At 72.5% G+C, this 115100-nt stretch carries 92 protein-coding genes and 2 pseudogenes (2 of these 94 cut by a window edge); 51 read left to right on the forward strand and 43 right to left on the reverse strand.

Annotated elements, in window-relative coordinates; genetic code table 11:
- The 3 genes from ACZ6KF_RS16245 to ACZ6KF_RS16255 all read right to left on the reverse strand — a co-directional run.
- On the reverse strand, positions 1-737 hold the 5' portion of the coding sequence (locus tag ACZ6KF_RS16245; RefSeq protein ID WP_469159271.1) for a hypothetical protein. It extends 214 nt beyond the left edge of the window; the window shows 737 of its 951 coding nt (coding positions 1-737); its start codon is at positions 735-737; the stop codon falls past the left edge of the window.
- Positions 738-767: 30 nt separating this feature from the next.
- Positions 768-2417, reverse strand: coding sequence for a DUF6801 domain-containing protein (locus ACZ6KF_RS16250; RefSeq protein ID WP_469238820.1), 1650 nt, complete (start codon positions 2415-2417; stop codon positions 768-770).
- Between the two features lie 99 nt (positions 2418-2516).
- Entirely contained in the window at positions 2517-3149 is a 633-nt protein-coding gene (locus tag ACZ6KF_RS16255) for a hypothetical protein (RefSeq protein WP_356628536.1), read from the reverse strand.
- Positions 3150-3623: 474 nt separating this feature from the next.
- Between ACZ6KF_RS16255 and ACZ6KF_RS16260 the strand changes: the two genes are divergently transcribed.
- From ACZ6KF_RS16260 to ACZ6KF_RS16325, 14 genes and pseudogenes are all read left to right on the forward strand, one after another.
- Entirely contained in the window at positions 3624-4634 is a 1011-nt protein-coding gene (locus ACZ6KF_RS16260; RefSeq protein ID WP_469238822.1) for an ABC transporter ATP-binding protein, read from the forward strand.
- Positions 4631-5395: an MlaE family ABC transporter permease gene (locus ACZ6KF_RS16265; protein WP_356628540.1), complete on the forward strand. Its 765-nt coding sequence runs from the start codon at positions 4631-4633 to the stop codon at positions 5393-5395. The genes ACZ6KF_RS16260 and ACZ6KF_RS16265 overlap by 4 nt, the downstream gene beginning before the upstream one ends.
- Positions 5396-5400: 5 nt before the next feature.
- Positions 5401-6215, forward strand: a pseudogene (locus tag ACZ6KF_RS16270) (MlaE family ABC transporter permease).
- A 1-nt stretch (position 6216) separates the two neighbouring features.
- Complete coding sequence (locus ACZ6KF_RS16275; protein ID WP_356628544.1) at positions 6217-7470, forward strand: MCE family protein; 1254 nt, start codon at positions 6217-6219, stop codon at positions 7468-7470.
- On the forward strand, positions 7467-8546 hold the full coding sequence (locus ACZ6KF_RS16280; protein ID WP_469238825.1) for an MCE family protein: 1080 nt from the start codon (positions 7467-7469) through the stop codon (positions 8544-8546). Before ACZ6KF_RS16275 ends, ACZ6KF_RS16280 begins: the two co-directional genes overlap by 4 nt.
- Complete coding sequence (locus ACZ6KF_RS16285) at positions 8543-9577, forward strand: MCE family protein (RefSeq protein WP_469238827.1); 1035 nt, start codon at positions 8543-8545, stop codon at positions 9575-9577. The genes ACZ6KF_RS16280 and ACZ6KF_RS16285 overlap by 4 nt, the downstream gene beginning before the upstream one ends.
- Positions 9574-10608: an MCE family protein gene (locus tag ACZ6KF_RS16290; protein ID WP_356628550.1), complete on the forward strand. Its 1035-nt coding sequence runs from the start codon at positions 9574-9576 to the stop codon at positions 10606-10608. Before ACZ6KF_RS16285 ends, ACZ6KF_RS16290 begins: the two co-directional genes overlap by 4 nt.
- A complete protein-coding gene (locus ACZ6KF_RS16295; RefSeq protein WP_469176913.1) occupies positions 10605-11771 on the forward strand; it encodes an MCE family protein in 1167 nt (388 codons plus the stop codon). Before ACZ6KF_RS16290 ends, ACZ6KF_RS16295 begins: the two co-directional genes overlap by 4 nt.
- The gene (locus ACZ6KF_RS16300) at positions 11768-13051 is read left to right on the forward strand and encodes an MCE family protein (RefSeq protein WP_469159264.1); all 1284 of its coding nucleotides are present in this window, start codon (positions 11768-11770) and stop codon (positions 13049-13051) included. The genes ACZ6KF_RS16295 and ACZ6KF_RS16300 overlap by 4 nt, the downstream gene beginning before the upstream one ends.
- Positions 13048-13566 carry a hypothetical protein gene (locus ACZ6KF_RS16305; protein WP_469159263.1) on the forward strand — a complete coding sequence of 173 codons (519 nt, stop codon included), beginning with the start codon at positions 13048-13050 and terminating at the stop codon, positions 13564-13566. Before ACZ6KF_RS16300 ends, ACZ6KF_RS16305 begins: the two co-directional genes overlap by 4 nt.
- Positions 13563-14237 carry a hypothetical protein gene (locus ACZ6KF_RS16310; protein ID WP_469159262.1) on the forward strand — a complete coding sequence of 225 codons (675 nt, stop codon included), beginning with the start codon at positions 13563-13565 and terminating at the stop codon, positions 14235-14237. The genes ACZ6KF_RS16305 and ACZ6KF_RS16310 overlap by 4 nt, the downstream gene beginning before the upstream one ends.
- Positions 14238-14263: 26 nt before the next feature.
- Positions 14264-14809 carry a nuclear transport factor 2 family protein gene (locus tag ACZ6KF_RS16315; RefSeq protein WP_356628560.1) on the forward strand — a complete coding sequence of 182 codons (546 nt, stop codon included), beginning with the start codon at positions 14264-14266 and terminating at the stop codon, positions 14807-14809.
- Positions 14810-14840: 31 nt separating this feature from the next.
- A complete protein-coding gene (locus tag ACZ6KF_RS16320; RefSeq protein ID WP_469238829.1) occupies positions 14841-15557 on the forward strand; it encodes a hypothetical protein in 717 nt (238 codons plus the stop codon).
- 412 nt (positions 15558-15969) lie between these two features.
- The gene (locus tag ACZ6KF_RS16325) at positions 15970-17970 is read left to right on the forward strand and encodes an alpha-glucuronidase (protein ID WP_469238830.1); all 2001 of its coding nucleotides are present in this window, start codon (positions 15970-15972) and stop codon (positions 17968-17970) included.
- Between the two features lie 57 nt (positions 17971-18027).
- Here ACZ6KF_RS16325 and ACZ6KF_RS16330 read toward each other — a convergent pair whose 3' ends face one another.
- The 4 genes from ACZ6KF_RS16330 to ACZ6KF_RS16345 all read right to left on the reverse strand — a co-directional run bounded on the left by ACZ6KF_RS16330 (position 18028) and on the right by ACZ6KF_RS16345 (position 22442).
- Positions 18028-18708: a YesL family protein gene (locus tag ACZ6KF_RS16330; protein WP_469176919.1), complete on the reverse strand. Its 681-nt coding sequence runs from the start codon at positions 18706-18708 to the stop codon at positions 18028-18030.
- A gap of 151 nt (positions 18709-18859) precedes the next feature.
- Complete coding sequence (locus ACZ6KF_RS16335) at positions 18860-20530, reverse strand: ABC transporter substrate-binding protein (RefSeq protein WP_469176921.1); 1671 nt, start codon at positions 20528-20530, stop codon at positions 18860-18862.
- A 47-nt stretch (positions 20531-20577) separates the two neighbouring features.
- Positions 20578-21459, reverse strand: coding sequence for a carbohydrate ABC transporter permease (locus ACZ6KF_RS16340; protein ID WP_469159258.1), 882 nt, complete (start codon positions 21457-21459; stop codon positions 20578-20580).
- On the reverse strand, positions 21453-22442 hold the full coding sequence (locus ACZ6KF_RS16345) for an ABC transporter permease (RefSeq protein WP_356628571.1): 990 nt from the start codon (positions 22440-22442) through the stop codon (positions 21453-21455). Before ACZ6KF_RS16345 ends, ACZ6KF_RS16340 begins: the two co-directional genes overlap by 7 nt.
- 530 nt (positions 22443-22972) lie before the next feature.
- Between ACZ6KF_RS16345 and ACZ6KF_RS16350 the strand changes: the two genes are divergently transcribed.
- Both ACZ6KF_RS16350 and ACZ6KF_RS16355 read left to right on the forward strand, forming a co-directional pair.
- Positions 22973-23176 carry a cold-shock protein gene (locus ACZ6KF_RS16350; RefSeq protein ID WP_059190954.1) on the forward strand — a complete coding sequence of 68 codons (204 nt, stop codon included), beginning with the start codon at positions 22973-22975 and terminating at the stop codon, positions 23174-23176.
- Between the two features lie 114 nt (positions 23177-23290).
- The gene (locus ACZ6KF_RS16355; RefSeq protein ID WP_469238833.1) at positions 23291-24229 is read left to right on the forward strand and encodes a hypothetical protein; all 939 of its coding nucleotides are present in this window, start codon (positions 23291-23293) and stop codon (positions 24227-24229) included.
- A 24-nt stretch (positions 24230-24253) separates the two neighbouring features.
- On the opposite strand, the gene ACZ6KF_RS16360 is transcribed toward ACZ6KF_RS16355, so the two are convergent.
- Entirely contained in the window at positions 24254-25807 is a 1554-nt protein-coding gene (locus ACZ6KF_RS16360) for a pectate lyase family protein (RefSeq protein ID WP_356628575.1), read from the reverse strand.
- Positions 25808-26748: 941 nt separating this feature from the next.
- On the opposite strand from ACZ6KF_RS16360, the gene ACZ6KF_RS16365 reads away from it, so the two are divergent.
- The 6 genes and pseudogenes from ACZ6KF_RS16365 to ACZ6KF_RS16390 all read left to right on the forward strand — a co-directional run bounded on the left by ACZ6KF_RS16365 (position 26749) and on the right by ACZ6KF_RS16390 (position 33165).
- The gene (locus ACZ6KF_RS16365) at positions 26749-27708 is read left to right on the forward strand and encodes an STM4015 family protein (protein ID WP_356628577.1); all 960 of its coding nucleotides are present in this window, start codon (positions 26749-26751) and stop codon (positions 27706-27708) included.
- Positions 27705-28811, forward strand: a pseudogene (locus ACZ6KF_RS16370) (STM4014 family protein); the annotation flags it as partial. The gene ACZ6KF_RS16365 and the pseudogene ACZ6KF_RS16370, both read left to right, overlap by 4 nt.
- A gap of 304 nt (positions 28812-29115) precedes the next feature.
- Entirely contained in the window at positions 29116-29937 is an 822-nt protein-coding gene (locus ACZ6KF_RS16375; RefSeq protein WP_356628581.1) for an STM4013/SEN3800 family hydrolase, read from the forward strand.
- Positions 29934-31277 (forward strand): STM4012 family radical SAM protein, encoded by a 1344-nt coding sequence (locus ACZ6KF_RS16380; protein ID WP_469238960.1) that lies wholly within the window; start codon positions 29934-29936, stop codon positions 31275-31277. Before ACZ6KF_RS16375 ends, ACZ6KF_RS16380 begins: the two co-directional genes overlap by 4 nt.
- Before the next feature lie 10 nt (positions 31278-31287).
- Entirely contained in the window at positions 31288-32178 is an 891-nt protein-coding gene (locus ACZ6KF_RS16385) for an STM4011 family radical SAM protein (RefSeq protein ID WP_356628585.1), read from the forward strand.
- A 297-nt stretch (positions 32179-32475) separates the two neighbouring features.
- On the forward strand, positions 32476-33165 hold the full coding sequence (locus tag ACZ6KF_RS16390) for a S1 family peptidase (RefSeq protein ID WP_469176929.1): 690 nt from the start codon (positions 32476-32478) through the stop codon (positions 33163-33165).
- Here ACZ6KF_RS16390 and ACZ6KF_RS16395 read toward each other — a convergent pair.
- Positions 33159-35261 carry an MMPL family transporter gene (locus tag ACZ6KF_RS16395; protein WP_469238967.1) on the reverse strand — a complete coding sequence of 701 codons (2103 nt, stop codon included), beginning with the start codon at positions 35259-35261 and terminating at the stop codon, positions 33159-33161. The genes ACZ6KF_RS16390 and ACZ6KF_RS16395 overlap by 7 nt on opposite strands.
- Before the next feature lie 90 nt (positions 35262-35351).
- On the opposite strand from ACZ6KF_RS16395, the gene ACZ6KF_RS16400 reads away from it, so the two are divergent.
- Both ACZ6KF_RS16400 and ACZ6KF_RS16405 read left to right on the forward strand, forming a co-directional pair.
- The gene (locus tag ACZ6KF_RS16400; protein WP_356628591.1) at positions 35352-35852 is read left to right on the forward strand and encodes a MarR family winged helix-turn-helix transcriptional regulator; all 501 of its coding nucleotides are present in this window, start codon (positions 35352-35354) and stop codon (positions 35850-35852) included.
- A gap of 233 nt (positions 35853-36085) precedes the next feature.
- Positions 36086-39550, forward strand: a complete 3465-nt coding sequence (locus tag ACZ6KF_RS16405; RefSeq protein ID WP_469176933.1) for a phosphodiester glycosidase family protein — start codon at positions 36086-36088, stop codon at positions 39548-39550.
- Here ACZ6KF_RS16405 and ACZ6KF_RS16410 read toward each other — a convergent pair.
- A complete protein-coding gene (locus ACZ6KF_RS16410; RefSeq protein ID WP_469176935.1) occupies positions 39491-40141 on the reverse strand; it encodes a DoxX family protein in 651 nt (216 codons plus the stop codon). The two genes, ACZ6KF_RS16405 and ACZ6KF_RS16410, sit on opposite strands and share 60 nt — an antisense overlap.
- Positions 40142-40443: 302 nt before the next feature.
- Here ACZ6KF_RS16410 and ACZ6KF_RS16415 point away from each other — a divergent pair, with 302 nt between their 5' ends.
- A complete protein-coding gene (locus ACZ6KF_RS16415) occupies positions 40444-40614 on the forward strand; it encodes a hypothetical protein (RefSeq protein WP_356628597.1) in 171 nt (56 codons plus the stop codon).
- Positions 40615-40645: 31 nt separating this feature from the next.
- On the opposite strand, the gene ACZ6KF_RS16420 is transcribed toward ACZ6KF_RS16415, so the two are convergent.
- Positions 40646-41425, reverse strand: coding sequence for an SDR family NAD(P)-dependent oxidoreductase (locus tag ACZ6KF_RS16420; protein ID WP_356628599.1), 780 nt, complete (start codon positions 41423-41425; stop codon positions 40646-40648).
- 172 nt (positions 41426-41597) lie between these two features.
- The gene (locus ACZ6KF_RS16425; RefSeq protein ID WP_356628601.1) at positions 41598-42542 is read right to left on the reverse strand and encodes a ribose-phosphate diphosphokinase; all 945 of its coding nucleotides are present in this window, start codon (positions 42540-42542) and stop codon (positions 41598-41600) included.
- Between the two features lie 190 nt (positions 42543-42732).
- Between ACZ6KF_RS16425 and ACZ6KF_RS16430 the strand changes: the two genes are divergently transcribed.
- Together ACZ6KF_RS16430 and ACZ6KF_RS16435 are read left to right on the forward strand one after the other, a co-directional pair.
- Entirely contained in the window at positions 42733-43338 is a 606-nt protein-coding gene (locus tag ACZ6KF_RS16430) for a LysE family translocator (protein ID WP_356628603.1), read from the forward strand.
- Between the two features lie 2 nt (positions 43339-43340).
- Positions 43341-44060: a B3/B4 domain-containing protein gene (locus ACZ6KF_RS16435; protein WP_356628605.1), complete on the forward strand. Its 720-nt coding sequence runs from the start codon at positions 43341-43343 to the stop codon at positions 44058-44060.
- A 150-nt stretch (positions 44061-44210) separates the two neighbouring features.
- Here ACZ6KF_RS16435 and ACZ6KF_RS16440 read toward each other — a convergent pair whose 3' ends face one another.
- Positions 44211-44771, reverse strand: a complete 561-nt coding sequence (locus tag ACZ6KF_RS16440) for a DinB family protein (RefSeq protein ID WP_469176938.1) — start codon at positions 44769-44771, stop codon at positions 44211-44213.
- Between the two features lie 153 nt (positions 44772-44924).
- Here ACZ6KF_RS16440 and ACZ6KF_RS16445 point away from each other — a divergent pair, with 153 nt between their 5' ends.
- The 3 genes from ACZ6KF_RS16445 to ACZ6KF_RS16455 all read left to right on the forward strand — a co-directional run bounded on the left by ACZ6KF_RS16445 (position 44925) and on the right by ACZ6KF_RS16455 (position 48248).
- Positions 44925-45974: an aldo/keto reductase gene (locus tag ACZ6KF_RS16445; RefSeq protein ID WP_469238969.1), complete on the forward strand. Its 1050-nt coding sequence runs from the start codon at positions 44925-44927 to the stop codon at positions 45972-45974.
- 76 nt (positions 45975-46050) lie between these two features.
- Positions 46051-47565: a MocR-like pyridoxine biosynthesis transcription factor PdxR gene (pdxR, locus tag ACZ6KF_RS16450; protein WP_469176942.1), complete on the forward strand. Its 1515-nt coding sequence runs from the start codon at positions 46051-46053 to the stop codon at positions 47563-47565.
- Positions 47566-47684: 119 nt separating this feature from the next.
- Positions 47685-48248, forward strand: coding sequence for a snapalysin family zinc-dependent metalloprotease (locus ACZ6KF_RS16455; protein ID WP_356628613.1), 564 nt, complete (start codon positions 47685-47687; stop codon positions 48246-48248).
- Positions 48249-48309: 61 nt separating this feature from the next.
- On the opposite strand, the gene ACZ6KF_RS16460 is transcribed toward ACZ6KF_RS16455, so the two are convergent.
- Positions 48310-49269 (reverse strand): SMI1/KNR4 family protein, encoded by a 960-nt coding sequence (locus ACZ6KF_RS16460; RefSeq protein WP_469238971.1) that lies wholly within the window; start codon positions 49267-49269, stop codon positions 48310-48312.
- A 315-nt stretch (positions 49270-49584) separates the two neighbouring features.
- On the opposite strand from ACZ6KF_RS16460, the gene ACZ6KF_RS16465 reads away from it, so the two are divergent.
- Complete coding sequence (locus ACZ6KF_RS16465) at positions 49585-50247, forward strand: lysophospholipid acyltransferase family protein (RefSeq protein WP_356628616.1); 663 nt, start codon at positions 49585-49587, stop codon at positions 50245-50247.
- 170 nt (positions 50248-50417) lie between these two features.
- Here the strand turns inward: ACZ6KF_RS16465 and ACZ6KF_RS16470 are convergent, their stop codons facing one another.
- Both ACZ6KF_RS16470 and ACZ6KF_RS16475 read right to left on the reverse strand, forming a co-directional pair.
- Positions 50418-50819 carry a pyridoxamine 5'-phosphate oxidase family protein gene (locus ACZ6KF_RS16470; RefSeq protein ID WP_469176946.1) on the reverse strand — a complete coding sequence of 134 codons (402 nt, stop codon included), beginning with the start codon at positions 50817-50819 and terminating at the stop codon, positions 50418-50420.
- A 156-nt stretch (positions 50820-50975) separates the two neighbouring features.
- Positions 50976-51380: a VOC family protein gene (locus tag ACZ6KF_RS16475; protein ID WP_469159243.1), complete on the reverse strand. Its 405-nt coding sequence runs from the start codon at positions 51378-51380 to the stop codon at positions 50976-50978.
- Positions 51381-51702: 322 nt separating this feature from the next.
- Between ACZ6KF_RS16475 and ACZ6KF_RS16480 the strand changes: the two genes are divergently transcribed.
- The gene (locus ACZ6KF_RS16480) at positions 51703-51945 is read left to right on the forward strand and encodes a DUF6411 family protein (RefSeq protein ID WP_469238973.1); all 243 of its coding nucleotides are present in this window, start codon (positions 51703-51705) and stop codon (positions 51943-51945) included.
- Positions 51946-51983: 38 nt separating this feature from the next.
- Here ACZ6KF_RS16480 and ACZ6KF_RS16485 read toward each other — a convergent pair whose 3' ends face one another.
- Entirely contained in the window at positions 51984-52976 is a 993-nt protein-coding gene (locus tag ACZ6KF_RS16485; protein WP_469238975.1) for an NAD(P)-dependent alcohol dehydrogenase, read from the reverse strand.
- 313 nt (positions 52977-53289) lie between these two features.
- On the opposite strand from ACZ6KF_RS16485, the gene ACZ6KF_RS16490 reads away from it, so the two are divergent.
- Positions 53290-54711 (forward strand): family 43 glycosylhydrolase, encoded by a 1422-nt coding sequence (locus tag ACZ6KF_RS16490; RefSeq protein WP_469239074.1) that lies wholly within the window; start codon positions 53290-53292, stop codon positions 54709-54711.
- Between the two features lie 84 nt (positions 54712-54795).
- Here the strand turns inward: ACZ6KF_RS16490 and ACZ6KF_RS16495 are convergent, their stop codons facing one another.
- A complete protein-coding gene (locus tag ACZ6KF_RS16495) occupies positions 54796-55056 on the reverse strand; it encodes a hypothetical protein (protein WP_469159242.1) in 261 nt (86 codons plus the stop codon).
- 224 nt (positions 55057-55280) lie between these two features.
- Positions 55281-56825, reverse strand: a complete 1545-nt coding sequence (locus tag ACZ6KF_RS16500; RefSeq protein WP_356628628.1) for a peptidoglycan-binding protein — start codon at positions 56823-56825, stop codon at positions 55281-55283.
- Positions 56826-57132: 307 nt separating this feature from the next.
- On the opposite strand from ACZ6KF_RS16500, the gene ACZ6KF_RS16505 reads away from it, so the two are divergent.
- Positions 57133-57618 carry a mycothiol transferase gene (locus ACZ6KF_RS16505; protein ID WP_356628630.1) on the forward strand — a complete coding sequence of 162 codons (486 nt, stop codon included), beginning with the start codon at positions 57133-57135 and terminating at the stop codon, positions 57616-57618.
- A gap of 105 nt (positions 57619-57723) precedes the next feature.
- The gene (locus tag ACZ6KF_RS16510; protein ID WP_356628632.1) at positions 57724-57873 is read left to right on the forward strand and encodes a hypothetical protein; all 150 of its coding nucleotides are present in this window, start codon (positions 57724-57726) and stop codon (positions 57871-57873) included.
- Positions 57874-58102: 229 nt separating this feature from the next.
- Here ACZ6KF_RS16510 and ACZ6KF_RS16515 read toward each other — a convergent pair whose 3' ends face one another.
- Genes ACZ6KF_RS16515 through ACZ6KF_RS16535 form a run of 5 tightly spaced genes read right to left on the reverse strand, consistent with a single transcriptional unit; the run spans position 58103 to position 63803 of the window.
- Positions 58103-58798, reverse strand: a complete 696-nt coding sequence (locus ACZ6KF_RS16515) for a TetR/AcrR family transcriptional regulator (RefSeq protein ID WP_356628634.1) — start codon at positions 58796-58798, stop codon at positions 58103-58105.
- Between the two features lie 10 nt (positions 58799-58808).
- Positions 58809-59984, reverse strand: a complete 1176-nt coding sequence (locus ACZ6KF_RS16520) for an XdhC family protein (protein ID WP_469238977.1) — start codon at positions 59982-59984, stop codon at positions 58809-58811.
- Positions 59981-62185, reverse strand: coding sequence for a xanthine dehydrogenase family protein molybdopterin-binding subunit (locus ACZ6KF_RS16525; protein WP_469238979.1), 2205 nt, complete (start codon positions 62183-62185; stop codon positions 59981-59983). Before ACZ6KF_RS16525 ends, ACZ6KF_RS16520 begins: the two co-directional genes overlap by 4 nt.
- Positions 62182-63165 carry an FAD binding domain-containing protein gene (locus tag ACZ6KF_RS16530; RefSeq protein ID WP_356628640.1) on the reverse strand — a complete coding sequence of 328 codons (984 nt, stop codon included), beginning with the start codon at positions 63163-63165 and terminating at the stop codon, positions 62182-62184. Before ACZ6KF_RS16530 ends, ACZ6KF_RS16525 begins: the two co-directional genes overlap by 4 nt.
- Positions 63162-63803 (reverse strand): (2Fe-2S)-binding protein, encoded by a 642-nt coding sequence (locus ACZ6KF_RS16535; RefSeq protein ID WP_469238980.1) that lies wholly within the window; start codon positions 63801-63803, stop codon positions 63162-63164. The genes ACZ6KF_RS16530 and ACZ6KF_RS16535 overlap by 4 nt, the downstream gene beginning before the upstream one ends.
- A 314-nt stretch (positions 63804-64117) precedes the next feature.
- On the opposite strand from ACZ6KF_RS16535, the gene ACZ6KF_RS16540 reads away from it, so the two are divergent.
- Both ACZ6KF_RS16540 and ACZ6KF_RS16545 read left to right on the forward strand, forming a co-directional pair.
- A complete protein-coding gene (locus ACZ6KF_RS16540) occupies positions 64118-65998 on the forward strand; it encodes a serine/threonine-protein kinase (RefSeq protein WP_469238982.1) in 1881 nt (626 codons plus the stop codon).
- Between the two features lie 141 nt (positions 65999-66139).
- Positions 66140-66940, forward strand: a complete 801-nt coding sequence (locus ACZ6KF_RS16545) for an FHA domain-containing protein (RefSeq protein ID WP_356628644.1) — start codon at positions 66140-66142, stop codon at positions 66938-66940.
- A 121-nt stretch (positions 66941-67061) separates the two neighbouring features.
- Here ACZ6KF_RS16545 and ACZ6KF_RS16550 read toward each other — a convergent pair whose 3' ends face one another.
- The 5 genes from ACZ6KF_RS16550 to ACZ6KF_RS16570 form a co-directional block, all read right to left on the reverse strand.
- Positions 67062-70787, reverse strand: a complete 3726-nt coding sequence (locus ACZ6KF_RS16550) for a chondroitinase-B domain-containing protein (protein ID WP_469238984.1) — start codon at positions 70785-70787, stop codon at positions 67062-67064.
- Positions 70788-71298: 511 nt separating this feature from the next.
- On the reverse strand, positions 71299-72654 hold the full coding sequence (locus tag ACZ6KF_RS16555; protein WP_356628648.1) for a GH1 family beta-glucosidase: 1356 nt from the start codon (positions 72652-72654) through the stop codon (positions 71299-71301).
- Between the two features lie 66 nt (positions 72655-72720).
- Positions 72721-73560, reverse strand: a complete 840-nt coding sequence (locus ACZ6KF_RS16560) for a carbohydrate ABC transporter permease (RefSeq protein WP_356628828.1) — start codon at positions 73558-73560, stop codon at positions 72721-72723.
- Positions 73561-73588: 28 nt separating this feature from the next.
- A complete protein-coding gene (locus ACZ6KF_RS16565) occupies positions 73589-74581 on the reverse strand; it encodes a carbohydrate ABC transporter permease (protein ID WP_356628650.1) in 993 nt (330 codons plus the stop codon).
- Between the two features lie 16 nt (positions 74582-74597).
- Complete coding sequence (locus ACZ6KF_RS16570; protein WP_356628652.1) at positions 74598-75914, reverse strand: ABC transporter substrate-binding protein; 1317 nt, start codon at positions 75912-75914, stop codon at positions 74598-74600.
- 195 nt (positions 75915-76109) lie between these two features.
- Here ACZ6KF_RS16570 and ACZ6KF_RS16575 point away from each other — a divergent pair, with 195 nt between their 5' ends.
- Positions 76110-77432 carry an ROK family protein gene (locus tag ACZ6KF_RS16575; protein WP_356628654.1) on the forward strand — a complete coding sequence of 441 codons (1323 nt, stop codon included), beginning with the start codon at positions 76110-76112 and terminating at the stop codon, positions 77430-77432.
- Between the two features lie 6 nt (positions 77433-77438).
- Here ACZ6KF_RS16575 and ACZ6KF_RS16580 read toward each other — a convergent pair whose 3' ends face one another.
- The 4 genes from ACZ6KF_RS16580 to ACZ6KF_RS16595 all read right to left on the reverse strand — a co-directional run bounded on the left by ACZ6KF_RS16580 (position 77439) and on the right by ACZ6KF_RS16595 (position 85801).
- The gene (locus ACZ6KF_RS16580; RefSeq protein WP_469238986.1) at positions 77439-79883 is read right to left on the reverse strand and encodes a glycoside hydrolase family 3 C-terminal domain-containing protein; all 2445 of its coding nucleotides are present in this window, start codon (positions 79881-79883) and stop codon (positions 77439-77441) included.
- 127 nt (positions 79884-80010) lie between these two features.
- Positions 80011-81087: a DUF1996 domain-containing protein gene (locus ACZ6KF_RS16585; RefSeq protein WP_356628658.1), complete on the reverse strand. Its 1077-nt coding sequence runs from the start codon at positions 81085-81087 to the stop codon at positions 80011-80013.
- A gap of 89 nt (positions 81088-81176) precedes the next feature.
- Complete coding sequence (locus ACZ6KF_RS16590) at positions 81177-83270, reverse strand: discoidin domain-containing protein (RefSeq protein ID WP_356628830.1); 2094 nt, start codon at positions 83268-83270, stop codon at positions 81177-81179.
- A gap of 335 nt (positions 83271-83605) precedes the next feature.
- Positions 83606-85801, reverse strand: coding sequence for a discoidin domain-containing protein (locus ACZ6KF_RS16595; protein WP_469159233.1), 2196 nt, complete (start codon positions 85799-85801; stop codon positions 83606-83608).
- A gap of 430 nt (positions 85802-86231) precedes the next feature.
- Here ACZ6KF_RS16595 and ACZ6KF_RS16600 point away from each other — a divergent pair, with 430 nt between their 5' ends.
- Complete coding sequence (locus ACZ6KF_RS16600) at positions 86232-87950, forward strand: discoidin domain-containing protein (RefSeq protein WP_356628832.1); 1719 nt, start codon at positions 86232-86234, stop codon at positions 87948-87950.
- Between the two features lie 196 nt (positions 87951-88146).
- Here the strand turns inward: ACZ6KF_RS16600 and ACZ6KF_RS16605 are convergent, their stop codons facing one another.
- The 3 genes from ACZ6KF_RS16605 to ACZ6KF_RS16615 are packed head-to-tail and all read right to left on the reverse strand — an operon-like array spanning position 88147 to position 90727.
- A complete protein-coding gene (locus tag ACZ6KF_RS16605) occupies positions 88147-88875 on the reverse strand; it encodes an amino acid ABC transporter ATP-binding protein (RefSeq protein ID WP_356628834.1) in 729 nt (242 codons plus the stop codon).
- A gap of 47 nt (positions 88876-88922) precedes the next feature.
- Positions 88923-89840 carry an amino acid ABC transporter permease gene (locus ACZ6KF_RS16610; protein ID WP_469238988.1) on the reverse strand — a complete coding sequence of 306 codons (918 nt, stop codon included), beginning with the start codon at positions 89838-89840 and terminating at the stop codon, positions 88923-88925.
- Positions 89837-90727 carry an ABC transporter substrate-binding protein gene (locus tag ACZ6KF_RS16615; RefSeq protein ID WP_469176966.1) on the reverse strand — a complete coding sequence of 297 codons (891 nt, stop codon included), beginning with the start codon at positions 90725-90727 and terminating at the stop codon, positions 89837-89839. Before ACZ6KF_RS16615 ends, ACZ6KF_RS16610 begins: the two co-directional genes overlap by 4 nt.
- Before the next feature lie 332 nt (positions 90728-91059).
- Here ACZ6KF_RS16615 and ACZ6KF_RS16620 point away from each other — a divergent pair, with 332 nt between their 5' ends.
- The 5 genes from ACZ6KF_RS16620 to ACZ6KF_RS16640 all read left to right on the forward strand — a co-directional run bounded on the left by ACZ6KF_RS16620 (position 91060) and on the right by ACZ6KF_RS16640 (position 95972).
- Positions 91060-91653 (forward strand): toxin-antitoxin system, toxin component, encoded by a 594-nt coding sequence (locus ACZ6KF_RS16620; protein ID WP_356628664.1) that lies wholly within the window; start codon positions 91060-91062, stop codon positions 91651-91653.
- A 55-nt stretch (positions 91654-91708) separates the two neighbouring features.
- Positions 91709-92899, forward strand: a complete 1191-nt coding sequence (locus ACZ6KF_RS16625; RefSeq protein WP_469159230.1) for an MAB_1171c family putative transporter — start codon at positions 91709-91711, stop codon at positions 92897-92899.
- Positions 92892-94313: an NAD(P)/FAD-dependent oxidoreductase gene (locus ACZ6KF_RS16630; RefSeq protein WP_469238991.1), complete on the forward strand. Its 1422-nt coding sequence runs from the start codon at positions 92892-92894 to the stop codon at positions 94311-94313. The genes ACZ6KF_RS16625 and ACZ6KF_RS16630 overlap by 8 nt, the downstream gene beginning before the upstream one ends.
- Positions 94306-95328 (forward strand): polyprenyl synthetase family protein, encoded by a 1023-nt coding sequence (locus tag ACZ6KF_RS16635; protein ID WP_469238993.1) that lies wholly within the window; start codon positions 94306-94308, stop codon positions 95326-95328. The genes ACZ6KF_RS16630 and ACZ6KF_RS16635 overlap by 8 nt, the downstream gene beginning before the upstream one ends.
- Positions 95329-95564: 236 nt before the next feature.
- Positions 95565-95972 carry a YciI family protein gene (locus ACZ6KF_RS16640; RefSeq protein WP_469238995.1) on the forward strand — a complete coding sequence of 136 codons (408 nt, stop codon included), beginning with the start codon at positions 95565-95567 and terminating at the stop codon, positions 95970-95972.
- Between the two features lie 112 nt (positions 95973-96084).
- Here ACZ6KF_RS16640 and ACZ6KF_RS16645 read toward each other — a convergent pair whose 3' ends face one another.
- The 5 genes from ACZ6KF_RS16645 to ACZ6KF_RS16665 all read right to left on the reverse strand — a co-directional run bounded on the left by ACZ6KF_RS16645 (position 96085) and on the right by ACZ6KF_RS16665 (position 104294).
- Entirely contained in the window at positions 96085-97128 is a 1044-nt protein-coding gene (locus ACZ6KF_RS16645) for a M48 family metallopeptidase (RefSeq protein WP_469159227.1), read from the reverse strand.
- 265 nt (positions 97129-97393) lie between these two features.
- Positions 97394-98356 carry an SDR family NAD(P)-dependent oxidoreductase gene (locus ACZ6KF_RS16650; RefSeq protein ID WP_469238998.1) on the reverse strand — a complete coding sequence of 321 codons (963 nt, stop codon included), beginning with the start codon at positions 98354-98356 and terminating at the stop codon, positions 97394-97396.
- 180 nt (positions 98357-98536) lie between these two features.
- Positions 98537-98971 (reverse strand): VOC family protein, encoded by a 435-nt coding sequence (locus ACZ6KF_RS16655; protein WP_469159225.1) that lies wholly within the window; start codon positions 98969-98971, stop codon positions 98537-98539.
- A 210-nt stretch (positions 98972-99181) separates the two neighbouring features.
- A complete protein-coding gene (locus ACZ6KF_RS16660) occupies positions 99182-102217 on the reverse strand; it encodes a 3-keto-alpha-glucoside-1,2-lyase-like domain-containing protein (RefSeq protein WP_469239000.1) in 3036 nt (1011 codons plus the stop codon).
- Between the two features lie 514 nt (positions 102218-102731).
- The gene (locus ACZ6KF_RS16665) at positions 102732-104294 is read right to left on the reverse strand and encodes a hypothetical protein (RefSeq protein WP_469239002.1); all 1563 of its coding nucleotides are present in this window, start codon (positions 104292-104294) and stop codon (positions 102732-102734) included.
- 308 nt (positions 104295-104602) lie between these two features.
- On the opposite strand from ACZ6KF_RS16665, the gene ACZ6KF_RS16670 reads away from it, so the two are divergent.
- From ACZ6KF_RS16670 to ACZ6KF_RS16680, 3 genes are all read left to right on the forward strand, one after another.
- A complete protein-coding gene (locus tag ACZ6KF_RS16670) occupies positions 104603-105142 on the forward strand; it encodes a GNAT family N-acetyltransferase (protein WP_469239005.1) in 540 nt (179 codons plus the stop codon).
- Positions 105143-105291: 149 nt separating this feature from the next.
- Positions 105292-106005, forward strand: coding sequence for a GntR family transcriptional regulator (locus ACZ6KF_RS16675; protein ID WP_356628684.1), 714 nt, complete (start codon positions 105292-105294; stop codon positions 106003-106005).
- Positions 106006-106041: 36 nt separating this feature from the next.
- Positions 106042-107208: an NAD(P)/FAD-dependent oxidoreductase gene (locus tag ACZ6KF_RS16680; protein WP_469239007.1), complete on the forward strand. Its 1167-nt coding sequence runs from the start codon at positions 106042-106044 to the stop codon at positions 107206-107208.
- Positions 107209-107292: 84 nt separating this feature from the next.
- Here ACZ6KF_RS16680 and ACZ6KF_RS16685 read toward each other — a convergent pair whose 3' ends face one another.
- Positions 107293-108063 carry a sulfite exporter TauE/SafE family protein gene (locus ACZ6KF_RS16685; RefSeq protein ID WP_356628688.1) on the reverse strand — a complete coding sequence of 257 codons (771 nt, stop codon included), beginning with the start codon at positions 108061-108063 and terminating at the stop codon, positions 107293-107295.
- A gap of 85 nt (positions 108064-108148) precedes the next feature.
- Positions 108149-109888, reverse strand: coding sequence for a VanW family protein (locus tag ACZ6KF_RS16690; protein WP_469239009.1), 1740 nt, complete (start codon positions 109886-109888; stop codon positions 108149-108151).
- A 517-nt stretch (positions 109889-110405) separates the two neighbouring features.
- Here ACZ6KF_RS16690 and asnB point away from each other — a divergent pair.
- The 4 genes in view from asnB to ACZ6KF_RS16710 are tightly spaced (at most 1 nt apart) and all read left to right on the forward strand, a layout consistent with a single transcriptional unit that may run on beyond the window.
- Positions 110406-112307: an asparagine synthase (glutamine-hydrolyzing) gene (gene asnB, locus ACZ6KF_RS16695; RefSeq protein WP_469239011.1), complete on the forward strand. Its 1902-nt coding sequence runs from the start codon at positions 110406-110408 to the stop codon at positions 112305-112307.
- 1 nt (position 112308) lies between these two features.
- Complete coding sequence (locus ACZ6KF_RS16700) at positions 112309-113934, forward strand: asparagine synthetase B family protein (RefSeq protein ID WP_356628694.1); 1626 nt, start codon at positions 112309-112311, stop codon at positions 113932-113934.
- On the forward strand, positions 113931-114977 hold the full coding sequence (locus tag ACZ6KF_RS16705) for a hypothetical protein (protein WP_469159217.1): 1047 nt from the start codon (positions 113931-113933) through the stop codon (positions 114975-114977). Before ACZ6KF_RS16700 ends, ACZ6KF_RS16705 begins: the two co-directional genes overlap by 4 nt.
- On the forward strand, positions 114974-115100 hold the 5' portion of the coding sequence (locus ACZ6KF_RS16710; RefSeq protein WP_469239014.1) for a UDP binding domain-containing protein. 524 nt of this gene lie beyond the right edge of the window; only the first 127 of its 651 coding nucleotides appear in the window; it begins with the start codon at positions 114974-114976; the stop codon falls past the right edge of the window. The genes ACZ6KF_RS16705 and ACZ6KF_RS16710 overlap by 4 nt, the downstream gene beginning before the upstream one ends.

Consider the following 115100-nt stretch of genomic DNA (forward strand, 5'->3'; position numbering starts at 1 on the left):
AAGGTGCTGTCGTTCTGCGTGGCCCCGGTGAGGTTGATGCGGCTCATCTCCCCGTCCTCGGCCACCGTGCCGTCGCCCCGGAAGAACGAGAGGGAGAACTCGGGGTAGGTGAGGTTTCTGGGGCGCAGGACGATCGGGTTGGACTTGCTGCCGATGTAGCACCTGCTGCCGAGGAACGGGTTCTCGAGGTGGATGCGCACCGGTATGGCGACGATCGGCCGGTCCGTGAGGATGCCGGCGGTCTGGTCGAAGTCGTGGGGCGCGGCGACGGACTCGACGGTCGCGGTGATCTTGTTGAGGGTGCTGTCGCTCAGCTGTTCGCAGATCGCCGTCACCACGGGGACGCTGCTCGGGCACATCAGCCCCAGCAGTCCCCCTGGGACGGTCGCCGAGTCGGCGATGATCGCGCCCGCGGGCGGGGCGACGACGCTGCTGGTGCCGTCGGAGTTCTGGACGACGCCCATCTGGAGGTTGGTCCGGCCCGTCACCACGGTGGTCTTCCCCAGCTTGATGGAGCCGTTCGGCGAGGTGGACACCACGCACTGCGGGGTCTGCGCCAGACCGTCCGCGGCCAGCATCGCCGGTGCGTCCACGGGACAGCGGGTGAAGGGCGCCCACTCGCCGTTCGGCTGGGCGGTCGCGGCGGTCGCCGTGCCCATGGAGGCGAACGCGCCGAGGGCGGCGCCGAGCGCGGTGGCGGTGGTGGCGAGTCTCGTGCCGCGGGAGAACCGGTTCATGAAGGGGCCTTCCGTGAGGGGGGTGGGGGTTCAGCGTTCGGGGACGGGGATCTCGAGGGGCTCCAGGCCCGGGGTGCACTCGTCGGGGTTCGGCGTCTCGGTCGCGACGAAGCAGGTCTGGCCCTGCATCTGCTTGATGTAGTTGCCGGGTCCGGAGACCGAGGCGGTGAGCAGCCGGTCCAGGTCCTCGCCGCCGGCGCCGCAGCCGGTGAAGGCGGGGATGCCGACCTCGCCGGTCAGCGGGCCGCCGGACAGCAGCAGATAGCCGGTGGCGACCTCGCCGGTGACCTGTTCGCCCCTGCCGTGCAGGACCACGTGGTCGCCGGGGTGCTTCGCCGGGTCCGGCTCCGGAGAGGTGAGGGACTTCTCGGTACGGCAGTCGGGCCCGACGTCCAGCGGGGTCCCGTTCACCTCCAGCGAGGTGACCCGCAGCACCAGCGGCACCCGGACGTAGGTGTCGGTGCTGGTGAACAGGAAGTCGGTGGAGCCTGCCGAGTCGATGGTCAGGGGCCCGGTCTGCTCCAGGTGGAGGGTGGCCGTCGTCGGGGTGAAGCCGAACGTCAGGAACGTGGCCCTGAACGACGGCGTCCGCTTGCGGCCCTGGTGGTAGAGGTCCCCGGAGGAGTGCTGGGTGATGGTCGCGCCGCTGAAGTCCGGATAGAACTCGAACTGCGGCTCGCCCTGTTCGACGAGCGTGCACGACAGCGGGATCAGCGCGGCGCCCTTGAGCTTGTTCACGTTCGCGTAGCCGGTGATGTACGCGTTCAGCGACATCGGACGAGCCGGGTACTGGTCGTCGTACTTGCACGGCGGCGCGTCCCGGCGGGTTCCGAAACCGCCGGGCGGCACGGTCCCGGCGACCTCGGGGGAGCGGCCGGGCTGCCGGTCCGCGGGTTCACCGTCCGGGCGGTCAGGCGTCTCGGCCGGCGGCCGGGAGGGCGTCGCGCCGGGCGGCTGCGAGCCCGTGGCCGGGTCCGGGGTCCCGGCCGGTCCGACGAGTACGGCGGCCAGTCGGCCCCCGTTCGCGGCGTCCTCGGCGAGCGTGCACTCGACGGTGAGCGCGGCCGGCCCGGCGGCGGCGCCGTACTCGTCGGCGACCGCGCCGGGGTCGGCGGTGGCGCCGTCCGTGGGGCCGGGGGCCGCTGCGCCGTCGGCCGGGTGGAGCGCCAGGTCGACGGCCAGGTCGCCGGCGGTGAGGGTGAGTTCGCCCGCCCCGTGCCCGGTCACGGTCGGCACCTCGCCCGTCGCGGTGAGGGTCAGCGGCCCGGACGGCGGCAGCGGGACCGGCTCCCCGGTACCCCGCCAGGTGGCGCGCGCGGTGGCGCCGTGCTGCGTGAGGCCGACGTCGAGCCGGGTCTCGGCCCGGACGCCCGCCGCCCCGAGCGCGGCGAGGTCCGCGACCGCCTGCTGCGGGAACTCGACGCTGGCGGCGACGTCCGCCGGCCGGATCTCCTCGCCGACGTCCGCCCGGTCGGGAAGGGCGGCCAGGACCCGCACCGTCACCGAGCGCTCCCCGGACGGCAGGGCGCACACGTACGGCAGCGCGGTGTCGACGTCCTGCGTGCCGACGGCGACGGCCGTGGCCGGGAGGGTGGCGGCCAGCACGACGAACGCGGCGATCGCCGCGCTGCGGGCGCGGGACCGCGCCGGCGGCCGGACGGCGCTGCGGGAACCCCTCATCTCTTGCTCCGATGCTCGGCGGGCCGCGCCCGGTGACGTGCGGGCAGCCCGCGCGCCCGGCCGGGATCGCCGGCCGGACCGCCGCGAGCCGCCCGTGGCTTACGGGTTGGTGCCGACGATCTTCGGAATGGTGCTGGTGCCGGTGACCTTCACCGCGTAGTTGCCCCGGAAGGTGGGCTTGGTGGCGGTGGTGACCACCGTGCCGCAGCCGGAGGCGGAGGTGACGGTCAGTTCACCGGAGACGCTGTTGACCGCCAGGATCCCGGTGGAGTTGGTGTAGGTGGCGGAGGCCTTGCCCTGCACGTTGAACACGCAGGCGCCGGCGGTCACCTTCGCCTTGACGTTGCCCACGTAGCCCTTGGTGACGCCCGTCGAGGCGGTGTAGTCCTGCGCCACGACCGTCCACGGCGTGGTCGCCACGGTGGTGACGTTGCCGAGGACGCTGGTGCACGGCGAGGTGCTGGTGCCGAAGTTGATGGCGCTGATGGAGGCGACCGTCGCCGGGTTGCCGGTGGCGCTCTGCATGGTGCCCGACGCGGTCGACGTCGTGCACGTCATCGGGATGTTGGCGGTCAGCACGATGTTCCCGCTGTTGGTCGCCGTGTAGTTGGCGGGGGACGGGGTGACGGTCCACACCGTGGACGGCACCGCGGAGGCGGGAGCGACGGCCATGCCGAACGCGGCCGCACCCGCGCCCGCCACGACGGCGATTCTCTTCATGGGCTTTTTCATGACTCCGGGACTCTCCTTGTGGATTGGCCGGCAGAGGGGGGACCGCGTTCTGACTGAGTGAGGGAGAACGGACGGTCCGCGGCTCGGAAACCTCGGCCGCGAGCATCGACGTTACTTGCGGGAAACTTAGCCGAACAATGGAGCAGACCAAGATTCTTTGTGGAACGGAAAACATCTGCGGCGGAGTGAGCGGTCCGCGGAGCGTTTTAGTCATGCGCTGCCAAGGCGGGCCGTCCGGCAAGGGTGTTCGCCGACGCGGCGGTTTCTCACCCGATGACAAATCCGGTGCGCGGCTTTGTGTCCGCGGTGACAGGTCGGCGGCGGCCCCGCCGAACTCCGGGGGAAAACTGGGAATCGGCTCTTGCCCGCCCAGGTTACTCGACCGTAACCTGCGGAGGCCGGCGCTGATCACGCGTCGCACCGGCCTGACGTGCGCCGCGCCGGGTACGCCGGCCCGATCCCCCGGGAGGTGATGTGGGAATCGAAGTCGTGGTCGAGGGCCTGACCAAGTCGTTCGGCAGGCAGCGGATCTGGCAGGACGTCACACTCACCCTGCCCGCCGGAGAGGTCAGCGTGATGCTCGGTCCGTCCGGCACCGGAAAGACCGTATTCCTCAAGTCGCTCATAGGGTTGCTCAAACCGGAGCGCGGCCGTGTCCTCATCAATGGGGTGGACATGGTGAACAGTCCGGAGCGCGATATATACGAGACCCGGAAACTCTTCGGGCTCATGTTCCAGGACGGCGCCCTATTCGGTTCGATGTCCGTTTTCGACAACATCGCCTTTCCGCTGCGCGAGCACACCCGTAAGAAGGAGTCGGAGATCCGCCGCATCGTCATGGAGCGGATCGAGGTGGTCGGCCTCCTCGGCGCGGAGGGCAAGCTGCCCGGGGAGATCAGCGGCGGGATGCGCAAACGCGCCGGCCTCGCCCGCGCCCTGGTGCTCGACCCCCAGATCATCCTGTGCGACGAACCCGACTCGGGACTCGACCCGGTGCGCACCGCCTACCTCTCCCAGCTGCTGATCGACCTCAACGCCCGCACCGACGCGACGATGCTGATCGTCACCCACAACCTCGACATCGCCGCCACGGTCCCCGACAACATGGGCATGCTCTTCCGGCGCGAACTGGTCACCTTCGGCCCGCGCGAGGTCCTGCTCACCAGTGAGGAGCCGGTCGTCTCCCAGTTCCTCGACGGCCGGCGCGAAGGCCCGATCGGCATGTCGGAGGAGAAGGACGCCGCCACTCTCGCCGCCGAGGCCGCCGCCCCCCGCGCCGGGCAGACGACGCCGCGACGGATCGTCCCGCAACTGGAGCCCTCCCCGGGCCTCCCGCCCCGCCGGGCCGTCACCCGGCGCCGCGAACGCGTCCTGTCCCTGCTCGACCGGCTGCCACCCGCCGCCCGCGCCGCCATCGAGAGTTCCTACGCCACCACCCCGCTCCCCGTGACCACCCCGCTCCCCACGTCCGGGAGCGGCGCATGATCACCGGGGCCCTGCGGCAGACCGGGCAGCTCTTCGCCCTCGCCGCCGAGGTCGGCCGCGCGGTGTTCAGAAGACCGTTCCAGTTCCGGGAGTTCGTCGAGCAGTTCTGGTTCGTCGCCAGCGTCACCATCCTGCCCGCCGCGCTCGTGTCCATCCCGTTCGGCGCCGTCATCGCCCTCCAGGTCGGCTCTCTCACCGAGCAGTTGGGCGCCCAGTCGTTCACCGGCGGCGCGAGCGTCCTCGCCGTCGTCCAGCAGGCGAGTCCGCTCATCGTCGCCCTGCTCATCGCCGGCGCCGGGGGCTCCGCGATCTGCGCCGACCTCGGCTCCCGCACGATCCGCGAGGAACTGGACGCCATGGAGGTCATGGGCGTCTCACCCGTGCAACGCCTGGTCGTGCCCCGGGTGCTGGCCACCATGGGCGTGGCCGTCCTGCTCAACGGCCTGGTCTCGGTGGTCGGCATCGCCGGCGGCTACGTCTTCAACGTCTTCCTGCAGAACGGCACCCCCGGCGCCTACCTCTCCAGCTTCTCCGCCCTCGCCCAGCTGCCCGACCTCTACATCAGCGAACTCAAGGCCCTGGTCTTCGGCTTCATCGCGGGCATCGTCGCCGCCTACCGCGGACTGAACCCGCGCGGCGGCCCCAAGGGCGTCGGCGACGCGGTCAACCAGTCGGTCGTCATCACCTTCCTCCTGCTGTTCTTCGTCAACATGGTGATGACGGCCGTCTACCTCCAACTCGTCCCGCCGAAGGGAGGCTGACGCCCGTGGCCTCCCCGCTCCTGTGGCTGGACCGCTCCGGGGACCAGCTCCTCTTCTACGCCCGCTCGCTGCTGTGGGTCCCGCGCACCCTCGTCCGCTACTTCAGGGAGGTGCAGCGGCTGCTCGCCGAGGTCGCGTTCGGCACCGGCGGTCTCGGCGTCATCGGCGGCACCATCGGCGTGATGATCGCGATGACCCTGTTCACCGGGACGGTCGTCGGACTCCAGGGGTACGCGGCCCTGGACCAGATCGGCACCGCCGCGTTCACCGGGTTCGTCTCCGCGTACTTCAACACCCGTGAGATCGCCCCCCTCGTCGCCGGGCTCGCCCTGTCCGCGACCGTCGGCGCCGGCTTCACCGCGCAGCTCGGCGCCATGCGGATCAACGAGGAGGTCGACGCCCTGGAGGGCATGGGCATCCGCTCCCTGCCCTACCTGGTCACCACCCGCATCATCGCCGGCGTCGTCGCCATCGTCCCGCTCTACGCGATCGGACTGCTCTCCTCCTACCTGGCGTCCCGCTATGTCACGGTCCTCTTCAACGGCCAGTCCGCGGGCACCTACGACCACTACTTCAACCTGTTCCTGTCGCCCACGGACGTCCTGCTGTCCGTGCTCAAGGTGCTGATCTTCAGCGTGATGGTGGTCGTCGCCCACTGCTACTACGGCTACCGTGCCACCGGCGGCCCGGCGGCCCGGCGGGCGTCGGCGTCGCCGTCGGCCGGTCGGTGCGCAACGCCATCGTGCTGATCAGCGTCACCGACTTCTTCCTGTCGCTCGCCCTGTGGGGCGCCACCACGACCGTGAAGGTGGCGGGTTGAGATGAGCGAATCCCGAGGCGCGACGCTGCGCCGCCGGCTCGCCGGGGTGGTGTTCCTGCTGGCGCCCGCCCTGCTGGTGTGGCTGGCCGTCGCCGTCTACGACAAGAGGTTCACCGACTCCGCCCGGGTCGTCGTGGAGACCGGCAGCGTCGGCAACGAGATGCACCTGGGCGCCGAGGTCAAGCTGCGCGGCGTCGTCGTCGGCGAGGTCCGCGCCATCGACGCCACCGACGACGGAGCCCGGCTCACCCTCGCCCTGAGCCCCGGCGCCCTCGCCGACATACCGGCCGACGTGAGCGCGCAGATGCTGCCGACGACCCTGTTCGGCGAGCGGTTCGTCGCCCTCGTCCCGCCCGAGCGGCCCACCGTCGAGCGGCTCGCCGCAGGCGCGGTCATCCCGCAGGACCGCTCCGCGAACGCCGTCGAACTGCAGCAGGTCCTCGACAACGTGCTGCCGATGCTCACCGCCGTCCAGCCGCAGAAGCTGTCCGCGACCCTGTCCGCCGTGTCCCGGGCGCTGGAGGGCCGCGGCGAGCGGCTCGGCGCCACGCTCACCCGGCTCGACGCGCACCTGCGCGAGTTCAATCCCCATCTGCCGGCCCTCAACCGCGACCTGAAGGAACTCGTGAAGGTCGGCCACCTCTACGCCGACGCCGCACCCGAGGTCCTCACGGCGCTCACCGACTTCACCACCACCAGCGGCACCCTCGCCGAGAAGGAGAGCGAACTGGCCGGCGCCTTCGGCGCCACCACCCGGGCCGCCGAGGACCTGACGGCCTTCCTGCGGGCGAACGAGCGCACCATCATCCGGCTCTCCGCCGCTTCCCGGCCCACCCTGGAACTGCTCGCCGAGTACTCCCCGTCCTTCCCCTGCACCCTGCGCACCCTCGCCGACTTCGTCCCCGCCATGGACAAGGCGCTCGGCAAGGGCACGGACCGGCCCGGACTGCGGGTCGACGTCACCACCGTGCCCTCCCGCGGCGCCTACGTCCCCGGCCGGGACACCCCGTCGTACGACGCCGGCGGAGGCCCCCGCTGCCACCCCGTCCCCTACCTCGGCGTGCCCGCCGAACCGGCCGCGCAGCCCCCCGCGTCCGCCGCCCAGGACCTCGGGCCCGCCAACTCCCCGCAGGAGAACGACCTGGTCAACGAACTGCTCGCGCCCGGCGCCGGGAAACGCCCCGCCGACCTGCCGGACTGGAGCAGCCTGCTCGCCGGCCCCGTGCTGCGCGGCTCGGAGGTGACGCTGCGATGAGACCCCGGCACGGCAAGGACCGCACCGAGCGCTCCGCGCACACCCGCCGCCGCCCCCTGACCGGCCCCCTGCTGAAGTCCCTCGCCTTCCTGCTGGTGACCGCGACGGCCACGACCGTGCTCGGTCTGAGCGTCGCCGGCACCGGCGTCGGCGACGGCAGCCGCTCCTACAAGGCGCTGTTCACCGACGTCACCGGCCTCGTCGCCGGCGACAGCGTACGCATCTCCGGCGTCGAGGTCGGCGAGGTCACCGACGTCCGCGTGGTCGAACGGCGCACCGCACAGGTCACCTTCACCGTCGACGAGGACCGCACCCTGCCCCGCTCCACGACCGCCGCCGTGAAGTACCTCAACATGGTCGGCCAGCGCTACATCGCCCTGGACCGCGGCAGCGGAGACCTCGCCGGCTCCCTCGCCGGCGGCGACACCATCCCCCTCGACCGCACCGCGCCCGCCCTGGACCTGACCCTCCTCTTCAACGGCTTCAAGCCGCTGTTCGAAGGGCTCTCCCCGAAGGACGTCAACGAACTCGCCGGCTCCATCGTGCAGGTGCTGCAGGGCGAGGGCGCCACCGTCGACAGCCTCGTGCGGCACATCGGCTCGCTCAGCACGACCGTCGCCGCCAAGGACAAGGTGATCGGCGAGGTCGTGGCCCACCTGAACACGGTGCTGACCAGCCTCAACGACCGCGAGGCCGACTTCGACGACCTGGTCGACACGCTGCGCAGGCTGGTCTCCGGCTTCAACGAGGACCGCGAGCCGCTGGGCAGGGCCGTCACCGCCATGGGCGAGCTGACCACGGTGACCGCCGGCCTCCTGGACGAGGGACGCGAGCCGCTCAAGGAGGACATCCGCGAACTGGGCCGCCTCTCCCGCAACCTCGGCGACGCCACCGGGCGCATCGAGGACTTCCTCGCCCGGACGCCCGCCAAGATGACCGCGCTGGCCCGCCTGTCGTCGTACGGCTCCTGGTTCAACCTCTACCTCTGCGAGGCCCGGGTCGGCGGGGTCGGCACCTCGGACGGCTCCCGCCCGCCGACCGGGATCGCGGTCACCGAAGCGAGGTGCGGCGCATGAGACTCAAGCCCGTCAAGGAACGCGACCCCGTCGCCGTGGCGCTCGTCGGCCTGCTCCTGCCGGCGCTGCTGACCCTGCTCGCCTACAACGCCGACCGGCTCTCCCTGTCCGGCGGCACCGCCTACAGCGCCGACTTCTCCGAGGCGGCCGGCCTCGACGTGGGCGACGAGGTGCGGATCGCCGGCGTCAAGGTCGGCGAGGTCACCGGCGTCGCGCTGGACCGCGACCGGGTCAAGGTCGGCTTCGAGGTCGAGGATGCCTGGATCGGCGACCGCACCACCGCGGCCATCGCCGTCAAGACGCTGCTCGGCGACAAGTACCTCGCCCTCGACCCGCTCGGCACGGCCCGCCAGGACCCCGGCGCCCGCATCCCCCTGGCCCGCACCACCTCGCCGTACGACGTGACCCAGGCGCTGCAGGACCTCAGCGGGACCGTCGACGCCATCGACACCCGCCGGCTCGCGGAGAGCTTCGAGACCATCTCGAAGACCTTCGAGAACTCGCCGCCGCACGTCCGCAAGGCCGCCACCGGACTGTCCGAGCTGTCCGAGTCCGTGTCGAAGCGGGACCGGGAGCTGTCGCAACTCCTGGACGGCAGCGCCCGGTTCAGCCGGACCCTGGAGAACAAGAAGTCCAGCTTCGAGACCCTCGTCGAGGACGGCGGCTCCCTCCTCGGCGAACTCCAGGACCGCCGCGACGCCATCGACGCCCTGCTGGAGGGCAGCCGCGCCCTCGCCACCGAACTCGACGGCCTGGTCCAGGACAACAACCGCCAACTCGGGCCCACCCTCAAGGCGCTCGGCCGCGTCACCACGGTCCTGGAGCGCAACACCGACCAGCTCGACCGGACCCTGGCACTGGTCGGCCCCTACTACCGGCTGATCGGCAACACCCTCGGCAACGGCCGCTGGTTCGACAGCTATCTCTGCGGGGTCGTGCCCCGCGACTACCTGCCCGCACAGTCCCGGCCGGAGAGCGGATGCATGCCGCCGAAGCAGCCGGCGCAGGCCCCGGGAAGCGGTGAGCGATGAGCAGGCGCAGCAGACTCCTCGCGGCGGCAATCGCCCTCGCCGTCGTCGCCGCCGGACTGGCCGCCGTGCGGGCCCTCGACGACACCGGCCTGCGCCTGACCGCCTACTTCGACCGGGCCGTCGGCATCTACGCCGGGTCCGACCTGCGCATCCTCGGCGTCCGGGTCGGCGAGGTGGAGTCGGTGCGGCCGCAGGGCACCCGGGTGCGGGTGGAACTGGCGGTCGACGAGGGCGTACGGGTGCCCCGGGGAGCGCGGGCCGTGGTGGTCGCCCCCAGCGTCGTCGCCGACCGCTTCGTGCAGCTCACCCCCGCCTACCGGTCCGGGCCCGCCCTCGCCGACGGCGCGGTGCTGCCCGCCGACCGCAACCGCATCCCGGTCGAGATCGACCAGCTCTACGCCTCCATCACCGACCTGAGCAAGGCCCTCGGCCCCGACGGCGCCAACTCCGCCGGCGCCCTGTCCGAGCTGCTGACGACCGGCGCCGCCAACCTCGACGGCAACGGTGAGGCGATCGGCGACAGCATCGAGGAGTTCGGCAAGGCGGCCAAGACCCTCGACGGCTCCAGCGAGGAACTCTTCGCCACGCTCGCCAGGCTGCAGTCGTTCACCACCATGCTCAAGGAGAAGGACGGCGACGTGCGCACGGCACAGGAGCGGCTGGACACGGTCGTGACGTTCTTCGCCGACAACAAGGACGACCTGGCGGGCGCCCTGGAGGAACTCGGCACCGCCCTCGGCCGGGTCAAGACCTTCATCGAGGACAACCGGGGCGAGCTGAAGAAGAACACCGAACGGCTGGTGCCGATCACCGAGACCCTGGTCCGGCAGCGGGCCTCGCTCGCCGAGGCCCTGGACGTGGCGCCGCTCGCCGCGGGCAACGTCGTCGGCGCCTACAACCCCCGCACCGGCACGCTCGACGGGCGGGCCAACCTCAACGAGATCAGCATGGGCGGGCCGCTGCTGCCCCTGCCCGCGACCGGGGGGTCGCAGAGCGGCGATCCGGCGCCCGCGGGGGAGGAGCGGCGGTGAGGCGCGCAGCGTTCACGGCGCGCGGCGTGGCCGCGGGCGCCGGGCTCGGCATCGGCGGACTGCTGGCCCTCGGTCTCGGGTTCACCCTGGCCGTCGGCGCGCTGTCCGTCCCCCTCCCGCGCTTCGACGGCATCGAGGACCTGCCGCTGCCCGGCGGCGCCGACCTCGGCCCCCGCCCCTACACCGTCACCGCCGAACTGCAGGACGCCCTCAGCCTGGTCCCGCAGGCCGCCGTCAAGGTCAACGACGTCGCCGTCGGCCGCGTCACCGGCATCCGCCTGGGCGACGACTGGTCCGCCCGCGTCACCATGAAGATCAACGGCGACGTGCGGCTGCCCGCCGACGCCGGCGCCCGTCTCGAACAGTCCAGCCTCCTCGGCGAGAAGTACGTCCAGCTCGTCGCGCCCACCGAACCGGCCACCGCCGAACGGCTCCGCGACGGCAGCGTCATCCCCGTCTCCCGCACCGGCCGCAACACCGAGGTCGAGGAGGTCTTCGGCGCCCTGTCCCTGCTCCTCAACGGCGGCGGCGTCAACCAGCTCAGGACCATCACACGGGAGCTCAACGCCGCCCTCGGCGGGCGCGAACCCGAGGTGCGCTCCATGCTCGAACGGGTCGAGGAACTGGTCGCCGACCTCGACGCCCACCGCGGCGACATCACCGGCGCCCTCGACGCCGTCAACCGGCTCGCCGCGACGCTCGCCGACCGCGACGACGACGTCCGCACCGTCCTCACCGACCTCTCGCCCGGCCTGAAGACCCTGGAGGAGCAGCGCGGTTCGCTGCTGACGATGCTGCGCTCCCTGGACACCCTGTCCGGCGTCGCCGTCGCCACCGTCGACGCGAGCAAGGACGACATGATCGCCGACCTCAAGGCCCTCGCGCCCACCCTCGAGGCGCTCGCCGACGCGGGCGCCGACCTCCCCGACTCCCTCCAGGTGCTGCTGACGTACCCGTTCACCGACGAGGTGCTGCGCGGCGTCCGCGGCGACTACCTCAACGTGTACCTGACCATGGCAGCCGTCCCCGGCACGCAGGTGATTCCGCCCCTGGTGCCGCGGGGAACGGCGAAGAAGCCCTCCGGCGAGGGGAGGCCGGCGTCCCCGCCCGTGCCGCTGCCGTCGGTGTCCGCGCCGACGGGAACAGGAGGCGAACCGGGATGATCACCCTCGCCGTACGGCTGAAGAACCTCGCCTTCCTCGTCATCGCCGTCCTCGTCCTCGGCTTCCTCGGCATCCGCTACGCCGACCTCGGCCGGTACGTCGGCGTCGCCGACCACTACACCGTGGACGTGGAACTGCCGCGCACCGGAGGTCTGTTCACCCACTCGGACGTCACCTACCGGGGCGTGTCGGTCGGCCGGGTGGGGCCGATCGACCTCACGGCGGACGGGGTCGTCGCCGAACTGCGCATCAAGAAGTCCGCGCCCCGCATCCCCGCCGACACGCGGGCGGTGGTGGCAGGGCTGTCCGCGGTCGGCGAACAGTACATCGACCTGCGCCCCGACAGCGACGGCGGCCCTTACCTCGCCGACGGCGCGCGCATCGAGCGGTCCGACACCGAGGTGCCCGCGCCCGTCACCGACGTCCTCACCGGCGTCAACGACCTGACCACGTCGGTGCCGCTGGAGGATCTGCGCACGGTAGTGGACGAGTTCGGCAAGGCCTTCGAGGGCCACGGCGACGACCTGGAGGCGCTGCTGGACAACGGCAGCGCCTTCATCGAGGCCGCCGACCGCGCCCTGCCGACCACGACCCGGCTGATCACGGACGCCGAGACCGTCCTGCGCACCCAGGCGGAGGAGGCCGAGGCCATCCGCGGCTTCGCCACCGGCGCCGAGGAACTCGCCCGCGCCCTCAAGGGCTCCGACGCCGACCTGCGCCGACTGCTCACCGTGACCCCCGATGCCGCGACCCAGGTCAGCGGCCTCCTCCAGGACCTCGACCCCAGCCTGGGCGTCGTCCTCGCCAACCTGCTCACCACCTCCGAGATCGCGGTCACCCGCCAACGCGGCCTGGAGGAACTCCTCGTGAAGTACCCGGCGGCCGTCTCCGCCGGCGCCACCGCCGTCGAGGGAGGAAAGATGCGGCTCGGCCTGGCCGTCACCTTCTTCAAGCCCTTGCCCTGCACCGCCGGTTACGGCGGCACCCGCTACCGCAACGGCCTCGACCTGGGCACCGCCCCCGCCCTCAACACCGGCGCGTCCTGCACCGCGCCGGCCGCGAGCGGGGTCAACGTCCGCGGCTCTGCCAACGCCCCCAGGGGCGGACCGGTTCCCGCGCCGGCCAGGCCCGGCTCCCTGCCCTCGGGCAGCAGCCGGGCCGGGACCGGCGCACCCGCCGCGTCGCTGCCGGGCGCGCTCGCCCTGCCGGGGACGGGCGGGAGCATCCGCCCGGACGGCCTGGCCGGGCTGCTGGTCCCGGACCCGGGGGCGGGCCGATGACACGGGGCCGACTGCTCACGGGCACGATGCTGGCGCTGGCGCTGGGCTTCTGCGGGGCGGGCGCATGGAGCTACGCCCAGGCGCGGGGCGACGACTCCCTCGCTCACGGCCGGGCACGCGACGCGGCGCTGGCCGACGGGCGCGAGGCCCTGGCCGTGCTCCACACCCTCGACGCCTCGTCCCCGCAGCGCGCCCGGGCGGGCATCCGGGCCTGGCGCGCCGCCTCGACCGGCCCGCTCGGCGACGAACTGGCCCGCACCGAGGCCAGGTCGGGCGCATCCGCGCGGGGCACGGTCACCGAGGCCGCCGTCACCGCCCTGGACGCCCGGTCCGGCACGGCGAAGCTCATCGCGACCGTGCGCGTGGAGGTCACGCCGGCCGGCGCGAAGACGCCGACCACGGACCGCAAACGCCTGGAGGCCGTCCTGGCCCGCACGGGCGACGGGGAGTGGAAGGTCAGGGCACTGAGCGCCGTACCGCTCGCGCGGACGGCGGGGGAGGACGACGGCCGATGACACGGCTCCTGCACATCCGGCGGCCGTGGGACGAGGCCGGCGACGGCCCGGACGCCGAGACGGTCGCCCAGGGCGACGGGGCCGGGGGCGCTCCGGACGCCGACACCGTGGCCGGGGGCGACGGGACCGAGGGCGAGCAGGGGAAGGAAGCGAGCGCCCCGCGCCCGTCACGCACTCGCCTGCGGCTCGCCGCCCCGGCCACGGCCGCCGTCGCGCTGGTCCTCGCCGGCTGCGGATTCTTCCACCACGCCCACGAGCTGAGGACCGATCCGTCGGCGCGCAACCGCGCGCTGACCGACACCGAGGCCACCACCCGCGTCGCCGGGGACGTCGGCAGCGCCCTCGCCCGCGTCTTCTCGTACGCGCCGGACGGCCTCGCCGCCACCGAGCGGTCCGCGCGCTCCGTCCTCACCGGACGCGCGGCCCGCCAGTACGCCGAGCTGATGGAGCGGGTCCGCGCCGACCTCGCCGGGCAGCGCGTCACCCTGAGCACCCAGGCCGTCCGTACGGGAGTGGTCGAACTGGACGGCGACACGGCGACGTTGCTCGTCTTCCTCGACCAGATCTCCCACCGCGGCAAGGAGGAGCCCACCACCGCGGCGGCCCAGCTCACCGTCACCGTCCGCTGGCAGAACGACCGGTGGCGGATCGCCGACATCAAGGCCCGCTGAACGCACGGCGGAGAGGGGAGACCACCATGCAGCGCACAGCACGCGCCTCGGCAGCGTTCCGGTCACTGCCGGTCGTGGCAGCCCTCGCCCTCACCCTCGTCGCGGGCGGATTCGCGGCGTGGACGGGCTGGGGCTGGTACGACGCCGCGCACGACGACTCGGCCGCCTACGCCGCCCAGCGCGACCAGGCCCTCGCCGCCGGTGAGCAGGCCGTCCAGAACCTCAACACCCTGGACCACCGCAGCCTCGACCGGGGCCTGGACCTGTGGGAGTCGTCCACGACCGGCGAACTCCACGACCAATTGGTGGCCGGACGCGAGGAGTTCGCCGACCAGGTGCGGAGCGCGAAGACCGTCACCACGGCCCGCGTCCTGTCCGGCGCCGTCACCGAACTGGACGACCGGGCCGGCCGCGCCCGCATCCTGGTCGCCCTGCGGGTCACGGTGAAGGCGCCCGGAGACGCGAGCACCGACAAGGACAGCCGCATGCTCGGCGAACTCACCCGCACGGGCGGCCGGTGGAAGCTCAGCGCCCTGGGCCAGGCCCCCGTCGGCGGCACCCCGGCCGGCTGACCCCGGCCGCCGCACGAGAGGACGACACGCCATGCCGACGACCCGACACCACATCAACAGCCGGCGCCGCCGCCAGGCCCGCGAGGCGACCCGGACGCCCCTGCCCACCCCCGCGGGCGCCGCCCGTGTCGCCGCACTCCCGAAGCGTGCCGCCGCCCCACCCGCGCCCACGGACGGCGGGCGCGAGCGCACAAGACCCCGCTCCCGGCCGCAGGCCCCGCTCTCCCTGGTGCTGCTGTGCCTGCTGACCCTCGCCCTCGGCGGCTTCGCCGGCTGGGCGCACGCACGCGCCGAGAGCCTGCGGGACGACCCGGCGACACGCAACACGGCCCTGACCGACGCCGCCCGCACCAGCGAGATCAAGGGACAGACGGCCAAGGCCGTCGCCGCGCTCTTCTCCTACGACCACGCCGACCCCGCCGCCTTCGAGAAGGCCGCCCGGGAACTGCTCACGGGCCGGGCCGTCGCCCAGCACCGGACCCTGCTCGACGCCGTCCGGGCCGGCGCCCGGCAGCAGAAGGCGGTGATCACCACCACGGTCACGGACAGCGCGGTCGAACGCATCGACGGCGACCGCGCCCGCGTCCTGGTCTACGCCGACCAGAGCAGCGTCAGCACCGCCGGCACCAAGGACGCCGCAGGCGAGGGGGCCGACCGGGGCACGTACGCCGGGGCGATGCTCGCCGTGGACGTCGTACTGCGCGACGGCCGCTGGCTCGTCTCCGGCATCGACACCTTCGGCCGCTGAACACGGCAGGCCGCCCGGCCGGACGGCCGCCACCGGAGACGTCCGTGCCTCGGCCATCGAGGACGTCCGCGCCCTGCTCGACCGTTTCCGGGACGACATCGCCCGGCACCGCGCCGAACTGCCACTGGCGGACACCCTGACGGCCGTCGCGTCGGACGTCGACAGCCGCCTCGAAGACCCCCCGGGCTCCAACGAGGCGCCTTTGCGGGCCGCCGCCCAGACGCTGCCGGCCCCGGTCGCGGGCACGGTCGTGGCGGAGGGCGGCCAGGCGCTCGCGACGGCGCTGGGCGGCCTCCTCGGCTGACGAACTCCCCAGCCGGCACACGCGTTTCCCCGCCCGCCCCCGGGTACGTTCGTGACGTGCCCGCCCGAGCGGGAACCACCGGGCCCCGCACCCGACCTGGGAGGCCTCATGCCGCTGCCCGCGCGCGTGCCCGTGCTGCCCGAGGGCGTCGACCCCGCCTGGCTCCCGCCGGCCGTCTTCCGGCCGCTCGGCTCACGGCGGACGCTGATCCGCGGCTCGGGGCCGCCGGTGGACGCCGTGCGCGCTGAAGTGGCCGATGCCTGCGCCCGGTTCGGCGGGCAGATGACGAGCGACGACGCAGGCGCGGCGACGCCCGCACACGACCTCGTGCTGGAGGCCGGGGACGCGAAGGGCCCGGAGGGGGAGGAGTTCACCTGCTCCCGCCGCGACGGCACCACCACCGTGACCGCCGCCGGACCCGCCGGACTGCTGTACGGCCTCTTCCACGTCGTCCGGCTAGGCGAGGACGCCTTCCGCGGCGCGTGGCCGCCCGAGACGCACCGTCCGGCCGTCGGCCTGCGAATGCTGGACCACTGGGACAACGTGGCCGTGCATCCGGTCATGGGCCAGGTCGAGCGGGGTTACGCGGGCGGGTCGCTGTTCTGGGCTGACGGGCGGGCACGCGGCGAGTCGGAGCGGGTGCGGGCCTACGGCAGGCTGCTCGCCGCCTGCGGGATCAACGCGATCACCGTGAACAACGTCAACGTGCACGAGACCGAGGCACGTCTGCTGACCGACCGGATCGGTGAAGTCGCCGACATCGCGCGCGCGTTGCGTCCCTACGGCATCCGCACCCACCTGTCGGTGACGTTCGCCGCGCCGGTCGTGCTGGGCGGGGAGGGCACCGCCGATCCGCTGGACCCGGCGGTGCGGCGGTGGTGGGCCGACGCGACCCGCCGCGTCTACCAGGCGATACCCGACTTCGGCGGATACGTCGTCAAGGCCGACTCGGAGGGTCAGCCCGGCCCGTTCGCCTACGGCCGCAGCCACGCCGACGGCGCCAACATGCTGGCCGCCGCGCTCGCCCCGTACGGCGGCACCGTGCACTGGCGGGCGTTCGTCTACGACCACCGCCAGGACTGGCGGGACCGGACCACGGACCGGGCCCGTGCCGCCCACGACCACTTCGTGCCGCTGGACGGCGAGTTCGCCCCCAACGCCGTGCTCCAGGTCAAGCACGGGCCGATGGACTTCCAGGTGCGCGAGCCCGTCTCGCCGCTGATCGGAGCGATGCCCCGCACCCGGCTCGCGGTCGAGGCCCAGGTCACCCAGGAGTACACCGGGCAGCAGCGGCACGCGTGCTGGCTGGGGCCCATGTGGAGCGAGGTGCTGCGCTTCCGTCCGGACGGGCGGGGCGCCACCGTGGGGGAGCTGGCGCGCGGCGGGCTCGTCGCCGTGTCCAACGCCGGCGACGACCCCTTCTGGACCGGCCACCCGCTCGCCCAGGCCAACCTGTACACGTTCGGACGGCTCGCCTGGCAGCCCGGCGCCGACCCGCGCGCCCTGCTCGGCGAGTGGATCCGCCTCACCCACCCGGACGCCCCGCAGCGGCTGACCGACGGCCTGCACACGGTCCTCGACGGGTCCTGGCGGACGTACGAGAAGTACACCGCACCGCTCGGCGTGGGCTTCATGGTGCAGCCGGGGCACCACTACGGGCCGAGCGTGGACGGCTACGAGTACAGCCCTTGGGGCACCTACCACTTCGCCGACCGGGACGGCGTCGGCGTCGACCGGTCCCGCGCCACCGGCACCGGATACGCCGGGCAGTACGCCGAGCCGTGGGCGGACCTGTACGAGTCGCCCGGCACCTGCCCCGACGAACTGCTGCTGTTCTTCCACCACGTCCCCTACGGGCACGTGCTGCACAGCGGCCGGACCGTGATCCAGCACATCTACGACACCCACTTCGAGGGCGTCGAGGAGGTCGAGGCGGCCCGCGAGGTATGGGCCTCGCTCGCCCATCTGGTCGAACCCGCCCGCCACGCGCGGGTCGCCGAGCTCTACGAGGAGCAGCTGCACAGCGCCCGCGAGTGGCGCGACCAGATCAACACGTACTTCTTCCGCAAGTCCGGCGTGCCCGACGAGCGGGGCAGGCCCATCCACTGAGCGCGAGCCCGTCCGTGGAGCGCGCGTGCTTCCCGGACCGGCGGCTCCCGGTCCCGGTCACACGGTGAAGTCCTTCCGGGTCTCGGCGATGACCGGGCGGCTGCCGTGCAGCAGCGACAGCAGCAGCGGGGCGGCCAGCAGGGCGGGCAGGGCCTCGGTCAGCAGGGCGGTGCCGGCGGCGGTCAGGACGAGCAGCGAGGCCGCGGCCAGGGTGGCGCGGCCGTGCCGGAGCAGGAAGTACGCGGCGAGGCGGGCCGTGTCGCGGGCCCGGAAGGCGAACAGGGACGTCAGCACGAGGGCGTGTGCGCCCCACAGCAGGGAGCCGGCCCCGATCCCCGCGAGCAGTACGGCCCACCAGCCGGGCAGACCGGTGGCGGCGAAGTGGGTGAGCGTGAAGGCGATCACGGTCAGCCAGGCCAGCAGGGACGCCCACAGCTTCAGCGCCGGCAACGCGTTGAGCCGCCAGCCCCGCCAGTAGGTGCGCGCCGGGTGGAGGTCGGTGAGGTCGTGGCCGCGGTGGTGGAGGGCGTACAGGGCGGCGGACAGGGCCGGGCCCAGCGGCAGCAGACAGCACGCCGCCAGGGGGAGGCCGGCGGTGTCCGGGCGGAGCAGGAACAGACCTGCCAGGCCCGGGGAGGCGGCCAGGAGGAGCAGCGCCTCGACCGTGACGACGGTGTGGACCAGGGCGGCGGCCCGCGACAGGGGGCCGGCGCCGAACGACGCCTGCGAGGCGCTCACCGCGGGCCCCCGGCGGCCGGCCCCGGGAGGGAGGGGAAGGCCCGGTGGCGCCGGCCGCCGCGCGGCGTCGGGCCGGGCCGCCCGGCCCCGGCCCCGGCGCGGGCGTGCCCGGCGTCGGGGCTGGGGCCGGCCGGCGCCGCGGGGACGCGGATCACCCGTTCTCCTTCCGGAAGCGTTCGTACGCCTTGTTGTGCAGGTCGACCAGCTGCTGCATGTTCTTCGCCTTCAACTCCGAGACGTACGCGCCCCACTCGGACAGCGGGCGCTTGCCGAGGGCGAACTTCAGGGTGTTCTGGGTGACGTGGTCGCGCAGCGGGGTCTCCCAGAGCGAGGCCTGCTCCTGCTCGACGGACTGCAGGGGGTGGGCCGGGGCCACCGGGAGCTGCTCGCGCACCACCATGGCGTCCTGGAACCTCTTCTCGTCCGGGCCGAACGACGAGGACACCAGCTCCCAGCTGCCGCCGTAGGTGAACACGCCGTTGAAGAAGCCGTAGTCCTTCTGCAGGTCCTTGGGCGCGTCCGGGTCGGAGCCCATCAGACTGATGCCGGGCTTGAGCGCGTACCGGCTGCCGGAGCGGGTGTAGGTGACGTCCTCGACGCCCCACTTGGCGAACCGCTGGCCCTCGTCCGAGTAATACAGCCAGTCCACGAACTGCATCAGCGCGACGAAGCTGTCGCTCTCGAGCGCCCTGCTGGAGATCATCACGCCGTTCTCCAGCCGCGCGCCGCCCAGCACCACCGGACCGGCCGGGCCGAGCGGCACCGGGATCATCTCGATCTTCGCGCCCTCGACCTGCTTCTCCAGGTTGAAGCGGTAGTTCTGCACCAGCTCCTGCGGGTTGGCGCTGATCGCGAACGCCTTCTCACCGAGGAGCTTCTGCACCGCCTCGTCGTCGGTCTGCGTGAAGCTCTCGGGATCCATCAGCTTCTCGGCGACCAGCTTGTGCAAGAACTCCACGACGTGGTGGAAGCCGTCCGTCGCGCCGGTGAAGACGAACTTCTCCGCCTGGGAGTCGAAGCTGATGTTGTCGTACGTCCAGCCGGCCCGGACGCCGAACGACTGGCCGAGGTAGCTCATCAGCGCGCCCACCGGGAAGGGCGTGTTGGTGCTCCAGCGGTCGGTGAAGGGGTAGCGGTCGGGATACTCCTCCTTGATCGCCCGGAACACCTGGTGCACCTCGTCCCAGGTGGTCGGCAGGGCCAGCCCGAGCCGCTCCAGGACATCCGTGCGCAGCGCCAGCGAGTAGTTCGACCGGACCCTCTCGTGCAGGCCGGGCAGCAGGTAGAACTTGCCGTCGGACTGGCGGATGGAGTCCAGCTCCGGCTCCAGCTTCCACTGCCTCACCTTCGCGCGGAAGTTGGGCATCAGATGCACGTAGTCGCTGACCGGGAGGATCGCCCCGGACGCCACGAACGCGACCTCCGAGGGGTGGTACGTCTTCGGGATCAGGAAAGGCGCGTCGCCGGCGCCGATCATGACGCTGCGCTTCTTCTCGTAGTCGCTGAGCGGGACGCCGATCGGCTTCAGGGTGACGCCGGTGCGGCGGGTCAGCTCCTTCCAGAACAGCCAGTCGCGCTTGAGCGGGTAGACCGGGTTGTCGTTGTGCAGCAGGTCGAAGTCGAGGGGTTTCGACGCCTTGAACTGCTGCCCGGCCCGGTACTCCTTCATCGCGCCGTTCTGCTTCTTCGACAGGTCCTTGCCGTCCCCGCCGTCGTCGCCGCTGCCGCAGCCGGTGACCGACGCGAGCCCCGCGAAACCGGCCGCGGCCAGGACCTGACGCCGCGACAGCCCGCCGGTGTTGTTGCGTCTTGCGTTGCGCACGGGTACTCCCTTGTTCCTGTTGGCCAGTTGACGAGAGGGGCGCGCGGTCAGCCCTTGACCGCGCCGAGCATCACGCCGGAGACGAAGTAGCGCTGGACGAACGGGTACACGCACAGGATGGGCAGCGACGTGAGCACGATCGTGACCGCCTGGATGTTCGCCGCGGTCTGGCTGAGCTGCTCGGCCCCGGCGCCCGCGTTGGAGCCGCTGGTCGCGCCGGCGATGAGGTTGCGCAGATACACGGTGACCGGCATCAGCTCGGTTCTGTCCATGTAGAGGAACGCGCCGAACCACGAGTTCCAGAAGGACACCGAGTAGAACAGCACCATCGTCGCCACGACCGCCTTCGACAGCGGCAGCACGATCCGCAGCAGAACGCCGTAGGTGTTCAGCCCGTCGATCTGCGCGGCCTCCTCCAGCTCGGTCGGCAGACTCTCGAAGAAGGCCTTCATCACCAGCAGGTTGAACACGCTGATCGCGTTGGGCAGCGCCAGCGCCCAGATGGTGTTCTTCAGGCCGAGGCTGGTGATCAGCACGTAGTTGGGGATCAGGCCGCCGGTGAAGAACATGGTGAACACCGCGGCCCCCACGAGGAAGCCGCGTCCCCTGAGCTGCTTCTTGGACAGCACATAGGCGTAGCAGGTCGTCAGGACCATGGCGACGGCGGTGGAGACGACCGTGTACAGCACGGTGTTGCCGTAGTTCCGCCAGAACATGCCGTCCCGGAACACGATCTCGTACGTGGTGAGGTTGAACCCCCTGGGCCACAGCGTGACCTCGCCGGCGCGGATGTGGCGTTCCCCGCTGAACGAACGGGCGATGATGTTGACGAAGGGGTAGAGGGTCACGGCCACGACGAGGGTCAGGATCACCCCGTTGACCGCCTGGAAGACACGGTAACCGCGCGTCGGCCGGTCGACGCTCACCACAGGCTCGTCCCCACCGTGCGGCGCGACAGCTGGTTCGCGGAGATGATCAGGAACAGGCCGATGACCGCCTCGAACAGGCCGATCGCGGCGGCGTAACTGAAGCTGTTGGACTCCACGCCGGTGCGGTACAGGTAGGTGGAGATCACGTCGGCGGTGGGATAGGTCAGCGGGTTGTACAGGAGCAGCACCTTCTCGAAGCCGACCGCGAGGAACGTGCCGATGTTGAGGATCAGCAGCGTGATCATGGTCGGGCGGATGCCGGGCAGTGTGACGTGCCAGATCTGCTGCCAGCGGTTGGCGCCGTCGATGCGCGCCGCCTCGTACAGGTCCTCGTCGATGGTGGTGAGCGCGGCCAGGTAGAGGATGGTGCCCCAGCCGGCGGTCTGCCAGATCTCCGAGCCGACGTAGATCGTGCGGAACCACTCCGGCTCCTGGATGAACCGGATCGGCTCGTGCCCGAACCAGCCGAGCACATGGTTGACCGGGCCGTCGGTGGCGAGCATCTGCAGCGTGATGCCCGCGACGATCACGATCGACAGGAAGTGCGGCAGATACGAGACCGACTGCACGAACCGCTTCAGGGACCGTCTGCGCACCTCGTTGAGGAGCAGTGCGAGCACGATCGGGATCGGGAAGCAGAAGACGAGGGTCAGGCCGCCGAGCCACAGGGTGTTGCGGAACACCTGCCAGAAGGTGGGATCGCTGAGGAACATCTCCACATAGCGCAGCCCCACCCATTCCTCGCCGAAGATCGACCCGCCCGGCTCGAAGCGGCGGAAGGCGATCACGTTGCCGATCATCGGCAGATAGCGGAAGACCAGGAAGAACAGCAGCGGCAGCACGACCAGCGAATACAGCTGCCAGTCGCGGCGCAGCGTCCGTCGCAGGCCGGTCCTGGCCAAAGGCCGGTCGCGGCGGGCGGTGCGTGCCGGAGGGGGGTCCTGGGCGCCGGGCGGGGGAGCCGGCCGGACGGAGGTGCTCATGCTCGGGCCTCTCACATGCGGGGGGAACGCAGTTGACCGAAACTTTCGAGCTTCTTCCCGTAACTTCGCGGCAACTTAGGGGTGGCTGTAAGCGCTGTCAATGGGTGTGGCAGGCAGGGTTTCTGAGGCGACGACACCTGGCTCGCCCTCTTGGCCGTCGGCTCACGACGTGGTGGGATCGGCCGACAGGTCTGAAGTTTCCGAGTCGGGATCGAAACAATCGGAGCGGGTGTGAGGCGTCTCGTGCTCGCCGTTCGGTGCGCGCCGAGCAGGGTCGGAGAAGGTCACGGGCGACGGCCGGGGCGGCGCCCCGGCCCGGCCGACGGGCCTGGTTTCGGACTGACTTCAGCCGTCTGGCGATATCCACTGGTGACCGGGGCGATCGCCGTGTAGCGTCGCTGTCAGATGTCTGGTTCGCCGTACCCGCCCGCGCTCCGGTGCGGGCGTTTTGCTGTGCAGGGCCCGAGGACCAGGACCATCACCTTCGGGTCCGCGCGGTGCGGATCCGTCACCGACCGAGAGGTACTGGCATGGCCAGCGGAACCGTCAAGTGGTTCAACTCCGAAAAGGGCTTCGGCTTCATCGCGCAGGACGGGGGCGGCCCCGACGTCTTCGCGCACTACTCCAACATCAACGCCAGCGGCTTCCGCGAGCTCCAGGAAGGCCAGGCCGTGACCTTCGACATCACCCAGGGTCAGAAGGGCCCGCAGGCGGAGAACATCACCCCCGCCTGACGCAGCACCCATCAGGCCGTGGCCCGCACAGCGATCGCTGTGCGGGCCACGGTCCGTGGACGGTCCGTGGGCAGGCCCGCCGGGCGGCCGGCTCGATCGGCGAAGGGGGAGCGAGTGAAGCGGACACGACGGGGAGCGGCCGGATTCGAGCCGGTTCTCGACCTCCAGTACGAGACGTACGCGCCTCTGCTGGCCGAGATGCGCCTCCCGGTGGACGACATGCCGACGCGGGCCGACGTCGAGGCGCTCCTGACCCCGCCGGTGCGGGACTGGCTCATGGTGCGGGCGCGCACCGGCCACCACGACGACCTGGTCCTCGCGCCCAGCGTGCGGCGTCTCGGGGGCTGGCGGCGTTTCCGGGAGCTGATCGACGGCGTCCCCTGGGCCGTCTTCGACGACAGGGCGCCCACCGGACCCTTCCGCTACCCGCTGGAACCGCCGGAGCGCCGTCCGCCCACGCTGGGGCGGTTGTCGGACGGCGTACGCGGCGCCCTCGGCCGTCCGCGCCGCGCCGCCGCGATCGCGGCGGAGCGCGCCCGGTACGCGGCCCGGCACGACGACGGGCAGCGGGCCGACTGGCTCGTCGGCTTCGTCCTCGACACCCGCCCGCGGCCGGACCGGCCGCAGGAGGAGCGGGGACTGCACTGGACCACACTGCACTGGCGCGGGCAGGCGGAGGCCATCCGGAAGGCCGACGAGGAGGAACACCGGCCGCACGGACGGCGCGTCGGCTCCCTCACCGTCCCGCAGTACTTCGTGTGGCAGGCCATGCGCCACCGCACCGGCGTTCCCCCGGCCGACACGCCCACGGAGAAGCCCTTCCTCGACATGGGCACGTCGGTGACGGTCCGGTGGGGTACGCGCTTTCCGTACTACCCCACCGCCGACTACCGCGTGCCCACCGACGACCACGCGTATCCCTTCGGGCGCACGGACGTCTACGGTCTCGTGGGCTCGGCGTCGCCGGACGGCGTGATCTCCGTCCGCGCGCGGGAGGGCTCCGACCGGGCCGTGCAGCACGAGGGCGTCAGGCTCGTCCTGAGACTGGCCTGACGCCCCCGCTCCCCGCTGCCGGTGCTATCCGGCGTAGGTCTCGAACTCGGCCACCCTCGGGGTGCCGGACGAGCCGGTGATCTCGAAGGTGACCTTGGTCAGCGAGGTCCGCGGGAAGGTGATGACGCCCGCGCCGCTGCCGGAGGCCAGGACGGACCCGGTGCTGCCGTTCAGCAGCCGCCAGGAGCCGATGTTGCCCACGGCGCCCGCCGCCTCACGGATGTTCACCGAGGACACCGCGGTGGCGGAACCCCACTTGACCGAGACCGCGCCGGTGGAGCCGGCCGGCGACCAGTAGGTGCTCATGTTGCCGTCGCGCACGTTGCCGTAGCTGGTCCCGTCGGCCTTGCTGGTGCCGTCCGCTCCGGCGCCGATGCTGAGGTTGGTCCCGCTCGGCTGGGTCGGCGTCGGGGTGGGGGTGGTCGGCGTCGGCGTCGGGGTGGTCGGCGTGGGAGTGGGGCTCGGCGTCTGCGGGGTGCAGCTGCCGTCGGACACCCGCAGGCCCTTGTTGGCGCCGGCGGTCTGGCTCACCACGCTCGGCACGCAGTTGGCCGGGTCGAGGCTGAAGGCGTACGGAATGCCGACCGTGGTGTTCGACGTCGGGTTGGGCCCGGCGGGGTAGTTGTCGGTGCCGGGGCTGGACCAGGTCACGTTGTCGAAGATGTTGCCGCCGACCTGCCAGTAGCCCTTGGCGTCGGTGTAGAAGGTGCCGAGGACGTCCTTGGAGTCCTCGAAGTAGTTGTTGTCCACCTTGGCCCTGGCTCCGGCCCGGGAGTTGATGCCGGACTCGTTCAGGCTCTTGTAGTGGTTGTTGTACATGTGGCCGATCCCGCCGCGCAGCAGGGGCGCGCGCGAGTCGATGTTCTCGTACAGGTTGTGGTGGAAGGTGACGTACCCGTTCGACAGGTCGCTCTCGCTGGAGCCGACGAGTCCGCCGCGCCCGGAGTTGCGCAGGATGCTGTACGACAGGGTGACGTACTGGGTGTTGTTCTTCATGTCGAAGAGGCCGTCGTAGCCCTCCGACTCACCGCCCGACGCCTCCAGCGTGGTGTGGTCCACCCAGATGTTGCGGACGTTGTCCTCCATGCCGATGGCGTCGCCGCCGTTGGACAGGGGAGAGCCCGACTTCTTGACGTTCCGGACCGTCACGTTCTGGATGATGATGTTGCGGGCGTCGCGGATGTGGATGCCCAGCTGGTCGAAGACGGCGCCGCTGCCGACACCGACGATCGTGACGTTGCTGATGCCCTTGAGTTCGATGCGGTCGGCGGCCGTGCTGCAGCCGGGGCCCGAGACCTGGCTGGTGTTGCCGTGGTTGATGGTCCCCTCGACCTGGATGACGATCGGGGTGCTGGTGCTGGCGCGGTTGCACAGGGCCGTGTGGATCGCGGTGCCCGTGGTGGCCCGTACCGTCTGGCCGCCGGCGCCGCCGGTCGTCCCGCCGTTCTGGGTCGCGAAGCCGGTGGCGCCGGCGGTCGCCGCCGATGCGGTGGGCATCGACAGGGCCACACCGGTCGCGGCGGCAACGGCCCCCGTGGCCAGCGCCGCACAGAGTCGCAGTGCGACTGGTCGTCTCATTGTTGCCTCGTCCTTCGTCCTTGAATTGCCGAGTGTGGTGGTGCCGTGGGCTGCGCGGCCACGTCCCAGCTGTGTTGTGGGCATGACAGTGGCCCGCTCGACGGGAAGCGGATCGGCGATGCCGCGGCAGCGTGGAACCGCTCTGCTCGGGTGCGTCCCCGTCCCGTGGTGCGTCGACAGCCCGGGCGGCCTCGCGCCGGATCTGCAGCGGCTCCGCACGAGGGCGCGGCAGGCGCCGCGATGAGCGCGCCTCCACCGGAACGACCCCTGAACCGGGAAAGCGCTTTCCGTCGGTGAGAATAGGATGGCGTCGGCGGGCTGACAAGGCTCCGCGCAATTTCGGAGTATCAACTTCCGGATCGTCCGGCGCACTTGCGCGCGGACCGGGCCGCATGGGTCGGTACCTGTTGTGCGGAGATGCGACTCCGATGTGCTGCCGATGTGATGCCGGAGTCCCTGCTTCGCCGGCGAAGAGCAAGCGCACCGGCAGGGCATCCGGACCACGTCGTGTGCAATCCCACCCTGCAGTGCGGCGACCCGGTGGCCCGGCGTTGTCCGGTGGGTGGGGCCGGTCGCGCAGTGGGGTCGAGTGGACTGGTGCGCGACATGCTCGTCGCTCCCCGGTGGGCTGGAGCGAGCGATGTGCGTGGGCCCTGTCCCAGGAGGGCCGGCAGGCGCTCGCTCGGCGGAGGGACCGCCGAGCGGGCGATGGGCCCCTGTTGCCCGTGGGTCGCCCGGACCGATGCGTGCCGTTCCCCGTTCAAGGAGGGTCCGTCCGCCGGATGCCGGGGCAGGGTCGTCGTCGAGCGTGCGTGTCGGGCTGTCGGCGGCGGTCCCGGAACACCGCACCGCAGACCCCTCCGCCCCCGATTGTCAGTGGCTGTTGGTAGAACTGCGGTCATCACCACACGCACGCCCTCACTCTGCACAGGAGCAGCCGCATGACCATCACCGGCCACCTCGACGCGCTGTACCGGCTGCCCGCCTGCACGTTCCCGGGGCCCGATGAGCGCACGGACGACCTGCCCGAGGCCGACTCGTTCGCCTGGCGGGTCACCAGTGACGTGTACGACGCCGACGAGGAGTGGACGGCGGCGTTCGCCCGGTTCTGCGCTGCTGTCGACACCACGCGGGTGCGGGCGCTGATCGTCGGCGCCTGGCAGGAGGCCTACGACAGCGACCCGTCCCCGGTCATCGAGGCCCTGCTGGCCGCGCGCGAGCGCTTCCCCGCGCTGCGGGCGCTGTTCCTCGGCGACATGGAGATGGAGGAGTGCGAGATCTCCTGGATCCACCAGACCGATGTGACGCCCCTGCTCGAAGGGTTCCCCGCACTCGAGGAGTTCGGCGTCCGGGGCGGCACGGACCTCGCCTTCACGCCGCTGCGTCACACGGGCCTGCGCCGGCTGACCGTCGAGACCGGCGGGCTGCCCGCGCAGGTAGTGCGCGGGGTCGGCGCCAGCGACCTGCCGGCGCTGGAGCACCTCGACCTGTGGCTGGGCACCTCCGACTACGGCGGCGACAGCGAGATCGCCGACCTGGCGGAGATCCTGTCCGGCGCCCGGCTGCCGAGCCTGCGCCATCTGGCGCTGCGCAACAGCGAGATGCAGGACGCCGTCGCCGCGGCCGTCGCCGCCTCGCCGGTGGTCGACCGCCTGGAGGTGCTGGACCTGTCGATGGGCGTTCTGACCGACGAGGGCGCCGCCGCGCTGCTGGACGGCCGGCCGCTCACCCATCTGAAGAAGCTCGACCTGCACCACAACTACCTGAGCGAGCCGGTGAAGGAGCGGCTCCGGCAGGCGCTGGAACCCGCGGGCGTCGAACTCGACCTCGACCGCGCGGACGCCGACGAGGACGTCGAGGGCGACGGCAGCGTGTGGCGCTACGTCTCCGTGGGCGAATGACCCCTCGGCACGTCCCCGGCACGCGCTTCGCGGTCGTCGGCAACCCCGGCAGCCGCCGGGTGGCCCTGTTCGGCGACGCGGTGCGGGCGGCGGGCCTGCCCGCCCCGCGCCTCGTCGCCTGGCGGGACGTCCTGCGCGCCCAGGGTGCGGAGTTCGGGCCGGACGAGGTGGTCCGGCTCGACTCACCGGGAGAGGACGCGGAGGTCGACCGGCTGCTGCGCGGTGCCCCGGACCCGACCCGGGTGGAGGGCTCGGCGCGCTGGTACGCCGGCTTCCTCGCCGCCGTGCGCACACTGCGCGGCGGCGTCCGCCTGGACGATCCCGACGAGCTGGCGGTGCTGTTCGACAAACGGCGCTGCCATGCCGTCCTCGACGCGGCCGGGGTGCCCGTCCCGGCCTCGCCCACGTCGGGCGCGGGGTCGGCGCATGTCCGCGGCTGGGACGACGTGCGGGCGCTGATGCGGGAGCACCGGATGCCCCGGCTGTTCGTCAAGCCCGCGCACGGCTCGTCGGCCTCCGGCGTGCTCGCCGTGGAACGCGGCGGCGCCGGCCGGATCCGGGCGACGTCCTCGGTGGAACTCACCGGGGACGGCCGTCTGTTCAACTCGCTGAAGGTGCGCCGCTACGAGCGGGAGCAGGACGTCGCGGCCATCGTCGACGCGCTCGCCCCGGACGGACTGCATCTGGAGCGCTGGCTGCCGAAGGCCTCCCAGCAGGGGCGCGCCGCGGATCTGCGGGTCGTCGTCGTGGCCGGCCGGGTCACCCACGCGGTGGTGCGCACCAGCCGCTCTCCCATGACGAACCTGCACCTCGGGGGCGCCCGTGGCGACCTGGATGCCGCCCGGCACGCCGTCGAGGCCGCGGGCGCCCGCTGGACCGACCTGCTCGGCGTGTGCGAACGGGCCGCCGCCTGCTTCCCCGGCACCCTCTGCGTGGGCGTCGACCTCCTGCCCGCGACCGGCTGGCGCCGGGCGGCCGTCGGCGAGGTCAACGCCTTCGGGGACCTGCTGCCCCGCCTCACCGGCCTGCCCGGCAGCGACGCCGAGGGCATGGACACCTACGCCGCCCAGGTCGCCGCGGCGCTGCGCCTGCACGCCGGTCCGGCCGACACGGCGGACCGCCCGCACACCCCGGACCGCCTCTGGGACCCGCCGCCCGCCCCGCACCACCGCACGCCCGCCCCGCCCACCCCGGACGACCCCCCGCAGCCCTCACCCGCCCCGCACCCCGCACCCGCCCGGGGTCACCCGCAGCCGCATCCTCCACCCACCCCGCACGCCCCTGACCCTCCGCACCCGCACGCTCCGCACCCGCACCAGCCCCGAACCACAGGACCCGGCCATGCCCTCGCCCGCCCCAAGCCCTGAGCAACTCCCGCCCCCCGCCCCGGCAACGGCCGAGCCGGACATGAACGCGGTCGTCGGCAGTCACGACCTGCTCCTCGTCACGCTCGACACCCTGCGCTACGACGTCGCCGCCGAGCTGGCCGCCGCGGGCCGCCTCCCCAACCTGGCCCGGCACCTGCCCGGCGGCCGGTGGGAGAAGCGGCACGCCCCGGGCAACTTCACCTACGCCTCCCATCAGGCGATCTTCGCGGGCTTCCTGCCGACCCCGGCCGGCCCCGGACCGCACCCCCGCCTGTTCGCCGCGCGCTTCGCCGGCAGCGAGACCACCGCCGAGAAGACGTTCGTCCACGACAGCCCGGACCTGGTCGCCGGCCTGGCCGCGGCCGGCTACCGCACCGTGTGCATCGGGGGAGTGGGGTTCTTCAACAAGCAGGGCGCGCTCGGCTCGGTGCTGCCCGGACTCTTCCAGGAGTCCCACTGGACGCCCGAGTTCGGCGTCACCTCACCCCGGTCGTTCGAGAACCAGGTCGCCTGCGCCGAGCGCGTCGTCGCCGGACTCCCCGCACAGCAGCGGCTGTTCCTCTTCGTCAACGTCTCCGCCCTGCACCAGCCGAACTGGTTCCACCTTCCCGGCGCGACCCGCGAGGCCGGCGACACCCGGGAGACCCACGCCGCCGCCCTTGAATACGTCGACCGGCACATCGGGCGGCTGTTCGCCGCCGCGAGCTCCCGGCGCCGCTGCCTGGCCATCGTCTGCTCCGACCACGGCACCGCCTACGGCGACGACGGCTACACCGGCCACCGCCTGGGCCACGAGTCCGTGTGGACGGTGCCCTACGCCCACTTCTTCCTCGACCCCACGCCGACCGAGGCCGCCCGATGACCACCGCCGCCCTGCCCGCCACCCACCTCGGCCCCTACCAGAGCTACGTCTACGCCTACCCCCACAAGACCGCCTACCGCAGGCTGCCCGACCGTCCGGAGCTGGCATCCCTATGGGCGGCCGAACCCAAGCACGCCCTCTCCCTCTACCTGCACATACCCTTCTGCGAGGTGCGCTGCGGGTTCTGCAACCTGTTCACCCGTATCGGCGCCCCCGACGGCCTGACCGGCGCCTACCTCGACGCCCTGGAACGCCAGGCGGACGCCGTGCGCGCCGCCCTCGGCGACGGGGAGGCAGTCCGTTTCGCCACCGCCGCGTTCGGCGGCGGCACGCCGACCTTCCTGACCGCCGCCGAACTGGAGCGGCTCTGCGACATCGCCGAGCACCGCATGGGCGCCGACCTGCGCGCCGTCCCGTTGTCGGTGGAGGCCTCGCCCGCGACCGCCACCGCCGACCGGCTCGCCGTGCTCGCCGAGCGCGGCGCCACCCGGCTCAGCCTGGGCGTGCAGAGCTTCGTCGACTCCGAGGCCCGCGCCGCCGTACGCCCCCAGCGCCGCGCCGACGTCGAGGCGGCCCTCGGGCGCATCCGCGACGCCCGCGTGCCGGTCCTCAACATCGACCTCATCTACGGCATCGACGGCCAGACGGAGGAGTCCTGGCGGCACTCCCTGGACGCGGCCCTGCACTGGCGGCCCGAGGAGCTGTACCTCTACCCCCTCTACGTCCGCCCCCTCACCGGCCTCGACCGCCGCCGCCCCGGCCCCGACCCGCAGTGGGACGAGCAGCGGCTGCGCCTCTACCGCGCCGGACGCGACCATCTGCTCGCCCACGGCTACACCCAGCAGTCGATGCGTATGTTCCGCCGTGCCGACGCCCCCGCCCAGGGCGCCGACGACTACGCCTGCCAGACCGACGGCATGATCGGCCTCGGCTGCGGCGCCCGCTCCTACACCGCAGGACTGCACTACTCCTTCGACTACGCCGTCGGCATGCACCAGATCCGCGGCATCATCGACGACTACGTCGCGACGGCCGACTTCTCCCACGCCGAGGTCGGCTACCGCATGAACGCCGACGAGACACGCCGACGGCATCTGCTCCAGTCCCTGCTCCAGGCCGAGGGCCTGCGCGTGGACGACTACCGCGCCCGGTTCGGCGCCGCGCCCGCCGACGACTTCGCCACCGACCTCGCGCGCCTCGCCGACCGGGGCTGGCTCGCGGACACCGACCCCACGACCCTGCGGCTCACCCCCGAGGGCCTCGCCCACTCCGACGCCATCGGCCCCGAGCTGTTCTCCCCGGCGGTGCGGGCCGCCATGGCCGCCTACGAGCGGAAGTGACCGCCCGGCCATGGATCTGACCCTCCTCTACCGGGGCCCTCTCGCCTCCTGCGACTACGACTGCCCCTACTGCCCGTTCGCCAAGCGGCGCGACACCCCCGCCCAGCTGCGCGCCGACCGCGCGGCCCTGGAACGGTTCGCCGCCTGGGCCGAGGGCCAGACCGGCGACCGGCTGTCGATCCTGTTCACGCCCTGGGGCGAGGGCCTGGTCCGCTCCTGGTACCGGCGCACGCTGGCCCGCCTGTCGCACCTGCCGCACATCCGCCGGGTCGCCATCCAGACGAACCTCAGCTGCCGCACCGACTGGCTCGCCGACGCCGACCCCGGCACGCTCGCCCTGTGGTGCACGTACCACCCCGGCCAGACCCCCTACGACCGTTTCCTCGCCAAGTGCCGGGACCTCGCCGAGCGCGGCGTCCGCTTCAGCGTCGGCGTCGTCGGCCTGCCCGACCACCTGCCGCACGCCCGCCGCCTGCGCGCCGACCTGCCCCCGCACGTCTACCTGTGGGTCAACGCCGCCGAGGGCCACGTCTACACGGACGCCGACGCCGACCGGTGGACCGCCCTGGACCCGCTGTTCCCCTACAGCCGCCACCCCCACGCGAGCGCCGGACTGCCCTGCCGCACCGGCGAGTCCGTGATCTCGGTCGACGGAGAGGGGACCGTCCGCCGCTGCCACTTCGTGCCCGCCCCGCTCGGCAACCTCTACGACGGCAGCTACCGTGCCGCCCTGCGCCCCCGCGGCTGCCCGCTCGCCGCCTGCGACTGCCACATCGGCTACGTGCACCTGGAAACCCTGCCGCTGTACGACGTCTTCGCGGGCGGCGTCCTGGAACGCGTCCCGGCCGTCCTCGATGGGAAGACGCCGATCCCCAGGCCGGTGATCGAGGTCATGAACTGAGCAACGCGAGCTGAAACGCGCTGCGGTGCGAGATGACCCTGCTGTACCGCGGGGGCCGGGGGAGGAAGCTGCTTCACGAAGCATTCCGGACACTGTCCGGACGTCGCGCACGACAGCGTGCTCCACGGCGCGAGGGTGGTGCAGGCCCACTGCTCGGCGCCCGGATACCACCAGCTCCGGCAGCTGCAGAACCGGTAGTCCGGGCCGAACGACCGGCGCCGGTCTGTCCCACCGCCCCGGGATCCTCCACCATGAGGCGAGCGACCGTACGACTTTGCCGCCTCGCCTGGAGGATCCGTGAGACAACCGTCCCTCGCCCCGGCCGTGTCGACCGTCCTGGCGCTCCTGGCCGCCTGCTTCCTGGGCGCAGCCCCCGCCCACGCCGCCGGCTCCGTCGGCGCCCAGCAGGTCGTCGTCCGGGGCGGTGACCTGCTGTACGGCGACAACGGACGCGTGTGCACGGTCGGCTTCAACGCCCGCAGCTCCACCACGACCTACGCGCTCCTCGCCGGGCACTGCCTGTCGACCGGCACGACCTGGTACGCGGACCCGGGTCGCACGATCCCGGTCGGCGTCACCGACGCCGTGTCCTTCCCGTCCGACGACTACGGGGTCGTCCGCTACACCAACCCCTCCGTCGCCCGCCCCGGCGAAGTCTCCCTGGGCGGCGGCGCGGTCCGCGACATCACCGGCGTCACCGCTCCGCGCGTCGGCCAGAGCGTCTGCCACGTCGGCCGGGTCGGCGGGCTGCGCTGCGGCACGGTGACCGCCATCAACGTCACCGTCTCCTACGGCGGAGGCACGGTGTACGGCCTCTTCCGCTCGAACGCCTGCCTGGAGCCGGGCGACACGGGCGGCCCGGCCTTCTCCGGCACCACCGCCCTCGGCCTCCTCGTCGGCGGCAGCGGCAACTGCTCCTCCGGCGGCGTCGCCTACTACCAGCCGGTGGTCGAGGTCCTGTCGGCGTACGGGCTGACCGTCTACTGAGCGCCGTCCCGTTCCCCCCGCCCGTCGCGGGCCAGGGCGCTGGGCCACCATGCCCGGGGACCGATGTCGATCATCAGCGCGGGCACCAGCAGCGAGCGGACGACGAGGGTGTCGAGCAGAACGCCGAAGGCCACGATGAACGCGATCTGCACCAGGAAGGCCAGCGGGATCACCATGAGCGCCGCGAACGTCGCGGCGAGCACGACGCCGGCCGAGGTGATCACGCCGCCGGTCGTGGTGAGCCCGCGCAGCACGCCCTGTCGGGCGCCGTGCTCCAGCGCCTCCTCCCGGACCCGGGACATGAGGAAGATGTTGTAGTCGACGCCGAGGGCCACCAGGAACACGAAGCCGTACAACGGCACCGACGCGTCGGCGCCGCCGAAGCCGAGGAGGTGCTCGAAGACCAGCGTCGACACGCCGAGCGTGGCCAGGAAGTTGAGCGCGACGGTCGCCACCAGGAGCACCGGCACCAGCAGTGAGCGCAGCAGGAGGACGAGGATCAGCAGGATGACGCCGAGCACCACGGGGACGATCACCGTGCGGTCCCGGGCGGCGGTCCGCTGGGTGTCGTACTGCTGGGCGGTGTACCCGCCGACCAGGGCGTCCGCGCCCGGCACCGCGTGCACCTCGGCGCGCAGCCGCTCGACGGTCTCCTTGGCGGCGTCGCTGTCCGCCGCCGCCCGGAGGGTGGCGTCGATGCGCACGCGGCCGTCGACCACGAGTGGCTCGCCGCCCCCGGGCCGTCCGGAGGCGGAGACCGGGTCGGCCGTCGCCACGCCCTCGGTGTTGCGCGCCGCCGCCGTCACCTGCGCGGCACGGTCCGCGTCGGCGATGATGACGGCGGGGTTGCCGGATCCGCCGGGGAAGTGCTCACCGAGCGTCTCCTGGGCGGCGACCGAGGGGGCCTCGCCCACGAAGACCTCGTCGAGTGGCACGCCCTTGGCGGACAGGGAGGGCGAGAACGCCGCGAAGAAGGCCAGCACGAGGGCGGTCACCAGCCAGGTCCAACGCGGCCGGCCGTCCACCTCGGCGGCGACCCGGCGCCACACCCCGTGTCCCTTCGCCGAGGCGTCCGACGCACGGGGCCGGGACGGCCAGTAGGCGGTCCGGCCCAGCAGGGCGAGCACGGCCGGCAGGAAGGTCAGTGTGGACAGCACAGCGCACCCGATGCCGATGGCGCCGACCGGTCCGAGGGCGCGGTTGTTCGTCAGATCGCTCGCCAGCAGGGCCAGCAGGCCGAGCGCCACGGTGGCCGCGCTCGCCGTGATCGCGCCGAACGACCTGCGCACCGCCGTCGCCGCGGCGGCGGTCCGGTCCCCGCGGACGGCGAGCTCCTCGCGGAAGCGGGCGGCCAGCAGCAGCGCGTAGTCGGTGGCCGCGCCGATCACCAGAATCGAAAGGATGCCCTGCACCTGGCCGTCCACCCGGACCACGTCCCGGTCCGCGAGCGCGTAGACGACGGCGCTCGCCAGTCCGAGGGCGAACACGGAACCCAGGATGATCACGAATGGGAGAAGGACGCTCCGGTAGACGAGCAGCAGGATCAGCAGCACGGCGCCGAGCGCCACGCCCAGCAGGAGGCCGTCGATGCCCGCGAAGGCGTCCGACAGGTCGGCCTGGCTCGCCGCCGGTCCGGCGATCTGCACCGTCGTGTCCGGGACGCTCTCCGCCGCCTCGCGCACCCCGTCGAGCACCGTGGGCAGTTCCTCGCCCAGGTCGGGCTCCAGTTGGACGACGGCCTGCAGTGCCCTGCCGTCGTCGGAGAGCAGGGCGGGGGACGGACGGCCGACGACGCCGGGGGCGCCGGCGAGCGCACCGACGGCGTCGGTGGCGGTCGTGCGCTGCGCCCCGGCGACCCGCTCCCCGTCCGCCGTCCAGACGACGACGGCGGGCAGCGTCTCCGCCTGGTCGAAGGCCTCCCGTTCGTCGAGCACCCGGGTGGATTCGGCGCTGCGCGGGAGGAAGGCGGCCTGGTCGTTGGTGGCCACCTCGCCCAGTTTCCCGGCGTACGGCCCGAGCGTTCCCCCGATGCCCAGCCAGACGAGCAGCAGGAGCAGGGGCACGAGCCGGCGGGCCCGGCGGGGTGTGATGTTCATGAGCATCCCGGAAGTGGACGGAGTGACCGCGGCGTGATCATGCCTCGACAGTAAAGTATGTCAATCATTGAGAAACCTTATACTCAAGACATGAGCGGTTCCGGCATGCCCTCGCCATCACTTCCGGCGGACGACCCGACGGGGTTGCAGTCCTTCGCGGTTCTGCTGCGTCGCATGAACGCCGAGTTCAACCGCATCGCCCAGGACTTCGCCCAGGCGCAGGGCCTGCACCTGACCGACGTGCAGGCCCTCATCGCGATCCTCGACGCCGACCCCGACGACGGGCCCATGACGCCCGGCCGGCTGCGGCGCCGGCTCCACCTCACGTCCGGCGCGGTGACCGCGTGCGTCGACCGGCTGGAGAAGGCCGGTCACATCCGGCGCGTCCGCGCGGCCGACGACCGCCGCGTGGTGCACCTTCACTACGCACAGGCGGCCAGAGCCGTCGGCCGGGACTACTTCCGGCCACTGGCCCGCGGCACCGACGCGGCGCGCAGCCGTTTCACCCAGGAGGAACTGGCCGTCGTCGTGCGGTTCCTCGCCGAGCTGAACCGCGAACTCGACGCCCTGCGCCCGGCTTCCGCCGACTGAACGACCCGAACGCTTTCGAACGCCCCGGCTGTCCGTGTATCGCCTTTGCCGCCGGGCCCCGCACCGCGACAATGGCTGCGTCGGCGGGGGAGCCACGAGCCCGGCGGAGCGGGCCGCAGTGTTCACCCGGCGCATTGCTGACGGTCACACACCTCACGGCGCCTCAACACCCACGGAGCGTCAACTGAACGCTGACCCCTGCCCGCCGGAACGAGAGCGAAAGAAGTCAGCCAGTGTCGTTCCCTCCTGATCCCGCCGCCCCGCGCACGCGGACCGCGAGACGGCGCACCCGCGTCGTCCTCGCCCTGGCCATGGCACTCGGCATCGGCGCCGCGACGGTGACGACCGCTCAGGCGTCGGCCCCCGACGACGTCGTGGCGGCCCCGCACGGCGCGCCGGGCGCGGGCGCAGCGCCCCGCCTGATCCCGAGCACTCCCGGGGAGTCCATCGTCACCCGGGAGGACCGCACCCCGGTCGCACCCGGCCTGACCCTGACCCGCTTCGACCGGTTCGGGGCGAGCGGATGGGTCCGCGGACAGGTGCTCGTCGCGGACCTCGCCGACGACCGGCTGAGCGTCGACCACATCTCCTCCGGCACCGTCACGGGCAAGTCACGGGTGACCGAACAGGCCCGGCGCACCGGAGCCGTCGCCGCGATCAACGGCGACTACTTCGACATGAACGACACCGAGGCCCCCATCGGCGCCGCGGTGTCCCGGAAGGACGGTCTGGTCAACTCGCCCATCCCGGGCCGCGGTCAGGCGGTCGCCATCGGGGCCGACGGCATCGGCCGGCTCGCCCAGGTCCTCCTGGAGGGCCGGGTCACGGTCGGCGGGACGCGGACCCTCGAACTGGCGGGCGTCAACTCCCCGGTCCTGAAGGCCGGCGGCATCGGCCTGTTCACCGACCAGTGGGGTCCCTCGCCCCGCACCAAGCCCGTCAGCGGCGCCGGCCGGGTCGCCGAGGTCCGGCTGCGGGACGGCAGGGTCACCGACGTACGCACCTCCGTCGGCGGCGACCCGGTCCCCGCGGGCGACTCCGTGCTGCTCGGGCGGGAAGCGGGCGCCGACGCGCTCGCCGGACTGCGGCCCGGCGACGCCGTCGAGGTCGCCTACCGCCCGCGCGCCGACTTCGGCGAGGTGGCGGTCGCGGTCGGCGGCGGGCAGGTGCTGGTCGCGGACGGCGTGGTACGGCGCTTCACCGAGGGCGACACCGTCACCGCCACCTCGCGCACCGGTGCGGGCTTCTCCGCCGACGGCCGCACCATGTACCTGGTCGCGATCGACGGCAAGCAGACCGACAGCCGCGGCATGGACCTCAACGAACTGGGCGCCTTCATGAAAGGGCTCGGCGCCGTGGACGCCCTGAACATGGACGGCGGCGGCTCGACCACCATGGCCGCCCGCCTGCCGGGGGAGGACACGACCGGCCTGGTCAACAGCCCCTCCGACGGCTCGGAACGGCAGGTCGCCAACGGACTGGGACTGTTCGCCGCCCCAGGATCGGGCGCCGTGCACGGCTTCCGCGTCCTGCCCGCCCTGACGGCGGACGGCGCCGACCGGGTCTTGCCCGGACTGCGCCGCACCGTGCGCGCCCTCGCCCACGACGAGACGTACGCTCCCGTCTCCGCCGGCCGGGTGCACTGGCGCGCCGAGGGCGGCCGGCTGTCGGTCGACTCGCGCGAGGACGGCACCGCGGTCGTCACCGGCCGCCGCTCAGGCACCGCCCGCGTGGTGGCGTCCGCCGGGCACCGGGCCGACGGGCACAAGGAGTTGACGGTGCTGGCCCCCGCCGTGCGGATCGCCCCGAGCAGCAGCCTGGTGGCGCTCGACGGCGCCGGCAAGGAAGCGCGACTGACGGTCACGGGTTACGACGCCCTCGGCCACTCCGCCCCGATCGAGGCGTCCGACGTCCAGGTCACCGGAGGCCGGGGAATCGTCGAGGTGCGGCCCGCGGACGACGCCACGTTCACCGTGCGAGGCCTGGTCGACGGCGCCTCCGCCACCCTGCGCCTGACGGTCCGCGGGATGACCACCGACGTCGCCGTCACGGTCGGCCTGGCCGAGACGCCCTTCGCCGACCTCTCCGACGCCGCGTCGTGGACGTCCGCGCACGACCGCGCCCCCGGCGGATCGGTCGCCCCGGCGCCCGGCCACGACGGCGCGCCCGGTCTGCGGCTGACGTACGACTTCACCCGCTCCACCGCGACGCGCGGCCAGTACGCCGTCCCGCCGCTGCCGATCCCACTGCCCGGCCAGCCGCAGGCCGTCACCCTGTGGATCCACGGCGACGGCAACGGCGCCTGGCCCCGGCTCCAGTACCGCACCGGCTCCGGAGTGACCGCCAACCTCGACGGCCCCACGATCACCTGGACCGGCTGGCGCAAGGTCGAGTTCCCGGTCCCCGCCGGCACCGCCCACCCCCTGACCTTCCAGCGGATCCGGCTCCTGGAGACCAGCGCGGTCCGCTCCTACACCGGCGCCGTCACGGTGAGCGACCTACGGGTCAAGGTCGCCCCGGACGTCGAGCTGCCCGACCCGCCCGGGGTCGCCGACCCGGTCGTGGTCACCGACGGAACCGTCGGCGGCCGTCCGCTGCGGGTGGCCGTCATGTCCGACGCCCAGTTCGTCGCCCGCGCCCCGGACAGCCCGCTGGTCGAGGCGGCCCGCCGTACCCTCGCCGAGATCGCCGAGGCCCGCCCGGACCTGCTGGTCATCAACGGCGACCTCGTCGACGAGGGGTCCCCGGCGGACTTCGCCCTCGCCCGCACGCTGCTCGACGAGTTCGACGCCCGCACCGGCGGGAGCGTCCCGTGGCGTTACGTCCCCGGCAACCACGAGATCATGGGCCCGGGCTCGACCCGCAACTTCGAGGCCGAATTCGGCCCCACCACGTCCGTGTTCGACATGAAGGGCACCCGCTTCATCACCCTGGACTCCTCCACCGGCACCCTGCGCGGCGGCGGCTTCGGCCAGCTCCAGACGCTCCACGACCAGCTCGAGGCGGCGGCGGGCGACAGGTCGGTCAGCGGCGTCGTCGTCTTCCAGCACCATCCCACGGACGACCCGCTCCCGAACAAGGCCAGCCAGCTCGGCGACCGCAAGGAGGCGGCCCTGGTACGGCAGTGGCTCGCCGGCTTCCGCGCCGAGAGCCACAAGTCCGCCGCGTTCGTCGGCGCCCACGCGGGCGTCTTCGCCGCCTCCTCCGTCGACGGCGTGCCGTACCTGGTCAACGGCAACTCGGGCAAGAACCCGGCCGGCACGCCCGACGGCGGCGGCTTCACCGGCTGGACCATGCTCGGCATCGATCCGGGCCGGGGACGGATCCACGACCTGTACGACGTCCCGTCCGACGACTCCGAGAGGTGGCTGCGGGCCGAGGTGCACGCCCGTACCGACACGGTGACGCTCAACGCTCCGCAGACGCTCACCGTCGGAGAGCGGGCCGAGGCGGCGGCCACGCTCACCCAGGACGGCGCCCGGAGCGTCCCGGTGGCCTGGCCGGTTTCCGCCGACTGGAGCGGAACCCGCGTCGACGTGGCCGGGGACGGGGAGCGCGGCCACGACGGCGGAGCGCCGGTCGTCTCCTACGACCCCGTCTCGGGAACGCTCGTCGCACGCCGTGCCGGCACGGCGGTGCTACGGGTGACCGTGAACGGCGTCGGCGCCGAGCGGCGGATCACCGTGCACCGGGACTGACGTCGGGTCCGGGGCTGCTTCGACCACCGGGTTCGGCGCCCTCACGGGGGCGTCGGGCCCGGTGCCGGTTTCCCCGTCACCGGCCGTCCTGCTGGGCCCGGCACCGGCCTGTGGGAGGTGCGCGGCGATGGCGAGGCCCGCCGCCACCAGCACGACGTTCTTGATCACGTACTGTCCGGCCATGGTGGGCACCGCGACGTTCCCGTCCCACACCTCCGAACGCAGGACGACCAGCGCGGTGAACGTCCCGGCCATGTGCGCGAAGAACACCAGCAGCGTCAGGCGCGGCAGCAGCCCGGTGACCAGCCCGGCCCCGATCAGAATCTCCATCAGGGCGACGAGCGGCCGGGACACGTCGGCCGGCACGGCCCCGGAGGTCAGCTCGTGCACCACGCGGGTGGCCATGTCCTCGGCATGGCTGACGTCCGGCAGGAACTTCAGCGCCCCGAACCACACGAACAGCAGCCCCACGGACACCCGCAGCACGGTGAAGCTGTGCTGCCGGTAGCGGGCGGGGAGGGTGCGCAGACCGCTCGTGGCGGCAGAGCTCGATGGTTCGCGCGTCTCGACCGCGCTCCGCCTCCGGCTCATGCGGGCCGCCTCGAAGGAGGAGCCGCGCGCCGCCCGGACGGTTCGGGGGTGGCTGAACGTAACCGGCAGGAACTCATGAGTGCCTCCGATGAGGGGGGTGAGTCGGCGGAGGTCATGGGAGCGCTCCCATGGCTGCTCAGCGGAGCGTACGGTCAGGTGCGCGGAGCTGACAAGACACGCTGCACGGACTTTTCGGCCGGTGCCGCCCCCGCGCCTGCCGCAGCGGTTCCGGGGCATACGGGAGTCACCGAACCCGAACGGAACCGAACCGAAGTGAACCGAACCGACGTCAGGAGACCGACATGATGGCGATCATCGCAGCGGTGCTGTTCTTCATCGCGTTTCTGATCAACGCCGCGGAACTGAGCACCAACGACGTGTTCTCCTCCACGAACCTGATGCTTCTCGGCCTACTGGCGCTGGCCCTCCAGCTGGCGGGGGTGGGGGCCGGATGGCGCGGCGCCAGAAGGTGACCGCCCATGTCGCCGCCGGGGTGGGCGCGGCTCAGTGGACGGAGAACCCGCCGTCCACGCAGATCGACTGCCCGGTGACATAGGCGGAGGAACGGCTCGCGAGGAACACCGCCGCACCCGCGAAGTCCTCGGGCAGCCCGTTGCGTCCGACCATCGTGCGCCCGGCCAGCTCCGCCGCCTTCCCGGGGTCGGCGGACAGCCGGGCGTTCAGCGGCGTCATGACGATGCCGGGCACGAGGGTGTTGCAGGTGACGCCGTACGGCGACCAGGCCTCCGCCTGCGATCGGGCCAGCGACTCGAGCCCGCCCTTGGAGACGCCGTACGCCCCGCTGTCCACGAAGGCCCGGTGCGCCTGCTGGGACGTGACGTGGATGATCCGGCCGAAGCCCCGCTCGGCCATGCCGGGCCCGAAGCGCTGCCCCAGCAGGAACGGCGCCTCCAGGTTCACCGCCATGGTGGCGTCCCAGACGTCCTCGCCCAGCTCGCCCATCGGCGGACGCAGGTTGATCCCCGCGCAGTTGACCAGGATGTCCGGCTCGCCGAAGGCCCCGGCCGCCTCCTGCGCCGCCGAGCGCACGCCGTCGCGGCTGCCGAGGTCGGCGCGGACCCGGGCCGCCCGGCAGCCGTCGGCCGTCAGCTCGGCGACGGTGGCGGCCAGCCGTGCCTCCGTGCGGGCCACGACCACCACGCTCGCCCCGGCGCGCGCCAGCGCCCCGGCGATCGCCCGGCCGATGCCGGAGCTCCCGCCGGTCACCACGGCGACCAAGCCGTCCAGCGAGAACAGCCGGGAGAGGTAGGGCTGTGAGGTCATACCCGCAGCGTAACCCCCGCCCCGGCAGCCCGTCGGTCGGGGCCGGAAGGGGCGGTCCGGGGTCCCGGAAGAGGGCGGTTCGAGGCGGGACGGGGAGGATTCGGAGCCGGACGTCGCGACGCTCAGGGAGCGCCCGCCGCGACCGGCCCGCGTCCGCCTCCGCGCCGCCGGTTCATGTCGCGTCGAACAAGGCGCTCACCGACTCGCCGTTGTGGATGCGCCGGACCGCCTCCGCCAGCGCCGGGGCGATGGACAGGACGCGCAGCTTGTCCGTGTGCTCGCCCGGCGGGACCGGGACGGAGTTGGTGCACACGATCTCCAGGACGTCGGGCTGCTCGGACAGCCGCTTGAGAGCCCCCGCCGAGAACAGCCCGTGCGTACAGGCCACCCGCACCGAGCGTGCGCCCAGCTCCCGCAGCCGCTCCAGGAGTTCCAGCACGGTGCTGCCCTTGGCGATCTCGTCGTCCAGCACGATGACGTCACGGCCGGCGACGTCCCCGATGACGGAGCTGATGCTCACCCGGTCGTCGGCGAAGCGCTGCTTGGCCCCGGCCGCCACCTTCGCGCCGAGCATCCGGGCGAAGGCCGCCGCCTCCTTGGCGTTGCCCAGGTCCGGCGAGACGACGGTGGTGTTGCTCAGGTCGTAGCGGCGGAAGTGCTGCGCCAGCTCCCGCAGCGCGTGCAGATGGTCCACCGGGACCGAGAAGAACCCGTGCACCTGCGGCGAGTGCAGCGTCAGCGCCAGCACCCGGCTCGCGCCCGAGGCGACCATGAGGTCCGCGACCAGCCGGCCCCCGATCGAGATCCTCGGCGCGTCCTTCTTGTCGGAGCGGGCGTAGGCGTAGTGCGGCATCACCACCGTGATCCGCCGGGCGGACGCCCCGCGCGCGGCATCGCACATGAGCAGCAGCTCCACGAGGTGCTCCTGCACCGGAGCGACCAGCGGCTGCACCAGGAACACGTCCCGCTCACGGCAGTTGGCCTGCAACTGCACTTCCAGGCAGTCGTTCGCGAACCGGTTCACCCGCACCGGGCTCAACGGCACCCCCAGGTGCGCGCACATCTCGGCCGCCAGCTCGGGATGGGCGCTGCCACTGAACACGGCGATCTCTCGCACGACGCTCCTCTGTTGATCAATTCGGTGCAGCCACATGCTAGTGGCCCGTGGAAACCGGTCACGGTCCGGTGCGCCGCGGTGAGCCCGCCCGCGTTTGGACCGGTGGATCACGCCGTCTTTGGCTCTGTCGGCCGGTCCATGCCGGCACCAGGCTGGGACCACCTCGAACGAACCCCAGCGGAGGTCCCCCTTGAGCATCGCGTTCCTGCTCACCACCCTGATCGTGGTGGTGACCCCCGGCACCGGCGTGGTGTACACCCTCGCCGCCGGACTCGCCCACGGCCGCCGGGCGAGCCTGATCGCCGCGTTCGCCTGCACCGTCGGCATCCTGCCGCACCTGGCGGCGACCATCAGCGGCCTCGCCGCGCTGCTGCACACCAGCGCCGTCGCCTACGAGACGGTGAAGTACCTCGGCGTCGGCTACCTGCTGTACATGGCCTGGTCGACCCTGCGCGACAAGGACGCCCTGGTCGTCGAGGGCGGTGCGGAGCGGCAGCCGGCGAGCCGCGTCATCGTCTCCGGGGTGCTGCTCAATCTCCTCAACCCGAAGGTCACGATGTTCTTCGTCGCGTTCCTCCCGCAGTTCGTCCCGGCCGGCGAGTCCGGCTCCGTCGCCGCGATGCTGCGGCTCAGCGCGGTGTTCATGGCGATGACGTTCGTGGTCTTCGCCGCCTACGGGCTGTGCGCCGCCGCCGTGCGCGACCGCGTGCTGTCCCGGCCCGGGGCGATGACGGCGCTGCGCCGGGTGTTCGCGGTCTGCTTCGCGGGCATGGGCGTGCGGCTGGCGGTGGCCTGATCATGCGCTTCCGTCATGCCGACGCCATCTGGTCCGCCCACCCGCACCTCACCGTCGGCGCCCTGTACGCCGCGGGCGTCGACGCCCGCGCCGACACCGGTACGCGCGCCGCCGTGCACACCGAACGCGCCGCGGCCCGGCTGGCCCGCGCACCCGAGAGCGAGTTCCCCGAAGTGCTGGCCTGGAGGCGGGCGTTCTCCCGGATGGGACTCAAGCCGACGCAGTACCGGTGCGCCTCGGAGTCCCTGCTGCGACGGCTCAGGACCAAGGGCGACCTGCCGCGCATCCACCCCGTGGTGGACCTGTGCAACGCGATCTCCGCCGCCTACGGCGTCCCCGTCGCCGCCCTCGACGCCGACCGCATCACGGGACCGCTGCTGGAGGTGCGTCCCGCCCGCGGCGACGAGCACTACACCGCGTTCGACGGCAGCCTGGAGCACCCCGCTCCCGGGGAGGTGACGTTCGTCGACTCGGCCGGACGCTCCCACGCCCGCCGCTGGACCCACCGGCAGAGCGGTCACTCCGCGGTCGGCGAGCACACCCGCCGCATCCTCGTGGTCACCGAGGCCATGCACGACGACGGCGGGCGGATCATGCCGGACCTGCTCGGGACGATCGGCGGGGAACTGACCGCCCACTGGCCCGCCGCCCGCACCCACACGGCGATCCTCACCGCGTCCGACCCGGAGTTCGCGTTCGAGGACCGGCACGCCGCCGTATGAGAGCAGGCGCCTGCCACGCGGCTCGAGTCGGGGCGTGCGGCTGGGGCCCGGCGTGCGGCTGGAGCCCGGGTGCGCGGGCTGGGGTCCGGATGTCGGGCTCCCGCGCGAGCGCGCGCACGGCTCAGGTCCCGCGGAAGAAGCCGCGTCCCGTCACTGGCCGACGCGCCCGTCGACGCACTCGCGCAGCAGATCGGCGTGGCCGCAGTGGCGGGCGTACTCCTCGATCCGGTGCACGAGCAGTTCCCGGACCGACGTCCGGTCCTTCCCCAGGCGCTCGCCCAGGTCCGGATGGGCGGCCAGCGCCGTGTCCGTCGCGGCCTGCTCGCGCTCCAGGTCGGCGAACGCGGCGTCGACCACGGCCCGGTCGGCGACGGCGCCGTGGAAGTCCGCGTCGCGCTCGCCGTACAGCTTCGGCAGCGGATCGCCGTCGGTGATCCAGTTGCGCCAGTCCCGCTCCACCTCGGCGAGGTGGCGGACCAGGCCCAGCAGCGACATCGTGGACGGCGGCACCGACCGGCGGGCGAGCTGCTCCGGGTCCAGGCCGTCGCACTTCATCCGCAGGGTCAGGCGGTAGCCGGAGAGGAAGTCCTCCAGCGTCGCGAGCTCCCCCTCCGGACCGGGGCCCTCGGCGTGGCGGGGGTCGTGGTCCGGGTCGGTCCACATGTCGGGGTAGACGGTCGCCTGCGTCCAGCGCTCGGGTTGATCACTCATGGGCACATCGTCGTCCAGAACTCGTCCGGCTCGCCACGCCTTTACGACCGCGGCCGTGCCGCACGGGCCCGCCGCCGCGCTTGCCCTGGAGAGGACTCCAACCCGTAGGGTCGCGGCGTTCCCCCCGACAGGACGACGGCCAAGGAGAGTCGCATGAGGCACCGTGTACTGGGCGGGACCGGCATCGAGGTCAGCGCCTACTGCCTCGGCACGATGATGTTCGGTTCCGTCGGCAACACCGACCACGACGACTGCGTCGGGATCGTCCACGCCGCGCTCGACGCGGGGATCAACTTCGTCGACACCGCCGACATGTACTCGGCCGGGGAGTCGGAGACCGTCGTCGGCAAGGCGCTCAAGGGCCGCCGCGACGACGTGGTGCTCGCGACCAAGTTCCACTTCCCCATGGGCGACGGCCCCAACCGGGGCGGAAACTCCCGGCGTTGGATCGTCCGGGCGGTCGAGGACAGTCTGCGGCGGCTGGACACGGACTGGATCGACCTCTACCAGGTGCACCGGCCCGACCAGACCACGGACGTCGAGGAGACGCTGTCCGCGCTGACCGATCTCGTACGGCAGGGCAAGATCAGGGCGTTCGGCTGCTCCACGTTCCCCGCGCACGACATCGTCGAGGCGTACCACCTGGCCGACCGGCGCGGCCTCCAGCGGTTCCGCACGGAACAGCCGCCCTACTCGCTGCTCGCCCGGGGAGTGGAGCGGGACGTGCTGCCGGTGGCGCAGCGCCTCGGCATGGGGGTGCTGACCTGGAGCCCGCTGGCCTCCGGGTTCCTGACCGGCCGTTACCGCAAGGGCCGCCCGCTCGACCTGAGCAGCGGCCGCCCCACCCTGCACCCGGCCCGCTTCGACCCGGCGGCGCCGCGCACCGTGGCGAAGCTGGAGGCGGTCGAGCAGTTCGTCGCCGTGGCCGAGGAGGCCGGCTGCACGCTCCCGGAGCTGGCCGTCGCCTTCCCGCTGGCGCATTCCGCCGTCACCTCGGTGATCATCGGCCCGCGCACCATGGAGCAGCTGCGCGACACCCTCAAGGGCGCGTCCGTGACGCTGGACGACGCCGTACTCGACCGGATCGACGCCGTCGTGCCGCCCGGAACCGACGTCTACCCGCCGGACGGCGTCTGGAGCCCGCCCGCGCTGACCACGCCGGCGCTGCGGCGGCGCCCGGCGGAGTCGAGGACGGCCGCCTGATACGGGCACCGGGCCGGCGGTCGTGGACGGGCACCGGGAGCGTCGTCCGCCGGCCGGCATGACAGCATGTCCCGCGGTGAACGACGAGAGGACGGGATCTGCGGTGGCGGCCGAGTCGACGGGCGACGCACTCCCCGCCCACGGCTCCGACTTCCTCCAGCTGGACATCGGGGACGCGCCCGCCGGAGGCAAGGCGCAGTGGCTGGCGCGGCGGCTGCGGCAGGCGGTGGCCGACGGCCGGCTGGCCGTCGGCAGCAGACTGCCGCCCACCCGCGTGCTCGCCGGCGAACTGCGCGTGTCGCGCGGCGTGGTCACCGAGGCGTACCGCAGGCTCGCCGAGGAGGGCCACGTCGAGGGACGCCGACGCGGCGGCACGGTCGTCGTCGCGGCGCCGCACCTCGGTGGCGGCTCATCGGACTCCGCGGCATCGCGGCTCCGACCGGCCACGCCCGGCCCCCTGTTCGAGGGCGAGCCCGACGCCGCCGTGTTCGACGCCCTGCGCGCGACGCCCGCCCGCATCGACTTCACGCCCGGACAGCCCGACCTCGCGGCGTTCCCCCGAGCGGCCTGGCTGCGCGCCGAACGGGCCGTGCTCGCCGAGCTGTCCGCCGAGCACCTCGGCTACGGCGATCCTCGCGGCGCACCCCGACTGCGCCGGGCCGTCGCCGACTGGCTCGCACGCAGCCGCGGGATCCGGGTCGAGCCGGACGATGTGCTGATCGTCGCCGGCACCGCGCAGGCGCTCACCCTGCTCAACCCCGTCCTGCACGCGGACGGCGTCCACGCCGTGGCGGTGGAGGAACCCGGCTCCCTGGGCACCCGCCAGCACCTGCGCAACGGAGGGATGGCCACCCCGCCCGTGCCCGTGGACGAGCACGGCGTACGCGTCGACGCGCTGCGCGCCACCGGCGCCGGCGCCGTACTCCTCACGCCCGCCCACCAGTTCCCCACCGGTGTGGTGACCAGTGGTGAGCGCCGCCGCGAGCTGCTGCGCTGGGCCCGGGACGGCGGGCTGATCGTGGAGGACGACTACGACGCCGAGCACCGCTACGACCGGTCGCCGGTGCCCGCGCTGCGCGCCCTGGTCGCCGAGCAGGTCTGCTACACGGGGAGCGTCTCCAAACTGCTCGCGCCCGCCCTGCGGACCGGCTGGATGGTGCCGCCGCCCCGCCACCGCGACGCGCTGACCGAGGCCAAGCGCTTCACCGACCTGGGCAACGCCGTGCTGCCCCAGCTGGTGCTGGCCCGGCTGATGGAGTCCGGCGACCTGGAACGGCATCTGCGGCTGCTGCGGGGCCGGCACCGGCGACGCCGCGACGCGATGATCGCCGCGCTCCGCGCGCACCTGCCCGGCGCGGTCGTGCACGGCGCGGCGGCCGGCCTGCACCTGACCGTCACGTACGGGCCCGACGTCCCGGACACCGCACTGGCCGCCGCCGCACTCGCCCGCGGCGTGAAGTGCCAGCCCCTGTCGTGGCACCGGCAACTGCCCGGCCGCCCCGGCCTGGTCCTCGGCTACGCGGCCACCCCGCCCGGCGTCATCCCCGACGGGATCGCCGCCCTGGGAGAGGCGCTGCGCGGTCTGGCCTGACGGCGTCGCCCCGGCGCCGGGGCCCGCCGATTGACGGATTGGCGCCCGCCGGAGGTGGGCAGGGAGCCCTCCAGTACGTGTCATGAGCACGCCTACCTTCCCCCACAAGGAGGTCGACCATGCACTCACGCACCTTCGTCCATGGCCTCACCGCCGCGCTCACCGCCGTCCTCACCCTGGCCGGCGGCCAGGCCTATGCGGCGGCGACCGGACCGGACGCCCAGCCCCTCGCGGCCCGCGTCGTCACCTACGACGCCAGCGCGTCGGCCGAGTTCAGGGCCGCCGTCGACCGGGGCGCCGCCATCTGGAACGAGACGGTGGACAACGTCGAACTGCGCCCGGTCGCCGCCGGCCAGCGCGCCAACATCCGCGTCATCGCCGACAACGGCTGGCCCCGCGCCCTGACCACCTCGCTCGGCAACGGCACGGTCTACATCGGCCGGCAGGCGACCAGCCAGGGCTACAACACGGTCCGGATCTCGTCCCACGAACTCGGCCACATCCTCGGCCTCCCGGACCGCAAGCCCGGACCGTGCAGCAGCCTGATGTCCGGTTCGAGCGCCGGCGTCTCCTGCACCAACCCGTACCCGAACGCGGCCGAACGGGCCGAGGTCGAGGACAACTTCGCCTTCGGCCTGACCAACTCGGTGTCCTCCACGCGCCCCTTGCTCACGGTGGACTGACCGCGCGGACGCGCGGGGACGGCCGCGTCGTCGTCCCCGCGCATCCGCCGCCGCCCCGCGATCAGCCGGTCAGCGGCTCCCACCGGTCCTCCAGATCAGGGCGGACGCTGCTGAGCCACACCAGCGTCCCGCCGATCAGCCCCGGCTTGTCCCCGGCGGCCAGTTCGGGGGCCTCCAGCGCGTCGGCGGCCTCCTCGAGGTAGGTGACCAGCGTGTCCACCTCCTCGCCGGGAGGCTCGTCGAACCGTGACCACCGGCCCAGGCGGCCGGTCGCGGCGTCGAGATACAGGCCGTACACCGTGTCGGCGGGACTGAGCGAGACCACCGGAATCCAGGTCGGCCGCCACGCGACGACACGCTCCTCTTCGGGGAGGCGGGCGTTGCGGACGTCGAGGTCGGTCTGGACGTCGGTCTGCAGCCGGTGCACGGCCTCCACCGACTCCAGCGGCATCAGGGCCATGTTGCCCGGAAGGCAACCCCAGCCGTCCGACCCGTCGTCACCGGCGGTCAGCATCCACAGGACGCGCAGCTCGACGGGTATCCGGACGCCGAGGGCGCTCTCCAGCGCCGCGATCTCCGCGGCACCGGCCCCGGCGCGGAGCGCGGCGTACGAGTCGGGGGCGTGGTCGCGGAGCCGGCGCGAGATGCGGTACCAGGCGTCGGCGATCTGCCGCACGGCGACCGCGGCGCCGGCGGGATCGACGGGCGGCGCCTCGCCCCGCCCGCCCTGCCCCTGCTCCTCCTCTTCCCCCTGCCCGTCCGGGGCCTCGGGGGAGGGGACGGCCTCGAGATACCGGATCTCGATCCGGTCCGGCTCACGGATGTACCCGACGTACAGGTCGGGACAGTCCTCGAACATGCCGCCGTCGACGGTCACGGTCAGAATGCCGGGCAGATCCGAGGGCCGGCCCATGTCGGGGTCGTCGGCCAACTGCCCGGCGAGTGCCTTCAGCGCGTAGGGGGCGTCGGCGCCGAGCCGGGCGGCGGTGTCGCGCAACAACGGGTCGATCTCGATGCGCACGGCTTCCTGCTTCCTAGGGTGGGATGTCGGGTGTCGCGGTGGGATGTCGAGGATCGCCGCCCAACGTAGTCGGAGCCACTGACAGGCTCCGATCCGGTGACTGCCCGGCGACCGGGGCTCCGTCGCCTCGCGGACCTCGCGGCGAAGAAGCGGGGCGGAGCGGATCGTCGCCACCCGGCGCGGCCGGAAGGGCGGCCGCCGCGAGCGCCCCTGGGCGGCCCGCCGTGGCGCAGTTGAGTAGGAACACTCAGGCGGCGGGTCGGGGGCCCGGGCGAGGATGATGATCGTCATCGCCCGGACCCCTGGAGAACCCTCATGCTCAGCGACCTCGCGGACGTACTGGTGCCGGCCTGCGGCCGTCTCACGGTGACCACGGACCCGGACGCCGACTTCGCACCCGGCAGCATCGTCGCCGCGAACCACACCTCGCTCGCCGACCCGGCCGTCGTCCTGGCCGCCCTGCACCGCCTCGGCGTCCGGCCGGTGGTCATGGCCGCCGCCGGACTGTGGCGCGCTCCGGTCCTCGGCCGCGCGCTGGCCCGCGAGGGCCACATACCGGTCCACCGCAACGACCCGCGCGCCGCCCGCGCGCTCGACCTCGCCGCCGACGCGCTGGACAGCGGCCGCCTGGTCCTCATCTACGCCGAGGGCGGCATCCCCACCCGCAGGGACGCCGCCGAGGCCGAGCCCCGCCCCTTCCGCAGCGGTCTGTCCCGGCTCGCGGAACGCACCGGCGCCCCCATCGTCCCGGTCGGCCAGGCCGGCGCCCGCAGGATCACCTCCGGCGGTGCGGTCAAGCAGCTCGCGGGCGTGCTCACCGCGCCACTGCGCCGCCCGCGCCTGCACGTCCACGTGGGCGCGCCGCTGAAGCCGGCCGGCGACCGCGCGGCGCGCACCGCGCAGGCGCACGCCGCGGTGACGGCCGCCTGGCGCGTGGCCGCGGCGGGCCGGGGCGAGCACACGGCTCTGGCGGCCTGACGTCCACGGCCGCTTCGGTGGGATGTCCGGCACTCGAACCGCTCGACGCGCAGGGGGTGGACACCGCGTCGTCCCGGTCGAAGCCCCGCGCCGGGTCCGGGGGGCCACCACCGCGCCGTCCTGCGGGAACCCGTCGCCGATCCCCCTGGCATGCGTCCCTGGGCGAGGTCCTACTGAGCCACCCCCGACAGCAGCCAGCGCCGCACCGAGACCTCGATCAGCACCCGCTCCGCGCCGGGGCGGTGCGCAGCCGCGGCGTCCCAGCCGTACTTCACGGCGAAGGCCGCCGTGACCTCCTCGGGGAACCGCCCCCGGTGCACGACGGCGTCCCCCTCGGCCACGACGGGATGCCGGCCGTCCTCCAACGCCAGGGAGACCCGAGGACGCCGCTCGGCATTGCGGACCTTCACCGACCCGGAGTCCGCGCCGATCCACCAGCGGCCCCGCAGGAACACGAACCTGACCGGCGTCACATGGGGCGATCCGTCCTGCCGCACCGTGCACAGCCAGGCGTTCCTCTCCCGGGACAGCCGGTCGCGCATGGCCGTGCCGGTGAACGCGGTTTCACTCATGCCCCCATCCCACCGCAGACGCCCGCCGCAATGCCTCGGTCCCGCGACCCGGGCGCCTGCGACCTGCGGCCTAGGTCCACGGGCCTCCGACGCCGCTCGGGGCGCCGGAGGCCCGACGACGCCAGGGGCGGGGAAACAGGGTCCCCGCCGGTCCCGTCAGGGGCGGGCGTACGGCCGGGTCATGATCTCCATGTTGTGGCCGTCGGGGTCGTCGAAGTAGGCGCCGCGGCCGCCGAACAGGCGGTTGACCCGCCCGGGTTCGGTGTGGTCCGGGTCGGCGTAGTAGGTGACGCCGGCCGCCTCCAGGCGGGCGACCATGGCGTCGAAGTGCTCGTCGGGCACCAGGAAGGCGTAGTGCTGCCCCTGGATCGGCTCGTCGCGCTTCTCGTAGTAGTCGAGCGTCACGCCGTTGCCGAGGTCGACCGGCAGGAACGGGCCGAACGGCGCGGCCACCTCCAGGCCGAGGATCGTGGCGAGGAACTCGGCGGAGCGCTGCCGGTCGCTCGCGAAGACGACGGTGTGGTTCAACTGGACGTGCGGGTACTGCTGCTCGTCGGACATGGGTGGGGCCTCTCCGGTCTCGGGATCCGCTGGAACGGCGCCGCAGGGGCGCCGGGAACGAGGACGCGGTGGGCAGGGGCGGGCCTCTCGCCCGCCTCGGGCTCACGCCGAGGCCGGGAGCCCCACTCGTGCTTGGCCCAAGGCCGACCCGGCAGTCACCCGGCCGACCTTAGTGATCGTCGAGGGCCGGGGCAACCGTGTTCACGGCCTGCCGGCCGGTGGGCCCGCCCGGGCTCGGAAGCGTGTTCCCCCGGCGACGGGGCATGCGGTGTCCCACGGACCAACCGGTCCGGCGTCCGCATCCCCACTCCGGAGGCATCTCATGATGGTCGTCGGCATCATCGCCGTGTGCGTGGTCATCGCCGTTCTGGCGTTTCTCGTCCCGCGCCTGTCCCGGCACCCGCAGAACGGCGCCCAGCGCACCCTCGGCATCGGGTCCTGGGCAGGGTCCAAGGCGCCGGGTCCGCTCGGCCGCCTCTTCAGCAAGCCGTTCCGCTCCAGCTCCCGCGCGGTGGGCCGCAGCGGTTCCGCGGGGCGCCGGGCGCGTGGCCGACTGCCGTTCTGACGTCGGGCGCCCGGCGCGGAGCCGCTGGAGGACGGGGCTCACGGCACGGTGATCACGGCCTTGCCGCGGGCGTGGCCCCCTTCCAGGTGGCGCAGCCCCTCGGCCGCGTCGGCCAGGGCGTAGGTCCGGTCGACGACGGGGGAGAGCTCGCCGGCCTCGACCAGGGCGGCGACGGCCGACAGGTCCTCGTGGATCGGCCCGTCCGGGGCCGCCGGCAGGATCACCTTCAGCCGCTGCCGTCGCACGACCACGCCGGTCGCGAGCACGCCCAGCATGGAACCCACCGCGCCGAGGACATGGCCGGGTGAGCCGCCCCCGTTGGCCACCAGCGTCCCTGTCGGCGCGAGCGCGCGGCGCAGCCGGCGCAGCGGCCGGTTGCCCACGTTGTCCAGGATGACGTCGTAGCGCACGCGCCCCTCGGTGAAATCCTCGTGTGCGTAGTCGATGACGTGAGCGGCCCCCAACGAGCGCACCAGTTCGGTGTTGCCGGCGCTGCACACCCCCGTGACCTCGGCGCCAAGGCCCGCGGCCAGCTGCACGGCGAACGTGCCCACGCCCCCGGCGGCCCCGTTGACCAGTACCCGCTGCCCGGCCCGCGCCCCGCCCACGGTGCGGATGCCGCGCAGGGCCGTCACCGCCCCCATCGGCAGGGCGGCGGCCTGCTCGAAGCCCAGGCGCGCGGGCTTGGGCACCAGCAGATCCGCGGTGGTGCAGGCGTACTCGGCGAAGGAACCCGGACAAAAGCCCAGCACCTCGTCGCCGGGCCGCAGCCCGCGCACGTCGGAGCCGACCGCCTCCACCTCCCCGGCCGCATCGATTCCGGCCACCCGGGACTTCGGCCGGGTCAGCCCCACGGCTCCCATGAGCCGCGCCACATACGGGTCGCCGCGCAGCAGGTGCCAGTCGTACGGGTTGAGCGCGGCGGCGCGCACCCGCACCAGCACCTGGCCCGGCCCGGGTTCGGGCCGGTCGACCTCCGCCAGCCGCAGGACGTCCGGCGGGCCGAACCTCTCCTGGACGATCGCCTTCATCGGGCTCCCCCTCACCTCCGGCCGCCGACGGCCGACGGCCCGGCTGGATGAGCGTAGTGCCGCAACGACCCCCGCCACAGGGACGGTTCGAGGGGCGATACACGCGGCTGCGTGCCGTGCCGGAAGTGCTGGACGCGTTGACGGGGGCGCGGGGAGAACCTATCTTCTGGCCGACGTGACGAACCATGTTCGAAATCCCGACCCGAAGTGTGGACGCCCGTCGGCGCCCGTGAGCGGGTCGTATCTCCGCCCCCCACCCAGAGGGAGTAGCCCCGTGAGCCCTGCGCCCACCCGCCGAACCGTCCTCGGCGCGATGGCCGGCGCTGCCGCCGCCACCGTCGCCGGCGACCCGTCCGGTACCGCCCACGCCGCCGCTCCGGCGTCCCCCGGCGTGACGTACACCAACAGCCTCGCGGAGCAGCGGGCCGACCCGCACATCTGGAAGCACACCGACGGCTTCTACTACTTCACGGCCACCGTGCCCGCGTACGACCGGATCGTGCTGCGCCGCGCCACCACCATCCAGGGGCTCTCCTCGGCCCCCGAGACGACCATCTGGACCAAGCACGCCGACGGCCCGATGGGCGCCCACATCTGGGCTCCGGAGATCCACTCCATCGACGGCAAGTGGTACGTCTACTTCGCCGCCGGGGACGCCGGCGACGTCTGGAGGATCCGGCCGTACGTCCTGGAATGCGCCGCCGCGAACCCGCTGACCGGCGCCTGGACGGAGCGAGGCCGCATCGCCCTGCCGCTCGACACCTTCTCCCTGGACGCGACGACCTTCGTCGTCAACGGCGTCCGCTACCTCGCGTGGGCGCAGAACGACCCGGCCGTCGGCCCCGGCACCAACCTCTACCTCGCGCGGATGTCCAGCCCGTGGGCCATCACCGGCACGCCGGTCATGCTCAGCAGGCCGACCGCCTCGTGGGAGACCGCCGGAGGCCAGACGGTCAACGAGGGCCCGGCGGTGATCCAGCGGGGCGGCAGGGTCTTCATGACCTTCTCGGCCAGCGCCACCGACGCCAACTACTGCATGGGCCTGCTGACGGCGTCCGCCTCGGCGAACCTCCTCGACCCGGCGTCGTGGACCAAGAACGCGGGCCCGGTCTTCGCCGGCAACACGGCCACCGGCCAGTACGGCCCGGGACACAACCAGTTCACGGTCTCCGAGGACGGCAGGTCCGACATCCTCGTCTACCACGACCGCGGCTACCGGGACATCAGCGGCGACCCGCTCCGGGACCCCAACCGCCGCACCCGCGTCCAGAAGCTCTACTGGAAGGCCGACGGCACCCCCGACTTCGGCATCCCGGTCGCGGACGGCGTCACCCCGATCAGGCTCTCCTCCTACAACTTCCCCGAACGATTCGTCCGGCACTGGGAGTTCCGCGCCCGGACCGACGCGAACGTCGCCCCGCTGGCCGACTCCCAGTTCCGGGTCGTCACCGGACTGGCCGGCGGCGGCTCGATCTCCCTGGAGTCGGCCAACTTCCCCGGCCACTTCCTGCGCCACCGCGACTTCGAGGTGTGGCTGGAGAAGAACGACGGGACGGCCCTGTTCCGCGGGGACGCGTCCTGGACGGCCCGGCCGGGGCTCGCCGACCCCGCCGGAGTCTCCTACGAGTCGGCCAACTCACCGGGCCGCTACATCCGCCACTACAACCACCTGCTGCACGTCCAGACCCCCGGCACCGCGACCGACCGGGCCGACGCCACCTTCCACACCCAGTGAACCGCCGGCCTCGGCGACGGGCCGGCCGCCCGCGCGTACCGGGCGGCCGCGGGACGCCGGCCCCGTCGCCGGGGCCGGCGCCGGTCACTCGGCGCCCCGCTCCGGCAGGGGCGAGTAGCGCGTGGGCCCCGGTGTCCGGCCCTCGGGCGGATAGTCGCAGTCGAGGCTGGAGATCTCGTAGTCGTCGTCCTCGTTCTGCTCCTGGTCGACCACCACCGCCGCGGTGCACACGCGGCCGTGCTCGTCGGTGAACGTGACGATCTCGCTGTAGTCCGTGGGGGTGCCGCATCCCGCGAGCAGCAGCACCGCCACCGCCGTCGGGCCGGATCCGCCCAGCCGTTTCATCCCTGCCCCCTCCCGTTGCGGCGACGCCGACCGACCGGCTGCCGCGCTCACACGGTAGCCGCGTACCGACGGGACCGGTCACGGGGTCGGTCGCCGTCGGGACGGAGCGCGAGGAGTCCCCGGCCGTCGGGCCGGGGACTTCGCACGGGCTCGGGCCGTCGGGCCGAGGGCCCCGCCTCGCCGGATACCCCGGCGGGCCGGGCCCCGCGTCGGCGCCGGCCGGCTCAGCGCCCGGCCTGGAGGGCGCTCCAGGTCGCCGCGCCGACGACGCCGTCCACGCTCAGTCCGCGCGAGCCCTGGTAGTCGCGCACCGCCTGCCCGGTGGTCGCTCCGAAGACGCCGTCCGCGGAGACGGTGCGGGCCAGTGCGGCGGTCAGCGCCCGCTGGAGACGCTGGACGGCCTCCCCGGAGGCGCCCTGGCTCAGCACCGGACGGGTGCCCGCCGACAGCAGCGCCGTCCAGGTGCGCGCCCCGACCACACCGTCCGCGCTCAGCCCGCGCGCCGTCTGGAACGAGCGCACCGCCGCCGCCGTCCCCGACCCGAACTGCCCGTCCACCGCACCGGCGTTGAACCCCTGGGCGTTCAGCAGCCACTGCGCGGCCTTGACCTGGTCGCCGGTGGAGCCGGTGCGCAGGGTGGCGTACGAGGCGAAGCTGAGCTGCACCGGCCCGGCCGAACTGCCCCCGACCAACTGCATGTAGCGGTTCCAGTCCCAGTGCGGGCCGGGGTCGGTGTGATCGTTGCCCGGGACCTCCACATGGCCGACGATGTGCGCCCGGTCCTTGGGGATGCCGTAGCGGTCGGCGATGGAACGGGTCAGCGCCGCGGAGGAGCGGTACATGGCGTCGGTGAACCAGGCCGGCTGGTCGACGTACCCCTCGTGCTCGATGCCGACGGAGTACGGGTTGGCGGAACGCGCGTGCCAGGCGGTGTCCTTCTCACGGACCATCTGCGTGATCTGGCCGTCGGAGGAACGGACCACGTAGTGCGCGCTCACCTGGGCCGAGGGGTTCTGGAACCAGCTGACGGTGCCCGCGTACGACCCCTGGGTGACGTGGACCACGATGGTGGTGACGGCGGCGCTGCGGCCCACCGCGTAGTTGGCGGTGCTGGCCGGCACCCACAGTGCGGCCGGGTAGTCGGGGGCGGCGGCCAGCGGCGCGGCGTCGGCGTAGGCGCCGCGGTCGGGCTGGACGGCGTCGGGCCGGACGGTGACGGCGGAGCCGTCCTCGGCGCGGGCGGCGATGCCCTGGGCGAGCAGGTCGTAGACGCCGTCGGCGTAGAAGCGGGCGGCACGCGGGTCGGACGAACCGCCGTACCGCGCCACCGCCTCGTACCAGGCGGCCGGGTCGGCGCGTTCCTCGGCGGTGAGGCCGGCCGCGTCGGCGCGGGCGCGCAGCACGGCGGCGCCGCCGCGGATGTTGGCGGCGGTGTCCCGGCGCAGGACGGAGACGGGGAGGCCGGTGAGGGCGGAGGCCTCGCGCAGCGTCTGCCTGCGCGGGTTGTCCACCAGGTGCATCACCCCGTATCCGCGGGCCTGGCTGGGCTTTCCGTCGTGGCCGTCGAGGCGGCTCTCGCCGTAGCCGACGGCGACGAGGACGTCGCGCGGGACGCCGAACTCGGTGGCAGCCCCGGTGAAGGCGTCGGCCACGGTCGGGGGCGCGGGCCGGGCCTGGGCGGTCGGCGCGACGGCCGCCAGGGTGAGGGCGAGGGTGGCGGTCAGAACCGCCGGAACGGTGTGCCGCGTCGGTGCCGTACGTCTTCTCACGGTGCCTCCGTCGAAGGGCGTGGGGGGGAGCGACAGGGCGGTGCCCGACCACTGAACCGGTAGCCCGGCGCCGCCGTCAACGGTGCCTCAGCCGCCCCCACGGCCCCACAACTCCACCTGAACCCACGGGAGATGGGATTTACCTCCGTGCGTGCGGGCCGTGCGTTCTGAGAAGCTTCCGGCCATGACGTCCGCGGGCGGGGCCGGGCGAGCCGGACTCCCTCCGACGGACCGAACGGACGGCGGGCGACCGGTGATTCTGCGCCGACCGCTCGCATGAACGGCCCGCTACCGGAAGGACGCGACGATGACGGGGCCCACGCCACCGACGCCCGACGAGCGCGGCGCACTGCTGGAGGGCGTGCGCCGTGCCCGCCGCACGCTGGAGACCGCATGCGCGGGACTGGACGCCGACCGGATGGCCCGGCGCTCCGTGCCGCCGTCGACGATGTCCCTGCTCGGACTGGTACGGCACATGGCCGAGGCCGAACGGACCGTCCGCCGGATGTGCGGCGAGGACGCGCCCAGGATCTACCGCACCCCGCAGGACCGCGACGGCGACTGGAACGGCGCTGTCGCCGATCCGGCGGTCGTGGAGGACGCCTGGCGCCGGTGGCGCACGGAGGCCGCGCTGACCGACCGCTTCACGGCCGGCCTGCCCGACCTCGGCACCCCGCCCGGAGGGGAGGCGCCGCTGCGCGAGATCCTCGCCGCGCAGATCGTGGAGTACGCGCGGCACTGCGGCCACGCCGACCTGCTGCGCGAACGGATCGACGGGCGGGTCGGCCGGTGATCACCGCGGGCCGGCGGTGAGCCGTACGTTTCGTCACGCAGGTGTGGGACGAGGGCGGGCGCAGGGATGACAGATTCCTCCCGACCTGGGAGGGATCAATCCTCGATGACCAAGAAGCGTTTCGGACACATGCTGCCGGCTGTCGTGGGCCTGGCCGCGGCTGCCCTCGCCGCGAGCGCCTGCGGCCCCGGCGGCGACGGCGCCGGACACGCGGAGACGGACCGGCTCCCGGGATCGGTCCGCTTCACCGGCTGACGGCCGACGGCTGGGCCGCACAGCGCCGGGCGGCGGTCCGGGCGCGCACGCGGTCCGGTCCCGGACGAACACCTGGCCCACGTGGATGCGCCCACGACAGCCGGACCCAGTGCCCGCGACCGGCTTCAGCGGTCGGCTCCGGCCTCGTCGAGGTGAGGAGGCCGGAGCGACGGCCTCTCCCGCGCACACCGGGACCCGCCCACGACCCGACCGCAGGCCGACGGGGCGCTCAGCCGGTGGTGGCGATGCGGTCCAGCCACTCGGTGAGCAGGGCGCGTTCGGCGCTCGTCAGGGCACTGGTTCGCGGGAGGGCGGCGCGCAGGGCGACCGCGGGTCCGACCGGGCCGCCGTCCGGGAGCACGTGTCGCGGGGAGTCGGTGGTGACAGCGGCGATGACCGACTCCCGGGCGATGGTCGACAGGGACATGTCGCGTTCGTTCTCGGGCTGGGAGATCAGGGCGAGGGTCACACCGCGGCCGGTGGAGTGGATGAGGAAGGCGGCGCGGTCCTCGCTCATCCGCAGACGCCCCGCCTCGGCGATGCGGCGCACCATGCCGGCCAGGATCTCGGACGCCTCACGCGCGGCAGGGGGCTCCACGCCCGGCCGCTGATCTCCGTAGATCAGTGTGTAGAACGCGGGGTTGGCGAGGCCGAAGCCGATGTGGAGGTCCCATCCGCGGCGCAGGTCCGCCACCGGGTCGTCGGTCGGCCGGTTCGCGGTCTTGCTGCGCAGGTAGGTCGCGAAGCCGTGGCTCGCGACGGCGTCCAGCAGGCCCTGCTTGTCCCCGAAGACGCGGTAGATCGCCGGCGCCTGCACGCCGGCCGCGGCGCTGACCGCCCGCGTCGACACGGCGTCCCGGCCGCCCTCGGTGAGCAGGGCGGCGGCCGCCTCGATGATCCGGTCCCGGTTGTTCTTGACGTCCACGTTTCCAACGTTAACAGAGTGACGATATCGATATGTCGCTCCGTGGCGCCGCTGCTGCGTCGGCGATGACGTCTGTCCCCGGGTGCAGCGCGCCGGCGGTGTCGGACAGGCGGAGACCGGGACGCCCGTGCCGGAGCAGGAGGATCTCGGCGGCGATGGACACCGCCGTCTCCGCCGGGTCGGCGCCGCCGAGGTCGAGCCCCACGGGCGAGCTGAGCCGTGCCAGCCGGCCGTCCGGGAGCCCCGCGGCCCGCAGCGACGCCCTGCGCTGCTCGACGGTGCGCCGGGAGCCCATGGCGCCGACGTAGGCCAGGTCCATCCGCAGGGCCGCCTCCAGCAACGGCAGCTCGAACTTCGGGTCGTGCGTCAGCGAGACGACCGCGGTGCGGGCGTCGACACGCCGTGCCGCCGCTTCGGCGGCGAGGTGGCGGTGCGGCCAGGCCACGACGACCTCGTCGGCGTCCGGGAATCGGTCGGGGGTGGTGAACACGGGGCGGGCGTCGCAGACCGTGGTCCGGAAGCCGAGCAGGGCGGCTTGGCGGACCAGGGCCGAGGCGAACTCGTTGGCGCCGTAGACCAGCATGCGGGGCGGGGACGCCAGGCAGTTGACGAACACGCGCGGGCCGCTGCCGGCGTCCGGGCCGGCCGACGACAGGCGGACGGTGCCGGAGCGGCCCTGGGCCAGCAGCCGCCGGGCCGCCGCGGCCGCCTCACGGTCGAGGGCGGGGCTGCCGGTGCTTCCGGCCGTGCCGTCGGCCCAGCAGACCAGGTGGGCGCCCTGCCCCGATCGGTCGGGCTCGATGACGGTGGCCACGGCGACGGCGGTTGCGGAACGCAGGTGCGAGAGGAGGATGCCCAGTTCGGGAAAAGACTGCCGGTCGACCCGCTCGACCAGGACCTCCATGGTGCCGCCGCAGGTCAGGCCGATGGCGCCGGCGTCGTCATCGCTGACGCCGAACCGTTCGAGCACGGTGGTGCCGTCCTGGACGGCCTGTTGGGCCAGTTCGTGGACGGCGCCCTCGACGCAGCCTCCGGAGACGCTGCCGCTGACCGTGCCGTCCGGGGCGCAGATCATGATCGCTCCCGTGCGCAGCGGGGCCGAGCCGAAGGTGGAGACGACCGTGGCCAGCCCGCAGGGCGCGCCGGACTCCCACAGCCGGTGCAGGTGCTCCCACAGGGCGTTCATGGCGTGTTGGTCCTTCGGATCAGTTTGTCCGGGGTGATGGGCAGGTCGCGGATCCGGATCCCGGTGGCGTGGTGGATCGCGTTGCCGATCGCCGCCGTCATTCCGGTGCCCGGGGTCTCTCCGAAGCCGCGTGCCCCGAGTGCCTCGCTGGTCGGGTCGGGTTCGTCGATGAAGACGGTCTCGATGCGGGGGATGTCGGCGTTGACGGGAAGCAGGTAGCCGGAGAGGTTCGGGTTGACGATCCGAGCCCGGTGGGGGTCGACCAGGGTGTGCTCGGTGAGGGCGAATCCGACCGCGCAGACGGCGCCGCCGATGGCCTGGCTGCGGATGGTTCTGCGGTTGAGGACCCGGCCGGCGTCGTACGCCCCGAGCATCCGGGTCACCCGCACGCGGCCGACGCGGGGGTCGACGCGCACCTCGGCGAACTCCGCGCCGACGGAGTAGCCGTGGGGAATGGGCACGGGGTCGGTGGTAACCTCGACCGGTTCGGCGTGCCGGGCGAGGACCGCACGGACGGCTTCGCGGCGCCGGGGCCTGCCGGTCTCGTACAGGATCCCGCCCTCCGCGCTCACCTCCTCGGCCGAGGCGCCGTACAAGGGGGAGAGGGGGTCGGCGACCGCGATGTCGATCACCGCCCGACGGGCCGTCGTGCAGGCCCGGTTGACCGCGGCGCCGACGCCGGGAACGGTGGCGGACGCGACGGACATGAAGGCGAAGGGGTAGTCGGTGTCACCGAGCCGGAACTCGACGTCGTCCAGATCCAGCCCCAGGGTCTGCGCGGCTATCTGGGACATCACCGTGTACGTGCCGGTGCCGATGTCATGGGTGCCGACCCGGATCACCGCCTTGCCCGCGGTGGAGATCACCACGTGGGCGCCCGCGCCCGGCCGGCCGCCCGTAGTGTGCGCCGCGGTGGCCATGCCCCAGCCGATCAGAGTGTCGCCGTCGCGCATCGACCCCGGGCGGGGATCGCGTTCGCTCCAGCGGAACCTGGCCGCGCCCTGGCGGTAGCACTCGATCAGGTTCTTGCTGCCGAACACGGCGCCCGCGGGGTCGGGGTTGACGGCGGTGTGGTTGCGCAGCCGGAGTTCGACCGGGTCCAGGTCCAGTGCGTAGCTCAGTTCGTCGAGGGCCGACTCGAGCCCGAAGGAACCGACGGACTCCGGTGGCCTCATGAAGCTCGGCGTCGGCAGGTCGAGCCGTACCGCCTGCTGGGCGACGTGCACGTTGGGGCAGGCGTACAGCATGGTGGTGGAGTGGCTGTGGGAGAACACGCCCTGCTCGGTGCGGCTGACCTGGTGGGTGCCGACGTGGTCGATGGCGGTGAGGACTCCGTCCCGCCCGGCCCCGATCCGCAGGCGCTGGTGGGCCTCGCCGCGATGCCCGTTGGAGGTGAAGGTCTGGGCGCGGGAGAGCACCAGCCTGACCGGACGCCCCAACTCGCGGGCGACGGCGGCCGTGAGCAGGGTGTGCGGCCACACCGGGCCCTTGGCCCCGAAGCCCCCGCCGAGGAACGGCGACAGCACACGCACGTTGTCGAGGGGGACGCGGAGTGCCTGGGAGAGGCAGATCCTGGTGGCGTGGCCGCCCTGGGCGGATTCGTACACCGTCACCCGCCCGCCGTCCCAGTCGGCGGTCGTCGTGGACGGCTCCAGGGGATTGTGGTGGTGCATGGGTGTGGTGTACGTGACGTCGATGCGGACATCGGCCCGCGCCAGCCCCGCCGCCACGTCCCCGCGGGTGCTCTCGTTGGGACCTGCCAGGCCCGCCGGAGGCACGAAGGCCTCGTCCATCGCGTCGGCGACGGCCGCCCGGGGCCGGCGGACGTCGTCGTAGGAGACGTCGACCAGCGCCGCCGCGTGCCGGGCCTGCTCCAGCGTCTCGGCGACGACGTAGGCCACGGGCTGTCCGCTGTGGTGGACGTCCGGATCCTGCAGGGGCAGGTAGCCCTTCAGGAAGCTGATGTGCTGGGGGCGCGCGAGGCGCGGCATGTTCCGGTGGGTGAAGACGGCGACCACACCGGGCGAGCGCTCGGCGTCGCGGGCGCCGATGCCGGTGACGCGTCCGGAGGCGACGGTGCTCATCACCAGGAAGCCGTGCAGCGTCCCGCGGACCTCGGCGTCCGCGGCGTAGGCGGCCGCACCGGTGACCTTGGCACGCCCGTCGATCCGCGGAACGGGGCTGCCCACGATCGGGCTCATCGGTTGCCTTCCAGGTCCTCGAGGATGTCGGCGAGGGCGCGCTGCACCAACTCGACCTTGAACGCGTTGTGCTCGCGCGGCTTCGCGCCGCGCACCAGGGCCCGGCCCGCCGCGGCGATGGCGGCGTCGGTCAGCGGCCGGCCGCGCAGGGCGTCCTCGGCCGCGGCCGGGCGCCACGGGCGGGGCGCGATGCCGCCGAAGGCGAGCCGGACGTCGGTCACCACCGAACCGCGCAGGGTCAGGGCGGCTGCCACGGAGACCACGGCGAACTCGAACGACGCCCGGTCGCGCAGCTTCAGATAGCGCGAGGTGCGGGCCACCGGGGACTCGGGGACCTCGACCCCGGTGATCATCTCGCCGTGCCGCAGCGCGGTCTCCCGGTGCGGGGTGGCGCCGGGCAGGAGATGGAAGTCCCTGAGCGCGATCGAGCGCCGCCCGTCCGGACCGAGGGTGTGCACGACGGCGTCCAGGGCGCTCAGCGCGACCGCCAGATCGGAGGGATGCACGGCGATGCAGTGATCGCTTCCTCCCAGGATCGCGTGCCGGCGGTTCTGTCCGTCGATGGCCGCGCAACCGGTGCCGGGCTCACGGCGGTTGCACGGACTGCCGACGTCGCGGTAGTACCAGCAGCGGGTGCGCTGCATGAGATTGCCACCGATCGTCGCCCGGTTGCGCACCTGTGGGGACGCCGACATCAGGAGGGCCTCGGAGATCACCGGGAACCGCTGGCGGACCACCGGATGATCCGCCACCTCCCGCATGCGGGCCGTGGCCCCGATGTGCAGTCGGCCGTCGCGCAGTTCGACGCCGGAGAAGGGGAGTGCGGCCACGTCCACGACCAGGTCGGGGGCGAGGACGCCGTCCTTCATCAGGTTCGTCAGCTCGGTCCCCCCGGCGACGAACGCGGCTTCGTCACGGGATGCGACCAGGCTGACGGCCTCGGACGGACGTGAAGCGCGGGTGTACTCGAACGGCTTCATCGCCCGGCTCCCTTCGCGGCGTCCCGCACCGCATCGACGATGTTCGGATAACAGCCGCAGCGGCAGAGGTTGCCGCTCATCCACTCGCGGATCTCCTCGTCCGAACGAGTGTGGCCCTCATCGATGCAGGCGACGGCCGACATGATCTGCCCCGGGGTGCAGAATCCGCACTGGAAGGCGTCCCGGCGGATGAACGCGTCCTGCACGGGATGAAGGTCGTCGCCGCGGGCCAGGCCCTCCACCGTGGTGATCTCCCGGCCGTCCTCCATGACCGCCAGGGTCAGGCACGACTTCACGCGCTCACCCTCGACGAGCACCGTGCAGGCGCCGCACTCGCCGCGGTCGCAGCCCTTCTTCGTGCCCGTGAGACCGAGACGCTCGCGCAGCGCGTCCAGCAGGGTGACCCGGGCCTCGACCGTGAGCGGATGGTTGCGGCCATTGACGCGGAGCCTGACCGCGACAGCCGACGCCGGGGGCGCCACGCCGTCCGCGGCGGCGGGACGAGCCGTGGCGGCGGGACGAGCCGTAGCGGCCGTCGCTCCCGCCATGGTGACCAGCATGCCGGTGGTGGCGCCACCGGCTTTGAGGACGTTGCGGCGGCTGTGTCCGGCCGGCGGCGCCTGCTCGTTCTCTGACATGCCTCGCTGCCTCCTCGGCGGTTGACGGCTGACGGGATGACGCAGGGGGCGTTATCGGTGTTAACGAAACCACGTTATCGACGTTCGCGCAACAATGGAAACGCAGATTTGTTATCGTCGATACCGTTTCGGCGTCCGCCGCGCTCGCCGACACGGACGGCGGCCGGCGACGGGCCGGACCGGCGCCCGCATCCATGCGGGTATGGAGGCTCTGCGGAGACCGTGAGTAACACCTCCCTCACGCAGTAGATTCGTCCCAGGTGCGGGCCGCACGGCCGCGCGCCGTCCGGCCCGACGCGAGGGGGAGGAATACGGTGCGTCCCGGAGACGAACTGGCTGGCCGTTATGTCGTGAAAGAGGTCATCGGTGTGGGGCGGGGCGGCGAGGTGTGGCTCGCCCACGACACCGTGGTGGGGCAGGACGTCGCACTGAAACCCGAGCGGATCGAGGCAGACCGCGAGACCGCGCTGCGGCTGCTGGGCGAGGCGCGGGCACTGGCCAAGTTCCGCGGCCATCCCCATGTCGTGACGCTGTTCGACGTGGTGACCGAGGCGCCGGAGCAGAACGCCGCCACGACGTACTGGTTCGTCATGGAGCACGTGCCCGGCGGCGGCCTGGACGGCAAGCCGTCCGTGCCGCCCCGGCAGGCGGCCCGCATCGGCGCCCAGCTCGCCGACGCGCTGGCCACGCTGCACGCGGCCGGGGTCGTCCACTGCGACGTCAAGCCCGCCAACATCGGGCTCACCCGGCACGGCACCGCCAAGCTGCTGGACTTCGGCGCCGCATACCGCGTCGGCGGCGCCGAGACCATCACGGCCAACGGCCCGTACAGCTTCACCCCCGACTACGCCGCTCCCGAACTGGCCCGCGGGAACATCCCCCTGCCCGCCTCCGACGTGTTCTGCCTGGCCGCCACGCTCCACGCACTCGTCACCGGCGCCCCACCACGGGGAGACGCGGCGCGACGGGCCGGCGGAGAGGACAGCGCCCGACTGGCGTACTGGAAGGCGGAACAGGGTGTCGTGGAGATCGACGCCCATGCCGTGGGGCCCCTGTACCCCGTGCTCTCGGCCATGCTGCGGCGCGATCCACAAGAACGCCCCGAGGCCGCCGAGGCGCGGCGGCTCCTGGCGGCCGTCGCCGACGGCAAGGTCCGGCGCCCCCGCCGGTGGTTACCCATCGCGGCGCTCGGTGCGAGCGCCGCGGTGGCGGTCGCCCTGCTCGCCCTCTCCGGCGACCGGGACGACCGGGGCGACGACGCCGCGGGAGGGACCGGGAGCGGTTCCGCCCAGCGGCAGCTTCCCGGGGACTCCTTGCACGGCGCGGCGCGGTCCCTGATCGGCGATCCGCACACCGCGGACGTGTGCGCCCTGGCCGATCCCGCGGCCTTCGACCGGTTCGGCGACAGCCGCGTGGACGTGGACTACGGCAACTTCGACCGCTGTGACGTGCTCGTCCAGACCGACGACGAAAACCGCATCGACGTGTCGTTCCAGCTGCGCGACGGCTCGCCGCCGGAGTTGACGGTCCCCTCCCGGACCATCGGGGGCGTCGCCGTCCGGGAGGAACCCCCGGCCGAGGACGAGTGCGCCCTGCTGCTGTCCCACGGGAAGCCGGGCGAGGCGGGCGACGTCGTCCGGATCCGCGTCGACATCGACGACGAGGGCACGGTGGACGGCGGCACGGCCACGTTGTGCGCGGTCGCCGAAGCCGCCGCCCGCAGCGCCGCCGAGGTGCTCAACCGGGGCCCGCTGCCACGCCGTACGCCCGCCTACCCCGCCGAGTCCCTGGCCTGGGCGGACGCCTGCGCGCTGCTCGACGCCAAGGCCCTGTCCGCCGTGCCGGGCATCAAAGCCGACGCGCCCGAGGCGGGCGTCGCCCACTGGAGCTGCGAGTGGTTCAGCGACGTCGACGACCTGGAGACGCGGATCGCCTTCTTCCGCGACCAGCCGAAGTCCGCGCGCGACGGCGACCCCGTCCGGCTCGGCGGCCACGACGCCGTCGTCGTGCCGAAGGGCGACGGCGACGGAACCTGCACGGTCTTCGTCGTCCACCGCGAGTACGGCGGCCACGACGCCGAGACGGCCGCCGAGATGCTGCGTCTGTACGTCGGCGGCAGGCGGCCCCTCGGCGACCTCTGCGACATGGCCACCGACCTCGCGGCCTCCGCCGCCGCGAACCTGCCCGCCCTCTGAGAATGGTGCCCAGCACGTTCGGGAGGGGTCCCGAACAGGTTGGCGCAAACTGGCGGGCACGTCCGGCGGAGCCGGTCGCCCCGAGGCCCCGCCGTGTCGAACCACAGGCGTCCTCCGCCCTCCGCACCGAGGAGACCCGCGATGTCCTTCTCCACCAGCCTCGCGCGCGGTGTCGCGCCCACCGCGCCCGGCACCCTGCACGCGCGCACGGTCACCGGCGACCTCTGCGTCCCGCCCAGCCCCGGACGGACCGTCCGCTTCGGGCGGGGCGAGCGCCCCGACGTGGACCTGGAGGTCGGTATCGACGATCTCCGGGTGAGCCGCCGGCACGGGGAGCTGACGTTCCGCCAGGGCCACTGGTGGCTGCGCAACACCGGGCTTCAGCTCGTGCGGCTGCCGCGCGGCCGGATGATGCACAGCGCCACCGAGCCCCTGCCCCTGAGCACCGGATACACCCCTCTGTTCGTCAAGGGCTCCGGCTACCGCGAGCACCTGGTCGAGCTGTACGTCGCCGACCACGACGACCAGGGCCCCGTCTCCCGCCGGCGGGCCGACACCCTGCGGCCGCAGACCTGGGCCCTCAACGACGACGAACGGCTGCTTCTGGTCGTGCTCGGCCAGCGGTACCTGCTCTACGAGGAGGATCCGCGGCCCCTGACGTACTCCATGGCCGCCCGGCAGCTCGCCCATCTGCGCCCGGACGGCAACTGGAACGAGCGCAGGATCGAGCACCGGATAGAGGCCGTACGACGCCGGCTGCACGGCACCGGCTTCCGCTACGCGCTGATGCACGACAGGTCCGGGGAGCGGCCCTCCGACAACAGCCTGCTGCACAACCTGCTCAAGGGCCTGGTCGAGTCGACGACCCTCGTCCCGCCGGACCTGGACCTGATGGACGACGTCCCCGGCGGCCCGGACGGCGCGCCCGGGGGACAGCCGTAGTCACGCGCTCGACGCGCAGCCGGCGCCGCCCGGGCCCGCCGGGAGCGCCGGACCGCAGTACCCCGCGCGACGGTCAGGACCGGTGACGGGGGTCGGCCCGTCACCGGTCCTTTCGCCTGTCCTACGCGGCCCCGGGGCCGACGTCCACCGCGGTGAGCGGGGCCCGTGCGACCGTGGACGCCGACCGCTCGTCGGCGCCGACGTCGACGCCGCCGGAGCGGGCCTGGCCGTCCATGTCGTCGGTCACGAAGAGGTGGCCGCCGGTGCCGGAGTCGATCGCCGGGCTTCCCGCGCCGATCCGGTAGAGCGAACCGTCCAGGGCGAGCAGCGGGTCGACCGCCCTGACGGAGCCGGCGGGCACGGACACGCCGAGGGTCGCCGATCCGGTCGGCCAGGCCACGTTCCCGGAGTAGGTCATGTTCAGGGGCTTCCTGACTTCGTTGATCAGCTTGCCCCGGCTGCCGGTGACGACGTTGTCGGCGATGACGGAGTCGACCGGGGGAAGGCTGTAGTTGGCGCCGATCTCGATGTTCGACACGTTGTTCACGAAGGTGTTGTTCACGACGGTCGCCCGGTAGACGCGCCAGTGTGCGTTCAGCGCGCCCGAGGTGTCCACGTCGCCGCCGTCGATCTGCAGCGCGGCGTCGTGGCCGGTGCCGGTCAGGCCCTCGAAGTAGTTGTTGTAGACCTTGTGGTCCTGGCCGTAGAGACGGATCCCGCCGGTCTCCGCCTTGCCCTCGCCGAGGAAGAAGTTGCCGTGGAAGACGCCCCGGTTCCCGTGCCGCTGGGACAGGACGCCCTGGGAGGCGCGGAAGGTGTTGTAGCGGACGACGTTGTCGTTGCTCTTCACGGAGACGATCTCCGGGTCACCGTCGCAGTTCTCGAAGAGGTTCGACTCGACGACGGTGAATCCGCTCGACCGGGAGATTCCGCTCCAGCCGACCCGGATGGCCTCCATCTCGTTGTCCGCGCGGGGGCCGATGTCGCGGAAGTGGTTGTGGTCGATGCGGTCGTGCTGTGACTGCTGGGTCTCGGATCCGTCGATGGTGATGAAGTTCCCGAGCTGGTGCTTCTCCTCGAACAGGTTGTGATCGATCCGGTTGTGGTGGCTGCCCGCACCCTGGATGATCACCCACTTCAGTGAGGACTCCTCGGTCAGCCGGAAGTGGTTGCGGGTCAGCCGCACATGGTTCGACCTGGTGATCTTCAGGGTGTCGCTGTTCGTGAACTTCAGGCCCTGGAAGGTGACGTAGGAGGAGTCCGCGACTTCCAGCTGCCCGTCGCCGATCACCGCCCTGCCGCGGTTCTCGGCGACCACGGTGATGGGTGCGGCGGCCGTTCCGTTCTTGCCGGTCATGCCGCCGATCGCGTACGTGCCGTCCGCGAGGACGATGCGGTCACCGGCCCGCGCGTCCCCGAACGCGCTCTCCAACGCGTCCGAGTCCGCCACACGGACCGTGCGGACAGGGGTCGGCTCCCCGTCGTCCCCGCCGCCGTCGTCTCCGCCGCTGCTGTCGGCTCCGTAGATGTCCGTCTCGGTGATGCTGGTCCAGTCGTTGGTCGTGTTTCCGTGGCCGACGATCCGCACGTAGCGGGCCGGGGCGTCGGCGAAGTCGTACTTCTCCTGCTGAAGTGTGGTGCCGCTGCTGGTGGTTCGTGCCAGGACGGTCCTCCACGAGGCCCCGTCCTCGGACAGCTGGACGTCGAACGTGTTCGTTCTGCCGACTCCCTGGTGCCAGGCGACCGACGCCGACCCGACGGTCCGCGTCGAGCCCAGGTCATAGCGGATCCACGCCCCGTCGCCCTCGGACGACCAGCGGGTACTCAGGTCGTTGTCCAGGGTGTTGGCGGGGACGTTGCCGTCATCGGGACTCGCCGAGACGCCGACCACCCGGACCGGCAGGTCCTCGCCGGGATCGCCGGGATCGCCGCCGGCGGGCTCGATGTCGTACGTCCGGACCCAGTCGACCTCGAGCACGGCCGGGCGCAGCCCGCTGTCGCCGGTGAAGTTGTCGAGCTGGATGTTCAGATGCCCCGAGGGCATCGTCTGGATGTCCCCCCGGTCGGCGTCCGCGCCGCCCGACTCCCGGAACCACTCGACGCCGTCGACGTAGCCCACCAATGCGTCCGGCGTCCACTCGAAAGCGAAGTTGTGCCACTGCGTCATGTCCACCGGGCAGTGGTCGTTGCGTTCCTTCTTGTCCGTCGGGCTCTTCGGATAGTGCAGGAAAGCGGTGAGGCACTGGGCTTCGGGGTCGGACGTCTCGACCCAGTCGTACTCCCCGTTCTCGAGCCGGTTGCCCGCGGTGGGCCAGATCAGGTGCAGCACGTGGTAGAGCCCGCCGGCCGAGCCGGTGTTCCGTGAGCGCGAACGGATCTCCCACCGGCCGTACTGGGCGTCACGCCGCTGCCGCAGCCAGCCCGTGTCGCCGTTCGCCTCGCCGCGCATGGTGAGCATGCCGTTGGCGACGGTGCTGTTCTCGGCGCAGCGGCGGCCGTTCCCGGCGTGTCCTTCCCAGCATCCCTGCGTGCCGCCGACCTCGCCCGTCGGCACGGCCCATTTGGCGGGGTCGACCGCGCCGGTGTAGTCGAACTCGTCGGAGACCGGCAGCGGGGCGCCCCAGCCGTACCGCTCGGCGGCCTCGGTCGAGTCCCCGGAACCTCCGCCCGCGCCGTCGCCGTGTGTGACGTCGAGGCCGTAGATCTTGACCTCGCCGTAGTTGTCCGCGCTGCACGGATCCGCGTTGCCGCAGTTGGCCTGCGTGTACGCGCCGGCCTTGAAGTAGGCGCCGGAGTAGTCCCTCGACAGCGTGGTCTGCAACGCGCCGTTGTAGTAGACCCTCGTCTCGCCGTCCCTGACCTCGAACTTCGCCTGGAACCTCGTGCCCAGCCGGTAGGTGTCCGTCACCAGATGGTGATGCGACGTGTCGCCGTCGGTGATGTAGAGCCTGCTGCCTTCGAGGCGGAAGACGGTGACGTCGTCGGAGGCGTCGTGGATCTGCCCGGCGACGACGTACGGCCTCTCCTCGGGAACGGCCGTGATGGCCTGGTCGATCACCATGGTGTGGGTGCCGGACGTGGACGACCAACTTGCCTTGGCCGTACCGGAGTCCGTCATCTCCCGCAGCTCCGAGCGAGGGTAGCTGGAGCCGCTGGTGGTGACCCCGTTGACCGGTGCCCGGAACCGGACGGCCGAGCAGTCGTCGGCCGTGACGAACCACGGGTCGTGCCGGTACGTGGCGAGTTGCGGCTGGTAGACGTTGGTGGGGGACTCCTCGTCGCCCACCGGCAGCCCGATGTACCAGTTCGTCAGGTCCAGCACGTCCGCCGGGTACGCGCAGGAGCCGCCACCGTCGCCTCCGCCTCCGTCGGCTCCGTGGATGTCCGTCTCGGTGATGCTGGTCCAGTCGTTGGTCGTGTTTCCGTGGCCGACGATCCGCAGGTAGCGGGCCGGGGCGTCGGCGAAGTCGTGGCTCTGCTGCTCAAGAGTGCTGCCACCGCCGGCTTTCCGGTTGACGACGGTGGTCCACGACGATCCGTCCGCGGACAGCTGGACGTCGAAGGTGCTCTGCCTGCGGTCGCCCTGGTGCCAGGCGACCGACACCGACCCGACGGTCTGCACCGAGCCGAGGTCGTAGCGGATGGACACCCCGTCGCCCTCGGCGGACCAGCGGGTACTCAGGTCGTCGTCGAGGGTGTTGGCGGCGACGTTGCCGTCATCGGCGCTCGCCGTGACGCTCTTGACCTCCAGCGGAGGGGTGGCGGCGGCCGAGGCGGCCGGGTGGAACCCACCCGGGACTCCGACGGCGACCGCACCCACTAACAGCGCATGAATCATGCGTCTCATTGGGCCTCGCTTCCCTTGACAGCCCCGGTCGACCGAGACGGACGTTTCGGGGCCGGACGGTTGTGGTCGATAACCGTGAAGGGGCGCACCCGAGGTGATGCCCCACATGCGGGGGCACGGTGTCAGAGGCATGACGGGACCCGTCCCGCGTCCTGTGGGACCGGGCCGAGGACCGCGTTCGGGCGACGAACGGGCCATGCGTTCACGCGAGGCGACACTCGGGCTCCCACCTGCCCGGCCATGGCCACCGACGACAAGACGGTCCGCCGACGTCGTCGGTGGACCGTCTCGAAAGACCGAGGCTGGAGCGGGACCCGAGTGACACTCGACCGGCGAACTCACACGGCGGGGGCGATCCGGGCGTGACGGCCCCAAGCCGCGCACAGCCCATGCCCGCTTCGCCCGGGGCGCCGTGGGGGGCGCCGGCCGGCAAGCCGGCGCCCCCCACGGCCCGCCGCGCTCCTGGCGGCGCACCCGTTCCCGCGGGCGGGAGCATCCTCCGGGGCGCGGGTCAGCCCTGGAGCCGGCGGTGGGCGCGGATGATGTCGGCGTAGCGGTGGCCGCTGGACTTGACGGTGCGGGCCTGCGTCGCGTAGTCGACGTGGACGAGGCCGAAGCGCTTGTCGTAGCCGTAGGCCCATTCGAAGTTGTCGAGAAGGGACCAGGCGTAGTAGCCGGCGAGGGGGGCGCCCTTGCGGACGGCGCGGGCGCAGGCGCTCACGTGCTGTTCCAGATAGCGGGCCCGGTCGGGGTCGTCGACGGTGCCGTCGGGTGCGACGGTGTCGGGGAAGGCGGAGCCGTTCTCGGTGACGTACAGCTTGCGGACGCCGTAGTCGTCGGTCAGCCGCATCAGGAACGCCTCCAGGCCGTCGGCGTCGATCTGCCAGTCCATGCCGGTGCGGGGCACGCCGGGCAGGCGGATCTCGCGGGCGTACGGGACGGGGCCGGCCGGGTCGTCGGCGACCGTGACCGGGAAGTAGTAGTTGAGGCCGTGCCAGTCGAGCGGGACGGCGATCGTCTCCAGGTCGCCCGGGCGTTCCGGCAGTTCGACGCCGTAGAGCTCGCGCATGTCGGCGGGGAAGCCCCGGCCGTAGACGGGGTCGAGCCACCAGCGGTTGGTGTGGCCGTCCATGCGGGTGGCCGCGGCGATGTCCTCGGGCCGGGTGGAGGCGGCCTCCACGGTCGAGTGGTTGGTCACGAGCCCGACCTGGGCGCCCGGCACAGCCGCGCGGATCGCCTGCGCGGCCAGTCCGTGGCCGAGGAGCAGGTGGTACGAGGCGTGCACGGCGGCGGTCAGGTCGGTGAGGCCGGGGGCCATCCGGCCTTCGAGGTGACCGATCCATCCGGAGCACAGCGGCTCGTTGAGGGTGGCCCAGCGGGTGACCCGGTCGCCGAGCCGCCCGGCGACCGCGGAGGCGTAGGCGGCGAGGTGCTCGGCGGTCTCGCGGCTGGTCCAGCCGCCCCGGTCCTGGAGCGCCTGGGGAAGGTCCCAGTGGTAGAGGGTGATGTTGGGCGTGATGCCGGCGTCGAGGAGGCCGTCGACGAGGCGGTCGTAGAAGTCGAGGCCGGCCGCGTTGACGGGGCCGTCGCCGCCGGGGACGACGCGGGGCCAGGCGATGGACATCCGGTAGGCGCCGGCGCCCAGCTCCTTCATGAGGGCGATGTCCTCGGGCCAGCGGTGGTAGTGGTCGCAGGCCACGTCGCCGTGGTCGTCGTTGTCGATCTTCCCCGGGGTGTGGGAGAAGGTGTCCCAGATCGACGGGGCCCGGCCGTCCTCGGCGACGGCGCCCTCGATCTGGTAGGCGGATGTGGCCGTGCCCCACACGAAGTCGGGGGGGAAGGCGGCGAGGTCTATCGCTTCGGACACGGAGGGTGCCTCTCTGGGGTGACTGGGATGATCGGAGGGTGCGGTGGGCGCAGGGAGCGCGGGCCGCTACTTGACGGCGCCGGCGGTCAGCCCGGTGACGAGGTAGCGCTGGAGGAGCAGGAAGCCGGCGACGACCGGAAGGCTCACGACCAGGGACGCGGCCATGATCTGATTCCAGTACACGTCGTTCTGGGTGGAGTAGCCCTGGAGGCCGACGGCGAGCGTGCGGGTGGTGTCGTTGGTCATCACGGAGGCGAAGAGGACCTCGCCCCATGCGGTCATGAACGCGTAGACGGCGACGGCGACGATGCCCGGGACCGCGGCGGGCACGATGACCCGGAAGAGGGCCCCGAGCGGTCCGCACCCGTCCACCTTGGCCGCCTCGTCGAGGTCTCTGGGGACCGAGTCGAAGTACCCGATCAGCATCCAGATGGAGAAGGGCAGCGAGAAGGTGAGATAGGTGAGGATCAGGCCGCCGCGGGAGCCGAAGAGGGCGATGCCGGTGACGTTGCCGATGTTGACGTAGATGAGGAACAGCGGCAGCAGGAAGAGGATGCCGGGGAACATCTGCGTCGAGAGCACCGTGACCGTGAAGACCCGCTTGCCGCGGAAGGTGTAGCGGCTGACCGCGTAGGCCGCGAACACGGCGATGGTGACGGAGCAGACGGTCGCCGCGCCGGCCACGATCAGCGAGTTCACGAAGTAGTCGGCCAGCGGGACGGTTTCCCAGATGTCGAAGTACGGGCGGACGGTGAGGCCCGTGGGGAACCACTGGAACTTGCCGGACACGTCCTCCAGCGGCTTGAGCGAGCTGGAGATCATCACGTACACCGGCAGCAGGACGAAGCCGGCGAGGAGCGTCAGGAAGATCCGCCGGCTCCACAGGAAGGACTGCGGGGCGGCCATGGGGGAGCGGGCCTGACGCCGGGACTGGCTAGGCATCGGAGGCCTTCCTTCCTCGGGACGTGAGCAGGAGGTAGACGCCTGTCACCACGAGCAGGAACAGCAGCAGCAGGACCGACATGGCGGAGCCGGCGCCGAAGTTCCAGGTCTGGAACGAGGACTGGTAGATGTGCAGGGAGATGAGGTCCGCGGCCTCGGGCGCCGCCTCGCCGAAGAGGACGAAGGGGGTGTTGAAGTCGTTGAACGTCCACAGGAACAGCACGAGGACGAGGACCTGGTTGACCGGGCGCAGCGACGGCAGCGTGATGCGGCGGACCTGCTGCCAGACGCCGGCTCCGTCGAGGGCGGCGGCCTCGTAGATCTCCCGGGGGATGTTCTGCAGTCCGGCCATGATGATGAGGAAGGCGAAGGGCCAGCCCTTCCACACCGACACGACGAGCAGGGCGACGAAGCTGTTGTCGCCGATCAGCCAGAACGGCGGGCTGTCGGTGAGGCCGAGCTGGTCGTGCACGACGTGGTTGATCAGGCCGTTGTCCCGCTGGAACATGAACGCCCAGGTGATGACGGCGGCGTAGACGGGCAGCGCGTACGGGACGAGGAAGAGCGTGCGCAGGAAGCCGCGGCCGCGGAAGCTCTCCTGCATGAAGATGGCGGCGGCCGCCCCGAGCAGCCAGCACAGGCCGACCGACAGGACGGTGAACAGGCAGGTGGTGACGAAGGAGTTGAGCAGCGCCTCGCCCACGGGGGCGTCGAAGTCGACCGCGAGGGAGTAGTTGTCGAAGCCGGCCCAGGGCGCGGTGGTCCAGTCGCGGATGTAGAACTGGGTCAGCTCCTTGAAGCTGACGGCGATGCCGATCACCATCGGCACGAGGTGGACCAGCAGTTCGAGCAGGAGCGCGGGCAGGAGCAGGAGGTACGGCAGGCTGATGCGCCGCAGCCGCCCGGAGCGGCGCTTGCGCGGCGCTCCGGGGGAACTCTTGCGTGCCTTCCGCTCGCCTGTGTCAGGGGCAGCGGTGAGAGTCATCGTGGTGGTCCGCCACTCAGTTCTTGGGCATCTGCTGCTGGGCCTTCTCGAGCTTGGCCCGCACCGACTCGGTGGTCACCGGCCGTCCCGCGGCGGCGTCGGCGAACAGCTCCTTGACCGCGGTGCCGACGACGGTCTCGAACTGGGACTCCTCGGGCACCTGCGGGAGCGCGGTGGCGCTGCTCGCCAGGGTCTCGCGCAGCACGGCGAGCGCGGGGGTGTTGAAGGCCGGGTCCTCCTGCGCGGCCTTGACCGGCGGGATGGAGCCGTAGGCCTTGTTGAGGACGACCTGCTCTTCCTCGCTGGTCATGAAGTTGACGAACTTCTTGGCGCCGTCGATGTTCTTGGTGTTCTTGAAGACGGCCAGGTTGATGCCGGCGACCATGGAGTTGGTGGCCTCGCCCGGGCCGGGCTCGCCGGACAGCACGGGGGCGGGCGCCACTCCCCACTCGTCGTCGTTCATGCCCTGGGTCTTGAAGGTGGCGGACGCGGTCTGCCACAGCACCATGCCCGTCTTGTCCTTCGCGAAGTCGCTCAGGGACTGGTTCTGGGCGTACTCGGCGTTGCCCGGGGCGACGATCTTGTCCTTGGCCATCAGGTCGACGTAGTGCTTGACCGCGGCCACCGCGCCGGCGGAGGTGAAGTCCGGCTTGCCGTCGGCGGTGAAGAAGTCGGCGCCGTGCTGCTTGCCGAGGACGAACACCTGGTGGATGTTGTTCGACAGGTTGGAGCCCTCGGCGCCCAGACCGTTGTAACCCTTCGCGGTGAGCTTCTTGCCGGCCGCGACCAGCTCGGCCCAGGTGGCCGGCGGCTTCTCTATCCCGGCCTCGGCGAACAGCTTCTTGTTGTAGTAGAGCGCGTAGGCCATGGAGTACAGCGGCACGGCGGCGGGGTCCTGGCCCTGGGCGCCGGTGGAGCCGAGCGCGGACTCCACGAAGCGGTCCCGGCCGCCGATCGCCTTGAAGTTCTCGGCGTCCCAGGGCAGCAGGGCGCCGGTGGCCTGGAGGGAGGCGGACCAGGTGTTGCCGATGTTGAGGACGTCGGGACCCTGGCCGGAGGTGGTGGCGGTGAGGATCCGGTTGAGCAGGTCGGACCAGGGCACGACCTCCAGCTTCACCTTGATGCCGGTCTGCTTCTCGAACTTGTCGAGTTCCGGCTGGAGGACCTTCTTGTCGACCTCCAGGTTGGCGCCCTGGTTCGAAGCCCAGTAGGTGAGCGTCTTCGGCTGGTCGTTGGAGCCCTCCGAGCCGGAGGAGCCCCCACCGCAGGCGGCCGCGGTGAGAACGAGGGAGAGGGTGACGACGCCGACGGCTGCGGCTCTGATTCTGCGCATGTCTTCAGGGGCCCTTCCGGGAGGGTTGACGGATTTCGTCTGCGGGGAGGGTGCGACACGAGTGACGTCCCGCGTTCGAGCCCTGAAGCACCCCGCCGCTTAATTCACGGTGTGAGTTAAACCTCAAGTGAAGGTCGCGTCAAGGCCCCGGCCCCATGTAAGTTGCGTGCAGGACATTGAGGACGAGGGGGCAGGGTGAAGATGCGCAGCGGCCGGACGGTGCGTGACCTGCGGCGCGAGAATCGCACTGCGGTGTTGCAACGGTTGTATTTCGACGGGCCCCTCAGCCGCTTCTCGCTCGGCCCGGTCACCGGGCTCAGCTCGGGCTCGGTGAGCAACGTGGTGTCCGAGCTGGTCGCCGAGGGCCTGGTGGAGGAGGCCGGCAGCGTGGACTCGGCCGGGGGCCGGCCCCGGACGCTCCTGCGCATCAGCGCGCACAGCGGCTACATGATCGGCGTGGACGTCGGCGAGACGCGGGTGCGGATCGAGCTGTTCGACCTGGCTCTGACCGAACTCGCCCGCGTGGAGCGGCCGTTGGCCACCGACGCGGTGCGGCGCGTCGACCGCTACGACGTCGGTGTCGTGGTCGGTCACCTTCGCGAAGGCATCCCCGAGGTCCTGGACCGGGCCGGCATCCCGGCGGAGCGGCTGCTGGGCGTCGGCATCGGAGTGCCGGGCATCGTCGCCCGGAGCGCGCAGGACGGCGCCGTCGTGCACGGCCAGACCATCGGCTGGGACGCCGTCCCGCTGGAACGCCTGCTGCGCGAGTCCCGGCTGCTGCCCGAGGCCGTGCCGTACTACATCGACAACGGCGCCAAGACGCTCGGTCAGGCCGAGATGTGGTTCGGCGCCGGGCGCGGGGCGCAGAACGCGGTGGTGGTCCTCTTCGGCTCCGGCGTCGGCGCCTGCGTCGTCACCGACGACATGCGGTCCGGCCGGGCCCTGGAGTGGGGACATCTGACCGTACGGGTGCGGGGCCGGAACTGCCGCTGCGGCGCGACGGGCTGCCTGGAGGCGTACGCCGGCGCGGAGGCGCTGCTGGAACGGTGGGCGGAGGCGGGCGGGCGGCCACCGGCGGGCGCGGACGAGGAGACCGCGCTGACCGCGATGCTCGCCGCCGCGTACCCCGTCCCCGACGCCGAGGGCGCCACGGCGCCTGCCGACGCGACCGCCCTGGCCGTCCTGGAGGAGACCGCCGAGTTCCTCGGTGCGGGCTTCTCCGACCTGATCAACCTGTTCCAGCCCGAACGCATCCTCGTCGGCGGCTGGGCCGGGCTCCAGCTCGGCCGGCGCTTCCTCGACACCGTGCGGACGTACACCGCGTCGTACTCGCTGAAGTACCCCGGCGGGCGCGTCAGCATCGACCTGGGCACCCTCGGACCGGACGCCGTCACCGTCGGAGCCGCGATCCTGCCGCTCGCCGACTTCTTCGCCCGCGGTGGCCGCCGCGCCGAGTCGGCCCCGGAGCAGCAGGGCCCCGTGTGGCAGACGAGCCTGCGCGAACGGGCGGCGCAGTGAAGGGCCTCAGCCGCTGAACGCCCGACGCTCGACCGTCAGTTCACCCTCCCAGCGCAGGTCCCCCGCCGACCTGCCCACCATGAGCCGGTACGGACCGGGCTCGGTGGACCAGGCGCGCTCCTCCGGCGACCAGTGACGCAGGGCGCGGGGCGCCACCTCCACCTCGGCGGTCACCGTCCGGCCCGGCTCCGCGCGGACCGCCGCGTATCCGGCGAACCAGCGTACGGGCCGCTCCACGGCCGACTCCGGCCGCGCGGCGTAGACCTGGACGACCTCCCGTCCGGCGCGGGTCCCCGTGTTGCGCAGGTGCACCCGCACGGTGAACGCCTCGCCCGCCGTGACCTTCGCCGGCGCCTCGACGGCCTCGTACTCCCAGCTGGTGTAGCCGAGCCCGTGGCCGAACCAGAAGGCGGGCGCTCGGCCGGCCCGCAGCCAGGCCCGGTGGCCGATGTGCAGACCCTCGGCGTAGTCGAGACGGCCCTGTGCGGGTCGCGTGCGCGTCACCGGCGTGTCCCTGAGAGACGCGCCCCAGGTCGTGGGGAGCCGCCCGCCCGGCTCTTCGAGGCCGAACAGTACGTCGGCGAGCCCCGCGCCGGCCTCCTGCCCGGGGAACCACGCGAGCAGCAGCGCGCCCACGTCCTGTCGCCACGGCATCTCGACCGGACCGCCGCTGTTGACGACGACGACCGTGCGCGGGTTGACCGCGGCCACGGCCCGCACGAGATCGTCCTGGTGCCCGCCGAGGGACAGGTGGCCTCGGTCGTACCCCTCGGTCTCGTCGTCTTCGGTGGTGCCGACGACCACGATCGCGGCGTCCGCCTGCCCGGCCGCCTCCACCGCGGCGGCCCTCGTGCGCTCGGCGTCGGGCTGCGGCGGCGTCGCGGTGACCACGGTGGCGCGACCGCTGCCGTGGACCAGTTCGCGCCGCGCCGTCACGAGCACGGGCCGCTTCGACGTCAGCTCCGTCGAGGCCTGCTGAACGGGCGGGTTGACGTGGACGACCGCCGGGTCGTCCGTCCCGCGGGGGAACACGCCGTCCAGGACGGTGTGTCCGTCGACGGTGAGCGTCATCCGGCCGAAGCCGCCGACGCCGAACGTCCACGTTCCCTGCTGCCGCGGTCGCAGCAGCGCGCTGATCTCCACCGTGCGGGCGCCCGGCGGCAGGTCCGGCTCCAGCTGCCGGCCCGAGAGGCGGTGCTCGGCGTGCAGTTCACGCCCCGTCCCGTCCAGGACGCGCAGCAGCACGCCGGGGGCGCCCGAGCGCGGGTCGCTGCACTCGTCGGCGCCGAGCGGCGCCGCGCCGCCGCCCGGGAGCGGGCCGGGGACGTGCACCACCCGGGCCCGGCCGCGCAGCCGCGCCCGGATGCCGGCCAGTGGGGTCACCACGTCCGAGGGAAAGACGCCGGCGCTGCCGCCGCCCTGGGTGCGGGGTGACGCGGCGTGCGCGCCGATGACCGCGACGTTGGACAGCTCCGCCGGATCGAGCGGCAGCACCCCCCGGTTGGCCAGCAGGACGGAACCGGCCGCGACCGCCCGGCGCAACAGCGCCCTGCCCTGCTGCGGACGCCGCACCGGTGCGCGGTGCCGGAGGTACGGGGTGAAGGCGCCCACCCGGCCGGCGAGCCGCAGCAGCCGTCCGACCTTCTCGTCGACGGCGTCCTGCGCCACCCGTCCGTCCTTCACGGCCTGGACCAGCTCCGCGCCCCAGGGGCTCTGCGGGCCGGGCATCGCCAGGTCGAGGGCGGCGCGGGCCGGCTCCTCGGCCGACCGCACGGCGCCCCAGTCGGACACCACGACCCCGTCGAACCCCCATTCCTCCTTGAGGGGGTCCGCCAGGAGGGGGTGGGCCGTCATCGTCGCGCCGTTGACGGAGTTGTAGCCCGCCATCACGAGCCACACGCCCGCCTCGACGGCCGCCTCGAAGGGCGCCAGGTACACCTCGTGCAGGGCCCGCTCGGACACGCGCACGTCGACGGTCAGCCGGTCGGTCTCGGAGTCGTTGGCGACGTAGTGCTTGGCCGTGGCGGCCACGCCATGGGCCTGGATGCCGCGGATCAGCGCGGCGCCGGTACGGCCCGTCAGCTCGGGGTCCTCGGAGAAGCACTCGAAGTGCCGGCCCCCGAGCGGGGTCCGGTGGAGGTTGAGCGTCGGGGCCAGCACCACGTCGACGCCCTTGCGGACGGCCTCCGCGGCCAGCAGCCCGCCGAGTTCCTCCACCAGTTCCTCGTCCCACAGGGCCCCCAGGGCCGACGCGGAGGGAAGCAGCGCGGAGGGGCATCGTTCGTCCCACGCCTCGCCCCGGACGCCGGCCGGACCGTCCGACATCGCCATCTCCCGCAGTCCGATGCCGGGTTCCCCCGCCGTGCGCCAGGTCGTCGCGCCGGTGAGCAGACGTACCTTCTGGTCAAGGGTCAGCTTGCCGATGTGCCGGTCGAGCGTGCTGTCGTCCACGTCCCGCCCTTCTCTCACAGTTCGTCGGTCATGGCCCTCGCCGGATGCCGCAGGCTGCCGGACAGGGCGGAGGGCCCGGCCGCCCTCGCGTGAGCGGGAGCGGCCGGGCCCCGGGGAATCTTGTCGGTCAGGGCAGCCGGTAGTCCTCGTTCAGGATCGGGCCCCGCTCCGGGTGGTACAGGTCGTAGCCGCGTGCGTCGCACTGGAAGCCGCCCCTGATGCACCCGTCGACCAGTGCCTTGAGGGTGCGCTCCTCCCACGCGTTGAAGAAGTCGTAGTGGAAGGAGTAGCCGCGCCCGCTGGCCAGGCGGACCTGGCTCATGTCGCCGTTGACCGGGAAGGCCATCTTGAACTCGATCATCGGCACGGCGACCGGGTGGGAGGCCGGGCACATGTTGTCGTTGGTGCCGGGTTTGACGACCGGGTAGGCCATGTGGCTCTTGTGGTCGGGGGTGTCGAGGTACTTGCCGTCCCAGCAACTGGGGGCCTGCATACGGATGTTGAGCTGGACGTCGGGCCGGCTCGGGCAGCTCGCGGGGATGTCGGTGTTGAAGAAGCTGTCACCGCATTCCCAGCCTTCGACGAAGCCGCGGTGGCGGCGGAACTCGTCGGCGCTCTGCATCGGATCGCCCACGACGAACCGCAGCCCCTTGGGGAACGGCCGCACGCTGGTGTAGTCGGTGACACCGGCCTTGTAGTAGATGACCTGCGGGCCCACCGGGAGGATCTTCCTGTCCCCGTTGTACAGGGACGGCATCCAGTACGCGGACGCGTCGGCCGGCGCCAGGCAGGTCGTCCTGCCGCCGTAGAGGCTCGCGGTGGTGCTGCCGGCGTGCGTCGACGTGTTGCCCATGAAGGTGTGGTCGTGGGACCTGCCCGGCTGCCCCGGGTACACGATCGGGTCGTCCGCAGCGGTGTGCGTGACGGAGCAGTTGGCCTGGAACTCCTTGTGGTAGCGCGGCGGTGGGGTGTGTGTGGACGGTGTGACGCCGGTGACCTGGGGGACGGCCGGTATGTAGCCGTCCCCGTCGGGGTCGTCGGCGGACGCCCGGGCCGACACCGCCGTCGTGTGCCCGGTGTGGCCGCCGGCCGGGGCGGGACTTCCCGCACCGGCCGCGGTGGCGACCGTGCCGAGACCGAGGACCGATGCGACGAGAGCGCTGCCGAGAAGGAGCGCGGAGAGCTGTTTCGAACGCCATCTCATGGAGGGCCTCCAGCCCGTGGGTGGGGGGACGGTGACCCGGCAGGGGGCTGAGCGCCGCCCCCTGCCGGGGGCCTGGTGGGGTGCGTGCGTCAGCTGTGGACGCCGAACTCGTGCAGCGAGTAGCCCCAGCCGGTGCCACGCGCCGTCAGGTGCAGTCGTACGTGCCGTGCGGTCGCCGCGACGTCGATGGTGTCGACGTCGCCGTTGCCGGTCGTCGTGGTGTGCACCGTGCGCCAGGTGTTTCCGTCGTCGGACACCTGGACCTCGTAGGACTTCGCGTAGGCGGGGTCCCATACGAGCTGCAGCTTGCGGATGGCGGTGGCGGCGCCGAGGTCGACGCGGATCCACTGCGGGTCGCTCCAGTCACTCGCCCAGCGGGTGTCGGCCCTGCCGTCCGTCGCCTTGGTGGGCTCGCACGGGCAGTCGCCGTAGGAGGCCTGGAAGGAGGAGGCGGTGGTGGGCTTGTTCAGCGCCACGTTCGTGCCGCTGACCGGCGGGGCGACGACCTTGACCGACTTGGTCTCGATGCCGGCGTTGCCGCGGCCGTCCTGGGCCTGGACGTACACCTTCCACACGCCGAGCTTCTCGGGCGCCGTCACGGCGAAGGTCCCGTTGCCCGTGGACCGCCACTTGGCCTCGACCAGGCGCTTGTCGCCGTTGGCGTAGTTCCCGCTGAGGAAGACCTTGTACGTGATCGGGTCGCCGTCGGGGTCGCGGACGTCGGCGCGGACGGTGAACTCGCCGCCCGCCGGGGCGGACGAGGCGGGGCCGACGCTCATGTCGGAGATGACGGGCGGGGTGTTGTCGCTGCCGGTCGTCCCGGTGTAGGCCCGCTTGACGGCGTAGTAGGAGAGCCTCTTCAGCCCGTCGGGCACGAGGTTGAACCAGACGCCGCCGAAGTCGTGCTCGATGCCGTAGTGGAAGAGGGTGGCGCCGAGGGCGACGCCCCGGTGGCCGGTGACGCAGTTCCACGCCTGGGTGTAGCCCGCGGCCTTCTGCACGTCGGTGGGCTCGTCGGGGACGCCGTTGGCGTCGTCCGGCACCTCCCACTCACCGGCCGGGCCGCCCTCGGTGATGATGTACGGCTTGGTGTAGCCGCCCGCCTCCCAGTCCTTCTGCACGTTGCAGATGTCGCCGTAGGAGTTCATCGAGTACAGGTCGAGGTCGGGCGCGTTGCGCTTGTAGTACGGCCAGGCGCCGGTCCAGGCGTCGGTCGACGTGACCGGGTGGTCCGGGTCGATCGAGTGGATCTTCTTGGCGACGTCGTTGACGAAGGAGGTGTAGGCGTTGCGCTGGGTCTCCAGCTCGGCGCCGTTGTAGCAGTTCTGCAGACCGAGCACCGACTCGTTGCCGACGTTCCACATCAGCGTGGCGGGGTGCGACTTGTAGGTCTCCACCCACTTGGCGAACTCGGCCAGCATGTTGTTCTTGTACGTCGTGTCGGTCACGTAGTTCACGCAGCCGCCGCTGCCCGGACCGCCGCCCGGCTGGAGCCAGAAGCCGTTGATCACGCGGATGCCGTGGGCCGCCGCGGAGTCCAGCAGCGGCTTGGTGCCGCCGTCGGTGCCCCAGGTGCGGATCGTGTTGACGCCCATCGACTTCACGTCCGGCATGTACCGGGGGGCGTCGGCGATGGCCGGGCCCCAGGTCAGCCCCTTGACGGTGTACGGCTGCCCGCCGACGGTGAGCTGCCAGTTCCCCTGGGAGCCCGCCACCCGGACCGCGCCCGTGGGGGGCGGGGTGTCGTCCGTGTTCCCGTAGACCTGGAACTCCCACAGGGAGTAGCCGTAACCACCGGACCGTTCCGTCCCCAGCATCCGCACATAGCGGCCGGTGCCCGACAGCGCGAGGTCGTCGGTGCCACCGTCCCCGCCGGTCACGGTCCTCAGGGTCCGCCAGTCCGTGCCGTTGTCGGACGCCTGGATCTGGTAGCTCCTGCCGTACGCGGCTTCCCACGTCAGGACGGCGCGGCTGAGGGTCGCACTGCGGCCCAGATCGACCTGGAGCCACTGAGGATCGCTCCACTTGCTGGACCAGCGGGTGCCGGTGAGATTGCCGTCGACGGCCGCCGACGCGGCGTACGCGTCACCCTCCTGCGACGAGGCGGTGGCGGGTCTGCCCTGCGACAGCAGGGTGTCGGCCGCCTGCGCGGTCGGGGCGGTGAGGGTGAGCGACGACGCCATCAGCGCGCCGAGGGCCAGCAGGGAGAGGCCGGCGCGGCGACGGGTGGGGGCCGTGGGGGGTGAGAGGGGTCTGGACACGTCTGCTCCTGGCGGGTCGGGTGCCGGGCGGGGAGCGCTCACCAGGGGGGTCCCCGGTCCCCGTACGGCGCGTGGCCGCGGCGTGCCGTCCGGTGCGGAACGGCACGGTCGCAGGGGGGCTTGCGGGGGTGCGGGCCGGGGCGCCCGGTTCGGGCGCGCCGCGGGTCCCTCCGGACCGGGGCGCGGGATGTCACCCGGTCCGGAGGGGAGTGGCCGCCGGCCGCCGCGGATCATCGGGGCGGCCGGCGGGCGGGGTGTCAGGGGAACGACACCAGGGTGGACGGCACGGTCGTGGTTCCCGCGGGAACCGTGGACGCGCCCGTGTCGTTGATGACGTGGTTGTAGTGGCCCATGCCGCCGAGCGACACCACCAGCAGGCTGTGGAACTTGATGCCCGGCTTGACCGGGGTCTTGAAGCCGTGGTGCTGGCGGATGGACGGGTCGACGTTGTAGTTGCAGTAGCTGCCCAGGCCCCACGCCTCGTGCGTGTCGACGGAGTCGTCGACGCGGTAGGCGGCGTAGCCCTGGGTGGAGCCGTTCTGGATGGCGGCCTGGTTGGGCGCGTCGTACGCCTTCTCGTTCTGGTAGAAGATCGTGCGTCCGCGCTCGCCGTACCACTCGACGTCGTACTTGTTGAAGTGCTCGACGAACAGGCCGGTGGCCAGCACGTCGTCGCCGTTGACGCGGACCCCGTAGTCGGCGCGGTTGGTCTCCCAGCCGACGCCGTCGCCGTGGTCGGCCCGCCACACCCAGGTGTGGTCGATGATCGTGTCGTCGCTGTTGACGACCATGCTGGTGGTCGCCTTGCCCGCGTGCGCGCCGCCGATCCGGATGTAGACGTCCTGGACGGTGGTGGGGTTGGCAGCGTGGTCGGCGGAGGCTCCCTGCGGGCCGACCTCCAGCAGGGTCGGGGAGTTGACGGTGCCGGCGTCGATGAGGAAGCCGGCCAGCCGCACGCCGTCGACGTCGGCGACCCGCATCGCGGTCACCCCGTTGTCGGGGATGATCGTGGCCAGGCCGAGGCCCAGCACGATGGTGTTGGCCCGGTCGACGTTGATGGTCCGGTCGACGTGGTAGACGCCCGGGGTGAACAGCAGGTGCAGGCCCTGGGCGAGCGCCTGGTTGATGGTGGCGGCGGTGGCGCCGGGCTTGACGACGTAGAACTTGCTCAGCGGGATCGACTCGCCCTGCGGGGTGCCGCTCGCCCAGGTGGTGCCGCGGGCGTTGGTGCGCTTGGCCGGCGCGAACACCTTGTACTCGCTGCCGTCCAGGTAGAGGAACGGCTTCTCGCGGGAGATGGGGGTGGTGTTCAGGGTGGTGTAGCGGGGCTCGGGGAAGCTGTTCGCCGGGGCGCCCTCGACACCCGAGAAGACCTGGTTCCACACGGAGTTGGACCAGCCGCCGATGGCGCTGTCGCGGGTGTACCACTGCTGCTGCGAGTAGTTGCCGACCTGGCCGTCGATCTTCGAGTCGGCGATGTAGCCGCCGCTGGCCCAGCCGTAGCCGTTCGGCGCGAGGTTCAGCCCGCCCTTGACGTGCATACGACGGAACGACGCCGCCTGGGAGACCGCCCACCGGTTGGTGCCGTTCACCGGGTTCAGCGCCAGGTTCTCGGCCGCCCGCCAGAAGTTCTGGGTGGCGTTGCCGTTGAACCAGCCGGCGTCGACCGTCACGTCACCGTTGATGGTCGTGTCGCCGGGCTTCAGGCCGAGGCCCGCGATCTGGGTGTAGAAGCCGATCTGGGCGTTGAGGTTGTTGTACGTGCCCGGCTTGAACAGGAACGCGTGCCGGCCACTGCCGAACTGCGCCGACTCCTGCTGGCGGAACACCTCGTCCAGCTTGGCCTGGATGCCCGGCGTCGACGGGTCGAAGACGTGCACGTTCGGGCCGAGGTCGCCGCCGCCCGGCAGCTGCGGGCCTCCGGTGCCGCTCTCGCCGTACACCTTGAACTCCCAGAGCGAGTAGCCCCACTGGGTGGCGCGGGCGGTGCCGTACATCCGGACGTAACGGGCCTCGCCCGTCACGTTGACGGTGTCCGTGCCGCCGTCGCCCGTGGTGGTCTGGTAGGCCGTCGACCAGTCCGTGCCGTTGGTGGACAGCTCGATGCGGTAGCCCTTGCCGTACGCCGCCTCCCAGTCCAGGACGACCTGGCTCACCTGGGTGGTCGCGCCGAGATCGACGCGGATCCACTGCGGGTCGGAGTGGGCACTGGACCAGCGGGTGCCGGAGTTGCCGTCGACGGCGTCGACGGCCGGCGTGCCGCCGTGCTCCTGGCTGGAGGCGGTGACCGGCTTGCCCTGGGACAGCAGCACGGGCGCGGCCTCGGCCTCCTGGGCCGGGGCGAAGGTGAGAAGGGTGGCGGCGAGGGCCGTGACCACCGCGCCGACGACGCCTCGGCGTGCGGATCTGCGGGGTGGCGGGGGCGCCACTGACGGTATGCCAACCAGGGGCATGTGGGGACTCCTTGGAAACGAGAACGACATGGGGAGAGCGCTCCCGGGAACCTTGCCCGTAACGAGACGGAGCGGTCAAGGATCTGTCATCACTTATCTTTCATCTTTCATTAAGTAGCAGTTGAGCGCTGGTGCGCCCAGGGCCCGGTCCGGTCGCGGCGTCGGTGAGAACCCGGCCGTTCGCCGATCCGCCGCACTGCGCCGCGACCGGGAAGGTTTCGCGAAGGCTGCCGCCGACAGGCGCGGCACATGGCGAACCCTGCGTCCGCGCAAGGCGGGTTGACCCTCCGTCAGGTCCGCATCACATGTTTTCTCAAGGTGAACGAAAAATCTTGACACCTCTTCCCGGCGGCAGCAGGCTCCCCCTCCAGAGAGCGCTCCCTGTCGTTCTCGCCCCACTCGATTGCTTCGAGGAGCCGCCGTGAGTCCGATGCGTCGCCGCCTGGGCCTGCTCATAGCCCTGGCGGTCACCTTGCTGTCGTTCGCCGGTGTACCGGGTCCACCGCCCGCGCACGCCGCCGATCCCCTGCTCTCCCAGGGCAGACCGGTGACGGTCTCGTCCACGGAGAACCCGTTCGCCGGCGCCAACGCCGTGGACGGCGATCCGGGCACCCGCTGGTCCAGCGCCTTCGCCGACCCCCAGTGGATCCAGGTCGACCTGGGCGCTTCCGCCAGGATCAGCGAGGTCGCCCTCAACTGGGAAACCGCCCACGCCAAGGCGTTCCAGATCCAGGTGTCCGCCGACGCCCGCACCTGGTCCACGGTCCACGAGACCGCCTCGGGAACCGGCGGCCATCAGCGGCTGACCGTCTCGGGAACCGGCCGGTACGTCCGTATGTACGGCACCCAGCGCGCCACCCAGTACGGCTACTCCCTGTGGGAGTTCCAGGTGTTCGGCGCCAAGGACACCGGCACCGGCCCGGACCCCGGCGAGAAGCTCCTGTCCTACGGCAGGACCGGCGCGGCGTCCAGCTCGCAGCACGACGGCCACTGCTGGGAGTGCTCCCCGGCCCGGGCCTTCGACCGCGACCCCGCCACCCGCTGGGCGACCAGCCCCACCAACGGCTGGACCGATCCCGGCTGGATCTCCGTCGACCTGGGCGCGACGGCGCAGATCAGCAAGGTGGTGCTGCAGTGGGACCCGGCCTACGCCAGGTCGTTCCAGATCCAGGTCTCACCCGACAACGCGAACTGGACCCCGATCTACTCGACCACGACCGGCACCGGCTTCAAGCAGACCCTGACCGTCTCCGGCACCGGCCGGTACGTCCGCCTCTACGGCACCCAGCGCGCCACCCAGTACGGCTACTCCCTGTGGGAGTTCCAGGTGTACGGCACCGGCGGAGCGCCGATCACCCCGCCCCCGTCGCCGCCCGACCCCGCCGACCCGCCCCGGATCGTCTGGCAGGACGAGTTCAACTCCCCGGCAGGCACCAAGCCCGACCCGGCCAAGTGGAGCGCGGACCCCGGCACCGGCCCCAACAACGAGCTGGAGTACTACACCGACAACGACAACGTGAGCATGGACGGGGCGGGCCACCTCGTCCTCGAGGCACGCAAGCAGGCGACCCCCGGCTCCTCGTGCCCGACCGACCCGCTCACCGGAAGCGGCACCTGCCAGTACACGTCCGCCCGGATCAACACCGGTAACAAGTTCGAGTTCACGTACGGCCGGGTCGAGGCCCGGATCAAGGTGCCCAAGGGCAACGGTCTGTGGCCCGCCTTCTGGATGATGGGCGCCGACTTCCTCGACGGCCGTCCTTGGCCGTACAACGGCGAGATCGACATCCTGGAGGTCCTCGGCAAGGACGTGAAGACCTCGTACTCGACCGTCCACGCGCCGGCGTACAACGGCGCCGGCGGGATCGGGGCCCCCTACAAGCTTCCGGGGGACGCCGATTACTCGGACGACTTCCATGTGTGGGCCGCCCAGTGGGACAGCAAGGGCATCGTCTACAGTCTCGACGGCCGGACCGTCCTCACACTCGACAAGGCCCAGATCGAGCAGACCCGCGGTCCGTGGGTCTTCGACCATCCCTTCTACCTGATCCTCAACCTCGCCGTCGGCGGCGACTGGCCGGGACCGCCCGACGCGTCCACGCCGTTCCCGGCGCGGATGCTCGTCGACTACGTGCGGGTCTACCAGTGACGCTCCGGCAGTGGTGAACGGCGTGGCCGGGTTCCGCGGACCCCGGCCACGCGCCTCTGCCGAGAGGCGCGGCGCCCGGGCGGACGTCCGTGTGAGCGGACCGGAGTGCGCACCGTGTTCGCCGCTGATGCGAGCGGCTGCGCCGTCCTCCTCGCCGTCGACACCGGGCCGTACGCGCGCAGCTCGGCCGGACTGGTCACAGACGGCCCGCCTCCACGATCCGGCGCAGAAAGCGCCGGGTGCGTTCCTGCCGTGGGGCGCCGAACACCTGCTGCGCCGTGCCGCGTTCCAGGATCACCCCGTCCGCCAGGAAGCACACCTGGTCGGCGACGTCCCGGGCGAAGCCCATCTCGTGCGTGGCCAGCACCATGGTCATGCCCTGGTCCTTGAGGTCGCGGACCACCGCGAGGACCTCGCCGACCAGCTCCGGATCGAGCGCGGCGGTGATCTCGTCGAGGAGGAGCAACCGGGGACGGACCGCCAACGCCCGCACGATCGCCGCGCGTTGCTGCTGACCGCCGCTGAGGCGATCGGGGAACTCGCCGGCCTTGGCGCCGAGTCCGAGCCGGTCGAGCAGCTCGCGGGCGTGCGCCTCGGCCTCGGCGCGGTCCACCTTGTGCACCCGCCGCGGGGCCAGGGTGACGTTGTCGAGGACCGTCATGTGCGGGAAGAGGTTGTACGCCTGGAAGACCACCCCGATCCGGCGGCGCACGGCGTCCCGGTCCACGCGTGGATCGGTGATCTCCCGGCCGTCCAGCCAGATCGCGCCGTCGTCGATCTCCTCCAGCAGGTTCGCGCACCGCAGCAGCGTCGACTTGCCGGACCCGGACGCCCCGACGAGGGCGGTCACGGTGTGCGGGGCGACCTCCAGGCCGACGTCGCGCAGGACGACCGTGTCGCCGAAGGACTTGCGGACGGACTCCATGCGCAGGACGGGCGCGGTGGGGGAGTCCGGCCGAGAGGGGGTGCCGCTCACAGTGCGCCTCCCTGGGCCCGGCGGCGGTCCATCCGCGCGGTGACCCAGTCCGTGCAGCGGGTCATCGGGATCGTCAGCGCCACGAAGACGAGCCCGGCGACGACGTAGGGGGTGTAGTTGAGGCTGCGGCCCGCGATGACGTCGGCGGCGCGCACGGCGTCCACCGCCCCGCCGATCGACACCAGCCCCGTGTCCTTCTGGAGCGAGACCAGATCGTTCAGCAGCGGCGGCACCTGCCGGCGTACCGCCTGAGGGAGCACCACATGGCGCAGCGCCTGCCGGTTGGTCAGCCCCAGCGAGCGGGCCGCCGCGCGCTGGGAAGGATGGACGGACTCGATGCCGGCGCGGAACACCTCGGCCACGTAGGCCGAGTACGTCAGTGTCAGCGCCGTACCCCCGAGCAGGACCGGGTCCACGGTCACGCCCTGCAGGCGGAGCGCCGGCACACCCAGGACCACGATCATCAGGTTGATGATCAGCGGCAGACCGCGGAAGAAGTCGGTGTACGCGGCGGCCAGCACCCGCAGCGGAAAGAACACCGGGCCCTTCAGCGTGCGGGCGACGGCGATCAGCATGCCGAGGACGACGACGGCTGCGCCGCACACGAGCAGCAGCCGGACGTTCAGCCACAGCCCTTCGAGCACCTTCGGCAACGCCTCGCGCGCGTACTGACCGGAGAAGAAGGTCTGCCGGGTGCGCGGCCAGCCGGGCGCGTTGACGACGACCAGATAGAGCACGACCCCGGTGACGAGGGTGGACAGCGCCGCGATCGCCGTCGCGCGACGGGCGCGGGCGCGTCGGTACGCCTCGCGCTCGACGCGCCGCCGCGAGGGAACATACGCGTCGGCCCCGCCCGGCGCGGTTTCGTCGTCGTCCGCGCCCTCGTGGCCGGAGTTCTCCTTGACGACCGTCACTTGAGCACCGGAACGTCCACCGCGTCGGACAGCCACCGCTGCTCGATCGCCGCGAGCGTGCCGTCCTCACGCAGCCGGTCGACGGCCCGTGTCACACAGGGGGTCAGCGCACTGCCCTTGTCGAGGACCAGGCCGAACTGCTCGCGTCCCGCGCCCCCGTCCGCGAACTGGCCGACGATCTCGGCGTCGGTCACCTCGGCGGAGGTGATGTAGAAGGCGGTCGGCAGGTCGACCACGACGGCGTCGACCTGACCGTTCCTCAGCGCGGACTTGGCCTGGTCGTTCTTGCCGTACACGGCCGGATCCCGCTTCGGCCGCACGATGTCCTGGATGTGGTCGAGACTGGTGGTGCCGACCTGGGCGCCCAGCTTCACCTCCCGTAGATCGGCGATGCTCGTCGCCTTCGCCGCCTCGGAGCCCTTGAGCGCGACGACGGCCTGTCGGACGTCGTAGTAGCCGGAGGAGAAGTCCACCGCCTTCTTGCGCTCGTCGCTGATCGACACCTGGTTGACGTCGAAATCGAAGGTCTTCTCGCCCGGGGCGAACGCCTTGTTGAAGGGCACCGACTGCCAGACGACCTCTTTCCGGTCGTAGCCGAGCTGCCGCGCCACCGCATAGGCGACCGCCGATTCAAAGCCCTCGCCGTTGGCGGGATCGTCGTCCTTGAACCACGGCTCGTAGGCGGGCGAGTCGGTGGCGATCGTCAGCCGGCCGGCGGTCTTGGTGGCCAACTCGCCCTCGGTACACGGTGTCCCGGACGGCCCGGAGCCGGAGGGAGCGCCGGCCGGCTGCTCCTCGGGCTGCGGAGCGCAACCCGCGGCGAGAGCGAGAACGGCGGCGGAGGCGACGGTTGCGGCGCGGAACGACGCGCACGAGGCTAAGCGCATGGCGGGAGAGTGGCAGTGCACGCCCGCGTCTGTCGAGTCGTCACGGGAACTGTTCGCATCATGAGAACGCGTGTTGCGATCCTGTGAACAGCCACCTCCACCCGCCCCACACCGGTCGTCATCCCCAAGGCCCGCGCGAGGAGCGACCATGGCTTCAATGATCGTTGCCCCTCCGGCGGGCGCACGGCTAGCATGCCCGGACCCGACCACCGCACCTGGCCGCACCACCCCCGGCCGAGCGCCTTCGCCGATACCGCTCGGCCGCAACTCGGCGGGCTCTCCTGGAACTTGGCGACGACGAAGAGGATTCAGTGAGTAGGGGAACCAAAGCAATGCGCAGGCTGAGCGCGCACCTCGCCGGTCGGGTGCGGTCGCTCGCGGAGGACGAGGACGTCACCGCGGCACTCGAACGGGCGCTCAGCGAGGTACGCGGCAGACCGGTGCGATTACGCGCGGCCCCCTTTCCGCCGATGACCGCCAGCGGATTCTGGCTGGACCGGGCCGGTCACGATCTCATCGTCTTCGAGGAGAACACCGACCCCGGGCACCAACTCGTCATCATCGGCCATGAGGCCTGGCACATGTTCAACGACCACTGCGGCCACGTCACCGCCTACGGCTCCGCGGCATCACGGGCCGACGACGCCGACGCGCTCGGTGCTCTCACGGACGTCGTGGCCGAACTCTCGGAAGCCCTCGACGTGCCTGTCGACGAGCCCTTCGACGGGCGGACGGACGCGACCCTGCACTTCGCCGCACGAACCGACTCCCGCAGCCTCGACGCGGAAGTCGAGGCGGAACTCTTCGGTTTCCGGTTCGCCACCGACGTACAAGCGGTCCTCGACGACGCCGCCCACCGCGTCACCGCACGCGGCGTGGCCGGCCGCATCCAGGTCACCATGACGCACCGGCTGCGCGAGACCTGACACCCACCGGTGCGGCCCCGCAGTCGCCGCCCGCGCCGAGAAGAGAACGAGGACCGTGGACACCCCATCCGGCAGCGCCGTCTTCTACCTGAGCGGGCTCATCCTGTTACTGGTGTGCGCCCTGAAGATCCCGGCACTGGTGCGCAGACCGCACGACCCCATGCTGCGCGCGGCCTGCCTGCTGCTCTTCGCCGGCGGCTGCGTCATGATCCTCGCCGCACCCCGGTCCATCGTCGAACTCAACCGGCTCAGCGGCGTCACCAACTTCGCCGCCCCCGTGGTCTACGCGGCGACCACCGCGTACTCGGCGGCCAGCCTTCTGCTGATCATCAACTGGCGGCCGGCGCCCCCCGAGCAGACCCGCAGGGTGTCCCGCATCTGCGTCGGCGCGTACGGCGTGGCCATCCTGGCGATCTTCCTCCTGTTCGGGGCCGGCAGCACGCCGGTGGAGCAACTCACCCTCTTCGACGCCTACTACGCCGAGACGCCGTACATCCGGGAGATGATCGTCACGTATCTGATCGCGCACGGCGTGGCCACGACGGCGACGACCACGCTGTGCTGGCGATGGTCCAAGAAGGTCCACGGGTCACTCCGCGCGGGCCTGCGCTTCCTGGTCCCCGCCTATGCGCTGCACGTGCTCTACGACGTCATCAAACTCGTCGCGGTGGGCGCCCGCTGGACGGGGCACGACCTCGACTTCCTCGTGTATCCGGTGGCCCCGCAACTCGCCGCTCCCTCCGCCGTCCTCGGCGCCATCGGCTTCACGCTTCCGCTGATCGGCCCGCGCCTGGCGGCCCTCACCGGCATCGTCCGGCAGCTGTGGCGCCTCACCCCGCTCTGGCGGGCCCTGCGGGACGTACCCACGCCCGGAGCCGTCCGCACGGTGATGCCGTGGTGGCGCACCCCACCGGCCGTACTCCTGACCTGGCGACGCACCGCCCTCTACGACGCCCTCCTCGCCCTGGGCCCGTACTGCGACCCCGCGTTCCGGGACGCGGCCCACCGCGCCGCACGCCGGCACGGAGCGGAGGAACCCCGGGCCGCGGCCATCGCGGACGCGGCGATGATCCTCGCCGCGCGCGAGAAGCAGCGCGCCCGGCCCGATCAGGTCCACGACCCGGCACAGCCCTTCGTGTGGCGTGCGCAGGACCTGGCCCCGCTGTCCCTGGCGCTCTCCTCGCCCGTTGTCCACGACGTACTCGAGCACTTCGTGCCCCTGCCGAAAGCAGCCCACCGTGAGTAGAGTTCCACGCCGGCATCCCGCCCGCGTCGTCGTCATCGGCGGCAGCGTCGCCGGCATGCTCGCCGCGGCCGCCGTCAAGGACCACGCGGCGTCCGTCGAGATCGTCGAGGCGCACGAACTGCCCGACGGCCCCGAGCGGCGCACCGGCGTTCCGCAGGCCGTGCACATCCATCTCCTGCCGAGCGGCGGCGCCCGCGCTCTGGACGAACTCCTGCCGGGCAGCGTCGACGCGTTGCTGGAGGCGGGCGCCCATCGCATCCCGATGACCACCAACATGGTCATCCACTCGCCCGAGGGCTGGTACCGCCGCTGGCAGCGGGCCACGCACTTCCTGATCGCCGCGAGCCGGGACCTGACCGACTCCGTCGTGCGCCGGCACGTACTCGCCGACGCGCGGATCGGGCTGCGGACGCACACGAAGGCCGTCGGGTTCCTCGGAGACCGGCACGCCCTCACCGGTGTGCGTGTGCGCGACGCCCGCGGAACGGAGTCGGAGCTCCAGGCCGACCTCGTCATCGACGCCTCCGGCCGCTCCTCCCGCACGCCTCAATGGCTCGGCGACCTGGGCGTCCCGGGGCCGCGGGTGGAGCGCGTGGACTCGGGGCTGGTCTACGCCAGCCGCATCTACCGTGCCCCGGTCCCCACCCGTGACTGGCCCATGGTCTCGGTCAACGCCGACCCGCGCCTGCCGCAGCCCCCCACCGCGGGCGCGATCCTGCCGATCGAGGGCGATCGCTGGCACGTGAGCGTGATGGGCGGCCCCGGCAGCCACCCCACCCGCAGCGCCGACGCGTTCGAACCCTTCGCCCGCACACTGCGGCACCCCATCGTGGCCGACCTGCTGCGGCACGCCGAACCCCTCACCGACGTGAGCGTCACCCACAGCACCGCCAACACGCGGTACCACTACGAACGGCTCGGCGGGCGGCCGGACGGCCTCGTCGTCCTCGGCGACGCCGTCGCGGCCTTCAACCCCGTGTACGGCCACGGCATGTCCGTGGCCGCGCAGGGCGCGGTGGCCCTGCGCCGCATTCTGGCGAGCGGGCCCGCTGCCGGACCGGCGCACCGGGCGCAACGCGCCATCGGCCGCTCCGTGAACGCCGCATGGGCCCTCGCCACCGGACAGGACATCCACTTCGCCACCACTCGGGGCAGGAAACCCGACCTCGTCGACCGCCTCCTGCACCGCTACGTCGGCCGGCTGTCCCGCACCGCCACCGGTTCCTTCCACGCCGCCACGGCCCTGACCGACGTACTGACCCTCCAGGCGCCGCCCGCGTCACTGTTCAGGCCCCGAGTCCTGCTCACGGCCCTCGTCGGCCCCGTGCGCCCGCCCGTGTCCGAGCCGCAGTTCACCCCGGCCGAACGCCTCCTGCTCGACTCCCTGGACAGGACGTCCGCGACCCGTGAGTGACACGAGGGACCACATGACCACGACGTCGTACCTCGACCTGCACCGCCGCATGGCCGCCGGCATCGCGGCGGAGCGACGGGCCGCACTCGACACGCTCGGCGCCTCGGCGCCGTCGGTCCGCGCGGCGGTCGCCCGGTTCCTGGAGCGCCGCACCTTCCGCTACCCCCTGTCGGTCCTGCCGCTGATCGTCCACGCCGTGGAGACGGGAGATCCCCGACCGGCGCTGCCCCTGACCGTCGTCCACGACCTCTGGTGGGCTTCGGCCTGCTGGCTGGACGACCTGGCCGACGCGCACGGCGACCACGGCCGCGGCCGCCCGGGCGACGACGGCGACGCACTGCTCGCCACGGTCGTCGCCGCGGCCCCCCTGCCCCTTCTCGTCCTCCGTTCCGACCGTATCCCGGAACCCGTGCGGGGCGCGCTCTCCACCGAGGTCGTCACCTGTTGGATCAAGGCGACGGAGGGCCAGCTCAGGGACCTCCACGCGGAGCCGACCACCGCCACGCGGGACTCGGTCACCGCGGCCTACCTGGGCAAGTCCGGCGCACCGTTCAGCATGATCACGGCCATGGCCGCGCGGCTGGCCGGCGCCGCGGAGCCACGGGTGGGACGGTGGCGCCGGTTCGGCGAGGTGTTCGGCATTCTGTGGCAGCTCCTGAACGACCAGGAGGACATCGACTCCGGCCGCCACGAGGACCTCCTCAACGGCACCCCCACCTACCTGCTCGCCTGCGCCCTGGAGACGGGCACCCCCGCCGCCGTCCGGCGGATCACGGCCCTGCACGCCGCTGCCAGGACCTCGGCGGCCGCCCGCGCCGACCTCACCGACCTGCTGCTCGGCCCCGAGATCCTCGCGGTCTACGAGAAGGACGTCGGCGCCTTCCGCGACCAGGCCCGGCACCTGCTGGACGAGCTGCCCGGCGACACGGCCCACCTCGCGGTCATGCGGGACCTGGTCGACCGGTCCTCCCGCATGCTCCTGCGCCCCCGTACCACGACCCCTTCGACCCTGTGACGAAAAACCGCCGCCCGCCCCCGCCGGCATCCGCCCGGCCGCCCTCACCGGCCGACCACCGGCATCCTCCGCGGGCCGCCCCCGGACCCGCCCCGGTTGCCCCGGACCGCCGGAGGCCGCTTCCTGGACCCGGCGGAGAAAACAGTCCGGACGCGATGTCGCGAACCCGCGTCCGGCTCCGTCCCTGGGGTGAACGCGGCCACAAGGGGCCGCGCCGGGACAAGAGGAGAGACACCATGGCCAAGTACCTGTTGCTCAAGCACTACCGCGGCGCCCCGCCGGCGGTGAACGACGTACCGATGGACCAGTGGACGCCCCAGGAGATCATGGCGCACCTGCAGTACATGCAGGACTTCGCGGCCCGGCTCGAGAAGACCGGCGAGTTCGTCGACGGCCAGGCGCTCGCGCCCGAGGGCATGTGGGTCCGCTACGACGGCGAGGGGCGCCCGCCGGTCACCGACGGCCCGTTCGCCGGGACCAAGGACCTCATCGCCGGCTGGATGGTGATCGACGTCGACAGCGAGGAGCGGGCCGTGGAGCTGGCCGGGGAACTGTCGGCCGCGCCCGGAGCGGGCGGGAGGCCGATCCACGAGTGGCTGGAAGTGCGCCCGTTCCTGGCCGCGCCGCCCAACGCGCTCACCTGACGCGCGGCCCAACGCGCTCACCCGACGCGCCAGGCCGCCCGCCTCAGCGCCCGCCCGCACCGCAGCCGACGCCGTCGCACGGCGCCGTGGGGAGACAGGACGGTGCCGCGCCTCAGCGGGCCATGCCGGTGTGGTCCCGAACGATCCGCTCGGCGAGGGCACGCTTGGCGGGTTCCAGCTCACGGTCCACCAGTTCGGCCGCCGCACTGTCCAGCGTCACCCTCGCCGGACACCGCGCCGCCTCGCTCAGCACGCCGATCCGCACGCGCGCGACATCGCGGGAGAAGTCCGTCCGGCAGGCGTCCGCCGCGTACGCGGCGAGCTTCGGCCACAGCTCCTCGGCCGCGCTCCTCCGGCCGAACGTCCGGGCCTCGACCGCCAGTCGGCGCAGCTCGGCGGTCACGGCTCCCGACAGCCCGAGGCACTCCAGCGCGTGCACGGCCGCCTCCGTGGAGGCCACGCGGGCGGCGAGAGCGTCCGCGCGGTATTCGACGTCATCGGCCGTGGACGCGGCAAGGCGCTGGACCCACCGCGCCAACCGTTCCTGCGGCCAGGTGACGAACCACACGGCCCAGCGCGCCAGGGTGCTGTCCCTGCGGAAGCGGGCATCCGCCTGGGCCATTTCGTCCGCGTGCCGGCTCACCGGAGAAGCGGCCATGGCCTGTTCCCGCTGGGTGCGCGCGTCCCGGGAAGACTCGGTGACACGGTGGAGCCGCCGCAGCACGGTGCGCACCAGCAGATGGTGCCGTACGTCCCCGGCAGTGAAGTGTCCGAGCTGATGAGCCAGGCAGGCGACGCGCTGCTGCGGCGTGAGCGTCTCCCACAGGGCGAGGCCGACATCGATGCGCCTGCCCCGCGGACCGAACGGCACAGCGTCGATCGCGAACTCCGGGGTGAGGCGTACGGCATCCACGCCCCGGGTGCCGACGGACTCCGCGATCTCGTCCAGGAGCGCGAAGAACCGGGGCGCGTCCGCCCGTCGCAGGAACCGCTCGTCGTCCAGCCGGGCGCGGCGCGGTCGCAGGTGGGCGGCCAGGCAGATCAGCAGGAAACCGAGGGCGGGCTGGACCACCGTTCCCCATCCGAGGACGATCAGCAGCGCGCCGCCCACCGCGAGGCCGGCGGTCATCAGGTGAACCAGCGCGGAAACGGTCACGGCCGCCGCCGTCTTCATCCGGTGACCGCGGCCGGTCGTCCCACCCCTGTCGCCCCAGTGCATCCGCTCTGCCCCCGATTCCGATGACGAATCCTTGTGCGGTCCACCCATTCTGGCGGGCACGCGTCGCTTCCGGCCCCGAAAGCCCGAAAGCCCGAAAGCCCGAAAGCCCCGAAGGTCGCCGAGGTCGCCGAGGTTCTCGGGGCCGCCGCCGATGTCGCCGACGTCGCGAAGTGCTCCGCGGGACACCGGGGCGACGGTCGTCTCAGCCGGTGAGGTAGCCCCCGGACGCGTCGACGTCGGTGCCGATCAGCGGCGCCGCGTCGGGCGAGCCGAGCCACATCATGACCCGGGCCATCTCCTGAGCCCCGACGATGCGGCCGATCGGATAGTCCCGCGCGATCTCCTCGTAGGTCATCCCGAACGCCTCCGCCGCCCGGCGCAGCATCGGCGTGTCGACCGCACCCGGGGCGAACGCGGTCACCCGGATGCCCTGGCGGGCGTATTCGAGGGCGGCCACCTTGGTCAGCGAGGCCACCGCGTGCTTGCTCGCGTTGTACGGGGCGATGGTGGCGAATCCGACCTCCGCCGAGATCGAGGCCGTGTTGACGATGACGCCGCCGCCGTCCTGTTCCAGCATGTGCGGGATCTCGTACTTCATCGCGAGGAAGACCCCGGCGGCGTTCGTCCGCCACACGGCCGTCATGTCGTCCAGCGTCTGCTCGTGCAGGCGGACCGCGCGCGGGCTCTCGACGCCGGCGTTGTTGAAGGCCACGTCGAGCCGCCCGTGACGCTCGGCGCAGGCAGTGACGAACCGGCGTACCTGGTCCTCGTCGCGCACGTCCGCACGGACGTAGGTGGCCTCGCCGCCGGCCGCGCGGATCGCGGACTCCAGCCGCCGGCCCAGTTGTTCGCGCCGACCGCAGAACCAGACCCGCGCACCCGCGTCGGCCAGCAGCCGGGCCGCCGCCGCACCGATGCCCGAGGTGGCGCCGGTGATCAGGACGACCTTGCCGTGGTAGGGCCCAGCAGTTCGGCCGGCGTGCGTCGCCGCCGCGCTCGTTCCGGCCGCGGCGGCCGTCCCCGCTCCGGACACCGCCACCGTCCCGGTCGCGAGACCGGCCGCCCCGGCGCGCAGCACGCCCCGCCGGGACGCCCCGTCCGGCCGCACGCGTCCCCGCCCCGACGGCCTGTTCCCGTCCGCCGGCAACCCGTTCGTCGTCTTCACGTCATGCCCTCCCGTCGATGGCCCGCACACGTGCGCCGTGCGCCGCGCCGTGTGCCGCAGGGCGTGGGCCCCCGGCGCCACGTGTCTCGCGCGTCACCACCGAATCAGCCCGGTCCCGTCCGGTCCAATGCCTGCTTCCATACGTGGAAGGCATGACCGGACGCGCTCCGGCGGGGGGGCTCAGTCGAGACAGAACTCGTTGCCCTCGACGTCCTGCATCACGATGCACGACTCGTTGTCCTCGTCGGCGGTCAGCAGCCGCACCCGGACCGCGCCGAGCGCGACCAGCCGGGCGCATTCGGCCTCCAGCGTCGCCAGACGCTCCTCGCCCACGAGGCCGGTGCCGACCCGCACGTCGAGATGCACCCGGTTCTTGGCGACCTTCCCTTCGGGAACGCGCTGGAAGTACAGGCGGGGACCCACGCCCGAGGGATCGGCGCAGGCGAACCAGGCACCGCGCTCCTCGGGCGGCAGCGAGCGGTGGTACGCCTCCCAGGAGGCGAACCCCTTCGGTGGAGGCGGTACGACGTACCCCAGCACCTCGCACCAAAAGCGCGCCACGCGCTCGGGATCCGCGCAGTCGAAGGTGACCTGAACCTGTCTCACCGATGCCATCGGCTCACCGTAGCAGGGGAGACCCGGTCGCTCGGACGGGATTTCTTCCTTCGCGCAACCGGTCCACCGGGCCGTCGTCGCGGTCCTGGCGGGCCGGGTCCCCGGCGCAGGACCCCGCCACCCGAGCACGGCCGGGAGTGCGCGCGCCGCGCGTGGCACGGCCGGCGGGTGCGGCCGTGCCACGCGCGGTCGGAGCCGGCGTGCGGTCGGTCAGCTCAGGGGCTCGACCCACACGTTGCGGTAGCGGACCTTGTTGCCGTGGTCCTGGAGCTTGATCGGCCCGGTGGCCCGGCCTTCGGCGATGCCGCCGCCGGTCGGTCCGTCGAGGGCCACGTCGTCGTGGACGGTTTCCCCGTTCCACACCACCGTGACCCGCGCCTTCTCGGTCAGCTGCCCGGCGCTGTCGTAGCGCGCGGCCCGGAAGACGATGTCGTACGACTGCCAGGTCCCCGGCGGTGTCGAGGCGTTGGTGTCGGCGGCCTTCTGCTGGTAGATGGCGCCTGCCTCGTTGTCGGCGAGGGCGGCCACGCCGTAGGAGTCGAGGATCTGGATCTCGTAGCGGTTCTGGAGGTAGACGCCGCTGTTGCCGCGGTCCTGGCCGGTGACGTCGTCGGGGAGCTGGGGGACCCGGAACTCGACGTGCAGCCGGTGGTCGCCGAAGTTCCGCTTGGTGCGGATGTCCCCGCAGCACACCTCGACGGAGTCGCCCTCGGCGCGGGGCCATTCGACCGCACGGCCGTCGGTGTGCTGCCACTGCGACAGGCTGCCGCCGTCGAACAGGCTGATGCGCTCTCCGGGACGGTCGACGTGGATCATGTCGAGGTTGACATGGCCGTCGTCCCCGTCGTCGTACCGGTAGGCGATGGTGTTGACGCCCTTGCGCAGCGTCAGCCTCTCGCTCTGCGTGGCCCAGGTGTCCCAGTCGGCGGTCGGCGGGAGCACTGTCCGGCGGACCTTCTCCCCGTTGACGTAGAGGCTGATCCTCTTGTCGCCGTGGAAGGGATGGGGGCCGTTGGCGTAGCGCAGGCCCACGTCGTACGCGCCCTTCCTGGCGACGTCGACGCGGAACGTGGTGGTGGCGCCGGGGGTGCCGTAGCGGTCGACGAAGCCGCCGCCCGAGAAGCCGGGATGGTCCTTGTTGACGCCGGCGCCGCCGCCGAGCCCGGCCTCCTCCGCCTCGTAGTCGGTGACGGGCGTCTTCCTGCCGGGGATCGCGTTGAGGGTGTACCAGGCCTCGGTGCTCCACAGCGCCTCGCCGTTGTCCGCGGCGAAGGGGCGCGGGGAGCGGATGTGCACCACGCGGTCGGTCCTGAGGCCGGGGATGTCCAGCCGGACCTGCTTGCGGTCGTCCGAGACGACGGCGCGGGACACGGTCAGCGGCTCCTCGTCGATCTTGGGGCCGCCGTACTCGGGCGTGGGGGAGTAACGCCACTGGCGGACCTGGTAGCTCTGGGCGAGCTTGTCGACGGTCTCCTGGGAGAGGGGCCGGGTGTAGGTGAGGACGAAGCCGTCGCGCGTGGCGCGCATCGAGTGGATGTCGAAGGCGTTGGCGCCGTTCGGCGTCAGTTTCTGCAGGCCGAAGCGGAGCTTGCCCTCCTGGCCCCAGTTGCCGTCGGCGCCGAGGCCGCCGGCGTAGATCGCCCCGTCGGGGCCGACGCTGATGCGGTTGACGCCCGCCTCCAGGCCCTGGGTGTGCCGGAAGACGGCTCCCTGGTACTCGCCGTCGACCTTCTCCAGGCTGGCGCGCTGGATCCCGCCGTACGTGACGTCGCCGAAGAGCATCTGCCCGGCGAAGGGTCCCTTCTTCAACAGCAGCGGAGTGCTGGGCGAGTTGGCGATCTCGTTCTGCGGCAGCCACAGGACCGGCTTGGTCACCGGGCGGTCGTCGAACGGGCCGGGGCGGAAGGAGGCGTCCTCGCCCGTGCCGTCCCGGTAGCGCGTGTAGTGGTTGAAGAATCGGTCCTGCTTGATGTGCAGCAGCTTCGACGACGGCAGCCAGCCGCCCTGGTTGTCGGTGACGAAGATGCCCTTGTCCGGGCCCCAGCCGATGCCGTTGGGCGTGCGCAGGCCTCCGGCGACGTAGGAGACCTTGCCGGTCGCCCTGTCGACCTTGATGGTCGTGCCGCGGCCGCCCTCGGCCGGCTGCGGATCGGTCGTGGCGCCGCCGTAGTTGATGGAGACGGACAGGTTCAGGTAGAAGCTGCCCTTGTCGTGGAGCAGGCCGAAGGCGAACTCGTGGAAGTTGCCGCCGTAGGGCCAGGAGGCGATCTTCTTCTTCTCGTCGGTGACGTCGTCGCCGTCGTGGTCGTTCAGCTCGGTCAGCTGGTGCTTCTCCGAGACGTACAGCCTGCCGTCGACGTACGTGATGCCCATGGGCTCCTTGAGCCCCGTGGCGACCTTCTTGACCGTGACCTTCTCCGGTCCGGTGTCGCCGGTGACGTTGTCCAGGAGGTAGACCTCGCCGTCGGAGGTGTCGCTCTCTCCCCAGGTGGCCACGGCCAGTCTGCCGTCCGGCAGCCAGTCCATGGCGGAGACCTTGGGTTCGAAACCGGCGGGGCGCAGGTCGGTGAGGGTGTAGTTCGGGTGGACGCCGGCCAGCGGCAGGCCGTCGCCCGGGCTGTCCTGACCGCCGATGCACTCCTTGCGACCGGGCGCGGTGACGCGCACGACGCCGGCGTCGGTGCTCAGCGCCGAGTTGGGCACGAGGGTGAAGTCCGCGGCGCCGGGCGGCTTCCACTGGAGGGTGAGCTGCTGGCCGCCGCCCGCCTCGAAGTGCTCGATGCGCAACGGGTGCAGACCCGCCGTCAGTTCGACGGTGCCGTCCTTGGGTTCGGCGCCGTGCAGACCGTCGTGGTCGACGACCGTCCGGTCCCCGACGTACAGGCGTGAGCCGTCGTCGCTGATCAGCCGGAAGGCGTACGTACCGTCCTGCGGGACCCGGAGGTTGGCGACGACGTGGGAGACGAAGTTGGCGGCCATGCCGAAGTCGGCGTCCGACGTCCAGTCGACGGTGGGCATCAGCTTGTCGATGTTGGGCGTCTGACCGCCCTTCAGCTCGCAGAGCTTCTTGAGGGGCACCTGCATGTCGAAGACGCGCAGCGTCACTCCGGGTTCCTGCGGGGGGACGTCCGCGGCGGAGGCCCGGACGGGCTGGGCGGCGACGGGGGTCCAGCTTCCGGCGACGACTGCGGCGAGTGCCAGCCCCACAGCATGTCTGCGAAGCCGGCGGTACGGCCGATGACTCACTCTTCCTCCTGGCGCTCGAGGGCGTGGACCGCGGACACGGGGTCAGGGGTGAGCCGGCCTCCGGACCGGGACGAACGGCGAAGGCGGGCGGGCACGGTCCGGCGAAGTACGGGGCGCGCTGTGCAGTTGCGCTGTGCATGGGGGAGTGGTTGCGTCCAAGACGGTAAGGACTTCCCCTCTCGCCGTCCATACTTTGTCCTCAGAAAGTTGAAAGAGGTGGGGAGGTCGAACCAAGCCGCCCGAACCGCGCTGCAACAGGGAGATGACGAGGCGCGGCCTCAACAGAGGCGCAGGTGAGGGGTGTTGAGGCGGCGGCGTCGGTCCCGGGGCGCGGATCGGTCACCCGCTCGCCGCAACGACGGACCGGCGCCGAGGGACCCGCCCTCGCACCCGAAAACGCCGACGGGCGGCCGGTGGGAACTCACGGCCGCCCGACTCGGCCACGCGCGCCCTCACGAGCGGGGCTCCTCACCCCTGACGGCGTCCCCGGCGCCGCGTCCCCGCTCCCGGACGCTCAGATGCCGCTGCCCAGGGCCTTCGTTTCGTAAGCGCATTCCGTGTAGACGTAACCGGGCTCCAGCTTCGCGGTGTCCGAGGCCGGGGTGGAGACGCCGCCGCTCTGCGGCTTGTGCAGGAAGTACGTCGTTCCCGGCGGCAGGGTGATCGTCTTCTGCGGGTAGCTCTTGCCGCTGTCGCTGCAGGGCTCGAAGGCCGGCCCGAGCGTGCTCCCCAGGTCGTAGCTCTTGCAGTTCCCGCACGCAGGGAGGGTGAGGCTGCCGGTCACCGGACCGGTGTAGAGGACGCGTATGGCGTCCGGGCTGTCGTTCTTGACGGTGACGGAGATGCTGCCGCCCGAGGCGGTCGTCGGCAACCGCTTGCCGGCTTCCGGGACGGTCTGCGCGATCTCCGCGGCGATGGCGATCTTGCGGGCGCGGGCGCTGTCGCGGTGGTCGCCGTGGTCGGCGACGAACGCGTTCATCGTCTCCTGGGCCGCCGTGAACTCGCCGTCCTGGTACTGGTCCACGCCGCACGCGTACGCGCCCGTGCCGGCGCGCGCCTCGGCCCGGTCGGCGTGCGCCGCCAGGCCCTCCGCGCCGGCGTCCCCGTCGGCCAGGCCGGAGATCTGCGTGCCGAGGGCCCGCAGTTCCTCGACGGCGGCACACGGGTCGTCGCCCTTCACGCCTCGTGCCGCGCCGTCCACCGCGGAGCCGACGGCGGAATCGACCTTCCCCGCCTGCTCGGAGTCGGGGAAGGCGCTCAGCAGCTTGCCGAACTCCGCCGCCCAGCCGCCGTCGCCGCCCGCCAGCTTGGCCGAGGCGCACTCGTAGAGCGAGGTGGCCAGCCGGTCGTCGGGCCAGGTCCGCAGAGCGCCGAGGTCCTCGTCGGCCATGCGGTCCGGAACGGTGCGCAGGAACTCGAGGGGTTCCACCGCGGCGCAGTACTGGTCGTCCGCGTAGGGCGCCGCGACCGTCGTGTAGTACGTCTTCATCCGCGCGGGGACGCGTTGCGCCGCCCGCGAGCCGGGATGGTCGTCGCTGAGACCGCGGTAGACGGCGAGCGCCCTGCGGTAGTCCGGCTCTGCGTCGGCGAAGTCCTGCTTCCCGGCCGCCGCCACCAGGCGGTCCGCCCGCTCCAGCCGGTCCAGCAGCATCTGCTCGACGGCCTCCTCCCGGGCGTCGTCGTACAGCACGACGGCACCCGCCGGAACGAGCAGCAGCGCCAGGCCCAGCACCAGCGCGACGGGGGCCCGCCCCGGCCACGCCAACGGCCTGCGCAATCCCCCGGCCGCACCGTGTACGGCCGCGAGCGCGAGGAAGGCGAGGTACAGGACGAGCGCGACGGCCGGCACCCCGTCCGCGTCGGCCGGCAGCGCCACGAAGAGCAGCACCGCGGTGACCGCCCAGCACACGGCCGTCGCGAGCCACCGGCGCAGGAAGGCGTAGCCGAGCCCGAGGCCGCTGAGGTTGAGCACGGCGACGGCGACGGCCCGCGCACCGTCCGGCGCGACGGGCGGCGGACCCGGTGGCATCGGGGGCGCCGCGAATTCCGGTCCCGGAGCGTACGGATTACCGGACATGGCGGCCCCCCCTGGTCAACTACGACCACCCATCTGTGAGTTGACAGTCTAGGGCGCGGCGGCGCGGGGTCGACAGAGCAACGCGGACACCGTCGTCCGGCGGTCCTCCCACGGACGTGGCGAGCGCGTGATCCCGTCCGGGAGTTCCTCGGCCATCTCCCGGTCCCGGGACGGCCGTCGAGCGCCGGCCGGTTCGGCGACCGGCGCGCGGCCATGGACCTGTGCATCACTGGCGCGGGCGCCGGTCGAGCCCGGGCAGGGCCCCGGATATCCTGCCCCGTCCGGACCGGACCAGGAGGTTTCCCCGCATGAGCGGCACCATGTCGTCCTTCCCCGAGCGGATCGAGCTGGCGGGGGAGGGGCTCGTCCTGCGCGACTGGACGGAGGCGGATTTGGCCGCGATGCCGGATCTGTTCGACCACCCCGACATCGCGTACTGGACGCCGATCGTCTCGCCCTTCGACCAGGCGGCCGCCAGCGCCCGGCTGGCCCGGGACCGGCAGTTGCGGGCGTCGGGTACGGCCGTCCTGCTGGCCATCACCGTCGACGGCGGCGCACCGCTCGGCGAGGTGATGCTGCGGCGCGCCCCCGAGGGCGCCGAACTCGGCTACGCGGTCGGCCCGGCCCACCGCGGCCGGGGGCTGGCGGTGCGGGCGGTGCGGGTGATGGCCGCGTACGCCTTCGACCACCTCGGCGTGGACCGGGTGATCCTGGAGCTGGAGGCCGAGAACGCCGCAAGCGTCGCCGTGGCCACCAAGGCGGGCTTCACCCTGCTCGACGTGCCGCTGATCCGGGGTGAGGAGAAGGGGCGCCCCTATGCCCTGCAGACCTGGGGTCTGTCCCGCTGACCGGCGGCCGGGAGCCCCGGAGCCCGGGGCGGGCTGTACGAGTCCCCGGAGGGCGCCGGGGCAATGGCAGGCACTCACTGCTCCGCCACCGACGAACCGACCCCGCCCCGCCAATTGACCGGTCAATTCCCTGAATGTACGGTCCACATGTGACTGTGCCGCTGTACGTACGGATCAGGCGAGGGATCGAAGCCAGGATCCGGTCCGGGGAGCTCCTCCCCGGCGCTCGGCTGCCGACCGAGAAGGATCTGGCCGCCGAGCACGGCGTGAGCCGGGCCACGGCACAGCGCGTCCTCAACGACCTCGCCGAAGCCGGACTGGCGATCCGCCGGCGACGCCACGGAACGTTCGTCGCCGACGTGACACGGCAGATCAACCTGCTCAACTTCGTCACCCCCGCGGCCGCCGCGAAGGGCGTACCGGGCAGGCACGACGTCGTCTCGGCCCGGATCGTCAGGGCCGCCGACGCCGTGCTGCCCCTCCCCGGCGCCGCCGCCGACACCGCCGTCGTCGAACTGGTCCGCCGCAAGCTCGACGTGCGCGAGGAGCCGCAGTCCGTCGAGCGGCACGTCGTGCTCTTCGCGGTGGCCCCCGACCTGCTGAACGAGAACCTCGAAGACCTCGTCACCCTCCCGTACCTCCGGCGCAACGGCGTGCCGATCGACGCGATCCGCGTCTACCTCGACCCGGTGGTCCTCGACGAGCACGACGCCGCCCTCCTGAACAGCGAGGCCGGAACGCCCGCGCTCAGCAGGCGCAGGGAACTGCGCGCCGACGACGGAACCACCGTCGAAGTGGTCACGACCCTGGTCCGGCCGGGAACCGCCGAGTTCTTCCTGGAACTGCCCGTCCCGCCCGTGTGAGCAGCCTGTCGCTGCCGGAAAGGAGATGTGCGCACCATGAAGGTCATCGTCATCGGCGCCGGAGCGCTCGGCGTGAGCGTCGCGCGGCACCTCGCCCTCCTCGGGCAGGACGTCCTCCTGCTCGACCGGAGCGAACCCGGCACGGGTACGACCGCGACCACGTTCGCCTGGATCAACTCCAGCCGGAAGACCGACCCGCACTACCACCGCCTCAACCTGGCCGGGATGGAGGAGCACGCCAGGCTCGCCCGGCAGCTGCGCGGCGCCCCCGCCTATTTCCCCAGCGGGGCCCTGCAGTGGGCGGACGCCGCGAACGGGCAGTGGCTCGCGGACAACGTCGAACGGCTGCGGTCCCTCGGCTACCCGGCGCACTGGGTCACGCCCGCGGAGGCGACGCGGATCGCGGGCGACCTCCGCGTCCCGGCGGCCGTCACGTCCGTCGCCCACTTCCCCGGCGAGGGATACGTCCTGCCGGACCGCTTCGTGGCCGCCCTGCTGGCCGACGCCGAGCGGCACGGCGCCGAGCGCGCGACCGGCGAGGCCGTGGCCGTCGACGACACGCCCGCGGGAGTGGCGGTGACCTTCGCCGGAGGGGAGGTCCGCACGGCCGACCGGGTCGTCCTGGCGGCGGGCCGGTGGACGCAGCGGCTGGCGGCCCGGGCGGGAATCGACATTCCCATGGTGACGGACGTCGGCCGCGGAGCGCAGACCGTCGGCCTGCTCGGATACGCGCGATCACCGCGACTCGACCTGCGCTGCGTCGTCCACAGCCCCGGTCTGAACCTCCGCCCCGCCGCCGGCGGACGGACCGTCCTCCAGGCCCTCGATCTGAACGCCCACGTCGATCCCGCGGACCCTCCGTCCGCGCACGGGGACATCGGGCGCACCCTCGCCCGGCGGTTCTCCGCACTGCTGACCCGCCCCGGCCCGGAGCCGGAGATCGACCTGCGCGTCGGCCTGCGGTCCCTGCCCGCGGACGGCCACACCGTCGCCGGCTACGCCTCACCGCGGTCCCGCGTCTACTGCCTCGTCTCGCACAGCGGGATCACCCTCGCGCCCGTCCTGGCACGGCTGGTCGCCGCCGAGATCACGACCGACCGGGAAGAGGACCTCCTGCGGACCTTCCGGCCGACCCGCTTCACCGGCGTGCGGCGCTCGGACGTCGAGGTGGATCAGCGGGCCGCGCGTCTCGGTGAGCAGTAGGTGAGCAGGGGTCGACAGGGAGGGCGGCGGGCGCCGCCCTTCGCCCCGGCGCTCCGCCCCTCGCCCCGGCGCTCCGCTCCCGTCTCAGCGCAGGAGCTGGATGATGGCGGAGATCCCGACGACGATGATGAAGGCGCGCAGCGCCGTGGGCGGCAGCCGGCGCCCGATCTTCGCGCCGAGCTGCCCGCCGATGGCCGAGCCCACGGCGATGAGGAGCACGGCCGTCCAGTCGAAGTCGGCGACGAAGAGGAAGAAGAGCGCCGCGATGCTGTTCACGATCGCCGCGAGGACGTTCTTGACGGCGTTCAGACGCTGCAGGGTGTCCTGGAGCAGCATGCCCATCAGTGAGAGGTAGATGATTCCCTGGGCCGCCGTGAAGTAGCCGCCGTACACGCTGGCGAGCAGCAGGCCGCCGAAGAGGACGGGGCCGCCGTGCGCCCGCTCGGCGGTTCCGGCGCGGGCGCGGCGTCGCTGGACGGCCGCCGAGATGCGCGGCTGGAGCACGACGAGGACCAGCGCGAGCGCCACGAGGACCGGGACGATCGTCTCGAAGGCCGTCTCCGGGAGCATGAGCAGCAGCACCGCTCCCGCCAGCCCGCCGATGGCCGAGGCGACGCCCAGCCGCAGGACCAGTGCGCGCTGCCCCCTCAGTTCCTTCCGGTAGCCGATGGCGCCGCTGACGGATCCGGGAATCAGGCCCAGTGCGTTGGACACGGTCGCCGTCACCGGCGGCAGTCCCGTGGCGAGCAGCACCGGGAAGGTGATCAGCGTTCCCGAGCCGACGATGGTGTTGATCGTGCCGGCCCCCATGCCGGCGACGAAGACCGCCAGCGACTCCCAGATGGTCAAGGCCATCTCCTTTGCGTTCGGCAGACGCCTCCCCGCCCTGGAGGTCGAGGGGCCTCACCGATCATGCACCAGGCGCCCCGGCGCCACGGGATCAGGGGTGGTCGGCCGGGGCCTGTTCGCAGGTGATCTCGTCGCGCGGGGTGTAGCGGGTGCGGAACGGTTCGCGCCGCACTTCCCGGCCACCGTCGCGCAAGACCCGTTCCACGGTGACGTCGAAGCCCTCGAGCGGGGTCTGCGGCACGCACTTCTCGTCGGTGCTCACCCGCGTCTCGGGCTCCTGCACGTTGGTGCGCGGCCCCTTGACCGAGGCGACCTCGTCGTACTTCTTCGTACCGAGGAAGGTGACGGTCACCGAGGTGTCCGTGGACTCCGCCTGGATGTAGAGGGCCTTGCCGGAGTCGTTGGCGAACCGCAGATCGAGGCTTCCCCAGGCGACCGTGGCCTCGCGGCCCTCGGGATAGCGCTCGATGTAGAAGGAGTGGGCGCCGTACTCGACCGGTTTCACCCCGGCGAAGAACATCGCGTTGAACACCGTCGTGGCCACGGCGGAGACACCGCCGCCGGGCGCCTTGGTGTACTTGCCGCCGAGGATCATGATGCCCTCGACGAAGCCGTTGGCCTCGGTGCGCTCACCGACGGTCCGGTTGAAGCTCCAGGTCTCGCCCGGCATCACGAGGGAGCCGTTGATCAGCTCCACGGCCCGGCCGATGTTCGTCGTGCGGTACGGGGCCGGTTCGAAGTGGACGGTGAAGGAGGACATCTTCTCCGTCAGCCCCAGCCGGGCCGCGTTGTCACGGGTGATCTCCGGCTGGATCCGCCGTACGGGCACCTCGCCGGCGCGGGCGGCCCCCGACTTGGTGAGCAGGGGCAGGACGGCCTTGCCCAGGGCCTTGTCGGTGACCTCGATGCCGGGCTGCTCGTCGGCGGTCACGACGACCTTGTCGCCCTCCAGGCCGAGCCGGGCGTCGCGGGGGGTGGCGGGGAGGTCGTTCAGGGCGTCCGCCACCGCGGGGGCGGCGCGCAGGCCCTTGGCGTCGAGCCGCGGTGTGAGCCTGCCGGAGCCGTCCGGCCGCAGGGTCAGGTGCTCGCCGAGCGCGGCCGGGGTGAGCGTGAACCGTCTGCCGCCCGCGGTGAGCGTGACCGGCGCCGACATCGCGGGCCGCGCGAACTCGCGCACCGCCCGCCGCACCTCCTCCGCCGTGACCTTCGGTCCGGTCTCGCGGGCCGGCAGCACCGTGACCGACCCGGTCGCGCCGCGCAGGAAGGGGTCGCGCAGGGCGTCGGCGGCGGCATCCACGTCCAGCGCGTATCCGGTGCGCGCGGCGGTCTGCACGATGCGGCCGTCGTCGAAGGAGACGGCGCCGTCGCGGGCCTTCTGGTCGAGCGTCCTCGCCAGCTTTCCGAGGGCGGCCCGGGCCCTGTCCTCGTCCATCCGTACGACCGGTTCGACGGCGCCGCCCGAACGGAACAACCCGCCGATCACACTGACCGGATCGACGCCGGTGGACTCCGCCCGGTCGAGGGTTTCCGGGATGTCGAAGCCGAGCCCGGCCTGCCGGGGATCGATCACGCCCGTGCGGTCGCCGACCTGCACCGGCAGCTGCCGCGGGCCGGCCGCCACCAGGCGCTCCTCCAGCTTCCTGGCGGCTTCCGCACGGCTCAGGCCCCCGATGTCCACCCCGCGCACCGTCGTCCCCGCCTCGATCTCACCGCCGGTGACCAGCAGCCCGGCGAGATAGAGCCCGCCGATGCCGACGGTCAGCGCACCGCCCGCCAGGGCGACGGGCGGGAGGGAGGCTATCCGGGAGGCGGAGGGAATTCGGGGGCGCATGGATCTCCTGGGCGATCGGGGTGACGTGCAACCGATGCCGCGGGCTGTGAGCGAGAGCTGTCGCTCAAGCTAGGCACATCGGGTGCCAAAAGGGTATGTCCCAGGTCACGCCGGGCGCTGGGGATCAAGAGAAATCCGAGAACCTCACAGGCGTCCGCGACCGCCCGGTCGGTGTTTCGTCGTGCGGGTCGCGGTCACCGGTCTGCGGAGCGCGGCCGGGGAAGACGGAACGGGGGATATGTACGGCATCTGCGCCAAAGTGGCGCAAACCTGGCGTTGCGCTTCCGATCTCGCGGTGCCTAGCCTGCCGACGGAGCGATCCCCCGGATCACCACACCATCGGGCGTGGCACCTCCCCGACCCTTCCCTCCAGACCCTCCGATGCCCAGCACTTCCACGCGCTGATGCTGTGACAGTTGTGGACAGACGAAGGAGAGTTCTCAGGATGTGCGGCATAGCGGGAGCCCTTTCCCTCTTACCTCGATTACCTGGACCACCCGGCTCACCTGATTCGGCGGTGTCGGCCGGACCCTCCGAACTGTTTGCGCCGTCCGGGCTCCCCGGCCGGACCCGCCGCCCGCTGAGCGGCCATGTACTCGATCTGCTCAGAGGGCAGCAGCACCGCGGCCCGGACGAGACCCGCCTGCGGTCGTACGACGGGATCAGCGTGGGCGTCTGCCGCCTCAGCATCGTGGGCGGAGAGTCGGGCAGTCAGCCCGTGAGCGTCGACTGCCGGGGACCGCGCCGGATCGTCGCCTTCAACGGCGAGATCTACAACTACCGTGACGTCCGCGCAGACCTGCCCGGCCACCACCGCTTCACCGGTTCCTCGGACTCCGAGGTGCTGGCCCACGCCTTCGAGGAGTGGGGCATCACCTGTCTCGGCAGGTTCAACGGCATGTTCGCCATCTGCGCCCGGGACGACACGGCGACCTATCTGATCCGGGACCGCTTCGGCGTGAAGCCCCTGTACTACACCCGCGACGACGACCTGCTCCGCTTCTCCTCCGAGGCCCGCTGCCTGGCCTCCGTACCGGCGCGGCTCGTCCTCGAACCCACCTATCCGGACTTCGAGACCGGCGTCGGTTTCCAGACGCCCTTCGAGGGCGTCCTCGAAGTCCCGCCGGGCCACTATCTGCGGGTGGACCACCGTACCGGCGCCGTCGTCCTGCACCGCTACTACTGTCTGGAGGACTTCCCCGTCGAACCGATCGACGAGGCGGAGGCCGTGCACACCTTCAGGGAACTGGCCGAGGACGCCGTACGCGTCCGCACGCACACCGATCTCGGCTACGGCGTCTACGTCAGCGGCGGCCTCGACTCGTCCGTGATCGCCTGCCTCGCGCGGCCCGACGCGCTGTTCTCCGCCGTCGTCACCGACCGGACCTACACCGACGAGCGGCCCTATCTCAGGTCCCTGTGCGACCACTTGGGCATCGCCTGCCAGACGGTCACCCCGGACCCGACGGCCTTCGTCACCCAACTCGTGGACCTGGTCGCCACCCTTGACTTCCCGGTCACCACGCTGGCGGCGTTCTCCCAGTACCTGCTCAGCAAGGAGGCGTCGGCCCAGGGGCTGCGGATCATGCTGAGCGGCCTGGGACTCGACGAGTACCTCGGCGGGTACACGCGGCACGCCGCCTTCCTCGCCCGCGACCGGCCCTCCCTGCTCCGGGCCCAGTACCCCTCGTACGCCCCGCTCCTGGACCGGCTCGGGACGGCGGGGCCGTCGGAGAGCTCCGTCTACTACGCGTTGATCAACCGCTCCCCCCGCCCCGGCGCCGAGGGACTGGCGGTGGTGGACAAGCTGTTCTCCACGCAGAGGTCCCCGCTGAACCGCCTCGCCGCCACCGACATGGCCATCAGCCTCCCGCCCCTGCTGCGCGCCGACGACCGGCTCAACATGCGCTTCGGCGTGGAGAGCAGGGCGCCGTTCATGGACTACCGGCTGGTCGAGTTCGCGTACCGCCTGCCCGACGCGCTGAAGGTGCGGCGCACACCGGACGGGCGCGTCCTGACCAAGTACGTCATGCGGCGGGCGTTCGCCGACCTGCTGCCCGAGCGGATCGGCCGCCGTACGGACAAGGTCGGCTTCCCCTCCGCGGTCGCCGTCTGGCTGGCCGGCCCGCTCAGCCCTGTGGTGCGACGGGCCCGGGAGATCGTCGAGGACATGCCGCAGCCGCAGCCGGCGCCATGGTCCTCGGCGGCCCGGCAGGCGTCGTCCCACGACGAGTTCTCGCGCACCTCCTGGCAAGTGGTCCAGTGGGCCGTGTGGAGCCTGCTGTTCCAGCACGGGCTCGACCCGGCCGAGGCCGGCGGCGAACTGACGGGAAACGGACGTGGCCGCAGCGCCGTCCGAGAACCGCCTCCGCCTCCCCGCTCCACCCACCTCCCGTCTCCGTCCGGCATCCGGAGCTGACATGACCGATTTCCTGCTCGCCCGCGGCCCCCGCGCCGTCGAGGCGAGCCAAGAGAAGGACCATCACGTCATCGAACTCGGCCCAGGCCGCGGCGCGTTGCTCCTCCACACGGGCGCCGGGCCGGCCGAGCACGCCGCCACGCCCGACGGCACCCGCATCGCCCTGCCGGTGACTTCCGCCAACCACCGCCTGGAGGTGGACGTGGAGCACGGGCCGCACGGCACGGTGACCGTGCGGCCCGATCCCGCCGGAGTACCGGCGGTCCACTACTGCCGGATCGGCGAGGACGTCCTCGTGGGCACCGACCTGGCGTGGCTCGCCCGGGCCCGCGCCCGGCTCACCGGGGCCGCGCCGTCACCCGACCCGGAGGCGCTCGCCCTGTACCTGGCCTTCCAGTACGTGCCCGCGCCCTGGACGATCTGGAGCGGCATCCGCCAACTGCGCGCCGGGGCACACCTGGAGATCGGCCCCCAGGGCCCGCCCGGGGAAGTGCCGGGCACCCCGCTGCCCGCCGCGGACGGCAGCCCGTCCGAGCCCGCCACCGACGACCCCCGGGTCCTCGCCGAGATCGGCGCCGTCTGCCTCGACCGCGTCGAGGCCGCCCTGCGCACGGGCCTGCGCGACGCCGGCTCGGTGGCCTGCCTGCTGAGCGGGGGCATGGACACCAGCACCAACGTGGCCGTCCTCGCACGGCGCCTCGGCATCCGGGCGACCGCGTACACGGCGTCCTTCGAGGACCCGGAGTTCGACGAGTCCCGCTACGCGGCCACGGTGGCCCGCCACTTCGGCCTGGATCACCACCTCCTGCGGATCCGGCCCGCGGACGCCGGCACCGTGGCCGGGATCGCCGCCCGCTTCGAGTCCCCGCACGGCGACCGGGCGATCTTCGCCCAGCACTTCCTGTACGACCGGGTGGCCGCCGACGGGCACGACGTCCTCGTCACCGGCGAGGGCGGGGACGAGATCATGGGCTTCCCCCGCACCCGGGACGGCGACGAGGAACTGGTCCTGCCCGCCGAACCCGCCGCGCTGGCCCGGACGTACCTGGGCAAGACCTGCCTCGCGCCCGCCCCCCTGCGCGCCGAGTTCTTCCGCGGCCTGGGCGTCGACCCGGATCTGCCGTACGGCGTGCTGGAGGAGTGCTATCGCGCGCAGGCCGCACGGGACCCCTTCGAGCGGGTGCACGTGGGCCAGTGGCGCACCTGGATGGTGCACGGCGTGTACGTCAAGGACACCCGGCTGGCCCGCGGAGCCGGACTGCGCGTCGTGCTGCCCTTCATGGACGGCGAGCTGATGCGGGAGATGGCGCGCGTCCCCGCCGGACGCAAACGCGGCGGACTCGCCGACAAGGCGTTCGTCAAGGCGGCGCTCGCGGGAGTCCTGCCGCAGGAGACCCTCGTCAAGAAGAAGCAGAAGTTCTGGCTGCCCTTCGCCGACTGGTTCCGCGGCCCCTGGCACGATCTGCTGCACGACGCGCTGCTCGGCGGCGACAGCTGGGCGGGGCGCACCCTGGACCGCGAGGTGACGCGCCGGCTCGTCGCCGAGCACGAACGCGGCGTGGACCACAGCCGACTGCTGTGGGCGCTGCTCTTCCTAGACCTGTGGGGCCGGGAGGCGCACCGGTGATCCGTGACAGCGACGCCCTGCTCGACGCCCTGCGCGCGGTCCACGCCGAGCTGCGCGCCGCCGTCCTCGCGGCCAGCGACAGCGCCCCGGTCGAGGAGCTGAGCGCGGTCGTGGCGGACGGCGAGGGGGACACCGTCTTCGCCCTCGACCGGATCGGCGAGGAACGACTGGCCCGTCTGTTCGCGCCGATCGCCGAACGCTGGCCGCTGCGCCTGATCGCCGAGGGCGTCCCCGAACCCGGGATCGAACTCCCCGCGGGCGGCTCACGGCCGCCCGAGGTGGTGGTCGTCGTCGACCCCGTCGACGGCACCCGTGGGCTCATGTACCACAAGCGCAGCGCCTGGATCCTGACCGGAGTCGCCCCCGTCCGGGGCCGGACGCCCACCCTCGCCGACATCGAACTGGCCGTCCAGACGGAGATCCCCCTGCCCAAGCAGCACCTCGGCGACGTCCTGTGGGCGCGCCGCGGCCACGGCTGCCGGGCCGAGCGCTTCGACCGGCTCACCGGCCGGAGCGCACCCCTGCGGCTGCGGCCCTCGCGCGCCACCACCGTCGCCCAGGGCTTCGGCGGCCTGGCCCGCTTCGTCCCCGGCGGCCGGCAACGGCTCGCCGCCATCGACGACTTCGTGTACGAGCGACTCCTGGGCCGTCCCCGGCCGGGCAAGGCACAGGCGTTCGAGGACCAGTACATCTCCAGCGGCGGCCAGCTGTACGAGCTGATGGCCGGACACGACCGCTGGGTGGCCGATCTCAGGCCGCTGGTCTCCGCCGGCCCCGGCGGACACGGCCTGTGCGCCCGCCCCTACGACCTGTGCACCGAGCTGATCGCCCGCGAGGCCGGAGTGATCGTCACCGACGCCGCCGGCGGCCCGCTGGACGCCCCCCTGGACACCGTGACCGACGTGGCCTGGGTGGCGTACGCGAACGCCGCCCTGCGGGCCCAGGTCGAACCCGTGCTGCGTCAGGCACTGTCCCACGACACCGGCGCCGGTCCCGGCATCGACCCCACCATCGGCGAAGTCAAGGAGTCGTACCCGTCATGACCGGCGGTGAAGAGATGCGCCTGACCGTCATCGGCACCGGCTACCTCGGCGCCACCCACGCCGCCTGCATGGCGGAGCTGGGGCGGCCCTTCCTCGACGCCGGCGCCGGCTTCGGCGGCGGCT

It is taken from the genome of Streptomyces sp. NPDC046379 (assembly GCF_055587785.1).

What these genes read in the sequence shown, in the direction of transcription:
- ACZ6KF_RS16250 (WP_469238820.1), bottom strand. Translation starts at nt 2,417, where the DNA reads ATGAGGGGTTCCCGCAGCGCCGTCCGGCCGCCGGCGCGGTCCCGCGCC.
- ACZ6KF_RS16255 (WP_356628536.1), bottom strand. Translation starts at nt 3,149, where the DNA reads ATGAAAAAGCCCATGAAGAGAATCGCCGTCGTGGCGGGCGCGGGTGCG.
- ACZ6KF_RS16265 (WP_356628540.1), top strand. Translation starts at nt 4,631, where the DNA reads ATGATCACCGGGGCCCTGCGGCAGACCGGGCAGCTCTTCGCCCTCGCC.
- ACZ6KF_RS16275 (WP_356628544.1), top strand. Translation starts at nt 6,217, where the DNA reads ATGAGCGAATCCCGAGGCGCGACGCTGCGCCGCCGGCTCGCCGGGGTG.
- ACZ6KF_RS16280 (WP_469238825.1), top strand. Translation starts at nt 7,467, where the DNA reads ATGAGACCCCGGCACGGCAAGGACCGCACCGAGCGCTCCGCGCACACC.
- ACZ6KF_RS16285 (WP_469238827.1), top strand. Translation starts at nt 8,543, where the DNA reads ATGAGACTCAAGCCCGTCAAGGAACGCGACCCCGTCGCCGTGGCGCTC.
- ACZ6KF_RS16290 (WP_356628550.1), top strand. Translation starts at nt 9,574, where the DNA reads ATGAGCAGGCGCAGCAGACTCCTCGCGGCGGCAATCGCCCTCGCCGTC.
- ACZ6KF_RS16300 (WP_469159264.1), top strand. Translation starts at nt 11,768, where the DNA reads ATGATCACCCTCGCCGTACGGCTGAAGAACCTCGCCTTCCTCGTCATC.
- ACZ6KF_RS16305 (WP_469159263.1), top strand. Translation starts at nt 13,048, where the DNA reads ATGACACGGGGCCGACTGCTCACGGGCACGATGCTGGCGCTGGCGCTG.
- ACZ6KF_RS16310 (WP_469159262.1), top strand. Translation starts at nt 13,563, where the DNA reads ATGACACGGCTCCTGCACATCCGGCGGCCGTGGGACGAGGCCGGCGAC.
- ACZ6KF_RS16315 (WP_356628560.1), top strand. Translation starts at nt 14,264, where the DNA reads ATGCAGCGCACAGCACGCGCCTCGGCAGCGTTCCGGTCACTGCCGGTC.
- ACZ6KF_RS16320 (WP_469238829.1), top strand. Translation starts at nt 14,841, where the DNA reads ATGCCGACGACCCGACACCACATCAACAGCCGGCGCCGCCGCCAGGCC.
- ACZ6KF_RS16325 (WP_469238830.1), top strand. Translation starts at nt 15,970, where the DNA reads ATGCCGCTGCCCGCGCGCGTGCCCGTGCTGCCCGAGGGCGTCGACCCC.
- ACZ6KF_RS16345 (WP_356628571.1), bottom strand. Translation starts at nt 22,442, where the DNA reads ATGAGCACCTCCGTCCGGCCGGCTCCCCCGCCCGGCGCCCAGGACCCC.
- ACZ6KF_RS16350 (WP_059190954.1), top strand. Translation starts at nt 22,973, where the DNA reads ATGGCCAGCGGAACCGTCAAGTGGTTCAACTCCGAAAAGGGCTTCGGC.
- ACZ6KF_RS16360 (WP_356628575.1), bottom strand. Translation starts at nt 25,807, where the DNA reads ATGAGACGACCAGTCGCACTGCGACTCTGTGCGGCGCTGGCCACGGGG.
- ACZ6KF_RS16365 (WP_356628577.1), top strand. Translation starts at nt 26,749, where the DNA reads ATGACCATCACCGGCCACCTCGACGCGCTGTACCGGCTGCCCGCCTGC.
- ACZ6KF_RS16375 (WP_356628581.1), top strand. Translation starts at nt 29,116, where the DNA reads ATGAACGCGGTCGTCGGCAGTCACGACCTGCTCCTCGTCACGCTCGAC.
- ACZ6KF_RS16380 (WP_469238960.1), top strand. Translation starts at nt 29,934, where the DNA reads ATGACCACCGCCGCCCTGCCCGCCACCCACCTCGGCCCCTACCAGAGC.
- ACZ6KF_RS16385 (WP_356628585.1), top strand. Translation starts at nt 31,288, where the DNA reads ATGGATCTGACCCTCCTCTACCGGGGCCCTCTCGCCTCCTGCGACTAC.
- ACZ6KF_RS16395 (WP_469238967.1), bottom strand. Translation starts at nt 35,261, where the DNA reads ATGAACATCACACCCCGCCGGGCCCGCCGGCTCGTGCCCCTGCTCCTG.
- ACZ6KF_RS16400 (WP_356628591.1), top strand. Translation starts at nt 35,352, where the DNA reads ATGAGCGGTTCCGGCATGCCCTCGCCATCACTTCCGGCGGACGACCCG.
- ACZ6KF_RS16410 (WP_469176935.1), bottom strand. Translation starts at nt 40,141, where the DNA reads ATGAGCCGGAGGCGGAGCGCGGTCGAGACGCGCGAACCATCGAGCTCT.
- ACZ6KF_RS16415 (WP_356628597.1), top strand. Translation starts at nt 40,444, where the DNA reads ATGATGGCGATCATCGCAGCGGTGCTGTTCTTCATCGCGTTTCTGATC.
- ACZ6KF_RS16420 (WP_356628599.1), bottom strand. Translation starts at nt 41,425, where the DNA reads ATGACCTCACAGCCCTACCTCTCCCGGCTGTTCTCGCTGGACGGCTTG.
- ACZ6KF_RS16435 (WP_356628605.1), top strand. Translation starts at nt 43,341, where the DNA reads ATGCGCTTCCGTCATGCCGACGCCATCTGGTCCGCCCACCCGCACCTC.
- ACZ6KF_RS16440 (WP_469176938.1), bottom strand. Translation starts at nt 44,771, where the DNA reads ATGAGTGATCAACCCGAGCGCTGGACGCAGGCGACCGTCTACCCCGAC.
- ACZ6KF_RS16445 (WP_469238969.1), top strand. Translation starts at nt 44,925, where the DNA reads ATGAGGCACCGTGTACTGGGCGGGACCGGCATCGAGGTCAGCGCCTAC.
- ACZ6KF_RS16455 (WP_356628613.1), top strand. Translation starts at nt 47,685, where the DNA reads ATGCACTCACGCACCTTCGTCCATGGCCTCACCGCCGCGCTCACCGCC.
- ACZ6KF_RS16465 (WP_356628616.1), top strand. Translation starts at nt 49,585, where the DNA reads ATGCTCAGCGACCTCGCGGACGTACTGGTGCCGGCCTGCGGCCGTCTC.
- ACZ6KF_RS16470 (WP_469176946.1), bottom strand. Translation starts at nt 50,819, where the DNA reads ATGAGTGAAACCGCGTTCACCGGCACGGCCATGCGCGACCGGCTGTCC.
- ACZ6KF_RS16475 (WP_469159243.1), bottom strand. Translation starts at nt 51,380, where the DNA reads ATGTCCGACGAGCAGCAGTACCCGCACGTCCAGTTGAACCACACCGTC.
- ACZ6KF_RS16480 (WP_469238973.1), top strand. Translation starts at nt 51,703, where the DNA reads ATGATGGTCGTCGGCATCATCGCCGTGTGCGTGGTCATCGCCGTTCTG.
- ACZ6KF_RS16485 (WP_469238975.1), bottom strand. Translation starts at nt 52,976, where the DNA reads ATGAAGGCGATCGTCCAGGAGAGGTTCGGCCCGCCGGACGTCCTGCGG.
- ACZ6KF_RS16490 (WP_469239074.1), top strand. Translation starts at nt 53,290, where the DNA reads ATGGCCGGCGCTGCCGCCGCCACCGTCGCCGGCGACCCGTCCGGTACC.
- ACZ6KF_RS16495 (WP_469159242.1), bottom strand. Translation starts at nt 55,056, where the DNA reads ATGAAACGGCTGGGCGGATCCGGCCCGACGGCGGTGGCGGTGCTGCTG.
- ACZ6KF_RS16505 (WP_356628630.1), top strand. Translation starts at nt 57,133, where the DNA reads ATGACGGGGCCCACGCCACCGACGCCCGACGAGCGCGGCGCACTGCTG.
- ACZ6KF_RS16510 (WP_356628632.1), top strand. Translation starts at nt 57,724, where the DNA reads ATGACCAAGAAGCGTTTCGGACACATGCTGCCGGCTGTCGTGGGCCTG.
- ACZ6KF_RS16520 (WP_469238977.1), bottom strand. Translation starts at nt 59,984, where the DNA reads ATGAACGCCCTGTGGGAGCACCTGCACCGGCTGTGGGAGTCCGGCGCG.
- ACZ6KF_RS16525 (WP_469238979.1), bottom strand. Translation starts at nt 62,185, where the DNA reads ATGAGCCCGATCGTGGGCAGCCCCGTTCCGCGGATCGACGGGCGTGCC.
- ACZ6KF_RS16530 (WP_356628640.1), bottom strand. Translation starts at nt 63,165, where the DNA reads ATGAAGCCGTTCGAGTACACCCGCGCTTCACGTCCGTCCGAGGCCGTC.
- ACZ6KF_RS16535 (WP_469238980.1), bottom strand. Translation starts at nt 63,803, where the DNA reads ATGTCAGAGAACGAGCAGGCGCCGCCGGCCGGACACAGCCGCCGCAAC.
- ACZ6KF_RS16545 (WP_356628644.1), top strand. Translation starts at nt 66,140, where the DNA reads ATGTCCTTCTCCACCAGCCTCGCGCGCGGTGTCGCGCCCACCGCGCCC.
- ACZ6KF_RS16550 (WP_469238984.1), bottom strand. Translation starts at nt 70,787, where the DNA reads ATGAGACGCATGATTCATGCGCTGTTAGTGGGTGCGGTCGCCGTCGGA.
- ACZ6KF_RS16560 (WP_356628828.1), bottom strand. Translation starts at nt 73,560, where the DNA reads ATGGCCGCCCCGCAGTCCTTCCTGTGGAGCCGGCGGATCTTCCTGACG.
- ACZ6KF_RS16565 (WP_356628650.1), bottom strand. Translation starts at nt 74,581, where the DNA reads ATGACTCTCACCGCTGCCCCTGACACAGGCGAGCGGAAGGCACGCAAG.
- ACZ6KF_RS16570 (WP_356628652.1), bottom strand. Translation starts at nt 75,914, where the DNA reads ATGCGCAGAATCAGAGCCGCAGCCGTCGGCGTCGTCACCCTCTCCCTC.
- ACZ6KF_RS16585 (WP_356628658.1), bottom strand. Translation starts at nt 81,087, where the DNA reads ATGAGATGGCGTTCGAAACAGCTCTCCGCGCTCCTTCTCGGCAGCGCT.
- ACZ6KF_RS16590 (WP_356628830.1), bottom strand. Translation starts at nt 83,270, where the DNA reads ATGGCGTCGTCGCTCACCCTCACCGCCCCGACCGCGCAGGCGGCCGAC.
- ACZ6KF_RS16595 (WP_469159233.1), bottom strand. Translation starts at nt 85,801, where the DNA reads ATGCCCCTGGTTGGCATACCGTCAGTGGCGCCCCCGCCACCCCGCAGA.
- ACZ6KF_RS16600 (WP_356628832.1), top strand. Translation starts at nt 86,232, where the DNA reads ATGCGTCGCCGCCTGGGCCTGCTCATAGCCCTGGCGGTCACCTTGCTG.
- ACZ6KF_RS16605 (WP_356628834.1), bottom strand. Translation starts at nt 88,875, where the DNA reads ATGGAGTCCGTCCGCAAGTCCTTCGGCGACACGGTCGTCCTGCGCGAC.
- ACZ6KF_RS16615 (WP_469176966.1), bottom strand. Translation starts at nt 90,727, where the DNA reads ATGCGCTTAGCCTCGTGCGCGTCGTTCCGCGCCGCAACCGTCGCCTCC.
- ACZ6KF_RS16620 (WP_356628664.1), top strand. Translation starts at nt 91,060, where the DNA reads ATGCGCAGGCTGAGCGCGCACCTCGCCGGTCGGGTGCGGTCGCTCGCG.
- ACZ6KF_RS16640 (WP_469238995.1), top strand. Translation starts at nt 95,565, where the DNA reads ATGGCCAAGTACCTGTTGCTCAAGCACTACCGCGGCGCCCCGCCGGCG.
- ACZ6KF_RS16655 (WP_469159225.1), bottom strand. Translation starts at nt 98,971, where the DNA reads ATGGCATCGGTGAGACAGGTTCAGGTCACCTTCGACTGCGCGGATCCC.
- ACZ6KF_RS16665 (WP_469239002.1), bottom strand. Translation starts at nt 104,294, where the DNA reads ATGTCCGGTAATCCGTACGCTCCGGGACCGGAATTCGCGGCGCCCCCG.
- ACZ6KF_RS16670 (WP_469239005.1), top strand. Translation starts at nt 104,603, where the DNA reads ATGAGCGGCACCATGTCGTCCTTCCCCGAGCGGATCGAGCTGGCGGGG.
- ACZ6KF_RS16680 (WP_469239007.1), top strand. Translation starts at nt 106,042, where the DNA reads ATGAAGGTCATCGTCATCGGCGCCGGAGCGCTCGGCGTGAGCGTCGCG.
- ACZ6KF_RS16685 (WP_356628688.1), bottom strand. Translation starts at nt 108,063, where the DNA reads ATGGCCTTGACCATCTGGGAGTCGCTGGCGGTCTTCGTCGCCGGCATG.
- ACZ6KF_RS16690 (WP_469239009.1), bottom strand. Translation starts at nt 109,888, where the DNA reads ATGCGCCCCCGAATTCCCTCCGCCTCCCGGATAGCCTCCCTCCCGCCC.
- ACZ6KF_RS16700 (WP_356628694.1), top strand. Translation starts at nt 112,309, where the DNA reads ATGACCGATTTCCTGCTCGCCCGCGGCCCCCGCGCCGTCGAGGCGAGC.